General features: G+C 64.3%; 92 protein-coding genes, 1 pseudogene and 1 riboswitch. Of the genes and pseudogenes, 55 read left to right on the forward strand and 38 right to left on the reverse strand.

Features of this window, described 5'->3' with window-relative positions; translation table 11 throughout:
• Together NE591_RS09185 and NE591_RS09190 are read left to right on the forward strand one after the other, a co-directional pair.
• Positions 1-353 (forward strand): annotated as a pseudogene (locus NE591_RS09185) (serine/threonine protein kinase); the annotation flags it as partial.
• A 282-nt stretch (positions 354-635) separates the two neighbouring features.
• Positions 636-1,994, forward strand: a complete 1,359-nt coding sequence (locus NE591_RS09190; protein ID WP_041714334.1) for an MFS transporter — start codon at positions 636-638, stop codon at positions 1,992-1,994.
• A 91-nt stretch (positions 1,995-2,085) separates the two neighbouring features.
• On the opposite strand, the gene NE591_RS09195 is transcribed toward NE591_RS09190, so the two are convergent.
• A complete protein-coding gene (locus NE591_RS09195; RefSeq protein ID WP_256156608.1) occupies positions 2,086-2,817 on the reverse strand; it encodes a cytochrome c3 family protein in 732 nt (243 codons plus the stop codon).
• A 33-nt stretch (positions 2,818-2,850) separates the two neighbouring features.
• Complete coding sequence (locus NE591_RS09200; protein ID WP_256156609.1) at positions 2,851-4,557, reverse strand: FAD-binding protein; 1,707 nt, start codon at positions 4,555-4,557, stop codon at positions 2,851-2,853.
• Between the two features lie 242 nt (positions 4,558-4,799).
• Here NE591_RS09200 and NE591_RS09205 point away from each other — a divergent pair, with 242 nt between their 5' ends.
• The 3 genes from NE591_RS09205 (at position 4,800) to NE591_RS09215 (ending at position 9,385) form a co-directional block, all read left to right on the forward strand.
• A complete protein-coding gene (locus tag NE591_RS09205) occupies positions 4,800-6,362 on the forward strand; it encodes a helix-turn-helix transcriptional regulator (RefSeq protein WP_256156610.1) in 1,563 nt (520 codons plus the stop codon).
• Between the two features lie 432 nt (positions 6,363-6,794).
• On the forward strand, positions 6,795-8,108 hold the full coding sequence (locus NE591_RS09210; protein ID WP_256156611.1) for a hypothetical protein: 1,314 nt from the start codon (positions 6,795-6,797) through the stop codon (positions 8,106-8,108).
• Positions 8,109-8,191: 83 nt separating this feature from the next.
• Positions 8,192-9,385, forward strand: coding sequence for a pyridoxal phosphate-dependent aminotransferase (locus NE591_RS09215; protein WP_256156612.1), 1,194 nt, complete (start codon positions 8,192-8,194; stop codon positions 9,383-9,385).
• A 94-nt stretch (positions 9,386-9,479) separates the two neighbouring features.
• Here NE591_RS09215 and NE591_RS09220 read toward each other — a convergent pair whose 3' ends face one another.
• Together NE591_RS09220 and NE591_RS09225 are read right to left on the reverse strand one after the other, a co-directional pair.
• Positions 9,480-9,662, reverse strand: coding sequence for a hypothetical protein (locus NE591_RS09220; protein WP_223900529.1), 183 nt, complete (start codon positions 9,660-9,662; stop codon positions 9,480-9,482).
• A 9-nt stretch (positions 9,663-9,671) separates the two neighbouring features.
• On the reverse strand, positions 9,672-11,468 hold the full coding sequence (locus tag NE591_RS09225) for a LuxR C-terminal-related transcriptional regulator (protein WP_256156613.1): 1,797 nt from the start codon (positions 11,466-11,468) through the stop codon (positions 9,672-9,674).
• 217 nt (positions 11,469-11,685) lie between these two features.
• Between NE591_RS09225 and NE591_RS09230 the strand changes: the two genes are divergently transcribed.
• Entirely contained in the window at positions 11,686-12,285 is a 600-nt protein-coding gene (locus tag NE591_RS09230; RefSeq protein ID WP_114548661.1) for an iron-sulfur cluster assembly scaffold protein, read from the forward strand.
• A gap of 2 nt (positions 12,286-12,287) precedes the next feature.
• A complete protein-coding gene (locus NE591_RS09235) occupies positions 12,288-13,415 on the forward strand; it encodes a hypothetical protein (RefSeq protein ID WP_256156614.1) in 1,128 nt (375 codons plus the stop codon).
• A gap of 456 nt (positions 13,416-13,871) precedes the next feature.
• Here NE591_RS09235 and NE591_RS09240 read toward each other — a convergent pair whose 3' ends face one another.
• A complete protein-coding gene (locus NE591_RS09240; RefSeq protein WP_022739251.1) occupies positions 13,872-16,031 on the reverse strand; it encodes an aldehyde ferredoxin oxidoreductase in 2,160 nt (719 codons plus the stop codon).
• 303 nt (positions 16,032-16,334) lie between these two features.
• On the opposite strand from NE591_RS09240, the gene NE591_RS09245 reads away from it, so the two are divergent.
• The 4 genes from NE591_RS09245 to nrfD (NE591_RS09260) are packed head-to-tail and all read left to right on the forward strand — an operon-like array spanning position 16,335 to position 20,751.
• Positions 16,335-17,078, forward strand: a complete 744-nt coding sequence (locus tag NE591_RS09245) for a 4Fe-4S binding protein (RefSeq protein ID WP_227070511.1) — start codon at positions 16,335-16,337, stop codon at positions 17,076-17,078.
• Between the two features lie 21 nt (positions 17,079-17,099).
• Positions 17,100-19,304 carry a molybdopterin-dependent oxidoreductase gene (locus NE591_RS09250; RefSeq protein WP_227070512.1) on the forward strand — a complete coding sequence of 735 codons (2,205 nt, stop codon included), beginning with the start codon at positions 17,100-17,102 and terminating at the stop codon, positions 19,302-19,304.
• Entirely contained in the window at positions 19,304-19,846 is a 543-nt protein-coding gene (locus NE591_RS09255; RefSeq protein ID WP_227070560.1) for a 4Fe-4S dicluster domain-containing protein, read from the forward strand. The genes NE591_RS09250 and NE591_RS09255 overlap by 1 nt, the downstream gene beginning before the upstream one ends.
• Positions 19,847-19,851: 5 nt before the next feature.
• Positions 19,852-20,751 carry an NrfD/PsrC family molybdoenzyme membrane anchor subunit gene (nrfD, locus tag NE591_RS09260; RefSeq protein WP_114539321.1) on the forward strand — a complete coding sequence of 300 codons (900 nt, stop codon included), beginning with the start codon at positions 19,852-19,854 and terminating at the stop codon, positions 20,749-20,751.
• Between the two features lie 169 nt (positions 20,752-20,920).
• Here the strand turns inward: nrfD (NE591_RS09260) and NE591_RS09265 are convergent, their stop codons facing one another.
• A complete protein-coding gene (locus tag NE591_RS09265) occupies positions 20,921-21,814 on the reverse strand; it encodes a D-alanyl-D-alanine carboxypeptidase family protein (protein ID WP_256156615.1) in 894 nt (297 codons plus the stop codon).
• 282 nt (positions 21,815-22,096) lie between these two features.
• Between NE591_RS09265 and NE591_RS09270 the strand changes: the two genes are divergently transcribed.
• Together NE591_RS09270 and NE591_RS09275 are read left to right on the forward strand one after the other, a co-directional pair.
• A complete protein-coding gene (locus NE591_RS09270; protein ID WP_227070514.1) occupies positions 22,097-22,747 on the forward strand; it encodes a very short patch repair endonuclease in 651 nt (216 codons plus the stop codon).
• A 167-nt stretch (positions 22,748-22,914) separates the two neighbouring features.
• Positions 22,915-24,552: an ATP-binding protein gene (locus tag NE591_RS09275; protein WP_227070515.1), complete on the forward strand. Its 1,638-nt coding sequence runs from the start codon at positions 22,915-22,917 to the stop codon at positions 24,550-24,552.
• On the opposite strand, the gene pdxT is transcribed toward NE591_RS09275, so the two are convergent.
• Both pdxT and pdxS read right to left on the reverse strand, forming a co-directional pair.
• Positions 24,546-25,184 carry a pyridoxal 5'-phosphate synthase glutaminase subunit PdxT gene (pdxT, locus tag NE591_RS09280; protein ID WP_114548671.1) on the reverse strand — a complete coding sequence of 213 codons (639 nt, stop codon included), beginning with the start codon at positions 25,182-25,184 and terminating at the stop codon, positions 24,546-24,548. The two genes, NE591_RS09275 and pdxT, sit on opposite strands and share 7 nt — an antisense overlap.
• 5 nt (positions 25,185-25,189) lie before the next feature.
• Entirely contained in the window at positions 25,190-26,119 is a 930-nt protein-coding gene (gene pdxS, locus NE591_RS09285; RefSeq protein ID WP_114548672.1) for a pyridoxal 5'-phosphate synthase lyase subunit PdxS, read from the reverse strand.
• A gap of 210 nt (positions 26,120-26,329) precedes the next feature.
• Between pdxS and NE591_RS09290 the strand changes: the two genes are divergently transcribed.
• Positions 26,330-28,264, forward strand: coding sequence for a PLP-dependent aminotransferase family protein (locus tag NE591_RS09290; RefSeq protein WP_227081075.1), 1,935 nt, complete (start codon positions 26,330-26,332; stop codon positions 28,262-28,264).
• On the opposite strand, the gene NE591_RS09295 is transcribed toward NE591_RS09290, so the two are convergent.
• The 3 genes from NE591_RS09295 to thiM form a co-directional block, all read right to left on the reverse strand.
• Positions 28,261-29,112 (reverse strand): ATP-binding protein, encoded by an 852-nt coding sequence (locus NE591_RS09295; protein WP_227070517.1) that lies wholly within the window; start codon positions 29,110-29,112, stop codon positions 28,261-28,263. The genes NE591_RS09290 and NE591_RS09295 overlap by 4 nt on opposite strands.
• Before the next feature lie 103 nt (positions 29,113-29,215).
• Positions 29,216-29,515: an MTH1187 family thiamine-binding protein gene (locus tag NE591_RS09300; protein ID WP_256156616.1), complete on the reverse strand. Its 300-nt coding sequence runs from the start codon at positions 29,513-29,515 to the stop codon at positions 29,216-29,218.
• A 62-nt stretch (positions 29,516-29,577) separates the two neighbouring features.
• Positions 29,578-30,468, reverse strand: a complete 891-nt coding sequence (gene thiM / locus NE591_RS09305; RefSeq protein WP_114539309.1) for a hydroxyethylthiazole kinase — start codon at positions 30,466-30,468, stop codon at positions 29,578-29,580.
• Between the two features lie 79 nt (positions 30,469-30,547).
• Positions 30,548-30,669: riboswitch (TPP riboswitch) on the reverse strand.
• 212 nt (positions 30,670-30,881) lie between these two features.
• Here thiM and mnmA point away from each other — a divergent pair.
• A complete protein-coding gene (mnmA, locus tag NE591_RS09310; protein WP_256156617.1) occupies positions 30,882-31,961 on the forward strand; it encodes a tRNA 2-thiouridine(34) synthase MnmA in 1,080 nt (359 codons plus the stop codon).
• A 580-nt stretch (positions 31,962-32,541) separates the two neighbouring features.
• Here mnmA and NE591_RS09315 read toward each other — a convergent pair.
• Positions 32,542-34,155 carry an FAD-binding protein gene (locus NE591_RS09315; RefSeq protein ID WP_256156618.1) on the reverse strand — a complete coding sequence of 538 codons (1,614 nt, stop codon included), beginning with the start codon at positions 34,153-34,155 and terminating at the stop codon, positions 32,542-32,544.
• 349 nt (positions 34,156-34,504) lie between these two features.
• Between NE591_RS09315 and NE591_RS09320 the strand changes: the two genes are divergently transcribed.
• Positions 34,505-35,989, forward strand: coding sequence for a LuxR C-terminal-related transcriptional regulator (locus NE591_RS09320; protein WP_256156619.1), 1,485 nt, complete (start codon positions 34,505-34,507; stop codon positions 35,987-35,989).
• A gap of 37 nt (positions 35,990-36,026) precedes the next feature.
• On the opposite strand, the gene NE591_RS09325 is transcribed toward NE591_RS09320, so the two are convergent.
• Positions 36,027-36,953 carry a LysR family transcriptional regulator gene (locus NE591_RS09325; protein ID WP_114539306.1) on the reverse strand — a complete coding sequence of 309 codons (927 nt, stop codon included), beginning with the start codon at positions 36,951-36,953 and terminating at the stop codon, positions 36,027-36,029.
• A gap of 397 nt (positions 36,954-37,350) precedes the next feature.
• Here NE591_RS09325 and cysK point away from each other — a divergent pair, with 397 nt between their 5' ends.
• Positions 37,351-38,283: a cysteine synthase A gene (gene cysK, locus NE591_RS09330; RefSeq protein WP_114539305.1), complete on the forward strand. Its 933-nt coding sequence runs from the start codon at positions 37,351-37,353 to the stop codon at positions 38,281-38,283.
• Between the two features lie 120 nt (positions 38,284-38,403).
• Positions 38,404-40,059, forward strand: a complete 1,656-nt coding sequence (locus NE591_RS09335) for a PAS domain-containing hybrid sensor histidine kinase/response regulator (RefSeq protein WP_256156620.1) — start codon at positions 38,404-38,406, stop codon at positions 40,057-40,059.
• Positions 40,060-40,065: 6 nt separating this feature from the next.
• Here NE591_RS09335 and NE591_RS09340 read toward each other — a convergent pair whose 3' ends face one another.
• A complete protein-coding gene (locus NE591_RS09340; protein WP_256156621.1) occupies positions 40,066-41,046 on the reverse strand; it encodes a YafY family protein in 981 nt (326 codons plus the stop codon).
• Between the two features lie 25 nt (positions 41,047-41,071).
• Complete coding sequence (locus tag NE591_RS09345) at positions 41,072-42,181, reverse strand: cation diffusion facilitator family transporter (RefSeq protein WP_117284657.1); 1,110 nt, start codon at positions 42,179-42,181, stop codon at positions 41,072-41,074.
• A 595-nt stretch (positions 42,182-42,776) separates the two neighbouring features.
• On the opposite strand from NE591_RS09345, the gene NE591_RS09350 reads away from it, so the two are divergent.
• Positions 42,777-42,974: a hypothetical protein gene (locus NE591_RS09350; protein ID WP_256156622.1), complete on the forward strand. Its 198-nt coding sequence runs from the start codon at positions 42,777-42,779 to the stop codon at positions 42,972-42,974.
• A 35-nt stretch (positions 42,975-43,009) separates the two neighbouring features.
• Here the strand turns inward: NE591_RS09350 and NE591_RS09355 are convergent, their stop codons facing one another.
• Together NE591_RS09355 and NE591_RS09360 are read right to left on the reverse strand one after the other, a co-directional pair.
• Positions 43,010-43,960, reverse strand: coding sequence for a hypothetical protein (locus tag NE591_RS09355; protein ID WP_114548680.1), 951 nt, complete (start codon positions 43,958-43,960; stop codon positions 43,010-43,012).
• A 160-nt stretch (positions 43,961-44,120) separates the two neighbouring features.
• Positions 44,121-45,356: an LL-diaminopimelate aminotransferase gene (locus NE591_RS09360; protein ID WP_256156623.1), complete on the reverse strand. Its 1,236-nt coding sequence runs from the start codon at positions 45,354-45,356 to the stop codon at positions 44,121-44,123.
• Positions 45,357-45,623: 267 nt separating this feature from the next.
• Here NE591_RS09360 and NE591_RS09365 point away from each other — a divergent pair, with 267 nt between their 5' ends.
• A complete protein-coding gene (locus NE591_RS09365) occupies positions 45,624-49,013 on the forward strand; it encodes a molybdopterin-dependent oxidoreductase (protein ID WP_227070529.1) in 3,390 nt (1,129 codons plus the stop codon).
• 10 nt (positions 49,014-49,023) lie between these two features.
• Positions 49,024-50,409 (forward strand): 4Fe-4S dicluster domain-containing protein, encoded by a 1,386-nt coding sequence (locus NE591_RS09370; protein ID WP_173114120.1) that lies wholly within the window; start codon positions 49,024-49,026, stop codon positions 50,407-50,409.
• Positions 50,410-50,736: 327 nt separating this feature from the next.
• Here the strand turns inward: NE591_RS09370 and NE591_RS09375 are convergent, their stop codons facing one another.
• From NE591_RS09375 to ettA, 3 genes are all read right to left on the reverse strand, one after another.
• Positions 50,737-51,504, reverse strand: a complete 768-nt coding sequence (locus tag NE591_RS09375) for a zeta toxin family protein (protein ID WP_114548685.1) — start codon at positions 51,502-51,504, stop codon at positions 50,737-50,739.
• A 2-nt stretch (positions 51,505-51,506) separates the two neighbouring features.
• Positions 51,507-52,076: a helix-turn-helix domain-containing protein gene (locus tag NE591_RS09380; RefSeq protein WP_114548686.1), complete on the reverse strand. Its 570-nt coding sequence runs from the start codon at positions 52,074-52,076 to the stop codon at positions 51,507-51,509.
• Positions 52,077-52,282: 206 nt separating this feature from the next.
• The gene (gene ettA, locus NE591_RS09385) at positions 52,283-53,962 is read right to left on the reverse strand and encodes an energy-dependent translational throttle protein EttA (protein WP_227070531.1); all 1,680 of its coding nucleotides are present in this window, start codon (positions 53,960-53,962) and stop codon (positions 52,283-52,285) included.
• Between the two features lie 245 nt (positions 53,963-54,207).
• Between ettA and NE591_RS09390 the strand changes: the two genes are divergently transcribed.
• Positions 54,208-54,675 (forward strand): low molecular weight protein-tyrosine-phosphatase, encoded by a 468-nt coding sequence (locus NE591_RS09390; RefSeq protein ID WP_227070532.1) that lies wholly within the window; start codon positions 54,208-54,210, stop codon positions 54,673-54,675.
• Positions 54,676-54,704: 29 nt separating this feature from the next.
• On the opposite strand, the gene NE591_RS09395 is transcribed toward NE591_RS09390, so the two are convergent.
• From NE591_RS09395 to thrH, 4 genes are all read right to left on the reverse strand, one after another.
• On the reverse strand, positions 54,705-55,058 hold the full coding sequence (locus tag NE591_RS09395) for a nitrous oxide-stimulated promoter family protein (RefSeq protein WP_114548690.1): 354 nt from the start codon (positions 55,056-55,058) through the stop codon (positions 54,705-54,707).
• Positions 55,059-55,294: 236 nt separating this feature from the next.
• Positions 55,295-56,329, reverse strand: a complete 1,035-nt coding sequence (locus NE591_RS09400; RefSeq protein WP_114548691.1) for a trans-aconitate 2-methyltransferase — start codon at positions 56,327-56,329, stop codon at positions 55,295-55,297.
• Complete coding sequence (locus NE591_RS09405; RefSeq protein ID WP_256156624.1) at positions 56,326-58,176, reverse strand: elongator complex protein 3; 1,851 nt, start codon at positions 58,174-58,176, stop codon at positions 56,326-56,328. The genes NE591_RS09400 and NE591_RS09405 overlap by 4 nt, the downstream gene beginning before the upstream one ends.
• Positions 58,177-58,360: 184 nt before the next feature.
• Positions 58,361-58,960: a bifunctional phosphoserine phosphatase/homoserine phosphotransferase ThrH gene (thrH, locus tag NE591_RS09410; RefSeq protein ID WP_114548692.1), complete on the reverse strand. Its 600-nt coding sequence runs from the start codon at positions 58,958-58,960 to the stop codon at positions 58,361-58,363.
• A gap of 224 nt (positions 58,961-59,184) precedes the next feature.
• Between thrH and NE591_RS09415 the strand changes: the two genes are divergently transcribed.
• The gene (locus tag NE591_RS09415; protein WP_231699511.1) at positions 59,185-59,871 is read left to right on the forward strand and encodes a dioxygenase; all 687 of its coding nucleotides are present in this window, start codon (positions 59,185-59,187) and stop codon (positions 59,869-59,871) included.
• A 121-nt stretch (positions 59,872-59,992) separates the two neighbouring features.
• Here the strand turns inward: NE591_RS09415 and NE591_RS09420 are convergent, their stop codons facing one another.
• Complete coding sequence (locus NE591_RS09420; protein WP_181815527.1) at positions 59,993-60,901, reverse strand: exopolyphosphatase; 909 nt, start codon at positions 60,899-60,901, stop codon at positions 59,993-59,995.
• Positions 60,902-61,026: 125 nt separating this feature from the next.
• Positions 61,027-61,815 carry a sortase domain-bontaining protein gene (locus NE591_RS09425; protein WP_256156625.1) on the reverse strand — a complete coding sequence of 263 codons (789 nt, stop codon included), beginning with the start codon at positions 61,813-61,815 and terminating at the stop codon, positions 61,027-61,029.
• Positions 61,816-62,360: 545 nt separating this feature from the next.
• Here NE591_RS09425 and NE591_RS09430 point away from each other — a divergent pair.
• On the forward strand, positions 62,361-63,215 hold the full coding sequence (locus NE591_RS09430; RefSeq protein ID WP_256156626.1) for a hypothetical protein: 855 nt from the start codon (positions 62,361-62,363) through the stop codon (positions 63,213-63,215).
• A 21-nt stretch (positions 63,216-63,236) separates the two neighbouring features.
• Positions 63,237-64,394: a CapA family protein gene (locus tag NE591_RS09435; protein ID WP_256156627.1), complete on the forward strand. Its 1,158-nt coding sequence runs from the start codon at positions 63,237-63,239 to the stop codon at positions 64,392-64,394.
• Positions 64,395-64,569: 175 nt separating this feature from the next.
• Here the strand turns inward: NE591_RS09435 and NE591_RS09440 are convergent, their stop codons facing one another.
• Positions 64,570-65,724: a beta-ketoacyl-ACP synthase 3 gene (locus NE591_RS09440; RefSeq protein WP_173114102.1), complete on the reverse strand. Its 1,155-nt coding sequence runs from the start codon at positions 65,722-65,724 to the stop codon at positions 64,570-64,572.
• Positions 65,725-65,920: 196 nt separating this feature from the next.
• Between NE591_RS09440 and NE591_RS09445 the strand changes: the two genes are divergently transcribed.
• The 6 genes from NE591_RS09445 (at position 65,921) to NE591_RS09470 (ending at position 73,166) form a co-directional block, all read left to right on the forward strand.
• Positions 65,921-66,886: a nitronate monooxygenase gene (locus tag NE591_RS09445; protein WP_256156628.1), complete on the forward strand. Its 966-nt coding sequence runs from the start codon at positions 65,921-65,923 to the stop codon at positions 66,884-66,886.
• Between the two features lie 10 nt (positions 66,887-66,896).
• Complete coding sequence (locus NE591_RS09450) at positions 66,897-67,859, forward strand: ACP S-malonyltransferase (RefSeq protein WP_223900570.1); 963 nt, start codon at positions 66,897-66,899, stop codon at positions 67,857-67,859.
• 2 nt (positions 67,860-67,861) lie between these two features.
• Entirely contained in the window at positions 67,862-68,620 is a 759-nt protein-coding gene (fabG, locus tag NE591_RS09455; protein ID WP_223900571.1) for a 3-oxoacyl-[acyl-carrier-protein] reductase, read from the forward strand.
• Positions 68,617-69,906: a beta-ketoacyl-ACP synthase II gene (fabF, locus tag NE591_RS09460; protein ID WP_256156629.1), complete on the forward strand. Its 1,290-nt coding sequence runs from the start codon at positions 68,617-68,619 to the stop codon at positions 69,904-69,906. Before fabG ends, fabF begins: the two co-directional genes overlap by 4 nt.
• A 183-nt stretch (positions 69,907-70,089) precedes the next feature.
• A complete protein-coding gene (gene fabZ / locus NE591_RS09465) occupies positions 70,090-70,551 on the forward strand; it encodes a 3-hydroxyacyl-ACP dehydratase FabZ (protein ID WP_231699510.1) in 462 nt (153 codons plus the stop codon).
• A gap of 2 nt (positions 70,552-70,553) precedes the next feature.
• Positions 70,554-73,166 (forward strand): acetyl-CoA carboxylase carboxyltransferase subunit alpha, encoded by a 2,613-nt coding sequence (locus NE591_RS09470; RefSeq protein WP_256156630.1) that lies wholly within the window; start codon positions 70,554-70,556, stop codon positions 73,164-73,166.
• 247 nt (positions 73,167-73,413) lie between these two features.
• On the opposite strand, the gene NE591_RS09475 is transcribed toward NE591_RS09470, so the two are convergent.
• The 3 genes from NE591_RS09475 to NE591_RS09485 form a co-directional block, all read right to left on the reverse strand.
• Positions 73,414-74,403: a diaminopimelate dehydrogenase gene (locus NE591_RS09475; RefSeq protein WP_223900575.1), complete on the reverse strand. Its 990-nt coding sequence runs from the start codon at positions 74,401-74,403 to the stop codon at positions 73,414-73,416.
• 70 nt (positions 74,404-74,473) lie between these two features.
• Entirely contained in the window at positions 74,474-76,690 is a 2,217-nt protein-coding gene (locus NE591_RS16285) for a HAMP domain-containing sensor histidine kinase (protein WP_256156631.1), read from the reverse strand.
• Complete coding sequence (locus NE591_RS09485) at positions 76,659-77,378, reverse strand: response regulator transcription factor (protein ID WP_041714355.1); 720 nt, start codon at positions 77,376-77,378, stop codon at positions 76,659-76,661. The genes NE591_RS16285 and NE591_RS09485 overlap by 32 nt, the downstream gene beginning before the upstream one ends.
• Positions 77,379-77,854: 476 nt before the next feature.
• Between NE591_RS09485 and NE591_RS09490 the strand changes: the two genes are divergently transcribed.
• From NE591_RS09490 to NE591_RS09515, 6 genes are all read left to right on the forward strand, one after another.
• Positions 77,855-78,610 carry a C39 family peptidase gene (locus tag NE591_RS09490; RefSeq protein WP_256156643.1) on the forward strand — a complete coding sequence of 252 codons (756 nt, stop codon included), beginning with the start codon at positions 77,855-77,857 and terminating at the stop codon, positions 78,608-78,610.
• Positions 78,611-78,705: 95 nt separating this feature from the next.
• The gene (locus tag NE591_RS09495; protein WP_227070548.1) at positions 78,706-79,431 is read left to right on the forward strand and encodes an ABC transporter ATP-binding protein; all 726 of its coding nucleotides are present in this window, start codon (positions 78,706-78,708) and stop codon (positions 79,429-79,431) included.
• Entirely contained in the window at positions 79,425-80,258 is an 834-nt protein-coding gene (locus NE591_RS09500; RefSeq protein ID WP_157012598.1) for a hypothetical protein, read from the forward strand. The genes NE591_RS09495 and NE591_RS09500 overlap by 7 nt, the downstream gene beginning before the upstream one ends.
• Positions 80,259-80,367: 109 nt before the next feature.
• Complete coding sequence (locus NE591_RS09505; protein WP_227070549.1) at positions 80,368-81,084, forward strand: DUF5067 domain-containing protein; 717 nt, start codon at positions 80,368-80,370, stop codon at positions 81,082-81,084.
• A 101-nt stretch (positions 81,085-81,185) separates the two neighbouring features.
• Entirely contained in the window at positions 81,186-81,605 is a 420-nt protein-coding gene (locus NE591_RS09510; RefSeq protein WP_022739312.1) for a helix-turn-helix transcriptional regulator, read from the forward strand.
• A 10-nt stretch (positions 81,606-81,615) separates the two neighbouring features.
• The gene (locus NE591_RS09515) at positions 81,616-82,944 is read left to right on the forward strand and encodes a protein kinase (RefSeq protein ID WP_227070550.1); all 1,329 of its coding nucleotides are present in this window, start codon (positions 81,616-81,618) and stop codon (positions 82,942-82,944) included.
• Between the two features lie 154 nt (positions 82,945-83,098).
• On the opposite strand, the gene NE591_RS09520 is transcribed toward NE591_RS09515, so the two are convergent.
• The 3 genes from NE591_RS09520 to NE591_RS09530 all read right to left on the reverse strand — a co-directional run bounded on the left by NE591_RS09520 (position 83,099) and on the right by NE591_RS09530 (position 86,189).
• The gene (locus NE591_RS09520; RefSeq protein WP_227070551.1) at positions 83,099-83,986 is read right to left on the reverse strand and encodes an RNA methyltransferase; all 888 of its coding nucleotides are present in this window, start codon (positions 83,984-83,986) and stop codon (positions 83,099-83,101) included.
• A 15-nt stretch (positions 83,987-84,001) separates the two neighbouring features.
• Positions 84,002-85,084: an acyltransferase family protein gene (locus NE591_RS09525; protein WP_256156632.1), complete on the reverse strand. Its 1,083-nt coding sequence runs from the start codon at positions 85,082-85,084 to the stop codon at positions 84,002-84,004.
• A 283-nt stretch (positions 85,085-85,367) separates the two neighbouring features.
• Positions 85,368-86,189: a helix-turn-helix transcriptional regulator gene (locus tag NE591_RS09530; protein WP_022739316.1), complete on the reverse strand. Its 822-nt coding sequence runs from the start codon at positions 86,187-86,189 to the stop codon at positions 85,368-85,370.
• A 643-nt stretch (positions 86,190-86,832) separates the two neighbouring features.
• Here NE591_RS09530 and NE591_RS09535 point away from each other — a divergent pair.
• The 12 genes from NE591_RS09535 to aroF all read left to right on the forward strand — a co-directional run bounded on the left by NE591_RS09535 (position 86,833) and on the right by aroF (position 98,431).
• On the forward strand, positions 86,833-87,780 hold the full coding sequence (locus NE591_RS09535; protein WP_223900586.1) for an undecaprenyl-diphosphate phosphatase: 948 nt from the start codon (positions 86,833-86,835) through the stop codon (positions 87,778-87,780).
• A 382-nt stretch (positions 87,781-88,162) separates the two neighbouring features.
• Complete coding sequence (nrfD, locus tag NE591_RS09540; protein WP_256156633.1) at positions 88,163-89,143, forward strand: NrfD/PsrC family molybdoenzyme membrane anchor subunit; 981 nt, start codon at positions 88,163-88,165, stop codon at positions 89,141-89,143.
• 21 nt (positions 89,144-89,164) lie between these two features.
• The gene (locus NE591_RS09545; RefSeq protein WP_256156634.1) at positions 89,165-89,626 is read left to right on the forward strand and encodes a GntR family transcriptional regulator; all 462 of its coding nucleotides are present in this window, start codon (positions 89,165-89,167) and stop codon (positions 89,624-89,626) included.
• Between the two features lie 83 nt (positions 89,627-89,709).
• The gene (locus NE591_RS09550; RefSeq protein WP_256156635.1) at positions 89,710-90,642 is read left to right on the forward strand and encodes a slipin family protein; all 933 of its coding nucleotides are present in this window, start codon (positions 89,710-89,712) and stop codon (positions 90,640-90,642) included.
• 282 nt (positions 90,643-90,924) lie between these two features.
• Complete coding sequence (locus tag NE591_RS09555; RefSeq protein WP_256156636.1) at positions 90,925-92,082, forward strand: ATP-binding protein; 1,158 nt, start codon at positions 90,925-90,927, stop codon at positions 92,080-92,082.
• 263 nt (positions 92,083-92,345) lie between these two features.
• Entirely contained in the window at positions 92,346-94,802 is a 2,457-nt protein-coding gene (locus tag NE591_RS09560; RefSeq protein WP_173114069.1) for a molybdopterin-dependent oxidoreductase, read from the forward strand.
• Positions 94,803-94,865: 63 nt separating this feature from the next.
• Entirely contained in the window at positions 94,866-95,429 is a 564-nt protein-coding gene (locus tag NE591_RS09565) for a 4Fe-4S dicluster domain-containing protein (RefSeq protein WP_368076289.1), read from the forward strand.
• Between the two features lie 335 nt (positions 95,430-95,764).
• Entirely contained in the window at positions 95,765-95,983 is a 219-nt protein-coding gene (locus NE591_RS09570) for a hypothetical protein (RefSeq protein ID WP_114539264.1), read from the forward strand.
• Entirely contained in the window at positions 95,973-96,284 is a 312-nt protein-coding gene (locus tag NE591_RS09575; protein WP_256156637.1) for a hypothetical protein, read from the forward strand. The genes NE591_RS09570 and NE591_RS09575 overlap by 11 nt, the downstream gene beginning before the upstream one ends.
• A gap of 257 nt (positions 96,285-96,541) precedes the next feature.
• The gene (locus NE591_RS09580) at positions 96,542-97,105 is read left to right on the forward strand and encodes an HdeD family acid-resistance protein (protein WP_114539262.1); all 564 of its coding nucleotides are present in this window, start codon (positions 96,542-96,544) and stop codon (positions 97,103-97,105) included.
• Between the two features lie 247 nt (positions 97,106-97,352).
• On the forward strand, positions 97,353-97,634 hold the full coding sequence (locus NE591_RS09585) for a chorismate mutase (RefSeq protein WP_022739332.1): 282 nt from the start codon (positions 97,353-97,355) through the stop codon (positions 97,632-97,634).
• Positions 97,631-98,431, forward strand: a complete 801-nt coding sequence (gene aroF / locus NE591_RS09590; RefSeq protein ID WP_256156638.1) for a 3-deoxy-7-phosphoheptulonate synthase — start codon at positions 97,631-97,633, stop codon at positions 98,429-98,431. Before NE591_RS09585 ends, aroF begins: the two co-directional genes overlap by 4 nt.
• A 348-nt stretch (positions 98,432-98,779) precedes the next feature.
• Here the strand turns inward: aroF and aguA are convergent, their stop codons facing one another.
• The 3 genes from aguA to ptcA all read right to left on the reverse strand — a co-directional run bounded on the left by aguA (position 98,780) and on the right by ptcA (position 102,577).
• On the reverse strand, positions 98,780-99,904 hold the full coding sequence (gene aguA / locus NE591_RS09595; protein WP_114549152.1) for an agmatine deiminase: 1,125 nt from the start codon (positions 99,902-99,904) through the stop codon (positions 98,780-98,782).
• 63 nt (positions 99,905-99,967) lie between these two features.
• A complete protein-coding gene (locus NE591_RS09600; RefSeq protein WP_256156639.1) occupies positions 99,968-101,443 on the reverse strand; it encodes an APC family permease in 1,476 nt (491 codons plus the stop codon).
• A gap of 63 nt (positions 101,444-101,506) precedes the next feature.
• Positions 101,507-102,577, reverse strand: coding sequence for a putrescine carbamoyltransferase (gene ptcA, locus NE591_RS09605; RefSeq protein WP_114549150.1), 1,071 nt, complete (start codon positions 102,575-102,577; stop codon positions 101,507-101,509).
• 316 nt (positions 102,578-102,893) lie between these two features.
• Here ptcA and NE591_RS09610 point away from each other — a divergent pair, with 316 nt between their 5' ends.
• From NE591_RS09610 to NE591_RS09630, 5 genes are all read left to right on the forward strand, one after another.
• Entirely contained in the window at positions 102,894-103,550 is a 657-nt protein-coding gene (locus NE591_RS09610; RefSeq protein WP_198161033.1) for a helix-turn-helix transcriptional regulator, read from the forward strand.
• Between the two features lie 575 nt (positions 103,551-104,125).
• Positions 104,126-104,734 carry a hypothetical protein gene (locus NE591_RS09615; protein ID WP_114539259.1) on the forward strand — a complete coding sequence of 203 codons (609 nt, stop codon included), beginning with the start codon at positions 104,126-104,128 and terminating at the stop codon, positions 104,732-104,734.
• A 33-nt stretch (positions 104,735-104,767) separates the two neighbouring features.
• The gene (locus NE591_RS09620) at positions 104,768-105,607 is read left to right on the forward strand and encodes an energy-coupling factor ABC transporter ATP-binding protein (RefSeq protein WP_256156640.1); all 840 of its coding nucleotides are present in this window, start codon (positions 104,768-104,770) and stop codon (positions 105,605-105,607) included.
• Complete coding sequence (locus NE591_RS09625) at positions 105,604-106,458, forward strand: energy-coupling factor ABC transporter ATP-binding protein (protein WP_256156641.1); 855 nt, start codon at positions 105,604-105,606, stop codon at positions 106,456-106,458. The genes NE591_RS09620 and NE591_RS09625 overlap by 4 nt, the downstream gene beginning before the upstream one ends.
• The gene (locus NE591_RS09630) at positions 106,458-107,225 is read left to right on the forward strand and encodes an energy-coupling factor transporter transmembrane protein EcfT (RefSeq protein WP_114549146.1); all 768 of its coding nucleotides are present in this window, start codon (positions 106,458-106,460) and stop codon (positions 107,223-107,225) included. Before NE591_RS09625 ends, NE591_RS09630 begins: the two co-directional genes overlap by 1 nt.
• 18 nt (positions 107,226-107,243) lie before the next feature.
• Here NE591_RS09630 and NE591_RS09635 read toward each other — a convergent pair whose 3' ends face one another.
• Together NE591_RS09635 and NE591_RS09640 are read right to left on the reverse strand one after the other, a co-directional pair.
• Positions 107,244-109,103, reverse strand: a complete 1,860-nt coding sequence (locus tag NE591_RS09635) for a DUF6320 domain-containing protein (RefSeq protein WP_157012591.1) — start codon at positions 109,101-109,103, stop codon at positions 107,244-107,246.
• Positions 109,076-110,092: an alpha/beta hydrolase gene (locus tag NE591_RS09640; RefSeq protein ID WP_114549144.1), complete on the reverse strand. Its 1,017-nt coding sequence runs from the start codon at positions 110,090-110,092 to the stop codon at positions 109,076-109,078. The genes NE591_RS09635 and NE591_RS09640 overlap by 28 nt, the downstream gene beginning before the upstream one ends.
• Positions 110,093-110,483: 391 nt before the next feature.
• On the opposite strand from NE591_RS09640, the gene NE591_RS09645 reads away from it, so the two are divergent.
• The gene (locus NE591_RS09645; protein WP_256156642.1) at positions 110,484-112,694 is read left to right on the forward strand and encodes an ATP-binding domain-containing protein; all 2,211 of its coding nucleotides are present in this window, start codon (positions 110,484-110,486) and stop codon (positions 112,692-112,694) included.
• Positions 112,695-113,237: the final 543 nt, after the last annotated feature.

The raw sequence follows: 113,237 nt of genomic DNA on the forward strand, positions 1-113,237 counted from the left end.
TGCCCGAGCCGCAGCGCGCCATCTTCGAGGCCAACGACTGGCAGATCGTCGAGGCCGCCCAGCCCGCGCACACCGAGCCGCCGGCGCTGTGCTACTCCTCCGTGTGGCTGTCCATGAACTGCCTGGTTCTCGACCCGAAGACCGTCATCGTGGAGGCCTCCGAGGTGCATCAGCAGGAGCAGATGGACAAGCTGGGCATGAACGTCATCCCCTGCGACCTGCGCGACGCCTACCCGTTCGGCGGCGGCCTGCACTGCTCCACCGCCGACGTCTACCGCGAGGGCGAGTGCCTCGACTACTTCCCGAACCGCGTCGAGGATCCCACCCTCGTGCGCCCCGAGATGTGGAAGTAAATCCCACTCGCAGCTCACGCGATGCGTTTGCGAAAGGAGTCCGCTTCGGCGGGCTCCTTTTTTGCGCGCTTGTCGCTGGAAGTTGAATCAAGCTCCCTGCTCTATTGGCCATGATTCCAGGTCACGACTGAAAAAGAGGATTTGTGCGACTAACTATTTCGCCATTCCCGTCTGCATAAAATGATTCCTATGGTAAGGTAAACACTTAAGTCAGGGCCTTATTGAAAGGAGAAGCCATGACCGGAACTTTCACAACAGAGGGCTTGGGGTTGGGTGATTACTATGGCATCTAGCACCAACGAAGCGGTACAGCCGGCAACGACGTACGCTGAAGCGACCGAAGCAGAGAAGCACGCCGTTCTGCGCAAGGTGACGGGGTCTTCCTTCCTCGGTAACTTCATCGAATGGTTCGACTACGCGAGCTACTCCTATTTGGCGACCGTTATCGCCATGGTGTTCTTCCCGGCGGAAGATCGTGCCGTGGCCGTGATGAGCACCTTCGGCGTGTTCGCGCTCTCGTTCCTCGTGCGTCCCATCGGCGCGATTTTCTGGGGCAACATGGGCGACAAGAAGGGTCGCAAATGGGCGCTTTCGGTGTCCATCTTGCTGATGAGCGGCGCGACCTTCCTGATCGGCTGCTTGCCCGGCTATGCTGTCATCGGCGTGGGAGCCCCGCTTCTGCTTCTGCTGCTGCGCATGGTGCAGTCGTTCTCGGCGGCGGGCGAATATGCTGGCGCTGCCACCTTTATCGCGGAGTACGCGCCGCATAACCATCGCGGGTTCTACTGCTCGATGGTGCCGGCCTCCACGGCAACAGGCCTGCTCGTGGGCTCGCTTCTGGCCACGTTCATGTTTACGGTTTGGGGCGCCGATTCGTCCTTCGTCGTCGACTGGGGCTGGCGCATCCCGTTCTGGCTGGCGCTTCCCTTGGGCTACATCACCCACTACATCCGTACCCATCTGGAGGATTCCCCGGTGTACGCCCAGATGCAGGAGCGCATGAAGGAAATGGGCGAGAAGGTGGAGCATCCCATTCGCACGCTGTTCACCAAGCATCTCAGGGTGCTGCTCATCTCGTTCGGCGCCTGCGTGCTGAACGCCGTGGGCTTCTACGCGGTGCTCACGTATCTTCCGAACTACTTGGAGACGACGTTGAACTACCCGCCGAGCGACGCGTCGACGATCACCACCATCGTGCTCGTCGTCTACATCGCCTTCATCTTCCTGTCTGGCCGCATCTCCGACAAGGTGGGCCGCAAGAAGATGCTCATCGGAGCCTGTGTGGGCTTCATCTTGTTCACGGTGCCGGCATTCATGCTGCTCGGCACGATGAACTTCTGGGTCATTCTGATCGTCGAGCTGTTCATGTGCCTGTTGCTCACCATCAACGATGGCACCCTGGCCAGCTACCTCACCGAGACGTTCCCGACCGACGTGCGCTACTCCGGCTTCGCCCTTTCGTTTAACCTGGCGAACGCCATCTTCGGCGGCTCGGCCTCGTTCATCTCGTTCTGGTTGATCGACCTTACGGGCAACGCCATTGCGCCGGCCTGGTACATGGTGGCCATCGCGGTCGTCGCGTTCATCGCCATGTGCATGACCCACGATCATTCCGGCAAGAAGCTGGACGACGTGAAGTAAGCTTGTGCTGCCTTGCAGCGACAAACGAAGGGCCTCCCGCGGGAGGCCCTTTTTGCGCTATCGGTTCTGGAAGTTGGCCAACGTGTGGCGGTTAGCTTTCGGCAGACGCTTTCACGCCGTTAAGCTCATTGGACTCTCTCATGGAGAGCCACCCTTCAGGCACCTCGGCCTGGGCGTGGCACTGAGTGCAGTACATGACCGAAGCGCGATGGGCCTTGTGACAGGTGGTGCATTCCAGCTCTTCGTGATGGGCCCAATGGGGGTTATAGGTGCCCATGTCAGCGGTCTTCTCATACAGATCGTCGCGGGTGAGGTTGTGGCAGGCCTCGTTCAGGCACAGCTCGTCGGCGTCGCGGCCCGATGCCTTCGTCAGCTCGCTGGCGGTACGCTCGACGAGCGGGAAGTTGTAGTTGCCGGCGACCCAGGCTGCGCCCTCGCCGATCTGCTCGCTGAGCGTGGGCACGTGGCAGTCCATGCAGTCGTTGCCGAGCTTGCCGTGATAGGCGGCGAGCATGGTGTGCGGATCGGCCACCTCGTTGCCCCACTTGTCGGTGGCGGGGCTGTTTAGGTCGGATTCGTAGGTGGCCAAGTAGTTGTCCATGGGGGTGTGGCAGATGGCGCCGCAGAAGCTGGGCTGCTCGTGCCAGACCCACATGCCGACCCCAGCCACCACGAGGATGGCCGCCACCACGGCCACCACCACGGCGGTGCGCCGTCCATGGCGCTGGGGGGCAGGGGAGGCGCCGGCGGCCTCGGGTGTGCCGGCGATAACGGGGTCGTGCTCGGTGGCCGAGGCCGTCGTGGGGTTCTTCTCTTCGCTCATGGTAATCGCTCCTTTCAGCAGGTGGGCTAGGGGCTAGGCGAGGTCGCCGGCCAGCAGACGGGCCACATGACGGCCCTCGGTGCAGGTGCGGCCGCAAGCGCAGGCCACGATGTACTCGGAGTAGTTGTCGGAGTAGAAGCAGCCAGACACGTCGCCGGCGGCATAGAGTCCCTCGATCACCGAGCCGTCAGCGGTGAGCACCTGCATGTCCTCGTTGATGCGCAGGCCGTCCAAGGTAGTAAGCAACGCACCCCCGAACCAGCAGCCGTAGAAGGGCGGCTCGATAATCTTCGAGAGGCGGTGGGGCTCCTTGCCGTAGTCGGTATCGACGCCCGACTCCACGATGTCGTTGTAGTGAGCGATGGTGTCCATGAGGCGCTGTTTCGCTTCGCCTTCAAAGCCGAGCAGCACGGCCAGCTCGTCCAGGCTGTCGGCCTTCTGCATGAGACCTGTGCCGCCATCCATGGCGATGAAGTCGTCGAGCGGCATGCCCATCTGCATGAAGGCGGTGGTGTAGGCGGCGCAGCCCGTGGTGCCGAAGCGCAGGATGTCGTCTACGGCGTTGCCGTCGAAGATCTGGCACCATACGCCGCCGGGCTGGTAGCTGGCCGCATTGCACAGGGTGTCATAGGGCAGGCTTTCGTTCACGAAGCGCTCGCCCTTGCGGTTCACCTTCAGGAAGGGCTGGCTGCCGATGTTGAGCTGGTAGTGGGTGGCGGGGAAGTGCTCGCGCCCATCGGCGTCGGTCACATAGCCGCAGTCCACGCCGGCGGGCACGGCGCCGCGATCGAAGATGACTGGCGCGCCGTTCACGTCCTTTATGCCACCGGCCCAAAGCCCTGCCCGCAGGCCGTAACCGTCGCAGCGCGGCGAGTAGCTAGCGGCGGTACAGCAGGCAGGGACGAGCGGCAAGTTCGCGCGGATCATCTCGGGGTTGGCTGCGTAGCCGCCGGTGGCCAGCAGCGTGCCCTTGGCGGCGTTTACGCGCACGAGGCCCTCGGGCGTGGCGAACACGGCGCCGGTGACGCGGTTGCCGTCGTGGTCGAGCTTCACGAGATCGTAGTTGTAGCTGATCTCATGCCCGGCCTCCTGGATGTGCCACTCCAGGATGTCGTTGCGCATGGGGTATTCGTAAGTGGGGTTGAAGAAGTGCTCGATGGTGGGGGCGAAGTAGTAGGTGCCGCCAGCGGGATGATCGGCCTCCATGGGGGTGACGCCGAGGGTCTTTCCGTTGGCCTCCATGATGGGGGTGATCCACTCGATCATCTCCTTGCCCTCGCGAAGCCAGGTCTTGATGACGCGCTGGTCCACGCGGCCCGAAGCATAGCGCGTCAGCTCGTTGAGCACCTTCATCTCATCGACTGAATCGGCCACTTCCAGGGCGTACTTGGAGTTGATGGCGCCCACGTACTCGCGGGTGTCGCCCACGCTCGTGCCCTTCTCAGCTACGATGAAGTCGAGGCCGAGGTCGCTCGCGGTGCCGGCGGCCATCATACCGGCGTTGCCGGCGCCGATGACGAGGAAGTCGGTGTCGCGGGTGGCCACAATGTCGGCATCGGCCACAGCGGGCTCTTCGCCGAGCCAGTAGGTGTGGGCCTCTTGCGAGGCGGTTTCGGGATGCGGGGTTTCCTGGGGGCGCGGCGCGCAGCCGGCAAGCGCCCCGGCGGCAAGCGCCCCGGCCCCGGCCAGCATGCCGGCCTGCAGAAAGCCGCGGCGGGAAAGTCCGGATGAATCGGTCATGGTGAACCCTCCTTCGTTCGGGGCCGGTCCCGCGACGGGCGCCGACCGCATGGTGGATGTCTCTCCGGCTACTACCTTAGAGCTCAAGCATCGATGGCGCCCCACATCGTCGGGGCGGTTTTTCGCAATTCGTCGGAAAAGCTGCAGGGTGGGACATCCCACATTCAGAATGTGGGGCGCAGATGGGGCTTCCGTGGTAGGATGGGCCGGCCAGATTAGCGCGCGCGACAAAGAGGGGTGCTATGGTAGACGAGGTGCGGCCGGCAGGCGAGGCGGGGGTTTCCTCTGCAAGATCGGGCGAGAACGCCCGAATGGCGGCTTCAGTGCGGGTGGCCGCGGCCATCGCCTGTGCCCTGTTCAGCTTCCTGGCTACCAATGGCAGCATTTACCCGGGCTTGGTGTCCATTGATCCGTGGGTGCGCGAATGGGCGACCCTGTTCGGGGTCGTGGTGCTCGCGGCCCTCGTGGTCGTGGCGCGCCATCGCCCCGGATGTCTGCATCCGCGCTTGTTCAACGGCATCGCCCTGGTGTCGGTGACGGGCTATCTTGTGCTGGACAGCTGCGGCTTCGCCTGGGCGAGCCCCGGTCTACTGCTGGCCGGCTCGTTGCTGGATTCCCTTGCCGAGGCGTGGCTGTTCGTGCTGGCCTATGTGGCCTTCGCGCAGTTGGAGGCGGCGCGGCGGCCCGTGGTGGCCATGACGGCGTGCCTGTGCGCCTACCTGCTGCAGCCCTGGGCGAGCGCGCTTGGGCCGACGGCCGCCGTGGCGGCCAACGCCGGCTGCTTCGCGGTGCTCTTCCTCTGCGTGCGGCCGCTTGTCGCCCGTCCGCTGCAGGAGGCCGCGCGTTCTGAGCCGCAGGCCGAGATGGCCGTGGCGAATCCCCAGTCGTTTCTGCCGACGGGCCATTTGCTGTTCGTGACCATCTTCGTGTTCAGCATCGCCCAAGGTCTCGTGATAGCGCTGCCCGGCCCCTTCAACGACGCGCCGGCCCTGCCGGTGGCCTTCATACCGCTCGCGGTGATTCTCGTGATGTACCTGGCGCGGGGGCGCATGCCCAACGCCGACGGCCTGTTTGCCCTGTGCGCTTTGCTCATCATCGCCGGCATGTTTCTGCAGCCGAGCGATCGGGTGGTGTCGGGGGGTGTTGCCTCGGCTTCGAACACGCTCATTGACGCCGGGGCCTCCTGTTTCAACCTGCTGCTTGTCCTGCTCGTGGGAAGCATCGCCGGGCGCAACCGTGTGACGGCGCTGCCCACGGCGGCGCTCATGCTGGCGTTGTACTGGTCGGGGGTGGGCGTCGGTGCTGTGCTTGGCAACAGCGCCATGACGCTGCTCGGCTGGACCGAGGAGGCGCTCGTGTGGACGAGCTTCGCGAGCGCCATGGTGTTCGTGGCGTTCTGCTTCGTCGTTTTGAAGAATGTGAGCTTCGTCGAGGCTATCGGGGCCATCCGGTCGCCGGAGCCTCTGCGACCTCCGGTCGTGATGGAGGTGCGTGGGCGCCGCGATGGAGCTTGCGGCGAAGGTGCGGAAGCGACACGACCTGGTAGGGAGATGCCGTCCGGGATGTTTGCTGGGGTGGCCTCGACCGAGGAGAAGTGCGCAGCGGTGGGCGCCGAGTATGGACTCACGCCGAGGGAGGGAGAGGTGTTTGCGCTTTTGGCCCAGGGACGCACGGTGGGTGTCATTCGTGAGAAGCTCGTCATATCGCTGAACACGACTCGCTTTCACACCAAGAATATCTACGTGAAGTTGGGGGTTCATTCTCAACAGGAGCTTATAGACGTTGTCGAGGGCTTTAAGCTCTGACAAGTGTCAAGACGCAAGAAACCCCGCTGCGTTTCAAGGGCTTTCGCAGCGGGGTTCTCACCTCAGAGAGTTCTGCGGAGGGCAGCCGCAGGGGATTTGGGCGGTTAGCGCCCTGGAATTAGCGGATGATGACGGGCCAGTCTCCCATAATGGGCCTCCTCTGGTCGTTTGCGTATTCGCTGATTTCACTATAAAGTCCCGTTCTTCAATTATCAATATCTAAATTTCTGATAATAACTTTGGTATAAAATAATAATAACATTCTCAGTTATAACTATCTTTAAGATCAACTTTTGATAATAGGAGACTCCGAAGCTGATAGAATGAAAGAGGGAGAACTCAAGGAAAGGCGGCGCGATGGCGGGGAAGTCTGCGATGCGGGGAAAGACGGAGGCGGTGCCTCGGTCGACGAAGGCGACAAAGCGGCTCTCTGTGGACGAACTGGTGGCCTTTATGAGCCTGCCCATATTCTACGAGCTGCGCACGGCGGTGGACGTGGGCATCCTGCTCTTTGACGACTTGGACGAATACGATCTTCCCGAGGGCTACTCGAAGGAGGATATCTGGCGCATCCTGCTCGCTGTGCGCAAGCAGGCCGCCGTGTTCGTCCCCGAGGATCCGGAGCGCACGGCCGACATGTGGATGGTGACCACGAGCTCGCTGTCCTTCAACACCGAGATGCTGGAGGTGCGCTCGAAGGAGGACTCCTCGCTGGCGCGATCGCTTAGGGATATGCAAGGCTCTCCTTTCGTGACGCGCTTTATCGAGTGCACGCTGATGCGCGGCCTGGCGGACGAGGGCATCGCGATGGACGAGGAGCGGGTGCACGAGCTGTTCGCGGGCGCGCCGCCACTGACGTCCCTCGATCAGCTGGTGGCCAACTACTTCCGCCTGTCGAGCGATTGCGACAGCTTGGCGCGGCGCGCGGTGACCCACGGGCTCATCGAGACGCTGTACTACGAGCTTTCCGAAGGGGTCGATTTGTCCGAGCTGCCCGAGCGGGTGCTCGCGCCGTTGGATCCGCGCTTGGCGCCTCCGGAATCCCAGGTGCTGATGGATCTGGTGTGCCAGCGAGCTTGTGCCGCAGGGGACGACATGCGCTTTGGCCCTGTGCTGCGGCTGCTCAACATCAGCTGGTTCTTCCGCTACTTCAACGTGCTGCCGCGCCTGAACGTGCTCGTGGGACTGCTTTTGCGGAATATTCTGGCGTTGAAGTGGGGTTTTCCCGTTCTCAGCTGGATACCGGAGGGTTTCGATCCGACCTTGGCGGAGGCGCCGGTGGATGCGGCCCGCTACGAGGCGGTGTTCGAGTCGTGGTCGACCGACTACGGTTTCGGCTTCGACTTCACGCCCTATTTTGAGCTGAACGTGCGCCTGTACCTGCGCGAGCTGGAGGGGCTGGCGGCTTCCATCACTTATCTCGAGCAGCTCAACGAGCAGATCGAGCGTATTCTCGAGTCCCACATCAACGCGCGGCAGAAATCCATTCTCGCGGCGTTGTGCCGCGAGCCGGGCGCTCTTCTGCGCATCGCGCCGCATCAGCGCAGCTTCCGCATCGCCTATGGCACTGCCCGGGCCGATTTTCTGGGGCTTGAGCGCGAGGGGTATTTGGTGCGGGAGCAGGAGGGGCGCGCCTTCGCCTTCCGAGCCCATCCCGATTTGCAGGAGAAGATCGTCCAGCTGGGGGTCGCTGTGGTCGGCTCGGCGGAGGCGAGCTCGGGAGAGGGCTCCGTTGTAGTATCCTGAGGGGGAACGAAAGAGCCGACGGAATTTAGGGCCGATGGGGCCAGTCCGCGCGGCGGCTGGCGAGGGCGTGCGAAAGGACTGCCATGATCAACGAGAAGATGTACGGGCTGGGCGACGAGCCGAGCGCTATTCGCGAGCTGTTCGCCTACGGGATGGCCCGCAAGGCCGAGATCGGTGCCGAGAACGTGTTCGACTTCTCGATCGGCAACCCCTCGGTGCCGGCACCCGGCTTGGTGCGTGAAACCATGTTGAAGCTTCTGGATATGGATCCGGTGACCCTTCATGCCTATTCGCCAGCGGCGGGCCTGCCCGAGGTGAAGGGGGCCATTGCGGCGTATCTGTCCGAGCGCTACGGCACGACGGCCACGCCGGGTCACTTGTACCTGACGGCCGGCGCCGCGGCGGCTTTGGCTTCATCCATTGCCGCTGTGACCCATCCGGGTGATGAGGTGGTCGTGGTGTCGCCGTACTTCCCCGAATACCGCACGTGGATCGAGGCGGCCGGCTGCACCATCGTGGAGGTGCCGGCGGCGGTTCCGAGCTTCCAGCCCGACATCGAGGCGCTGCGCGCGGCCATCGGCCCGAAGACGAGCGCCGTGATCATCAACACGCCGAACAACCCGGTGGGCGCCGTGTACACCCGCGAGAGCCTTGAGGCCCTGGGGGCCATGCTGCGCGAGCGCGAGGAAGCGCTGGGACGTCCGCTGTACCTCATCAGCGACGAGCCCTATCGCGAGATCACCTACGGCATCGAGGTGCCCTGGGTGCCGTCGATCTACGCGCGGACCATTGTGTGCTACTCCTATTCCAAGGCGCTCTCGCTTCCCGGCGAGCGCATCGGGTGGGTGTACGTGTCCGATGCCGCTGACGACGGCGATGCGGTGGCGGTGGCCGTGGCGGGCGCGGGACGGGCGCTCGGCTACGTGTGCGCGCCGGTGCTGCTGCAGCGCGTGGCGGCTCGCTGCGTGGGGGAGCCGTCGGACGTGGCCGCCTACGCGGAGAACCGCCGTCTGCTGACTGAGGGGCTTTCCGCGCTGGGCTACGAGTACGTGGAGCCGGACGGCGCCTTCTACCTGTGGGTGCGCGCCCTGGAAGAGGACGCCCAGGCGTTTTCCGATCGTGCCAAGGAATACGAGCTGCTCATCGTTCCCTCGGACAGCTTCGGCGTCGGCGGCTGGGTGCGCCTGTCCTACTGCATCGCCCGCGACACCATCGAACGCTCGATGCCCGCATTCAAAGCCCTGAAGGAGAGCTACGAAGCCAAATTGAGTTCGTAGCCATAGCGCGCCCTCGTTTTCTCAGATTTATCCAAGCCGACCGCTTTAGGAATTTGGTTGGTGCGCTTCTCGTCATTTTCCAAAGAAAGTGGCTCTACTTACGCTTGCGGTGAGCGAGCCAGAAGAAGCCGGCGCTGGCGACGATGAGACCGGCGAGGGTCGCCACGCGGCCTACGCTGGGGTCTTTGTAGCCGATGGCGAAGACACCGAGGCAGAAGGCGGCCATGATGGCGCAGAGAATGCCGAGCCAGCGCAGGTAACGTTGCTTCTCTTCCATGAGGGCGTCCTAGCTTCCGTAAGAATTGAGGTACTCGAGGATTTCCTGGCGCGAGTGCATGCCGCACTTGCTGTAGATGCGCTTGATGTGGCTGTGCGCGGTGGCGGGGGTGATGAACAGCTCTTCGGCCACTTTCTTCTGTGTGTGACCCAGCGCGTAAAGGGTGAGCACGTCCATCTCGCGGCTGGTGAGCAGGAAGTGCTCGCCCATGCGCTCAACGTTGCGGCGCATGGAATCGGACAGCTCGCCCATGGTGGACGGGGAAGGGGCAAGGGAAGACTCCAGGGCAGAGGAGGGCGAAGAGCCGAGAGGCGACGGCATTGTCGCCGAGGGGGAAGGCGAGGGCGTGGAACCGGGGGAGGCTGAGGCGGGGTCGATCTGGAAAAGCTGCTCCCGGATAGCGGCGCACTCCTCGTTGCAGCGGATGCACTGGCGCGCCTCGGCGGCCTTCAAAGCCTCGGAGGCTGTTTGCTGGGCGGTGGCCTCGCGTCTCGCGGCGTTGAATACGACGCTCTGTAGCGTTTGCTCAGCTTCCGCCAGCGCCGCCGCCGACTCGGCCGCATCGGCTTCGGCCTGGCGCATGACTCGCTCGTTCTCGGCCTCCAGGCGATCGGCTTCCGCAGACGATTCTCCGCGCTCGGCGTGCATGAACTGCACGAGAACCACTTGGGTGGAAATGAGGACAAGAGCCCCGAGAAGCGAGTTGATGAGCAGATCGTTGCCGGCCAACGGGTAGGTGAAGTACAGCAGCATGCGGGCGAGGGAGCGTGAGCCGAAGCAGATTACCCAGCCGCCCATGGCGTAAACATAGGGGTCGCGGGTTCCGAAGCTGGTGAAGGCGATGATGACGTACCAGCAGTAGGCGCAGATGACGATGTTCAGCGTGTTGACGGCCACGGCCCTGATCTCCCAGTGGTAGGGGAAGGCGCCGAACAGGACGAGGCTGAGGGAGGCCAAAAGCGCCATGGTGATAAACGCGTCCACGGTCATGACGCGTTCGCGGCGGCGCACGACGAGAAGCATGAGCAGGGCGCATATCAGCATGGCGCACAAGGCGTAGGCCAGCCGCGAGCTCCAGGTGAAGGGGATGGGCAAGCCGTCGGGATAGCCGCGGAGAAAGCCGTCGACGAATCCCAGAAGCGCCATACCGACCGCGCAGGCGGCGAGGAATCGGGAGTCCTGGATGTTGCTGCGGGCGAACGTGAAGAAGGTGCGGGCCCGACGGTGCGGCCGCTCCGTGGGATGCTCGGCGCGCAGGCCGGCCGGGCCGAGGAAGGCGAACTGGGCCACGATGAGCGCCATGCCGATGATGTTCTGCGCTCGGGTGGGCAGAAACGAAAGTAGGTAAACGATGCCGACGCTGATGAAGAAAGCCGAGAACACGAACAGGGCGGCCGTCACTTCGTCGGTGCCGCGCAGGCAGCGCAGCCAGTAGAACATGCACAGCGACAGGGCCAGGGTGCTTGCAATGCTGAGGGCAAAAGCCGTGGCCACAAGGGCTTGATCGGCGCTGTCGAGCAGGGAGAGGGCCATGGAGGCTCCAGCAGCGACGATGATGCTCCCTACCATGATCCATTGCACGGCGGTAGCGCCGAGCTCGCGGCGAGATCGCGAGAAGATGAGCAGCGCCACGATGAAGAGCGCGCAGGTGACAAACATGGAGCCGTCGGTGAAGATGCCGTCGTCAGTGGAGGCGTAGCTGCCGTAGCACGCCACGATGAGAGCCGTGCGTGCGCAGATGATGCCTGCGAGCATGGGCCAAAAGGCCTTCGCGCGGCTTAGAAGTCCGCTCACGACAACGCTCATGAATCCCCCTTTCGCCCGATGCATGTTCCATCATGGCTTTCCCGCGATTCCCCATCATAGCTCTTTTTCCGACTTGTGCGCGGGGAATCTTGGCTGCGGCGAATCTGCCGAGGGAGCCGTTACGTTTCCGCAATCTGACATCGCCTGAAAAAGGGGAGGGGCGCAGCGGAGGTTCTGGTAATCTTGCAGGTGGACAATCGAAGAAGAGGAGGAGCCCATGAGCGAGGGTCGCGACATATACCACGAGCCGAAGCAGAAAGTGCTGCTGCGCACGGCCGATGTGTACCAAACCGAAGTGGACGACGAAGTGGCCGGATACTCGGACAAGCTTCTGGCCATTGTGGCCGACTACCACAACGGCGGTCGCCCCGAGGGGATGAACGCCCAGGCGATGGTCGGTAAGTCGAAGCGCGGCGAGGTGGCGTTCCGCTTGTTCGGACGCATCAATCCCGAGACGCGCGTCATCGAGGCCGCCGGCTTCAAGACGCGCGGATGCCTGGCGATGACGGGGTGTGCGAGCGCCACCTGCTCGATGATCGAGGGGCGCACCTTCGACGAGGCGCTGGCTCTCACGATCGAGGATGTGCGGGAGGCCGTGGGCGGCGTTCCCGCTGGAAAGGCGAACACACTGACGTTCTCCGTGGAGGCGGTGCGAGCGCTCATCGGCGACTTCCTCGCACGGGAGGGGGCCGGTCTGGCCGAGCTTGATGCGGTGGTGCCCTGCGACTCCTACAGTGTCGCCTGCCTGATGTGCGAGCACTGCTCGCTGCGCGATACGCGCACCGACCTGTTTGTGGCGGCCATGGACGGTGAGTAGCCGTGCGCGAGGAAGACGAGATCCGCGCTGCGGTGATTGAGTTGGCCCGCGCCCAGGCGGCCGGCGAGGACATCGCCGACGCGCTGCCCCATGGCGAGGCTCTGGCCACTGCGGGTGCAGCGGCCGATGGTGAGGTCGCAGATGACGCCCTCGACCCCGAGCAGGCGCGTCGGGAGGCCATTCTGGCAGTGCTTGACGTGGTGCGCGCGGCCTCGCGGGAAAGCCTCCTATCGTGTCCCTGCGAATGGGAGGCTGCCGGTCTGGTGCCCCCGTCGATGATGCCCGAAGACTTGGAAATGGCCGTCTACGATGCGCTTATGGAATTCGGCGATCCCAACGGCTCGCGCGATGCGGGCGACGTGGAGGGCCCCGATGCCGGAGGCGCACCTCGCCGCGCCGCCAACAAGCACGTGAAGTCCGCCTTCTCCTCCTCCAACGGCCGCCCCGTGGGCGCATCCCCCTTCAAACGCAAAGCCGTCTCAGCGGATGCGGCAGAGGTTGGGACGGAGCGATCGGCGAAGGCGAAGCCGAGCGGAGAGGCTGAGTGCGTCGATCGGGCGAGCTCCGCGACAGAAGAAGACGTCCGAGGGGCTGGCGGGTGCCCTGACCGAGCGAGTTCCGCAGCGAACGAAACAGCCCAGTGGGCTGTTTCGCAGAGCGAGGACTGTTTGAGCGAATCAGGGTACCCGCCAGCCCCGCCCCAGGAGACTTCCAACCAGATTCCCGAGGAAGACCCGCATCCCGAGTTCGCGCACATCCGCCTGCTCATGGGTGCCGAGAGCTACTACCTCTACGACGATTCGGCCATGACCGACGCCTACGCCCGCTGGGCGTTCCTCGCCGCTGAGGACGACCCCGTGGCCACCTTCATCGAATGCGTGCGCGAGGAGTCGTCGGTCTACCCCCGCCCCATGGCGCGGGAGAGCTTGGCCAACGACCCGTTTCGCATGAAGGCCGAAGCGGTGGAGGCGGCCTTCGCTGAGGCCCGCGCGCAGGGTCGCGCCGACGACATCGAGCGCGTGGAGGCTTCCAACGGCGACGTCTACTTCTATTCCACGACGTATTTGACTCCTCGCCGCGCCCAGGCCCTCGCCGAGTGGGACGCCGTCGAGCGCATTCGCAACGTGTAAGACTTGCCTGCCCAAGCCTCGGCGGTTCAGTCTGTGAGCTGCGCTGTCGAAACCGTAGCTCGACCCGTATTTTTGTCGCGCTTTTCAGATGAGTTGGACATTTTTGTGGGTCGGGCTGCGGTGTTTTAGGCGACTAACTTTCCAAAAGAACAAGAAATACCTGTTCAGGGCATCGGGCTTGTTGTTCGGGCGAAGACGACCCGCAGCCCGAGAGGCAAAAATGTCGTAGGCGCTCTTCTCTGATGGCAAAAACACGCCTCGTGCTACGGGTGCGTGCAAAAAAGGAGCCCCCGCAACCGGTTTGCGGGGGCTCCTTTCACGAAGGGGGAGCTCCTTCGGAGCTCGCGTTAGAAGGGGTCGGCTATCAGGTGAGGTGATGCCGCTTGGGAGGGGCGACCGAGGTCGCCCCCTACGGATCAGCCTTCAGCGCAGATTGGTTTCGCTCTGCGCATCTCCCTAGGCGTCGGGAAGCAGGCCGAGGGCGGCGAGGTCTTCCTTCACGTCGGGCATGTCGTAGTAGTCCAGGCACTCGGCCGTCGGGCAGCCCAGCTCGGGATCCCAGCCAAAGCATTCGTACATCATGGTGAGGGCCGTTTGGAAATCCTCTTTGTCCATCTTGTTGGTGCCCTCGGTGAACACCTCGATGTCCGGATCCATGGTGAAGGGCCACTCGGTAACGACGTCGTGCACGTTGCGGAAGTCATTGGTACCCATTTGCCCGTTGGCACCCACCATGCCGCGCGCGGTGTTGGCTCTCTGCAGCGTGGTGATTTTCGCACCCATCTTGTACAGGTCTTCCGTCGTCACGTCTTCGCCGGTGACGGCCTTCATGAATTTGGCCTCCAGATCCAGGTCGCCGCGATAGTCGCGAGCCTTCGTGGGGCTCATCGTCATGGGCCATACCCAGTTGCACAGCGTGAGCGAGTCGTGCAGCACGTCGGTGACGATGGACCACCAGGCGAAGTTCGCTTTATACTCATTCATGGGGGTGTAGTTCTTGTCCGGATCGATGGCGCTCGCGTCGCCCCACACTTCGGCCGCGATCTGCTGCTTAAGCTCGAAGGGCAAGCCGCAGCCCTGGAAGTTCACGGCAGAGTGGATCATGTCGTCGCGGTTGAAGACCATGTTATAGAGCAGGCCCACCTGTCCGAAGCACTCATGGGCATGGTGCACCGGCCAGCCGCGCACGTTGATGAGCGTGGAAGCGGGGGTGTTCCACCAGTCTGGATCGTTCCAACGCTCGGTCCAGACGATGGGGCCGTGGCCGATGTAGGCGATCTCCGAGTCGTTGGCGGCGATCTTCGCCAGAAGGGGCGGCACCATGGAGGGGTCGTTATTCTTGAAGCCCTCCCAATTGATTTCCGCGTACTCCTCGGGGGGCAGCACCTTCTGGAGCAGGCCCGTAGCATAGCAGTGGGCGATGTCGCGGTAGATCTGCCCGTAGTTGCACCACAGGCCCAAATCGTCCATGGTGGAGCCGAATACCTGATCCCAGATGAGGGCGTCTTCACTGCCGGCTTCAACGGAAGTGTTGTCGCCTAAAATCTTGATCATGTAGTTGGTGAACGGGAAGTTCGGCACGCAGGTGTTGCCCGTGATCTCGTAGCCGCCGTTGGCCGCCGAGGCCGGCACGCGCAAGTCGGAGTAGCAATGGATGGGGCAACTGTGGCAGCCGTCCATCTTGATGGTGTACTTCTCGGCCTCTGGGCCTTCGTCTTTGAAGGCCTTCATGCAGCGGTAGCCCACGGTGTTGATCTCGCCGGGCTTCGGCTCGCCGGTGTCGATGGGGCCGCCTTCGGCCAGCGCCCAGGTCAGTCCCTTCTGGGCCGTCCAGCGGCTGCCCTTGTCGAAGTACTCGGCCCACTCCTGCTGGGTGGAAGGTACGACGTGGTTGTTGTTGGAGCCGACGATCTCGCGCAGCATGTAGTCGGACAGGTCGGCCACCTCTTGCGGGTCGGCCACGTAGATGGGCTGGCTACCGCGCACGACGAGCGCCTTCAATTTCTTCGAGCCCATGACGGCGGCGGCTCCAGCGCCGGCGGAATGGTTGCGGGAATTGATGATGCAGGCGTAAGGCAGCAGGTTCTCGCCGGCAGGGCCGATGGTGGCCACGCAGAAGTCGGTGCCCTCCTTGCGCGAGAGCGCCTCGGTGGTGGCGCGGGTGCCCTGGCCCCACACCTGATCGGCGGGCTTGATCTCAATGTCGTCATCGTCGATCTTCAGGTAAACCGGTTCGTCGGAAGCGCCCTCGATGACGATGGCATCCCAGCCGGCCTTCTTGATGGCCGCACCGATCATGCCGCCGGTGTGGGCGTCAACAACTTGATGATCGGTGGTATAGGTGGAAAGGGAGGCGATGGTGGTGCGGCCCGCCAGGGGAACACCGGTGGCGGTCAGAGGGCCGACGGCGAACACGATCTTGTTCTCCGGGGAGAGCGGATCGGTGCCGGCGGGCACTTCGTCGTACATGATCTTGTTGGCTATTCCCATACCGCCCAAATACTCTTTATAAGGGTCGGTGGGCGAGACGGAAACGGTTTTGTCGGTCAGGTTGACGCGGAGGATCTTGCCGGTCCAGCCATAGGACTTGTTGGGATCCAATTTTGAATCAGCCATGATGAAGCTCCAAATCTCTTCGTGTACTCATGTTGCGTGGTACTAGGTCGTCGATCTGGAGTAATCGTCGCGTACGAGTATAAGGGAGGGCAATTTTACCCCTCTCCCCTCAATGAGGGGATCTTTTTCAACGGAAACATGACGGCCCCTCTACGGCCGGGTGAGGAGAAATCAAACGTTCGGTAATCCCCCTCAAAGAGGGTACACAGCTTCTTCATTCATGACTATGATGCCCTCTGTTGCGTGGCGTCGCGATCTTGAGTTCTCTCTGAGACAAGCATGAAGTTACAAGGGGGAGTTCAAATGTCTGACACCCAGAAAAATGAAACCGTGGCCACCGAGCAGCCGCCCGCGGCTCCGGTGTCCGCTACCGAGCCCGGCTCTGCGCCGGCCTCCGAGAAGAAGCAGCCCTTCTTTACCCGTCGCACCGTGCTCGCCATGACTGGTTGCGGCGTTGCCGGCCTGGTGGTCGGCGGCGTGCTCGCCTCCTGGGGCGTGACCACCGCCTCCATTGCCTCGGGCCGCATCGAGCTGCGCACCACTCCTACGAAAATGATCGTCACCGACCGCGCTCGCTGCTCCGGCTGCCAGCGCTGCGAGATGATGTGCACCCTGAAGAACGACGGCGCGACCCAGCAGTCCATCGCCCGCGTGCGCGTGTGGGACAACTACAATTTCGGCTCCGGCGTCGATACCAACGACGGCATCTTCGGCAACTGCCAGTTCACGGTCGCCTCCTGCAAGCAGTGCGTCGATCCGCAGTGCGCCAAGTACTGCCCCGTCCATGCCATCCACTCCGATGAGGAGACCGGCGCTCGCGTTGTCGACGAGGACGTGTGCATCGGCTGTGGCATGTGCTCTGCCGCCTGCCCTTGGAACATGCCCCACATCAACGCCCAGACCGGCACGTCGACCAAGTGCATCTCCTGCGGTCGCTGTGCCGAGCAGTGCCCCAACGGCGCCATCAAGTTCATCGATTGGGAGGATATTGCCCAGAAGGCCATCGACGAGGGCGTGGTTTCCACGGCCACCATCGTCGAGGCTTAAACGATAGAGAGAAGGACCATTATGTCAGGACACGCTTTAACACGGCGCAGCTTTTTAGTTGGAAGCGCCGGGGTGGCTGCCGTGGCCGCCGGCGCGGGCCTTGTGAGCTTGTCGGTTCGCGGCGAAGCCGATGCTGATGCCGAGACGGATAAGCGAACCGAAGTGGTGCACTCGCTGTGCAATTCCTGCTCGAGCAAGTGCGGTTATTACGCCTACGTCGTAGACGGCGAGCTCACGAAGCTCATTGGGGATGAGGCCCATCCGAACGCGCAGGGCAAGTTGTGCGCGCGCGGGTACGGCTATTCCCAGATCGCCTATTCGCCCGATCGACTCACCGACCCGATGAAGAAGAACGAAAACGGCGAATTCGAAGTAATAGGATGGGATCAGGCGCTCAGCGAGATCGGCCAGAAGGTGAACGATATCATCGCGCAGTACGGCCCCGAGGCGCTTGCCATGGTGCAGGATCCGCGCCCGTCGGGCAAGTACTACACGAAGCGCTTCATGAACGCGCTCGGCAGCCCCAACGTGTACACGCACGGCGCCGCCTGCAACCTCTCCAAGGAGTCCGGGTTCACGCAGGCCATCGGGGCGGCCAACTTCGAATCGGATGTGGCCAACTCGAAGATGACGATGTTCATCGGCCGCAGCTATGCCGACGCCATCCGGCCCAGCTCGGTGGCCGCGCTGCAGCAGGCGCACGAGAACGGCGCGCACATCGTGCTGGTGGATCCGCGCCTGAACAACAGCATCGCCTTCGCTGACGAGTGGGTGCCCATCAACCCCGGCACCGACCTGGCGCTCATCTTGGCCATGTCCAACGTGCTTATTAATCGCGATCTCTACGATGCCGAGTACGTGGCGGCCAACAGCGTCGGATTCGACGAGTGGGCGAGCGCCATCGCGGGCTACACGCCGGAATGGGCCGAGGGCATCACGGGCATTCCCGCTGCCGATATCGAACGGCTGGCGCTCGAGTTCGCCGAGGCGGCCCCCGCGGCCTCCATCGAGCCGAGCTGGCGCGGTGCCTTCGGGTGCTCGTACGCGAACTCGGGCGAGACGGCGCGCGCGCTCTGCCTGTTCAACACGCTTCTGGGCTGCTGGAACCAGCCCGGCGGGGCGCTGTTCCTCCCCAGCGTGAAGGCGGGCGATCTCGATCCGGCGAAGTTCCCCGAGGTGCCGAAGGTCGAGGCGAAGATGTGGGGCGCCGAGGAGTACCCGCTGGCGCTCTCTTCCATGGGCACCAACCTCTACGTCGCCGAGATGGCGAAGGAGGGCAAGGTCAAGGGCCTGTTCTTCTACAACTCGAACATGGCGGCCGGCTATTCCAACCCCGCCCAGCTGGCAGAGGACTTCGCGAACCTCGATCTGATGGTCGTCGTCGACGTGCAGATGTCAGAAACCGCGATGCTGGCCGACTACGTGCTGCCCGAGTGCAGCTACCTGGAGCGTCGCGAGCTGCCCGAGTTCGTGGGCGGACGCGTGCCGGTTGTTTCCCTGCGCGATCAGGTGCTCGAGGTGATTCACCCCAACACGCGTCCGGTGGACGTGATTTTCACGCAGCTGGCCGAGGCGTGCGGCGTGGGGCAGTACTTCCCGTTCACCGTTGACGAGCTGGCCGACGCGCAGCTGCGCAGCGTGGGCACGAGCCTCGATGAGCTGCGCCAGGTCGGCACGATCTCGTTCCCCGAGAAGGCCTATGCCTACGGCAAGGTTCCCGAGTGGAAGACCCCGACGGGCAAGATCCAGTTTACGAGCGAGGCGTGCGAGGCGGCTGGATTGTCCGCGTGCCCGGTGTGGGTCGAGCCCCAGGTGATGCCGAACGAGACCGTCGGCGAGTTCCGCCTCATCGGCGGCAAGCAGGCCATCCACACGCATACGCAGACCGCCAACTGTGAGCCTTTGATGGACATCACGAAGTCCTACGGTCTTGACCGCATCTGGATCAACGCCGAGGTGGCCGAGCGTCTGGGCATCGCGGACGGCGACGAGGTCATTCTGTCGAACACGATGGCCGAGGGCCCCATCAAGGTGAAGGTGACCGAGCGCATCAACCCGACGGCCATCTACATGCCCTCCCACTATGGTTGCAAGTCTCCCGATCAGCACACGGCTTACGGCGTGGGCTTGAACTTCATGGACTTCGTTCCCTTCCACATGGAACCGGCCTATGGCTCGGCCATGACCCAGGAAACGTTGGTTTCCGTGCAGAAAGTAGGTGAATGATGGCACGCTACGGAATGCTCATCAATACCAAGAAGTGCATTGGCTGCTATGCCTGCCGCACGGCCTGCCAGCGCCAGAACGACCTGCTTCCCGATGAGTCGTTCATCCGCTTTGAAGAGCGCGAAGTGGGCAAGTACCCCAACGTGACCGTGGAGCACATCCCGCTGCAGTGCATGCACTGCGAGGACGCGCCGTGCGCGAGCGTGTGCCCCACCGGAGCCGCGCACATGGGCTCCGACGGCATCGTCGAAGTGGATCACGGCCGGTGCATCGGTTGTCTGTACTGCATGGCCGCTTGTCCCTACCAGGTGCGTACGCGCAATTCGAAGACGGGCGAGGTGGACAAGTGCCGCTTCTGCACGCTTTCTTCCTATGAGAACGGCACGAAGATGTGCTCGTGCGTCGATGCCTGCCTGACGGGCGCCCGCATCTTCGGCGATCTGGACGATTCCGACAGCGAGGTTTCCAAGGAGATCGCGCGTACGGGTGCGGCCCCCATCGCCGGCGATCTGACCCGCGCCAAGATCTATTACGTGAGGTGATTGACATGATCTACGAACCCATTTGGGGCGCCATCATTGCGTGGTACCTCTTCCTGGCCGGCTTGGGCGGCGGCGCGTTCGCAACGGCGGTGTTCGTCCGCTACCGCCATCCGGATTGCAAGCGCCTCATGCGCGTCGGACGCCTTATCGCGCCGATCGTGGTTATCATCGGTCTGTGCTTGTTGATGTTCGACGCTGCCGCGGGCTTTGCTCATCCGCTGCGCTTCGCGCTTCTGCTTACGAACTTCGGATCGGTAATGACCTGGGGCGTGGTGTTTCTGGCGGTGTTCGTGGTCGTCGCGCTCATCGTGCTCGTGCTTGATTTGATGAAGCGCGAGGTGCCGATGTGGCTCGATTGCGTGGGGCTCGTCATGGGCCTGTGCGTCGCCATTTACACCGGCTGCCTGCTCGGCGTGTGCCAGGGATTCCCCCTGTGGAACAGCGCGCTTCTGCCGATTCTGTTCCTCGTGTCCGCCGTGTCCACCGGCATGGCCGCGGTGCTGCTCGTCGGCGTGTTCTACGCGCCTGACGAGTTCAACGAGGTCGTCGTCATGAAGAAGTTCCACTTCTGGCTGCCCGTCATCGAGTTCGTGCTGGTTGCCGCGCTGCTGTTCATCACGGCGTTCAACCCCAGCCCCGCCGGCTGGGAGAGCGTGATGTCGCTGGTGGCGGGCAATTGGGCCGTCGCGTTCTGGTTGCTGTTCGTCATCGTGGGCCTGGTGCTCCCGACGATTTTGGAGTGCTGGATGCTGTGGCTGGCCAAGCACGAGTTCGAGACCTCGCGCACGGGCCAGATGATCAGCGCCCTTTCGGATGCGGGCGTGCTCGTCGGCGGCTTCATGCTGCGTCTGCTCATCGTGAGCGCGGCGGTGCCGATCACGATCATTCAGCCTTGGATGCTGTAAGTTCTTGCGATACCCACTCCTTGCAAAAGGCGGCCTTAGGGCCGCCTTTCTTGTGGGACGGCTCGGAATTTTTGTTTCGCGGCCTTGAAGGGAGCAGGTTTCGGAGAGGGCGGCTGCGGAAGGGTGCAGCTGCGGGAGGGTGCAGCTGCGGAGAGGGGGAGGGGTGGTTTTAGGCCTGGATGTGGTACGTTTCGACGAGCCATTCTTCGAGGCAGAGGCCGCTTTGCGTTATGGCGGAGGCGGCCTCCTTGCCGACGTAGCGGTAGTGCCAGGGCTCGTAGCCGATGCCGGTTGTGGCGCTTTTGTCCGTGGGGTAGCGCAGGATGAAGCCGTATTCGGCGCAATGGATCATGAGCCATTGCTGGGTGGCCGTCTCTTCCTGGCCTTCGTCCAGTTCCAGATAGTTAGCGTCCACGATGTCGACGGCGAGACCGGTCTGGTGCTCGCTGGCGCCCGGCGGGGCAACCCAGAACGTGGCAGCCTCTTCGGCATCGGTGCCTTCCAGATGCTCTTCGCGCTCGGCTCGCTCGATGCGGTTTTCGAAGAGATTCTCCTGGTAGTCGTAGGTGCGGAAAGAGGAGCAGATGATGGGATGTGTGCCGGCGGCCTCGGCAGCCGTGAGCATGGCCGCGAGGTCTTCGACGATGCGGGCGTCCACCCGGTGGTTGACGTGGGGCTCCACCCAGCTCGCGCCGGGAAGCTCGGCCAGATTGTTGGGCTCGAAGTCGGCGTCGAGGGGGTGCTCTCGGTTCACGAGGCGCAGGTTCCAGGGGAGATCTTCGAGCGTCGTCGAAGGCGTTTCGCTATTGGTTGCGGCCGCTGACTCGGTTTCGGGAGAGGCCGCGGCAGCTGAGGTCGCCTCTGCGTTGGATGAGGCGATTGCGCCGTTAAGCGGCGTCGCGGGCTGGGTGAGGGTGCTGGATTCGGAAGGTACGGGCTGGGCGTGGGCGGCCGACCTGCGGGAGGCGAAATAGGCGCCGTCGCCGATGACGAGCACGGCGGCCAGTCCGCCGGCGAGCGCGATGAACTCTCGACGGTCGAGCGCGAATGGCGCATTCGACATGGAGCCTCCTCCTTCCTGGGTCTGGTGCTTCGTTTGGCTTGCCTTCGGCTGATGCGTTGTCGCTTGGGGCTCGGCTCGCTTTTGGGGCGGCCGGCTCCGGCGACGTGCGATCGTCGCTGGAATGCGCCAGTTGCGACTGGCGGGACGATGGGGGCTCCCATGGTAGCGCTTGAGTTGCACGACGCGTGACAGCATCGGGAAAAAGACGCACACCTTACGCTTTCTCAATCGGGGCGTTCAGGGTTCCGCAAGCGGGAAGGCGCAGGCGCTATAATAGCGGCCATGAAAAAGGCGACAGAGAAAACGAAAGAGGCGATTGCGCAGAGCGATGCGGGCGATGCTCCCGACGGTGCGACTGATCGCGCAATCGAGGCGGGGGAGGAAGTCTCAACGGAGGCTGCCGACGAAGGCTCTGCGGAAGGCGAGGAGGACGCCGAATCTCGCGTGCGCTTATCGAAGGCGAACCGCTACGATTTCGGGGTTGTGTCGGCAGCCACGCACAAATCGATGCAGGGCAACAAGCGGCGCGATACGAAGCCGGAGGTGCTCGTGCGTCGCATGCTGCGCGAGATGGGCTTTCCCGGCTATCGCTGTGACTGGGGAAAGGCCCCGGGGCGGCCCGATGTGGCGTTCGTGGGGCGCAAGCTGGCCATCGAGATTCGCGGGTGCTTCTGGCATCGTTGCCCTACCTGCAGCCTGTCGGTGCCCAAGAAGAATCTCGATTACTGGGAGGCCAAGTTCGCCCGCAACGTCGAGCGCGATGAGCAAAACCTGGCGGCGCTAGAGGAGGCCGGCTGGAAGGTGCTCGTGCTGTGGGAGCACCAGCTGAAGAAGAAAGAGCTGCCCGCCACGCGCCGCCTTCTATACGAATTCGTGCGCCGCGAGGACGACCCCGACTACGACGAGGCGTTTCCTGCAGAAGAGATGGTCTGAGTATGCTATTCAAATCCAGATTTATCAAATCGTGATTTGAATTCTCTGAACTGGGGTCTTGCACAATGTTGGGTTTGCGCGCACCAACAAATACAAGCGTTGTTGCAAATAGTTTCAAGTTGTTGCATACTAATGAGACTTCTTGAAACTACTTGCGGGGGTGGGCTATGGGTGTGTACGACTTCAATCTGGAGGACTATATCAGTCTCGCTCGGCGCCTTGGCACCGACACGGAGCGGGTAGAGGTGAAAGCGGCCGCTCAGGGGCTTCCGAAAAGTATGGCGGAGACGCTGAGCGCGTTTTCGAACACATCGGGTGGCGTGGTGATTCTGGGGCTCGCGGAGCGAGCGGGGTTCCAAGGTGTTCCGGGCTTCAAGGCGCGTGCTGTGGCCGACGCGCTTGCCCAGATGTGCGGCGAGAAGATGGAGCCGCCCGTGCGGGCGTCAGTCGAGATTGTCGAGTTCGAAGGATCGCCTGTGGTGGTGGCCACGGTGCCCGAACTGCCGCCCGAGCTTAAGCCCTGCTTCGTCAAGTCGCGCGCAATGCATGACGGCTCCTATGTGCGTGTGGGGGATGGTGATCGGAGGCTGAGCCCCTACGAGGTGGACCGCCTGCTGGAGGGGCGTCGGCCGCCGCGATACGATCGCGAAGTGGTCGAAGGGGCTGCGATGGGCGACTTTGACGAAGAGCTTCTGGAGGGCTTCATGCGCCGACAGCGTGCCGATTCGCCGCGAGCGTTCAAGGGCATGAGCGACGAGGAGCTGCTTGAGGCGCTCTGCGTGACGGCTCGTGACGGGGAGGGGATTGTGCGACCCACATTGGCGGGACTTATGGCGCTCGGGCGCTTTCCGCAGCGTTATTTCCCGCGGGCCTGCCTTTCGTTTACGGTGATCCCGGGGACGTCGAAGGCCGATGTGAGCGCCGAGGGGCTGCGTTTTCTCGATTCTCGCGAGATCGTCGGGCCCATCCCCGTGATGATATCGGAGCTGATGGTGGCGCTGCGACGCAACGTGCGCGTCTCGTCGAAGGTGGAGGGGGCGTTTCGCATCGATAGACTCGAGTATCCCGAGACGGCCGTGCGCGAGGCGGTGGCCAACGCGCTCATGCACCGCGATTACCCGCCGGACGGGTGCGCCTCCCAGGTTCAGGTGACTATGTACGGCGACCGCATTGAGATATTGAGTCCAGGCGGTTTGTGCCGGGCTATGACGGTCGACCGTTTGGGCGAGCTTGGCGTTTCCTTCCCGCGCAACCAGGCACTGGCCAACATCCTGCGCGCCACCCCCTATGCCGAGGGGTTTGCCGAGGTGGGCAGCGTGGTGGAGAACAAGGGCACGGGTTACTTCCAGATTCGGGCCAGCTTGCGCGAGGCGAATATGCCGGAACCGGTAGCCATTGACCACATCACCGCTTTCGAGGTGGCGCTATACAAGGCCGGCGCTGGCGCGGAGGCAGGGCGGTTCGGGTTCGGGTTCGGCGGCCGCGCGGGGGGTGGCGGGCGCGGTGGCGTTCGGCTGCCTGAGGGCGCTGCGGGCGGGAAGATCGTGCGATCCGTCACGGAGTGGTCAGACGAAACAGGTCGCTTCCATACCATTCATGTGCTGGCGCCGGGTACGGTGGAGTGCGACATCGTCGACTTCTTGGAAGAGGCGCCCGCACCGGTGAGCTCGCGGATTCTTATGGACGCATTGGGTAAGTCGAAGGCAACGATCAGCCGCGCGCTCAATCGGCTGATGGACAAGTCTCTTGTGGAACGGCTGGGGCCGTCGCGCGGCCCGGGCGCCGTCTATCGGTTGGTTCAGTAGGCGCGCTTCAAAGGCGCGAGGAGCGCTTCGTAGAGGCGGTTGTCGTCGTCGAGTTCGGGGTGGAAGGCGGCGGCGATCTGGTTGCGGTGGCGCACGGCTACCGGTGCGTCGTTCAGGGTGACGAGGGGCTCGACGCCGGGGCCGGTAGCTTCGATGCGCGGGGCGCGAATGAAGGTGAGGGGAACCGGCTCGGAAGCGAGTGTGGCGCTGTTGCTCGAGTAGTCCTTCGCGTCTGCGACGCAGGTTGCTCCCGCGGCTTCTTCTGTCCCCTTCGCCCCTTCTTCCCAGCGACCCTCGGCGTGGAAGCTGCCGAGTTGGCGGCCGTAGGCGTTGCGGCGCACGGTGACGGGCAGGGTGCGGAAATGGTCGGCGAGCAGGATGAGGCCGGCGCAGGTGCCGAGGGCGGGGAGGCCCTCGGCGATGCGTTGGCGCAGCGGTTCGAACATTCCCAGGTCATGCAGCAGCTTCGCCTGTACGGTGGACTCGCCGCCGGGGAGCACCAGGCCGTCGAAGGGACGGGCGAGGTCGGCGGCCTGGCGCAGCTCGATGGTGGTGCAGCCGAGGGATTGCAGGCGCTGCTCGTGCTCGATGAAAGCGCCTTGCAGGGCGAGAACGGCGATGGTTGGGGACATGGGTTCTACTGCCCCCGCTCTTCCATGATGATCTGGATCTCCTGCTCGTTGATGCCCACCATGGCTTCGCCGAGGTCTTCGGACAAGGCGGCGAGCATCTCAGGATCGTTGAAGTTCGTGGTGGCCTTTACGATGGCCTCGGCGCGTCGGGCCGGGTCGCCCGACTTGAAGATACCGCTGCCCACGAAGACGCCCTCGGCGCCCAGCTGCATCATAAGGGCCGCGTCGGCCGGGGTGGCGATGCCGCCGGCGGCGAAGTTCACGACGGGCAGCTTGCCGGCCTCGTGCACCTCGCGCAGCAGCTCCACCGGCACTTGCAGCTCCTTCGCCGCTTCGAACAGCTCATCGTCGCGCAGGTTCTGGATGCGGCGGATTTCAGCGTTCATCCGGCGCATGTGGCGCACGGCCTGCACGACGTCGCCGGTGCCCGGCTCGCCTTTGGTGCGGATCATCGTGGCGCCCTCGGCAATGCGGCGCAGGGCCTCGCCGAGGTCGCGGGCGCCGCAGACGAAGGGGACGGCGAAGACGGTCTTGTCGATGTGGTAGGTGTCGTCAGCCGGCGAGAGCACTTCGGATTCGTCGATGTAGTCGATGTCGATGGCCTGGAGGATCTGTGCCTCGGCGAAGTGCCCGATGCGGCATTTCGCCATGATGGGGATGGAAACGGCCGCCTGGATGCCCTTGATCATGGCCGGGTCGCTCATGCGGGAAACGCCGCCGGCCGCGCGGATGTCGGCGGGGATGCGCTCGAGCGCCATAACGGCCGCGGCTCCGGCGGCCTCGGCGATGCGGGCCTGCTCGGGGGTGGTGACGTCCATGATGACGCCGCCTTTCAGCATTTGGGCGAGCTGGCGGTTGAGGGCTACGCGCTCAGCAGAGGTGATGGGAGTAGCGGGGTTGCCGGCCTGGTTAGCGGCGGGGGCGGTTTCGGTCATGAGGATCCTTCCTTTCGCAAAAGATATGAGCGGAAGGGTAAGGGATAACTGAGCTTAGTGTTATATTCAATTTGGGAAGTTTTAATAAGGTCAGTTGGAAGTGGCCTCGGTTTCGCAAAGAGCCGACGAGCTGGCGATCTGGCAGAAGACCAGGTGGTCGTAAAGGAGCAGCTCGTTCAAAGCGTGCTGCAGGAGGAGGAAGGGAAAGCGATGCTCACGTATGTGCTAAATCGCGGAGGGGAGACGAGCCTGTACGAGCAGCTTTACCGGGCGCTTCGAGCCGACATCGAGTCGGGTGCTCTTGCGGCCGGCGCGCGTCTCCCTTCCAAGCGGGCGTTCGCGAAGCATTTGGGAGTGAGCGTCGTCACCGTAGAGGGGGCCTTAGACCAGCTGGTGGCCGAGGGCTATGTGCGCGCCGTGCCCCGCAGCGGCTTCTATGTGCAGGAAATCGGCCCGAATTTGGCAAGTTTTTCGAGGGTTTCGACGCGTGAAACCGTGAAATCGCCTTCCAAAGCCGGTTTCGAGGGCAAAAGCGCGCTCGGCGTAGCCAAAATGGGGGTTTCGGAAGGTGGCGACGTCGAAACCCTCGAAAAACTTGCCACAAAAGACGAGTCCTTTTGCATAGCTTGTGGCAAAGGGGATGTTTCGGGGGCGTGTGGGGGGTTCCAGGGCGAAGCGAGCCTCTGCGGGAATGCGACGAAAATCCGGAGCAACGCGTGCATCGGGGATGACAGGGCCGAATGCGGGGCATCTTGGAACGGCCAGAACGATGCCGGATGTGGGGCATCTTGGTGCGGCCAGAATGGCGCCGGACGCAAATGGCTCGCCGATTTCACGGGGGCGACGGCGCCGGAAGGGGTGTTTCCCTACGCGGCGTGGGCACGGACGCTGCGGCGCGTGTTGGCCGACGAGAGCGAGCGCACGGTGCTGGAGGCGTCGGGGCCTCAGGGATCGTCTCGGTTGCGGGCGGCCATCGCGGCGCATCTGCGGGGCTTTCGCGGCATGGAGGTGCATCCCGACCAGATCGTGATCGGTTCCGGTGCCCAGTCGCTTTATGGCTTGCTCGTGCAGCTGCTCGGTCGTAATCTGGCGTACGGCGTGGAAGACCCCGGCTATCCGCGGCTTACGCGCATCTACGAGTCGAACGACGTGGCGGTGCGGCCGATCGCTCTCGATGGGGAAGGGCCGGTCTTGGAGGCGCTCGAGCGTGCCCGCATCGACGTGCTGCACTGCACGCCGTCGCACCAGTTTCCCACCGGTATCACGGTGCCGGTGTCGCGCCGGCGCTCGTTGTTGGAATGGGCCCAGAGTGGGGTTGCCGCGCCCGAGGACGGTGCAGCGGCTAGGGAGATTCGCGGTCGGAGCGTGAAAGCTTCCAGTGCCCGGTCGCGCTACCTCATCGAAGATGACTTCGACTGCGAGTTCCGCATGGCGGGGCGTCCCGTACCTCCACTCGCGGCCCTCGATGGGGCTGGGCGGGTCATTTACGCGAACACGTTCTCGAAGACGCTCGGGGGTGCTTTCCGCATTGGCTACATGGTGCTGCCCGAGGCGCTGGCCGAACGGTTCCGCGACCGACTTGGCTTTTACGCCTGCACGGTGGGTGCATTGGAGCAGCTGACGTTGGCGCGGTTCATGGAGTCGGGGGACTACGAGCGCCATGTCAATCGCCAGCGGACGCGTTACCGGCGGCGGCTGAGCGCGCTGATTGACGCACTGGCGGCGTCTTCGGCCGGCGATCATTTGCACTTTGCCAATGCGGGTGCCGGGCTGCACTTTCTCATGGAGGTTAGGGGTGTCGAAGGAGACGAGAGAGATAGTGCGACTTTCGAGGAGCGCGTGGCCCGGCGCGCTGCGATTCGAGGCGTGCGCCTGGCGCCTTTGGGCCGTTATCGGTTCACGGGTTGCGAGGCGGGAGCTCCTGGGCGCAGCTCGAACGAAACGGTAGGCTGCCGGTGCGAGGCTCGCGAAGTCGAGGGTGCCCGAAGGGTATGCGACGAGGTGCGGTCTGGGTGCAGCGAGGGGAGGGGTCGGCGCCATCCCGCCTTCGTGATGAGCTTCTCTTCCTTGGAAGAAGAGACGATCCCGGAGGTAGCCGGGATCGTCTCGGAGGCGGTTATGGTCGAGCTGGGCGCCCGTGCCTAGCCGATGACGTCGCCGTTGACGGCGAAGGTGACCACTTCGAAGGGGATGTCCTTGCCCGACTGGGCGCAGGCCTCGGCGGCGGCGCGCTCGAGGCCGCCGCAGCAGGGCACCTCCATGCGGGCGACGGTGACCGAGGTGATGTCGTTGGCGGCGATGATGGCGGCGAGCTTGTCGGTGTAGGAGCCCTCGTCCAGCTTGGGGCAGCCGATGATGGTGACGTTGCCGCTCATGAAGCGCTCGTGGAAGCTGGCGCAGGCAAACGCGGTGCAGTCGGCGGCGATAAGCAGCCCGCGGCCCTGGTAGTAGGGGGCCTGCACCGGTACGAGCTTGATCTGGCACGGCCACTGAGCCAAGCGGTTCGGCAGAGCGGCGGCCACGGCGGAAAGCGCGCCGGCAGCGGCCGGAGCAGCGGCGCGGCCGGCCGGCGTGGGGGCCGGTGCCGAGGCGCCGTTCAGGGAGCGGCTGCGGGAACCGGGGCATCCGCCCTGGTGCGCAGGCGACGGCGCCGGCTTCGGAGCGTCGTCGATGAGGGTGCGAGCGGCCGAGCCGGGACAGCCGCTGCGGTGCTCGGCCGCGGCCGGAACGCTGCCAGCCGTCGCGCCGCCGTTGCGGGCGGCCAGGTGTGCCGCCACGGCAGCCTCGTCGTAGGGAGCGGCTTCCCGCTCGACGAAGGAGATGGCGTCGGTGGGGCAGGCCGGCAGGCAGTCGCCCAGCCCGTCGCAATAGTCGTCGCGTACCAGGCGCGCCTTGCCGTCGACCATGGCGATGGCGCCCTCGTGGCACGCGTCGACGCACAGGCCGCAGCCGGTGCACTTGTCCTCGTCGATGTGAATAATCTTGCGGAGCATGGAACCTCTTTCGCTTCGTGTCGTATTTCGGGCAGCATCATAGCGGGCCAACGCGAAAGCGCAAGGGCCTCCATGCAGATGATGGAAAGTTGTGGACGAACCCCTACTCGGCCAGCAGTGCCTCCACCTTCTCGACCTTGGTGTGCAGGGTGTCGGTGTGCCCCGGCCGGATGTCGGCCTTCAGGATGACCTCGGTGCGAACGCCCTGGTCGGCGAGGGCCATGGTCGCGTCGCGTACGACGGCCATGACCTCGTCCCAGTCGCCCTCGATCTCGGTGAACATGGAGGTGGTGCGGTGGGACAGGCCGGAGTCGCGGATGACGCGGATGGCCTCGGCCACATAGGGCGCGAGCTCGTCTCCCACGCCGAAGGGCGCGATGGCAACGGCAGCAAGGGTGTTCATAGGGCGGCCTTTCTCTTTGGTTGCAAATGCGGCTTCGAGGTTTGCGGGCTATCGCTATGGGATTACACGGCTGATGTGCTGGTGAGTGCCAGAGGCGCCTCAGTCACTTCTTCGGTGGTGAGGTTGTAGAGGGCATTGAGGAAGGCGACTTGGAAGCTGCCCGGACCGTCGCAGGTTTCGGCCGCGCGCAGGCCGGCCAGGTTGTAGGCGGCCGTTGCGGTGAGCGCTGCCACGAAGGGATCGGCCACGCAGGCGTAAACGGCGCATACGCCGCCCAGCGAGCAGCCAGAGCCGGTGATGCAGGTCATGAGGGGCGAGCCGCCGGAGAGCCGCGCCACCTGCACGCCGTCAGTGACAAGGTCGGTAGCGCCGGAAACGGCTACCGCGCCTCCCGTGAAGCGGGCGCACGCCACGGCGGCGCGCTCGGCGGCATCCACGGAATCAGTGCTATCGACGCCGCGGGGGCCGTCGCCGGAAGCGCCATCGGCCGAGTTGCCGCCAAGCCCCCACAGGTCGGCCACGGCGATGATCTCCGAGGCGTTGCCGCGCAAAATGGTCGGCGGATTCTCGCGCACGGCCTCGATGAGCCGAGTGCGCAGGCTGCCGATGCCCACGCCCACCGGGTCGAGCACCCAGGGCGTGGCCGCGGCCGCGCAGGCGCGCGCCGTGGCGGGAACCGTCTGCTCGTAGACGGGCATGAGCGTGCCCAGGTTGATGTAGACGGCCCCTCCCAGGGCGGCGACGCACTCGCCCTCGTCGGGCAAATACACCATGGCCGCCGAGCCGCCGACGGCCAACTGGGCGTTGGCGACGAAGCTCTGGGTCACGGTGTTGGTGATAGAAGGCGCGAGCGGGTTCGTCTCGCGCACCTCGCGCACGGCGCGGGCCATGAGCGTCCGCAGTTCCGCTTCAGTGCGGGTGGGGGAGGCGGTGGTAGTGGAATGTTCGGACATGGCGGTTCCTTTCCGGAAGCCGGAGCGTTGTCCTGCGGGCCGCGCCAAAAAAGGCGCTCCCCGCAGGACAACGCCCCTTGTGCTTGGCGAGCATGCTCCCTACGACAGTGTTAGCTGACAGGTTCGAAGGGTTGGGCGCCTGCGCCCTCTCAACCACGGGACGGCTTCGCGTGCCGCCGAGCGGTACCCCCGCATGCTTTCAGCTTAGCACGATGGCTTCGACGTGCGTGCGAGGAATTCGCTCGTGCCTTTCAAGAGGCGAAGAAACAGGGAAAAACGGGGAGAGGGAGCCAAGAGAGCTGCTGTGGGCCATCGTCGGGATAAGAGGTTGCCCATAGCGAAGGATGATTGGCGTTTCGGCGTGCTGTGTTATGATGCGCCCCATGACTTTCGAAGATGACAGGGAGACGGCTATGGCGCCCGGGACGTCCGGCGTAATGGCGGCGATGTCGGGGGGCGTCGATAGCTCCGTGTGCGCGCTGCTGTTGCAGGAAGCGGGCTGTGCCGTGCGCGGCGCGACGATGGTGCTGCGGGACGACCAGAAATCGACCTGCGGGTCGTCGCGCGATGTGGAAGACGCGCGGGAGGTATGCCGCCGCCTCGGCATCCCCCACGACGCCTTCGACCTGCGCGATCGCTTCGATGCGGCGGTGGTACGCCTCTTCTGCGACGCCTATCTCGAGGGCCGCACGCCCAACCCTTGCATCGCCTGCAATCGGTTCTTGAAGTTCGAGTCTCTCCAGCAGCGCCGCCGCGAGCTGGGGCTCGACTACGTGGCCACGGGGCACTACGCCCGGCGCCGGTGGGATGCGGCCACGGGACGCTGGCAGCTTCTGCGGGCATGCGACCCCGCCAAGGACCAAAGCTACGTGCTGTACCACCTTACCCAGGACACGCTGGCCCATATGCTGTTTCCCCTGGGCGAGCTGACCAAAGGCGAGGTGCGCGAGCTGGCCCGCGCCCGCGGCTTCGTCACGGCGGCGAAGCCCGAGAGCCAGGACATCTGCTTCGTGCCCGACGGCGACTATGCGGGGTTCATCGAGGGCCGCTGTGGCGCGGACACTGCTTTCAACCCGGGGGAGATCGTGGATCGGGAAGGGCGCGTGCTCGGGGAGCACGCGGGGCTCATCCGCTACACCATCGGGCAGCGCAAAGGCCTTGGCATAGCGGCGCGCGAGCCTTTGTATGTGCTGGCGAAAGACACGGCCGCCAACCGGCTCATTGTTGGCTTTAAGGACGAGCTGCTCAGCGTGGGGGTAGTGGCTAGCGATATGAACTTCATCAGCGGCGACGTTTGGCAAGGTCCGCGCGAGGTGCTGGTGAAGACTCACTACCGCCAGCACCCGGTGCCGGCGGTGGCCGAGCAGACTGGTGTTGACGAGCTGACCGTCGCCTTCGACGAGCCCCAGCGCGCCGCTGCCCCAGGACAGGCCGCCGTCCTCTACGAAGGCGACATCGTCCTCGGCGGCGGCACCATCGCACGGGCTCTGTAGCGTTTTGCGGAAGGATGCTTGCGGAAGCGTCTTTCCATAAAGAAAATAGGCGTTGCCAAAGAGCGTAATGCCAAAAACGGCACTTTGGTACCCGGCAAGGATTTTCGCGCCTGTCTTTGGCAAGATGAGGGGGTTTGGTACCCCGAATTCGGCCAACTCTCGCAGTTTGGTACCCAGATCCTAAAGAAACCCCAGGTCAGAAAACTCCGCGTTAGAACTTTCGGGTACCAAACCCCTGGTTTTTGGAAAAGGACGGGTACCAAACCGCCAAACTTGGCGTCGAAAGATACCAAACCCAGAAATTTTGCCTAGATTTTCATGCAAAAAGATACCAAATCTCGGTCTTTGGCTCTGGCGGTTATGGTCGGATACCAAACTTCTATTTTTGGCTTCGGCTGGCCGTGTTTGGATGGTTCATGGCGGCCCCCCCTTTTTTTTCGGAGCTGGCTGAATCTTTCAGGTCAAAGAGTGGCCGAGAAAAGCGACGGGGCGCTCGATGGCGCCCCGTGCACTTGGGAGGGTGATGCTGGGAGGGTGCGGAAAGTCGGGAGGGGCCCGCACCGTTGCTGCGAGAGGCGGCCTACTTGCTGGCCACGGCGCGGCCGACGACGTAGCCCTGGGTGTGGCAGCGGCCGAGGGAGAGGCCGGGCACGGTCATGGGGTAGTCGGGGCTGCCGAAGAAGTTGCCGGCGCAGTTGCCGATGGCGTACAGGCCCTCGATGGGCTCGCCGTCGGCGTTCAGCGCCTGCATGTCCTTGTTCACGTTCACGCCGTGAATGATGGTGGACAGGCCGATGTGGCGATGGATGCCGTAGAAGGGGGGCTGCTTGATGGCCTTCAGGAACTGGGCCGGCTTGCCCATGTCCTCATCGATGCCCTTCTCGGCCAGCTCGTTGTAGCGCTCGACAGTCTTCACGAAGGCGTCGACGTCGGTCAGGCCGAGCTTCTGGCCGAGCTCTTCCAGGGTATCGGCAGAGAAGGTGTTGATGAGGCTCTCGTAGACGCCGGTCTTCTCGCCCTCGACCTCGGGCATGTAGCTCGCCATGGCCTCGGGCGGCAGGGCCACTCCCGGCCAGCCCTCGGTGTCGGCCATGTAGTTGCTGTCGAAGATCTGGCTGTACCAACCCTGGTCGGCCTCGCTGCGCAGGAAGTTGCCCATGACGGCCATCTCGCAGGTGGCCTCGTTGCAGAAGCGCGAGCCGTCGTTCTTCACGGCCAAAAACGGCATGTCGGCCATGGAGCCCGGGCCGGCGTCGAAGTCGTGCTGCACCTTGGAGCCGCAGGCGTCCTCCATGCAGGCGCCCGCCCACACCATCATCTTCTGGCCGTCGCCGGTCTTGTTCTGCTCCTTGCGGTAGATGTTGGCCATGGCCGGCTCGTAGTAGGCCATCATTTCGTCGTCGTTCTCGTAGTCGCCCGTGGCCACGATGACGCCTTTGGCGGCATTGAACTGGATGTAGCCGTCGGCGCCCTCGGCGATGACGGCGGTCACGGCGCCGGACTCGTCCTGCACGAGTTGGGCGGCCGGGGTGGAGTAGAAGATCTCGACGCCCTGCTGCTCGGCCCAATCGGCGATGTCGCGCATGCCGTTGCCGGTGTTGTAGGGCTTCGGACCGAAGTCGAAGGCGAAGTAGGTGACGTCGTAGCCGTCGATGTTGCTGATGTTGCTCGTCCACTTTGCCGTGGAATCAACCATCTGCGCGCCGGCCTGCTCGCCGATGTTCCACAGCCACTTCAAAGCCTCGCCGGAGTTGTAGGCCCACAGGCGCACCTGCTCGCGATCGGAGAGGTGGCAGCAGTCGGCATTGATGAGAGATACGACGGCCTCCACGCCGCCGGGAGCCGTCTGGTCGACGATGATGGAGTCGCAGGTGTTGCCCTGGGACACTGCCGTGGCCTCCTTCTGAAGCAGCGCCACCTTCGCGCCGGCCTCGTGGGCCGAGATGGCGGCGGGCACGCCCGCGGCGCCGGCGCCGATGACCACGACATCGTAATCGCGGGTGTCGGCGATGTCGGTGATGGGCTCGGGCTTCACGAAGAATGCCGGGGTTCCGTCCCCGGCTGCTGCGGCGGCCTCCCCGGTGGTGGCTACCGGCTGCTGGGGTGCGCAGCCCCCGAGCATGGACATGCCCATGGCGCCCGCGGCGGCCACGCCGCCGAACTTGAACAGGTCTCTGCGAGAAATAGTGCTCATAATTCCCTCCTCGGTGTATCGAAGGGGGCACCGCGCTTCGGTGCTCCCGTGTCGGCCTTGAGCATTCCTGCCGACAGCTCCACCATAGGGGTGCGAATGTTTGCGCGCATCGACCGTTGCGGGAATTAGGGGGCCTAATTGTGTAACCTGTCTCCCCAAACCCTTTTATAACCCCCTCATATAACCCTCTATTTCGGGCGGAGTGGGCATTTGGGGTTCGTCGGGGAAGGGCGGACGGCTGGTCTTGTTCTATAATCGAATCTATCATCTATCGCTTTCCCCCCTTCAACTTTTTCGGAGTGCTGGAAAAAATTCATCGGTAAAACTGCGCCTATAAGGAGGTTGCGACATGGCGTCCGATTGCGTTTCCCCGGCCGAGAGTGCCCGGCCCGATGCCGCAGCAGAACGGGCTCCGCTTTTTCGGAGGCCCCGGTCGGTGGCTGCCGTACCCATGGTGTTCCTCGGTCTCGGGCTGTACCGTGCCTGGATCGAGATCGTGTTCGTGGGGACATTCGTGGCGTTTCCTGCCGCTACCGTGTCGGCGCGCGACTTGTTCGACTGGACGATGGTGGCCACCGCCCTCGGCTGCACCCTCCTTGCCCGCCGCATCGGCCCCTTCTTCGACAAGCGGTGGCCTTTCGTGCTGGGCTCCGCGATGCTCGTGGCGTCAACGACGCTGATGTTCGCCAGCTGCTGGGTGGCGTCGTTGGCGGCGTGGGCCGGTTATGCCGCCGCGGTGGCGGGCGGTTTCGGCATCGCCCTCGTGATCCTGACATGGAGCGAGCTGTATGGTTGTTTGAACCCTTTGCGAGTCGCTCTTTACTATTCGGCCTCCATCGTCGCGGGTGCAGTGGTGCTGTACGCCTACCGCGGTTTCATGCTGCCGTGGTTGTTTGTCATGACGGCGCTTTTGCCTCCGCTCTCGTTCTGGGCGGCTTCGCGTGGGTTCGCCCATCTTCCTCCCCAAGAGCGTCCGGCTACGGCGTGGACGCGCTTCTCGGTGCCGTGGAAGGCGGTGCTGTTCATGGCGGCCTACGCCTTTGGTTACGGCCTCATGGAAAACGGCATGTACGGGGGCGTCTTCGGCCCTCATTCGGCGCCCGGGGCCGTGCTCGTGGCGGTGCTCGTGTTCGTCGGCATCTCTTTCCAAGGCGGCCGCTTCGACTTCTCGCTTATCTACCGGTTCGCGCTGCCCCTCATCGTGGCCGCGCTGTTCCTGGTGCCGGTGTTCGGCGGTACGCAGAATTACGCGGCCGGTTTCTGTATGGCCGCCGCCTATACGGCCCAGTCTATCCTCATCATGCTGATCTGCGCCAATATCTGTTATCGCTATGGGGTCTCCGCTATCTGGCTGTTCGGCATCGAACGGGGCGTGCGCCAAATTTTCATGTGGCTCGGCCGCGTGACCGCGGCGGGGGTCGGGGCACTCGAGTCGTTCGGAATCGGCGGCGAGGTGGCGGTTTCTGCGCTGGCGGTAGTGGCCGTGGCCTTGGCCACGGCGGTGCTGCTCTCCGAGCGTGACTTGTCGAGCCGTTGGGGTGCCAACTTTCTGTCCGGCGGCACCGACTCGGCGGCGATGATTCGCAAGCAGGAGCTGGTGGATCGTTGCGACGAGATCGCGCGAACTTACAAGCTATCGGCGCGTGAGGAGGAAGTGCTGCTGCTTTTGGCCCAGCGCAAGACGGTGGGCATCATTGAGAGGGAGCTGCTTATCGCCAACGGCACCGCGAAGGCCCACGTGCGCCATATTTACCAGAAGCTCGACATCCACACGCGTCAGGAGCTCTTCGATCTGCTCGGCCTCGATGGCCGCGAGACGGGGCCCCAGGATTAGGTCGGCATACGCGGGGACGACGGACGGGATGCGTGCTCTACAGTCCCGCGAGGCCTATCTGGTAGCCTTCCACGAATAGGCTCAGCTTCTCGATGTAGCTTTGGGCCAGAGGCGACAGCTGCCGCTCGTTATGAACGATGTAGCCCACGCGCATGAGCTCCTTGGTCTGCAGGGGCACGCTGGCGATGCCGGTGTACATCTCGCTGGAGAGCACGCCGGTGGAGATGGTGTAGCCGTCATGATGGGCGAGCAAGTTCGACAAGGTGCCGCGGTCGCTCACGGAGATGCGCTTCTTGTGAGGCAGCTCGGCCAAGGGTTCCTCGGAATAGAAGAACGAGTTGTTCGCGCCCTGTTCGAAGGCGTAGCGGGGGTAGTCCTCCAAATCCTCTACGGTCACCTCGGTGCGCGAGGCTAGGGGGTGCTTGTCGCTCACGAACACGTGGGGCTGGGCGGTGAACAGCAGGTTGAAGGAGAGGTTCGCGTCGGAAAGGGCGTGCCCGATGACGCTCTCGTTGAACGTGGAGAGGTACAGCACGCCCAGATCGCTGCGGAAGTCGCGCACGTCCTCGATGACCTCGGAGGTGCGGGTCTCGCGCAGGCTGAAGTTGTAACTGGTGCCCTCGTATTCCTCGGCCAGTTCCAGGAACGCCTCCACGACGAACGCGTAGTGCTGGGAGGTGATGGAGAGCTTTTGCGCCGCCTCGCCGCCGCGGCCGGAGTAGCGCTGCTCCATGAGATCAGCCTGCTCCACCACTTGGCGCGCGTAACCCAATAGCTCGATGCCGTCGCTCGTGAGTGTGATGCCGCGGTTGGAACGCTCGAAGATGGTGACGCCGGTTTCGCGTTCGATGTCGCGCACGGCCACCGACAGGCTCGACTGGGACACGTACAGCGTGTGCGCCGCCGCCGAGATGGAGCCGTGGTTCGCGATGGCGATGAGGTAGCGAAGTTGCTGCAGGGTCATGGGAAGCTCCTATGGCGGGTTGGAATTCAAGTCTAGGGAACTGCTAGGTATTATACGGCCGCCGAGCGGCGATGGAAGGGGGAACTTGGCGGTTCGTGACGGTTTTCTCGGCCGCGTCGCCATCGGAAACCGCTATGGCGCGGGGCGTTGACGAAGCGGGGGCATTCAGTAGGATGGGGGCACTACCAGTTACGAGCGCACCGACTCAACCAGGGAAGAGTGCCGAGGGAGCGCGGGGTGTTCTGACCGAGCGAGTTCCGCAGATGGTATTGAAGGCGCGGTGATGCGGGGAGGCGTAATGCCCGCTGCGCCTTCGATACCAGCGAGGACTGTCTGAGCGAATCAGAATTCCCCGCGCTCCCGCCCCGCGGTGCGTTTCAACCAGAAAGGACCTGCCATGACCATCCACAAGAACGTCACCGAGCTGATCGGGCATACGCCGTTGGTGGAGCTGACCAACTACGAGCGCGCCCACGAGCTGCCCGCCACGCTCATCGGGAAGGTGGAGTCGTTCAACCCCACCGGCTCGGTGAAGGACCGCGCCGCCCAATCGATGATCGACGCCGCCGTGGAGGCCGGGGTCCTCGACGACGAGACGGTCATCATCGAGCCCACCTCCGGCAACACCGGCATCGGCCTTTCGGCCATCGCCGCCGTGCGGGGCAACCGCATCATCATCGTCATGCCCGAGACCATGTCCGTGGAGCGGCGCAACCTCATGCGCGCCTTTGGGGCGGAACTGGTGCTCACCGAAGGCGCCAAGGGCATGAAGGGCGCCATCGAGGAGGCCGAGCGGCTGGCGGCGGAGATTCCGAGCTCGTTCATTCCCTCGCAGTTCTCCAACCCGGCGAATCCGGCCGTGCACGAGCGCACCACCGGCCCGGAGATCTGGGAGGACACCGATGGCGCGGTGGACATCCTCGTGGCCGGCGTGGGCACCGGCGGCACGCTTTCGGGCACCGGGGCCTATCTGAAGGCGCAGAACCCGGCCATCCAGGTGGTGGCCGTGGAACCGGCCGGATCCCCCGTGCTCTCCGAGGGCCGCGCCGGCGCCCACAAGATTCAGGGCATCGGCGCCGGGTTCGTGCCCGAGACGCTGGACACCGCTATCTACGACGAGGTCATCGCCATCGAAGACGAGGAGGCCTTCGAGGCCGGGCGCGAGCTGGCTGCCCATGACGGACTGCTCGTGGGCATCTCCTCGGGCGCGGCCGTGGCGGCGGCGGCGAAGTTGGCGCGCCGACCCGAAAACGTGGGCAAGAACATCGTCGTCATCCTGCCCGACACGGGCGAGCGCTACCTTTCCACCGCCATGTTCGATTTCTCGTAAGCCTTCCACGTTTCTCTTTCGTTACAAATTCGTGGGCTCATCGACAGCTTCGGGGGCGCTGGGCAACGGCCGTGGTAGCATACGGAAAGCACCTTTTCGGCCGACAGAAGAAAGCAGCACATGGCAACCTCGGCGCCCTCCATATTTCCCGCTTTAGCCCAGCTCGACATCGGCGACGTTCTCGCTCATATGCCAGGCGGCTTTTTCGTCTACCATGCCGATGGCGACGAGGCGGTGGTCTACGTCAACGAGGCCTGCCTGCGCATCTTCGGCTGCGCTGACGAGGAGCAGTTCGTCGCGCTGACGGGCGGCGCCTTCCCCGGCATGGTGCACCCCGAGGACATCGAGGCCGTGGAGCACTCCATCAGCCGTCAGATTCAGGCCGACCGGTACTCCATGGACTACGTGGAGTACCGCATCATCCGCCGCGACGGCTCGGTGCGTTGGATAGAGGACTACGGCCACCACGTCACGTTGGACGCGGGCGAGTTCTTCTACGTGTTCATCAACGACGCCACGGACAAGCTGCGCGAGCGGGCCGACGAGCTGGAGGCGGTGAACGCCCAGCTGCGCGAGGCCTATGCCCGCGAACTCGAGCACCGTACCATGCTGCGCAACGCCCTTTCCGAGGCCGAGGCCGCCAACGTGGCGAAAAACACGTTCCTCTCGAACATGTCCCACGACATCCGCACGCCGCTGAACGCCGTGGTGGGCTACGCGTCGCTCATCTCGGCCCATGGCGGCGAGGCCGAGCGGGTGCGCGCCTACAGCGACAAAGTTCTGGCCGCTTCCGAGCAGCTGCTCGACGTGGTGAACGAGACGCTGGAGATCAGCCGCATGGAGGCGGGCCATGTGCAGCTGGCCGAGGCGGAATGCTCGCTTTCCGAGCTGGTTCTGCAGGCGCGCATGGACATGGTGGATCTGGCGGACCGCGCCGACGTCACCCTGGCCTGCGACATTGAGCCTCTGGCCCACGATCGCGTGCTCGTGGATGCCGTGCGCCTGTCCCACGTGCTCACCCAGCTGGTGGACAACGCCATCAAGTACTCGCCGGCTGGCAGCACCGTGCGCATCAGCGTGGCCGAGAACGCCGGCGCGCCCCAGGGCTTCGCCAGCTTCCGCTTCGTCGTGGCCGATAAGGGCGTAGGGATGGAGCCCGCGTTCATGGAGCGCATGTTCATGCCCTTCGAACGGGAGAGCAACACCACGGCTTCGGGCGTTCAGGGCACGGGACTCGGGCTCACCATCGTGCGCAACGTGCTCGATCTTATGGAAGGCGAGCTTGCTGTGGAAAGCGCGCCGGGGGAGGGCTCCACTTTCACGGTGGACATCACCTTCCGCCAGGCTCCGGCCGACGTGGCCGCCGAAGCGCCGCGTCCGAGCCGCGGGCGGGGCCCGGTGCACCGCATTCTGCTCGTGGAGGACAACGAGCTCAACCGCGAGATCGCCTGCTGTCTTCTGGACGACGCGGGCTATGCGGTGGACACGGCGGAAAACGGCGAGGTGGCCGTGGGGATGATCGAGGAGGCCGATGCGTGCGCCTACGACTTGGTGCTCATGGACATTCAGATGCCGGTCATGGACGGCTATGCCGCCACCCGCGCCATTCGCGCGCTGCCCGACCCGCTGCGCGCATCGCTGCCCATCATCGCCGTGAGCGCCAACGCGTTTTCCGAGGATCGCAAGCGCTCCCTGGAAAGCGGCATGGACGCGCACCTTCCCAAGCCGCTTGACGTTCACCGCCTTCAGTCCCTCATCGAGAAGGTCGTGCATTAGACGATTCTAGTAGCTGTCGGCGATGCCTCTTAGGTAGTCGGCGTACTGGCGGCTCAGGGCACTGGGGGCCTCTAGGCGCACGGCGGTGCCGAACTGGGCGAGCCAGCCGAAGAACACGGGGCTGGCGGCCACGGTGACGTGCACGCGGGCATGGGTCGCATCCACCGGCGCGCTTTCCACGTCCTTGCCGAAGCGGTCGATAATGGCGCTCATGACCGATTCCTCCACCAGCAGCGTCGCCGGCGTCGTCTCGCCGCCGAACATGGAGAACGTGCGAGAAGTGTAGGCCGCCGCATCGAAGGTGGCGATGCGCTCGTTGCGCACGGCCGCCTCGTCGGTGATGCGCAGCCCCTGCATGCGATCGACGCGGTAACTGGGGAAGGAGTCGTGCTTCTCGTTGTAGGCGATGAGGTAGTAGCAGCCCTCGGAGTAAATGAGGCACACCGGCGTCTCGCAGTAGATGCGGCCGCCCCCTTGGGGCTGTGGGCGCTTGTTCACGTCGTGCTTCACGTAGCGGAAGGCCACCTGCCGGTGGCGGCGGATGGCCTCGTGCAGCGTGTCCACGTGGTGGAACACCGATTCGTTCTGCATCTTGATGCGGCCTTCCACGTGCACGTTCTTGGAAAGCGCGGCGGCCTGGTGGCAGGAGCCCAGAGACGCCAGGCCTTCGGTGAGGCGATGGGCCATGCGAACCGTGAGAAAGCGCGAGGACTGCACGGCGTCGGTGAGCAGCATGAGCTCGGCGGCGGTGAAGGTGCGCGAGACGAGGGCGTAGCTGACCGGGTACGTGGGAAGCTTCGCGATGTCGAGGCCGAAGTCGCGAAGGGCGTCCAAGTCGCGGTACACCGATTTGCGCTCGGCCTCGATGCCCGCCTCGGCCAAACCCGCGATGATTTCGGGGCAGGTGAGGCCGTGGTTCTCGTCGGTGCGCTCGTAGAGCATCTTGGCGAGGTTGAGCAGCTTCAGTTTCTGGCTCTCGCCCGCCATCGTGCGCCCCTTTCCCCATGATCGCCTACGTTGGCTGATCGTCTTCGTAATCGTGGTCGATGACGACATTGTAGGTGTAATCGGGATATTTTTCCTTCAGATGGGCGATTATTTTGTCGCGGATGGCGTCGTCGTCGGCCTTAAAGCCTATGACCAAATCGAAGTAGATGGTCGAGGTTTTCTCGTCCACGTAGAAGCCGTGCATCTGCAGGATCGCCGGGTCGCTTTTCGCGAGGGCATCGAGGTCGGCATGCAGAGGGGCGAACGCACCGGTCGTGTTGGCGGCGTAGATGCCCACGGTGGCGAGGATGCCGAACTTCTCGGCGAGCCCTTCGCTGATCTGGCGGGTGAGGGCGTGGATGTCGCGGGCGCACATATCGTCGGGCACTTCGATGTGCACCGAGCCCAAAATCTCGTTGGGGCCGAAGTTGTCCAGCACCACGTCGTAGGTGCCGCGCACGTCGGGGAAACTGTTGGCGTAGGCAGTGATGTCGTCGACGAGCTTTTTGTCCTCGGGGCCGCCGATGAGCGGGGAGAGCGCGTCGCCGAGCACCTCGAAGCCGGCTTTCAGCACCACGAGCGAGATGATGAGGCCCACGGCGCCGTCGATGTTCAGGTTCCAGAAGTTCTGGGCCGCCGCTACCACCAGCGTGCCGGCCGACAGCACTGCGTCATAGTTGGAATCGATGCCCGAGGCGATGAGGGCCTCGGAGTTCGTTTTGTCGCCGAAGCGCTTGAACATGATGCCGATGGCGATCTTCGCGAGGATGGCCACCACGATGACGGTGATGGTGATGGCCGAGTAGCTGGGGGTGCCGGGGTGGATGATCTTGTCGATGGACTCGCGCAGGGAGATGAAGCCGGCCACCAGGATAATGATGGCGATGACGACACTGGTGAGGTATTCCACGCGACCGTAGCCGAAGGGGTGGTGGCGGTCGGGCCGGCGCCCGGCGAGCTTGGTGCCCACGATGGTGACGATGGAGGACAAGGCGTCGGTGGCGTTGTTGACGCCGTCCAAGATGATGGCGATGGAATGGGACATGAACCCGACGGCCATCTTGAAGGCGACGAGCAGCGCATTGCCGATAATGCCGTAGATGCTCGCCTTGACGATTTCCCTCTCGCGGTTCATGACTCTCACCCCTGATGGTTTGCGCTTGTGCCTCTTGGGTCGGCGCGCCTCGCTGTATTATGGGCGCCGTTGCTACTGGTGCGGCCGTTGTTGTGGCTGCTGCGCTGGCGCCGATGCCGCCGCTGGTGCCGCCACCGGCGCGGCTGTTGACGCCGCCACTGGTGCCGTTGGCGCGGGCGCGCGTTGTCTCATGGGTCGATTATAGGTCTCTCTCCAGGTGGGCAAGTCCCCGCCCCGTAGCCTTTCCGAAGCAGTTCGGTAACTATCCTGCTCGCCGCCGCCGATTGCGGGCGCTTTGGCAGAGAAGATGGGAAGGCAAGCAGACGGCGTTGACCGCCTGCGGTTGCGCACCCATCCGTAGCCTGAGACGGTTTTCTGCCATCGCCGTTTCCCGTTTGCGACATTTTGGGCCCTCGGGCTATGCTGCTTTGGCAAAAACCCACGTCTGGCTACGGGTTTTTGCCCCTTTTTGAGTTTCGACCCGCAGCCAGAGGGGGCTTTTTGTCGGGAAGGCTGCGGTGGCCTGGCAAAAACCCCTCTCGTGCTACGGGTTAGCGAACGGTGCTCTGCGGGTGGATGGGGTATATGCGCCGATTTGGGGCAAGAGGAGATCGGTTCGAGAAAGAAAGGGAAAGAGAAAGGGAAAGAGAAAGGGAAAGAGAAAGGGAAAGAGAAAGGGAAAGAGAAAGGGAAAGAGAAAGAGAAAGAAAGAGAGAGAAAAAAAGAGAGAAGATCGTTCCAAGAAAGAGAAGGCCCTCCGGCTATAGAGTGGGAGGGCCTTCGTGGCGGGTGATGGCGGCAGCGATGTGGCTTGCCCGCGAGTCGAAGTTAGGCGGTGGGCTTGTCGTTGTCGGCGTCGTCGGTCGCAGTGTCGGCGGCTGCGGTGTCGGCGTCGGAGGAGATCTCCTCGACGACGGCTACGCCGGCCTGGGCGTCTTCGATGTAGTTGTCAGGCAGGACGATGGCCGGCTCGGCTGCGGCCTCGGCGGCTTCCTCGGGAGTCTCGGCCGGGGCGAAGGTGTCCTCCTCGACCGTTTCCACCACGGCGGCGGGGACGGGCTCGGCGACCGTCTCCTCCGCGACGGCAGCTACGGGTTCGTCTGCTGCGGGCTCGGCCGCGACGACCTGTTCGGTGGCGACGACTTCTGCCGCAGGGGCCGTAGCGGCCGTGGCGGGCATCACTGCGCCGGCAACGGCCTCGGCGGCCACGGCAGCGGCCACGGGAACAGCGGCGGCCGGAGCGGCAGGCTGCTGGGGCGCAGCGGCTGCGGGCTGCACGGGCTGCTGCGGGGCTACCGGTGCGACAGGCGCAGCGGCCGGCGCGTAGCCGTAGGGAGCCGCGGGCGCCGGCGCGGCGGCGTACAGGGCGCGATCCTTGTTGGCGAACACGGCCACGATGATGCAGAGCACGAGCGACACCCAGCAGCAGGAGAGAAGGCTCACCACGGCGGCGACGATGTTCCAGATCATGATGCCGCGCAGTTTGTCGGGCTTGGCCGCGCCGCGCACGCCGAGGATGCCGGCGATGAGAATGAGCACGGCGCAGACGATCACGAGGAAGACGAGGAAGCCCAGCATGCCGAGCAGCACTGACACGTCATCGGTGGTGAAATAGAGGCCGTCGTCGGTGTAGAAGTAGTCGTAGCCGGAGCCGGAAATGGCGGCGCCGCCGACGCCGAGGCCTGCCCAAGCGATGAGCATGCCGAAAATGCCGAGGGCTGCGAGCACGATATTGGCAATGCTCATGCCCTTGATGGCCTTCGCATGGTTGGTGTTCATGGTGTCTCTCCTTGAATCGATGCGGTCAATGCGATGGTGACCAGTATAGCGGCGAATTGTTGAGTCGCGTCATCGGCGATCAATTGTGGAGCGTTTGTTGACAAGCGTCAGCAAACGGCGCGCGGGCTCGACTGAGCGCCGGTTCCGTGGTGCGCTTCGGCTAGTCGCGACTCTCGGCATCGAGCATCCGCTTGATGCGCTCGACGGCCTCGCGCGTGTCGTCCGCGTCGCCGAAGGCGGTCAGGCGGATGTAGCCCTCGCCGGCCGGCCCGAACCCGGCGCCGGGGGTGGTGATGACGTTGGCCTCTTCCAGAAGGCGGTTGAAAAAGTCCCAGGAGCCGGTGCCGTTAGGGGTGCGGCACCACACGTACGGGCTGCTGTCGGCGCCGTACACCTCAAGGCCGGCCGCCGCCAGGCCCTCCTTTATCGTGCGGGCGTTGGCGCGGTAGAAGTCGATCGTCTCGTCCACCTGGGCCGCCCCCTCCGGAGTGTAGATGGCCGCCGCGCCCCGCTGGATGACGTAGGAGGCGCCGTTGAACTTGGTGGTCTGGCGGCGGTTCCACATGGCGTTTAAGCTCTGCCCCTCGCGTACCAGGTCACGCGGCACCACGGTGTAGCCGCAGCGGGCCCCGGTGAAGCCGGCGGTCTTCGAGAAGCTGCGGAACTCGATGGCGCACGTCTTCGCGCCGGGAATTTCGTAGATGGAGTGGGGGATGGCGGGGTCGGCGATGAAGCGCTCGTAGGCGGCGTCGAAGAGGATGACGGCATCCGTGGCGTTGGCGTAATCGACCCATCTTTGCAGGGCCTCGCGGGAAAGCACCGTGCCCGTGGGGTTGTTCGGCGAGCAGAGGTAGATGAGGTCGACGGGCGCGTCGGGCAGGGCTGGCGTGAAGTCGTTCTCGGCGGTAGTGGGCATGTAGACGATGTTCGTCCAGCGCTCGGTGTCCGTGTCGTAGTCGCCGGCGCGGCCGGCCATGGCGTTGGTGTCCACGTAAACGGGGTAGACCGGGTCGCACACGGCCACGACGTTGTCCTCGGCGAAGATGTCGCCGATGTTGCCGCAGTCGCTTTTGGCGCCGTCCGAGATGAAGATCTCGTCGGGGTCGATGGCGATGTTGCGGGCGGCGAAGTCGTGCTCGGCGATGGCGTCGCGCAAAAAGGCGTAGCCCTGCTCGGGGCCGTAGCCGTGGAAGGTCTCGGCGGCGGCGAGGTCGTCTACGGCGGCGTGCATGGCGGCGACGACGGCCGGGGCGAGCGGGCGGGTGACGTCGCCGATGCCCATCTTGATGAGGCGCGCGTCGGGGTTCGCTTCCTGGTAGGCGGCGGTGCGCCGGGCGATTTCCGAGAACAGGTAGCTGCCGGGCAGCTTCTCGTAGTTGCGATTGATGCGGGCCATGGGGCCTCCTTCATGGTGCGGTTCTCTGATGCGCTTAGGTTAGGGGGCGAATGTTTCCAATGGGAAAAGACGAGGATAAACCTCATCAATGGGCAGATCAGCGCCGCAATCGTGGACAATTTGTGGGCATCTCGCCTACGGCGCGCGCTCGGGGTTTTTGAGCGTCCGCACGACGGTCTCTTGTGTGAAAATGAAGGTTCTAAGAGACAGGGTGTGAATAGGCTTGCGCTAGCAGGACGCGGGCCTGTGCGAAGGAGACGTTCGTCCATGAAATTGACGCGGAGAGGCTTTCTGGCCGGCGCCGGAGCCGTGGCGGCGGGAAGCGCGGCATGGGGTTTGGATCCGAATCGAGCCTGGGCCGACGAAGAGGTCGCCGAAGAGCCCGCCGGCACCGACGAGGCGCCGGCCGAAGAGCCTGCGGCCCCTGCGGGGCCGGTCGTCGTCTGCGAGGAGTGTCCGGGCGCCTGCACACTGGTGCTCGAGGTGGAGGACGGGCGGGTGGCGGCGGTGCGCGGCGACGGCGCGAATCCGTTCTCTGAAGGGCGGCTCTGCCTGCGCGCTCAGGCGCTGACCGACTTGTGGAAGGCGCCCGAAGGGGCGACCGAGGACGGCGCCGGTGGCGATGGTGGCAATGGCGCGGGCGGCAACGACGCCGCGAGCGAAGGCGCGACGACGGCCAGTCCGGGGCGCTTGACCTCGCCGCGGGTGCGTCGCGCCGGGTCGGATGCATGGGAGGACATCTCCTGGGATCGCGCACTGGATGAGATCGCCAACTTGGTGAAGGACACGCGGGACGCCACCTTCGAAGAGAGCATCGAGGGCGTGGAGGCCGACGATGAGGCGCAGGGCGAGACGGACTTCGACGAATGGGACTGGAGCGACCGCGGCGGCTACGGCGACGATGGCTACGGCGACAACGACTACGGCGCCCGGAAGCGTCCCCGCGGCGTGCCGGTCATGTGCACTCGGGCCATCGGCAGCTTCGGCGGCGCGCGCCTTGTGGCTGAGGAGCAGTTCCTGCTCGCCAAGGCGCTGCGATCCTGGGGCGTGGTGAACATCGACTCCGAAGCGGCTTTCGGTCGGCGTGCCTTCGCAGCCGGTGTCGCCGCGACCCTCGGCATCGCCGAGCCCGACGGGCTCTGGAGCGATATCGCGAACACGGGCTGCCTGCTCACTCTGGGTGCCGATGTTGCCACAAGCCAGCCGCTCTCCCTTCGCTGGATCGAGCGTGCCCGGGATGCGGGCGCGCTTTGGATCGCCGTGGATCCGCTGCGCTCGGCCTCGGCCGAGATGGCCGACATCCACGTGCCCATCCGCCCCGGCACCGACATCGCGTTTCTCGGGGGGCTGGCCAAATACGCCATGGACAATTCCCTCTGGCAGCCCGAGTACGTGCTGAATTTCACCAACGCCTCCTACCTCATGGACCCCGCCTTCTCCTTCGACGCGTCAAGCGGCGCCTTCTTCGGCTGGGATCCCATGACCGGCACCTACGACAAGACCAGTTGGGGCTATCAGACCGACGGCTTCGACACGTGGAACATGCGCTTCGACGGCGAGTTCTCCTGGGTGCGCGGTGAGGGCGTCCCTGCCTGGGCCGTGCCGTCCCAGCCGCGCTGCGAGCGCAATATCACGCTGCAGGACCCGGCTTGCGCCTGGGTGCGCCTGCAGGAGTTTCTCGCCCGCTACGACTTGGACACGGTGGCCACCGTCTGCGGCGTGGAGCGGTCGCTGCTCGAGCGCGCCTACGGGGCCTTCGCGGCCACGGGCGCGGTGGAGGGGGCGGGCAAGGTGCTGGCCGGGCCCGGTCTCGTGCAGCACGGCACGGGGGCCCAGGCGGCGCGCGCGGCCGCTGTGGTGCAGCTGCTGCTCGGCAACATCGGCGTGCCCGGGGGCGGCATCTCCTACCTGGGGGGCGCTGCGAATGAGGGGCTGGCCGATGCCATGGGGCTTTCGCCGGACATGTTCTGCGGCGATCTTCCCTGGCCCACCGAGGGCGAGACGACGCTCCAGGCGTGGCTCGAGGCCCACACCGAGCCGGCCGGCGCGGGTTCACTGCGGCCCCGTGCCCTGGTGTCGGCCCTGCGTGAGTGGTGGGGCGAGGAGGCGGCCTTCGACAACGACTACGGCTACGATTGGCTGCCCAAGGCACCGGCTGGCGGTGCGTCGTTCAGCGAGGCGCTGTGCACAGGCTTGCTGCAGGGGTGTTTCCTGTGGGGCGCCGATCTGGTGGGGAGCGCGTCTTCGGGCGTTACGGCCGACGACGTGGGGCGCCTAGCGTGGCTCGTCGTGACCGACGGCTCGCCGAACCTCACGGCTACGTTTTGGGAACGGGTGGAGGATCCTTCCCAGCAGCAGACGACGGTGTTCCAGCTGCCAAGCGTCCTCGGCTTCGAGAAGGCCGGCATCCGGGCGAGCGGCGGCCGCCTTCTGCAGCATGCTGAGGCGGCGGTTGAGCCGGCGGCCGAGAGCCGCACGGACGCTGCCATCATCGGCGATATGTGGGAGCGCGTGTTCAACCTGTACGACACCAAGGGCGGTGCGGCGACGGATCCGATCCTTAAGGCCCGGTGGGACTACGTGACATCCGACAGCATCGATCTGGTGAAGGTGGCCTGGGCGATGAACGGCTATGTCGTCGAGGACAGCGACTGGGACGGCGGCGAGCTGGTGCTTTTGGAAGGTGCCGACGGGCTGCGCGCCGACGGCTCGACGGCCTGCGGCGCGGCTTTCCTGGCGGGGCTGTGGTCGAACGGCGCCAGTGCGGCTGATGCGGCCGAGCAACCCGTGGGACGTCGCGACGGTGCCGACGAGAGCGGTCTGGGGCTTTTCCCCGGCTGGGGCTTCACGTGGCCCGGCAACGTGCGGGTGCGCGGCAACCGGGCGAGCGCGAACTTGGCGGGCCAGCCCTGGGTGCGCGAGCGCAATCTCCTTACTTGGGAGGGGGAGAGCTGGGCCTGCATCGATGCGCCCGACTTCCCGATTCTGCGCGACGGACGATGGCTCGAGCCGGACAACCAGGCCTTCCCCGGTACCTGGGAACAGGTGGGGCTTTTGGTGTCCGACCGGTTGGGCGACGGGCCTGTGCCCGAGCACTACGAACCGTTGGAGTCCCCGTTGAACAATCGCCTGAACGGGGCTTACGCCTCTCCGGTGCTGCTGGCGGCCGCCGCGAAGGCACCCGGTGCCGCAGGCGACGACGGGGCGGTGGATGCCGCCGTGGCCGATGCGCTGGCGCCGGACTACTCCTCTATGCAGGCGGATCGCGCGGCCTATCCCATTGCGGCGGTCATCAACGGCTCGGACGGCCGCGACGGCGCTCGGCGCGCCCTGAGCGAGACGCTGGCTGCCGCGGAGCCCGGCTGCTTCGTGGAAATGTCGGCGAGTTTGGCTCGCATTCGCGGCCTGGCCACGGGGAAGTGGGCCCGCGTGTTCAACGAGCGCGGATCCGCGGAGGCGCCGGTGCTCGTCACCGACCGTATCCGTCCCTTCCAATGCGAAGGCAACGAGGGCCACTATGTGTGCTTGAACGGCATGGCCCTCGGCAGCGAGGACGCCGCGGCGGCCATGTGGGGCGTTTTGGCCCCTGCGGCGGAAAGCCCCGTGGGGGCGGCCCGCGATGTCAAGGGTTTCCTGGTCGATATCGAGAAGGCTTAGGGGGAGCATCATGGCTGTCAAGGCAATTCTTTTCGACAGCAGTCGGTGCTCTGCCTGCCAGGCGTGCGTCGCTGCCTGCAAGGGCCGCTTCGGCCTCGGGCCTGCGTCGTCGTCGGAGGATATGGCGGCGCGCGCGTTCGGGCGGGCGGCCGTGCTGGACGAGGAGGCGCCGCTTGCCGTGGCGCGCTTCGAGCGCACGCTGGCCGACGGCGGCACCGTGTGGGAGGCGGCCCGCGCCGGCTGCGTGCACTGCGCCGAGGCGCCTTGCGCGGAAGTGTGCCCCACCGGGGCGCTGGCGGTGAGCGGCGAGACGGGTTTCGTGTCTCTGGACGCGGCCCGCTGCGTGGGCTGCCACTTGTGCGCTATGGTGTGTCCCGCCGACGCTCCCCGCCATCGGGGAGAGCGCGGCGAACTCTGCCTGTGCGACGGGTGCGGGGCCGAGGTGGCCGAAGGTTCCGTGCCGGCCTGCGTCGCCGCCTGCCCGCTGGACGCTCTGGCCTTCGACGACCGCGATGCCGTGGTGTCCCGGGCCAACGAGCGGGCGGCGGTGCTGCGCGAGCGCGGCTGGGCCAACGCTTCAGTGCTCGGTGTGAGCGAGCAGGGTGGTCACCATGTAGTGCAGGTGATGAAGTACGGTGTGGGTGGTTCCATGCACGAGGCGCTGGCGTCTACCGGCGAGGTGGAATGGCTCGATGCCGTAAAGGCGGCCGGTCCTGCGTCCGTGGGCGTCCTCGGCCTTGCCGCTGCGGGCGCCGTAGCGGGCTTGGTTTCTGAGTCCCGCAAGCAGCGCACTGCCGAGGCGGAGGCGGCTGCTGCCTCGATGGCCACGTTCAACCCCCTGCTTGACAACGAGAGTGTCGAAGGCGGGGAGGGTGCCGATGGCGATGCGCGTGAGGTCGTGGAAGAGAGCGCTCTTCAGGCCGCTCTGCGCCGTCGCAATGCCCTGCGCACCAAAAAGGGCGCCACGCCTGGTGCTGCCGCTGCGGCCGCGTTGGCCGCGGTGCCCGTGGAGGAGTACCACTGGTACAACGCCGAGACGACGGATGACGACGAGGCGGAGGATGTCGAGCCGCGCCTCGTGAGTTGCGGTCGTGCGCGCTTCGGCATGAAGGACTACGGCGTTGCGGACGGCTGGGGCGAGGACTTTGCCGGCGATGCGGACGACGCTGACGAGATTCTCGTGGTGGACGAGCTGAGCGACACCGGCGAGCTGTACGACGTGGAGGAGTTCAACCGCCTTCTGGCCGAAGACGCCGCCCTTGCCGCGGAGGGCGGGGAGGCCGACGACGCCGAAGAGCCCGGCGATCCCGAGCCGGCCGATGAGCTCGAGGCGATAGACGATTCCGAGCCAGTTGACGACACTGGGGAAGAAGAGTCGGCTACAGAGCGTTCATGACGAATCGTGCATCTTTAGACTGAAAAGATATACGCTCTATGCTACAATGCGAAACTACGAGGGACGGAACCGAACCGTCCCCCGCAGGGTGTCAAGCCCGCTTGGCCTGGTCAGGATCGGCGGGCTTTTTTTGCGCCCTTATGGACGCGAAAACCCACCTGATCGTTTCCCAGACGACTGCGGACGCGACGCCCGCAAGCACTGAGGTGAAAAACTCCCTCATCGGTTTCACCTCCTTCCCATGGCTCGGAGGTGTGTGCTTGTACGGGATTGACCCGCGCCCTGGCTCTCGCATCGAGGGACAGGGCGCGACTATCCCGTGGTATCCTACTTCCTGCGCAGCTGTTCTAGCTTGGCCTTGAGTTCGTTGTAGTGGCGCCGCTCCTCAGAGGTCCAGGGGCCGAAGAGGATGGTGCGCAAAGCTTCCTCGGCGCTATCGCCGGCCCCTTCGCGAGGGAACAAGCACGTTTGACTTCGGTCGTAGAGGGCGATCTCGTCGAACATTCCGCTTGCTTCCAGGACGCCGAGGTTGGAGACGATCTGGTCGATGATCTTGTTGTGGTGCGCCGGATCGGTGGCTCGGGGCGTGGTGCCGGCCACGCGCATCTCCTCGTAGCGTATCTGGCAGCTGACGAGCGATATCTTCGGCTTTACGGCCATGAGCGCGAGGGACACCCCGTAACCGCGCTGGCGCAGCAGCTCCGCCGTTTTCAGGGGCACCTCTGCCGTGCGCAACGTGCTCTCGATGACGAGGTTGTACCCGATGCGCGAAAGCGAGTCGATAAGCGCCTCGGTCATGCGTCCTGCCCATGGCGCAGTATAGTTAACGGCCTCGTCTCCGTAGATGCGCTGAAGCTCCAAGAAACGGGGGTGGAACTTTCGATAGTCGTCCCCGTTGATGCTGATGCCATTGCCGTCCAGTCGGCGATGGATGATCTTGTGGAGCGTGGTTTTCCCTGCCCCGCTCTGGCCCCCGAGCAAAAAAGCCTGAGGTGGCGATTCAAGGGTAGGGCGATAGGCGCTCAGGAGATTCCAGCGCAGCTCTTCGAACTTTTCGCTGAACTCTCTTTCGGTGTATTTGTCTTCATCGCCCATGATTAGGCCGCCTTTGCGAGCTGGGTCGAAAGAAATTGCTGAAAGCCTTTCAGTTGCCCTCGTATCTCATCGATAGCATGTTGGTTGGCCGCTGAGTCCGAGAGAATTTCGGGCACAAGGCGAGCGATCTGTTGCTCGATGTCGTCGTAGATTATCGTTAGCTCGTCATTTCCCTTGAGCTTTGCCTCGGCGCGTGCTCTGGAGATCTGCGCCATGATGTCCCAGGCGGATTCGTTCAACACCTCCTGCTGCAACGTTATCTCGTAGATTTCCGTCGTGTCCATGACGTCTCCTCCCTCGTCAAAGGTCACTTCCGCGTAGACGATCTTCTCGACCGATGCGCGCTGCTTGGGGGTAAGCGCGTCGCCGTCGCGCTCGAGGCAGCCGGCCATGAACGCGGGAATCATGGTGGCGCGAATGAGGTTGGCGTTGGCCTTGGTGGGGGCGATACCCTTCTCGTAGCGAGTGATGCTGGCCTCGCCGATGCCGAGTAGCCGCGCAAAGGCCTGTTGGGAGAGCCCGTAGTGCTTCCGGATCTCCTTAATTTGCTGGGACATGTCGTGTTCTCTCATGATTATCCAATCTATAGATTGCCTAATAGGGGTATTATATCAGTTAGATTAGGACATATTCGACATGAATTCGAGAAAATGATAGAGAAAAACTCAGCAACATATCAATCAAAAGATAGAAAGAGGGCGATCCCTGTGAGACCGCCCTCTTCGATGGGGGAATATGATAAGTGCGCCCTCGTCGGCCCCAGGGCCACTGTCGGCGCCTAGTCGCGGGTTAGTTTGCGGTGGAGGCGGTGGGGCTTGGCGGCTTCCTTGCCGAGGCGTGCCTCGCGGTCGGCCTGGTAGGCCTCGAAGTTGCCCTCGAAGAAGTGCCAGCGGCCCGGATTCTCGTCGTCGCCTTCCCAAGCCAGAATATGGGTGGCGATGCGGTCGAGGAACATGCGGTCGTGGCTGACCACGACCGAGCAGCCGGGGAAGTCGAGCAGCGCCGCCTCCAAGCTGGAGAGGGTCTCCACGTCCAGGTCGTTGGTGGGCTCGTCCAGAAGGAGCAGGTTGCCGCCCTCCTTCAGGGTGAGCGCCAGGTTCAGCCGGTTGCGCTCGCCGCCGGAGAGCACGCCTGCGGGCTTCTGCTGGTCGGCTCCCTTGAAACCGAAGGCGGCCACGTAGGCGCGGGAGGGCACTTCCGTTTCGCCGACCATCATGTAGTCGGTGCCACCGGACACCACTTCCCACAGCTTCTTGTCCGGATCGATCCCGGCGCGGTTCTGGTCGACGTAGGCGATCTTCACCGTCTCGCCGATTTCCAGCTCGCCGCCGTCGAGCGGCTCTAGGCCCACGATGGTCTTGAAGAGGGTGGTCTTGCCGACGCCGTTGGGGCCGATCACGCCCACGATGCCATTGCGGGGCAGCTCGAAGGACAAGTCGTCGATGAGCACGCGGCCGTCGAACTCCTTGTGCAGGTTCTTCGCAACGAGCACCTTCGAGCCCAAACGAGGGCCGGCGGGAATCTGGATCTCCGCGAAGTCGAGCTTCTTCGCCTTGCCGGCCTCGGCCACCATGGCGTCGTAGTTGGCCAGACGCGCCTTCGACTTCGCCTGACGGGCCTTCGGCGAGCTGCGCACCCATTCAAGCTCGCGCTCCATGCGCTTGGCGAGCTTGGCCTGGGCCTGTCCCTGGGCGGCCATGCGGGCGGCCTTGGTCTCCAAGTAGGTGGAGTAGTTGCCCTTGTAGGGGAAGAGCTGCCCGCGGTCCACCTCGCAGATCCACTCGGCGGCGTGGTCGAGGAAGTAGCGGTCGTGGGTGACGGCGAGCACGGCGCCGGGGTAGGTCTTCAGGTGCTGCTCGAGCCAGAGCACCGATTCGGCATCCAGGTGGTTGGTGGGCTCGTCGAGGAGCAGCAGGTCGGGCTGCTCCAGAAGCAGGCGGCACAGGGCCACGCGACGACGCTCGCCGCCGGAAAGGATGCTCACGGGCGCGTCCGGGTCGGGGCACTGCAGCGCGTCCATGGCCTGGGAGAGCTGGGAGTCGAGGTCCCACCCGTTGGCGGCGTCGATCTCGTCCTGCAGTTTGCCCATCTCGTCCATGAGCGCGTCGAAGTCGGCATCGGGAGCGGCCATCTCCTCGCCGATCTGGTTGAAGCGCTCCACCTTGGCCAGCACATCGGCGAAGGCCATCTGAATGTTCTCGAGGACGGTCTTGTCCTCCTCGAGCGGCGGCTCCTGCAGAAGGATGCCCACGGTGTAGCCGGGCGTCAGGCGCGCCTCGCCGTTGGAAACCTCCTCGAGGCCGGCCATGACCTTCAACAGGGTGGACTTGCCCATGCCGTTGGGCCCCACGACGCCGATCTTCGCGCCGGGGTAGAACGACAGCGTAACGTCGTCCAGAATAACCTTGTCGCCCACCGCCTTGCGGGCCTTGTACATTTGGTAGATGAACTCTGCCATGATGCTCCTGTTCCCTCTGCTCGGTCCCTCGGCCCGCAGCGCGAGGCGCATGCGAGAAGGCCGTCTCGCCGAGCGAGCCGTCCAATGCTTGGGCGGTATTTTCCCAGAAGTAACCGACGGGTGCTATGGCGCCTTCGCGATACTGGAAGAAAACCGCGACTTGTGGCTTAGGGCGATGGGGGTTGCTGTGAGATAATATGCGCCGTATCTTTTAAACAATCGGTCTCCTTGCAAAGGATTTCCCCATGCCCCAGTCTCCCATTCGCGTCCTTTTCGTCTGCCACGGCAACATCTGCCGATCGACTATGGCCGAGTTCGTGCTGAAGGACATGGTGGCGCGGCGGGGGCTTGCCGAGCAGTTCCGCATTGAGTCGGCGGCGACGAGCACCGAGGAGATTGGCAACCCGGTGCATCCGGGCACGGCGGCGGTGCTGCGCGAGCATGGTATCGGCGGCTTCGAAGGCAAGCGCGCCCGCCAGCTGCGCCGCGCCGATTACGACGCCTTCGACTTCATCATTGGCATGGACACGGCCAATATTCGCAACATGAACTGGATCCTCGGCGGCGACCCGGACGGCAAGGTGCTCAAACTCTTGGAATTCGCCGGCACCAACCGCAGCGTCGACGACCCCTGGTACACGGGTGATTTCGAAACCACCTATGCCGACGTGTGCGATGGCTGCGAGGGGCTGCTGGCGTATTTGGGGATGTAGTCTCGCCGAGGGACGAGAGGGCGTCGGCCTTATTTCTTTAGCAGATGCCGGATGGCAGCGATTGGGTGGCGCGTGATCATGCGCGGACCGGCGTAACGCATGATGGCGCGGATCTGCTCGCGCTGGGCGGGGGCGTAGCAGTGGTTGCCGCATTCCTCGCAGCTTGTTTTGTGGGCCATGGACCGACAGCGCTCGGTGCGCAGGACGCAGTAGTCGTCGATGGCCTTGCACGCGGGGCAGAGCGCCTCGCCGGCATGGCTGGTCTCGGTGCGTGCGGTCGCCTCGTGGTTGCCGGCGCAATAAATCGCCACCATGTTCGAGATGGTGCGCTTCTCGCGCTCGCGGCGGCGAGCGACTTTGGGGGTGTCAGGTATTCTTGCCATGGTGCGCACTTTAGCAGATTTCCCGCTGATGTGCCGTTCTTGTTAGCTCCTTCAAACTTTCGCCAAAAGAGCGAGCAGCCGCAAAATGACGATGTTGACGTCACAAGCGTCATTTTGCGGCTGCATTTCTCTCAAACGGGGCTGTTTTGGTCTCCGGTCAGTCACGAATTGACGCTTGTTACGGGAAGACCGTGAATTCGCGGCTGGAAAACGGTGGGGACGAGGGTGCGTCTGGGCTAGAGGCGCTGCAAAATGAGGTAGCGGTTGAGGTTGCCCTGCTTGCCGTCGGCGGAGAAGCGGGCGACCTCACGCAAGGGGAGGGAGGCGGTGGACGCGCAGCTGCTGGCAGAAGGTGCGCTGGGGTTGCGGATGGGGGCGAGGAGGGCATCGATTTCCTTCTCGGGCGTATGGTGGCAGAAGCGGTAGACGCCCTCTGCGTGCTGCCAACCGAGGAGAAAGTCGTTTTCTTGGAAGGTGGGCAAGCCGTGGGCGACGCGGCCCTCGGCAGTGGCCGCGGCGGCCTTGGCGGCCAAGCGCGCATCGTTCAGGAACTGCCAGAACGACACGATGGCGAAGCCGCCGGGCCTCAGGGAACTAAGGAGCCCTTCGAGAACCCGGGCCCGCAGGGCGCCTGTCGGCAGGTGGTGCATGAGTCCGAAGGCGACAGCGAGGTCGCAGGAGTTGCGCGGGAGACGATCGGCGAAGGTGCCGTCGAGGAGGGATTCCACGATGTCGAGGGCGCGGAGATCTACGGTGGTCTTTTCGGGGAGGTTCGTGCCCTGTCCTGAAGCATCCCCTCCTTTCGTTTTGGAAGCAGCAGAGGAGCTGCTAGGGCTGTGCGGAAAGGCGGCAGATAGGGCGCCGATTGCGGGAGATGCCAGATCGGGGCAGTTGTCGAGGGCGGTGATGCGCAGGGGGGCGTTCGTGTGTTCGGCGAGGAAGCGCTCGAAGCGGAGGTTGCCGCAGCCAAGGTCGAGGATGGTGAGGGGCGCCCCGGAATCGCCGGCACTGTCATCGGGGACGCGGGCGGCGTGGCTGGGGAAGGGGCCTTGCACGGCATCGTGGGCCGTGATGAGCTCCCAAGCCTTCTCCCAGCCATGCCAAGGGGCTTGTCTCGTGGCCGAGAACGAGGCGGCCTCGCGGGCGTAGAAGTCGCTCGTGAGGGCGTTCAGCTTGCGGATGACCTGGGGGGAGTAGGCGCCGGGTTGCGAGGCGCTCTGCGTGGTCGTTGCTCCAGATGCGGAAACGCGTTGCTCGTCGGCGATGCTCATGGCAGCGGCCGCTTCTGATAGAGCCCGGCGTCCTTAAAGCCGAGGTTGCGGTAGTAGACGCGGGTGCCCACGGCGCTGATGACGTTAATCGCGGTGTACCCGGCCGCCGCTGCTTGGGCGCAGGCCTCTTCCACGAGCGCCCGCCCGAGGCCCAGATGCTGGGTGCCCTCGCCGGTGCGGTGCAGGGCGGCCACCTTCCCGTACACATGCACTTCGCGGATCATGGCCTCCTGCGGTGCGGAGGGGGAAGCAGGCGAGGAACCCCTCGCCTCGCTTTGCTCGCTCTTGATGGGAGGGGTAGCAGGCTCGTTGGCGGTGTCGCGGGGAAGTGGCGTCGGCAGCGACAGGCGGCAGAAGCCGGCGATCTTGTTCTCGGGGGTGATCCACTCAAGGAAGTGTTCTTCGGTGGCGGCGGTCTGGTAGGCGATGGTCTGAAGGGAAAGGTCGCCCACGGTGGCGCCTTCCACGGAGATTTCGCGGGAGCGAATCTCGGCAACCTCCTCGTCTGTGGCATCAACGGCGGCTTCTACCACTTGGCGCAGGTTGGTCTTCTTGTTGCCGGCGAGGATGTCGGTGGCGGAGATGTCGCGGATCATGCGGGAGATGCGTGTCCAGGGCGGGGTGGCCAGCACGTCCTGGACGAGGACTTCCACGAGCTCTTCCTCGGTGTAGGGGCGCCAGCAGCCGTCTTCGAAATAGTCGGTGAGCCGGGCGCTTTCCACAAGGCAGCAGGGGTACAGCTTCACCTCGTCGGGCAGAAACGCCGGGTCGGTGACGAGGCGGCGATAGTCGGCGGCATCGGCAGCGGGGTCGGCGCCGAGCAGGTTCACCATGAAGTGCACGTGGCTTTTGAAGCCGAACTGCCGCAGCAGGGCCATGGCGTCGGCGATACGCGCGGACGTGATGGCGCGGCCGTTGGCGGCGAGCGTCTCGTCGTTCAGGCTTTGGATGCCGATCTGCACCTTGGTGCAGCCCAGCGCGCGCAGAGTGCGGCAGGCCTCGGCGGTGACGAGGTCGGGGCGCGTTTCCACCACCAGCCCGACGACGCGCTTCGGTGCCGTTTCGTTGGCGCGATGCAGGGCGAAAAGATCGTCCCAGGAACAGCTTTGCGGCACCTCTTCCTCGCTGTAGGCCTCCCGCCACGCCTCGTTGTAGGTGAGCTCTCCGGCGTCGATGCGCTGTTGAAGCGGGGCTGCCGCGGCGGCCAGGGCATCGCGGTCGCGGGGGAGGCCGCGTCTCTCGTACCATGTCCGGCGCTCAGTCGCCTCGCGGACGCGCTCCTCGTCGGAAAGGTTCAAGGCGCGGAAAAGCTCGCCTGTGAACCAGCGCTGGTAGCTTTCGGGGTAGTCGCTCCAGGTGCCGCCCAGCACGATAAGCTCCACTTTGTCGGTGACGTGCCCCATGGCGGTCAGCGTCCGCAGGCGCGCGGCCACTTGGAGGAAGGGGTCGAACCAGCATCGTTCGGCCCGCTGGCAGGCCGGCTCGTCGGAAAGATAGCTCTTCGGCATGCGGATATCGTTCGGGCAGAACACGCAGGCGCCCGAGCACGGCCAGGGCTTCGTGAGCACGGTGATGGTGGCCACGCCTGAGGCGGTGCGCCGGGGCTTGGCCTGCAGAAGGCGCACGAGGGCCGCGTCGGTCGCCTCGCTTATGTTCCATGCCGCCCACCGCTCGGGCTCCTCGGCCTTCACGCGCAGGTAGAAGGGGAGGAGCCGCCGCTTGGCTACCTGGCGCGTGCCGTCGTGAGCGGCGCGGTTGTACCGTCGCACGAGCTTGTCGAGCCACGCGGCGTCAACATCCTCGCCTGCTTCCAGAGCAGCGATTATTTCTAAGAGTGCTTCTTCCATAAGAATGCAAAAGATACCAGGTTCGCCCAAGGAAGCCAGCGAGGTTCCGACAGGTGCCTGCAATTCGCTTGAAGCGCGGCCGGGCGGCCTTTGGGCCGTGAGGGAAAGCGCTGAACGCAAAGGGCAGGCGCTTGTCGGAACCGCAGCGTCGACGGATCCGTTCGTCTCGTTAGGGCGAACGGAACTATAGGGCGGCCTTGATGGCGGCCAGCAGCTCGTCGTAGGTTTCCAGGGCCGGCAGCTCCGGGTACTCGGCCTTGATGGCATCGGTGGTGCGGAACAGAAAGCCGGCCTTCGAATCCAGGATCATGCCCAGGTCGTTATGGGAGTCGCCGGCGGCGATGGTTTCGATGCCGCAGGAGTGCAGCGCGCGCACCGTGGTGAGCTTACTTTCGGGGCAGCGCATCGTGAAGTCGGTGATGGCGCCATCTGCGGCTACCACCAGCTCGTTGCAGAACAGCGTCGGCCAGCCGAGCTTCTCCATGAGGGGCTTGGCGAACTGTTCGAAAGTGTCGGAGATGATGATGACCTGGGTGAGGCTGCGCAGCTCGTCCAAAAACGCGCGGGCGCCGGGCATGGGGTCGATCTTGGCGATGACCGCCTGCACGTCGGGCAGGCCCAGCCCATGCTCGGCCAGAATGTCGAGGCGCCACTTCATGAGTTTGTCGTAGTCGGGCTCGTCGCGGGTGGTGCGCTTAAGCTCGGGGATGCCGGCTTCCTCGGCGAAGGCGATCCAGATTTCGGGAACCAGCACGCCTTCCAAATCGAGGCATACGACGTTCATAGGGCACTCCTTCCGTGGGCGGCGCCGGGGCTTAAGGCCTGCGCGCCGCAGGGTTTCGTCGGCAGAAGCGTACCCCACTGAAGGCGCCTTGCCGCCTCGGAAGCGGAAAGATGGCGCAGGGGGCGACTTCAGCGGTAGCGCGGGCGCCCCTCTTGCTATACTGGGCGTTCCAAAAAGAAGGCGTCGGTGCGGCGCCGAAGGCGGCAAGGGCGAGGAGTACGGCTGTGACCAAGGTCATCAAGAGAGAACATGCGGAGCGGGCGCGGGCCCACGAGAGCGTGCTTTCCGTGCCCGAGGTCATGCGTACGGCCCCCGGCATCGCCATTCAGGGACGCAAGATCCGCTCGCTCGTGTTCTCGACGGATCTGGCCGTCATCTGCCACTGTGACGCCGATGCGGTGCTCGCGGTGTACCCCTTCACCTGCCAGCCGGCCATCACCCAGGCGCTCGTGGCCGCGTCCCAGCGCCCGGTGTTCAACGGGGTCGGCGGCTCCATCACCCAGGGCGAGCGCTGCGTGGAGGCGGCCCTGCACTCCGAGATGTCCGGCGTGGCCGCCGTCGTGGTGAACACGTCCATTCCCGTGGAGTCCATCTCGGCGCTCGTGGAGAAGGTGGCCGTGCCCGTGTGCGTGACGGCCTGCGCCGCCGATGACGTGGTGCGCCGCCAGATTGCGGCTGGCGCCTCCATCGTGAACGTGGCCGCCGGCTCGCGCACGCCCCAGGTGGTGGAGGCTTTGCGCCGGGAATATCCCGACCTGCCGATCATCGCCACGGGCGGCCCGACCGACGACGCCATCCGCGCCACCATTGCGGCCGGGGCCGACGCCGTCAGCTGGACGCCGCCGGCCATTGCCGATCTGGAGCGCGAAGTGATGGAGAAGGCCCGGCGCTTGGCCGCCGAGCTGTTGTAGAGCCCTGCAAGTGCGATCCGTAGGGGGCATCATTCCGGTTGGGAGGGCTGACCAAGGTCAGCCCCTACGGGATGTGAGGCAAGCGAGGTTGACCGGCTCCACAGGGTAAACCGGCGGGGCCCTAAAGCATGTGGGTGACGAGGTAGCCCTCGCGGATGCCGTATTTGCAGGGGATAACTTCGGCGGCGCCCAGCTCCTCTGCGAGCGTGCGCACGATGATCATGCCGGGAACGAGGCTGTGAACGCGGTCGGGGGCGGCTTTCACAGCGCGATGGGCGAAAACGGAGACGTCGCCCTGAAGGAGATCGGCGAGCCCTTCCATGTCCTTGCGGCTGATGCTCTTGGGCCGAGTGTCGTCGCCCCACACGGCGGCGACCATCTTCGCGAGGGCGCGCACCGATCCGCCGATGCCGTAGAGCCGCTCGCTTCGGTACCCCTCCAAATTCGGTAGCGCCTGGAGTTCTTTGCGGAACGCGTCGGCGATGGTGCGGCATTCGGCCGGGGTGGGAATGACGCAGCGCACGTAGTTCGCGTAGGCGAGCACGCAGCCGAAAGGTATCGAGATCCCCGCATGGTCGCCATCGGCCGCAAGGGCCGTCAGCTCCGTCGAGCCGCCGCCGACATCGATGAGCGTGCCTGCTGCAAGGGGTGTGCCGATGGAGGCGCCGACGAACCCGAGGTGGGCCTCCTCGCGGGCGGAGAGCACGCGCACCCTATGGTTGATGGCTGTCTCGATGGCCGCAGTCGCCGCTTCGGAATTCGCGCAGTTGCGCAGCACGGCGGTGGCGAAGATATCGACGCGCGCGCAGTTGAGGTTGTCGGCCAGCTTCAGCAGGTCGCCCAGCACGGTTACGGCTCGTGCGATGCCCGCGCTGGAGAGGGCCCCGTCGGTCACGTAGGCGGCAAGGCCGGCCATCTTCTTCTCGTCGACCAACGTGCGGAAGGGCTTGGCGGCATCTTCCCGCTTGGTCTCGTAAACGACCAGGCGAACCGAATTGGAGCCGAGGTCGATAACGCCGAGGCGTGCCATGAGGGTCCTTTCTCGAGGGTGCATTCCGCAGTGATTCCCTAGGGTAGCGCAACCTGCCGGCAAAGAGCCGCCCGATCGGTATGACCGGGCGGCTCGAAAGAGGGGGGCGGGTCGCGCGCTCGTCGCTAGGCGGCGATGACCACACGGTAATGGGCGTTGTCCCCGCAGCATGTCTGCAGAATGATCGACTCGCCGTAGTCGGTCACGCGGGACTGGATGTCCTCCCAGTAGGTGTCGTCGGGCACGATGAGCTCGTCGACGACGGAGTAGGTGCGCGTGTTCCTATCGGAGTCGCACACGGTGACGGGATCCCCGTTCTTCAGGGTCATGACGCAGGTGAAGTCGCCGGGGTTGTGACCGATGAAGTAGCCCCAGCTGCCATCGGTGGTGCTATCGGAGCCCATCCACAGTCCCGCACCGGAGGCGGGAGCCGAGGCGCTTTCGTAGGAGGGGACGTAGGTGACGATGTCCCCGTTCACGTCGATGGAGTCCGCTACCATTTCATCGCCTTCGGGGGAGATGGTCTCGAGGGGCTCGGTCACGTCGACGGCCTCCACGTCGATGGAATCGTCGGAGCCTTCGGGTGTCTCGCCGGCAGCGCTCGCGGCGGTCTTGGCTGTGGCATCGTGGCTCGCGCTGTGCTTGGCGGACAGGGAGGCGCGGCTGGAAACCGCGTCCATGGCCAGCTCGTCGTGGATGTCGTCGAACTCGGAGGCCATGGCCACCGCCTCTTCCTGATCCTCGTAGACGATGATGGAGGCCACCTGCTTGACGATGGACGTGTCCTGGGCCGCCTCGGGCATGGGCAGGGTCGCCGGATCATGATCGGGCTCCATGGCGTAGGCGATGCCGCCGACCAGGGCGAGCGCGGCGGCGCCGGAAACAACGGCGGCTATGAGTTTCGATGCCTTCATGACGCTTCTTCCTTTCACGAGGCCTATCGACGGAGTCGCGGACGGGCTTCTTCTTTGCGAGGCGAACCCTCTCGTGCGGTAAGGGCCAAGAATGGAACTTGACAGTGCCTATCTTAGGGTGTCCAGGTCACAAATAGGCTCTGAACTGGGCATTGTTGGAATCGCGTATGCGTAAGAGAACTTGTTCGGAAGAAAGAAGCCGCCTTGAAATACGCCCGTTTCCATCCCGTCGCCATTGTTGACGGCATGCAAGCGGAAACGGCGCGGGTTGCGCAGAAGTTGTGGGGGCCGCTGCCGTTTGGCTCCCGTAGGGGGCGATGTTGGTCGCCCCTTGCTGCACGTGTTGAGGTTTTCGCCGCTGCCGATTGTTGAGGTCTGAGGGCTTTTCGCGAAGAGGGGAGGTCGCAAGGCGATATTTTGCCTATAATGAGCCCACCTGTATTTCGATGGACACAACCGCACGCAAGCTGCTTTGGCGGCCGGCGTGCTGCCACCAAACGAACACGCGAAACGCACGACGGAAACGAACACGAGGTTGATCATCCATGGGAATGAACCAAGACCCCCGAGGGGATGCCTACGGCCGCAGCCCCGAGCGACCCGATGCGCCGGCTCCGGCCGGCCGGGCTCCCCAGGGCTCGCGGGGCAAGATCACCACGCGCCCCTCGCGAGAGAGCATTTTGCAGTCCTACGCGACCCAAGACGAGATGCGCGCCCGTGACGCGCGCCTGCGCTCCCAGCAGGCGTCCCGCGCCTATACGGCCAGCGCCGCCCAGCGCGATGCCGATCGCGCGGCCCGGCGCGAGGCCCTTGCGGCCCAGCAGCGCGAGCAGGAGGCTCGTCGCGCCGCCCAGCAGCGTCCCGCACCCGCAACCCCGGCCCAGCGCGCCGGCCAGCGCCGAACGCGCGTGGTGCCGCCTTTGTCCTCCCAGGAAAGCTACGACCTCACCCGCTCCTCCATGGAAAGCTACGAGCGCGCCCGCGCCTCTCGCGATGCCCTGTCGGAAGCTCGGCGGGGCCGCGCGCTCAACCGCGAGGTCATCGACGGCCGGGGCAGTATCGACTCGCGCACCTTCAACGAGAGCCACCAGGTTTCCGCCTACTCCCGCGACGACCGCGACCGCCACGACCCGATGATCGATGTCATGGACAACCGCACCTGGCATTCCCGGGCTGGGCAGGGCTTCGTCGCGCCCGCCGAGGGGGCTCCCGGCGCTCCGGCGCCCGCGCGTCGTCCGCGCGGCTCGAGCGCCTCCGACGTCGGATTCGCCGGCGTCATGAGCGGCCGGGCCAACTACGGCGGCACCCAGGGCGGCTCCGGGGTGCCGATGTTCGTCAAGATCGCCGTTCCCCTGATCGTCGTTCTTCTTGTTGTGATCGTTTGCCTCTTAGTGTTCTAAGGGTTCTAGAAAAGGCGTTACATGTACGCGAAACCGACCTGTCCGACTCCGCTGAAGATCCTTCTCGTTGTTGTTATTGTTGTCGAACTTGCGGTTATTGGGCTCTTGCTCGCTGGCCGTGCCGGTGCCTCCGAGGGTCGGGACTCGGCCGTCGAAGCTTCGGCGTCGACGACTCCGGCGCCAACTGACACGCCGGCAGCTCCGGCTGCCTCTGACGGCGGAGAGACGGCCGGCGGGGACAAGGCGTCTTCCGAGCCCGTGACGCTGACCGTCACCTTCGCCGGCGACTGCACGCTCGGCACCGACATCAACTACGAGAACGAGCGGTCCTTCAACAGCCGCTGGCAGGCCGAGGAGGGCGACGCCACCTACTTCTTGCGCAACGTCGCCGACTTGTTCGGCTCCGACGATCTTACCGTGGTGAACATGGAGGGCGCGCTGACCGAGGGCGGCGAGCGGGCCGACAAGAAGTTCGCCTTCCGCGGCAAGCCGGAGTACGCCAAGATCCTCTCCAGCGCCTCGGTGGAGGCGGCGACGCTCGCGAACAACCACTCTCAGGATTACGGCCAGACGGGCTACGACGACACCATTGCCGCGCTGGATGCCGAGGGGGTGCAAAGCTTCGGCTACGACCGCATTGCGTATCTGGATGTGAAGGGCGTGAAGGTGGCGCTCATCGGGTCGTACTTCCCCGAGGACAGCGCCGAGAACACCAAGGAGATGACCGACAACATCGCCGCGGCCCGCGCCGAGGGCGCCCAGCTCGTGATCGTGTACGTGCACTGGGGCCAGGAGCACGAGTACGACATCACCGAGGGGCAGCAGACCGCCGGGCGCGCCGCTATTGATGCGGGGGCCGATTTGGTGGTGGGATCCCATCCCCATGTGGTGCAGGGCTGGGAGGTGTATCAGGGCCGCTACATCGTCTACAGCCTTGGCAACTTCTGCTTCGGCGGCAACACCAACCCCGACGACAAAGATTGCCTCATCTTCCAGCAAACGTTCACGGTGACCGGTGACGAGGTGGCCAAGAACGACGACGTGGATTTCATCGCCGCCTCGGTTTCCACGGAGACCGACCGCAACACCTACCAGCCGGTACTGGCCGAAGGGGATGAGAAGGCCCGCATCGACGCGAAGGTGCAAGAAGCCGCCGACCGCATTGCGGCTGCCTCCTAAAGCATCGATTAACCTGTCCGGCCGCGAGAAGGCGGAGGGGCGCCGTGCTCAAACAGCTTTCTATGGCAGGGTTCGTCGGGAGCTGCCGACATTTCGTTATGCCATAGAAAGAACTGCGCGCGGCACCCCTCCGCCTTCTCGCGGCCTACTGAGCCTTAGTTGCTGGGGTTGCGGGCTAAATGCGGATGACGCAGGAGCCGGCGGTGAGGCCGCCGCCGAAGGCGGTCATGCAGGCGATGTCTCCCGGCTGCAGCTTGCCCTCGCAAAGCGCCTCGTTCAGGGCGATGAGGGCGCTCGCGCCGCTGACGTTGCCGACGTGGTCGATGATCACCTGGAAGCGCTCCATGGGCAGATCCATTTTCTTGGCGGCGTAGCGGATGATGCGCTCGTTGGCCTGGTGCGGCGTGAACAGGGTGACATCGTCGGTGGTCAGCCCGGCGCGGGTAAGCGCCTCCTCGGTGCAGCGCATCATGGCGGAGGTGGCGAACTTGAACACCGCCTGGCCGGCCATGCGCATATAGGGGTCGCTTTCCGCATCGGAGGCGGCAAGACGCGGGGTGGCGGTGGCAGAAGCACCGGCGGCGGTCGTGCCGTTGGCGGCGAAGGGCACCTCGCGGGAGGCGAAGGCGCTGTCGCACCAGAGGGTGCGGTCGACGTCGTCGGTGTTTTCCATGTACGAGGAGAGGATGCCGGGCGCATCGGCTCCGGCGGCTCCGGCAGCTCCGGCAGCACCGGTCTCCGCCTCGTCGCGCCATTCCAGCACCACGGCCCCGGCGCCGTCGCCGAACAGGATGCACGTGGCGCGCTCTTCCCAGTCGACGAGCTTGCTCAGGCGCTCGGCGGCCACCACGAGTACGCGGCGCACGTCGTTGCAGCGCAGAGGCGTCCCGGTGCGGGCGGCTTCCTGGCGTGCGAAGGCGGCGCCGGCCATGATGAGGTCAGCGGTGGAAAGCCCGTAGACGCAGCCGGAGCAGGCGCAGGACATGTCGTAGCACACGGCGTTTGTGGCACCGACGTGCTCGCGGATGCGGGCGGCCTCGGAGGGGAAGTGGGTGTCGGCGGTGAGCGTCGGGCAGATGATCATGTCCAGGCTGGCAGCTTCGATCGCTCCCGCCTCGCGCTGCCAACCGCCTTCCTCAAGCCCCAGCGCTCGCAGCGCGGCTTGGGCGCCCAGATCGGTGCAGGTCTCCTCGATGGCGACATGGCGGGTGTGAATGCCCGTGCGCGGGACGATCCACTCGTCGGTGGTGTCTACGATTTCCGAGAGCTCGTCGTTGGTGACGATGCGCGCGGGCAGCGCTCTGCCCGATCCGATGATGACGCTGCCCAAAGCCGTTCCTTTCCGTAAATGATGCCTCAACCTGCTCTATGATGCCCCATATCGCCAAGTTTTCTGCTCAACGATGAGATGTTTGGTGAAGATTTTAAACGCGCGGTCAGTTTTTGGGACGAATTCCTTAAGATTTCTCAGATAGTTTATCTCAAGGCGCGTGTTGCCGCAGCGAAAGAGAGGACGAGCTGCTTTCATGAAGACCCGTATCACAGAGCTTTTGGGCATTGAATATCCCGTCGTGCAAGGGGCCATGGCCCGCATCGCCGACGGAGGGCTGGCCGGCGCCGTAAGCGAAGCCGGCGGCTTGGGCATCATCGCCTGCGGGGGCGCCCGGCCCGAATGGATTCGCGAGCAGGTGGCCCGCGCCCGCGCCCTTACGAGCAAGCCTATCGGCATCAATGTCATGCTCATGGATCCGCGCGCGAGCGAGGTGGCCGAGCTCGTGTGCGAGCTGGGCGTGGAAGTGGTGACCACCGGCGCCGGCAGTCCCGCCAACTATATGAAGATGTGGAAGGACGCGGGCGTGAAGGTAGTGCCCGTGGTGGCCTCCTCGGCCCTGGCCGCCCGCATGGAGCGCCTCGGCGCCGACGCCGTGGTGGCCGAGGGCACGGAAGCTGGCGGACATATCGGCGAGCTGACCACTATGGCGCTCGTGCCGTCGGTTGCCGCGGCGGTTTCGATCCCCGTCATCGCCGCCGGCGGCATCGTGGATGGCCGGGGGATGCTCGCCGCCTTCGCGCTGGGCGCCGAGGGCGTGCAGTGCGGCACGCGCTTCCTCACCGTGGAGGAATGCGGCGTGCACGAGGCGTGGAAGGAGAAGGTGCTGAAGGCGAAGGACTCCGACACCATCGTCACCGGGCGCGGCACGGGGCATCCCGTGCGCGGCCTGAAGAACAAGTTCGCCCGCGAATGCCGCAAGATTGAGATGGCCGCCACCTCCGGGGAAGAGCTGGAGGGTATGTACGCCGGCTCGCTCGCCCGCGCCGTGGCGGGAGACGTGGAAAACGGCTCGGTCATGGCGGGCCAGGTGGCCGCGCTGGTGACCGAGCGCGGCACGGCGGCCGGCGTCATTGCCGATATGGTGCGCGAGGCCGAGGCCCTGGCCGGCCGCTCCTTGGATGAGTTGGCCGAGCTGAACAGCCGCCGGGCGCGCGTGTAGGGAGGCCGCCATGCTTGATGAGACCCCCTTGGCGCCCTTGGGCCCGGCTGGCCTGGTGTTCATGGCCTCGGGCCAGGGCTCGCAGAAGCCTGGCATGGGCGCCGATATGCTGGATATTCCCGAGGTGGCGTCCGTGTTCGCCTGCGCCTCGGACGTGCTCGGCCGCGACGTGGCGGCGCTTGTGCGCGACGCGTCGCCCGAAGAGCTGAACGACACGCGCAACGCCCAGATCGCCATCGCGGCGCTGTCGGTCGGCATGGGGCGGGCGCTTGAGGCGCGCGGCATCGTGCCGGACGCGCTGCTCGGGTTCTCCCTCGGGCAGGTTTCCGCCATGGTGCTCGGCGGCATGCTCGCCGAGGAGGACGCCTTCGCGCTCATCGCCGAGCGGTCGCGCCTCATGGGAGAGACGGCCGACGCGAACCCCGGCGTTATGAGCGCGCTTCTGAAGATCACGCTGCCCGAGGCCGAGGCGCTGTGCGCCCAGTGCGCCGAGGGCGAGGTGCTCGTGCCCGCGAACTTGAACGGCGGCGGCCAGATCGTCATCGCCGGCACGCCGGCGGCGGTGGCGCGCGCCGAGGAGGCGTGGGCCGCGAGCAAGGGCCGCTTCTCGCGCCTGGCCACCTCCGGCGCCTTCCACAGCCCGCTCATGGCGTTGGCGCAGGAGCCCTTCGCCGACTACCTGGCGCGGGTGGACTTCCGCGAGGCGGTGGTGCCGGTCATCGGCAACGTGCACGCCGTGCCGCTTGACGCCGCCGGCGCTCGCGACGAGCTGGTGGCGCACTTGGTGTCGCCCGTGCAGTTCGAGGCCAGCGTGGCAAAGCTTCAGGAGGCCGGCGCGAAGATGTTCGCGGAAGTGGGCTTCGGCGGCGTGCTCGCCAATCTCGTGAAGCGCATCGACCGTAGCGCGCCCCGAGCCGCCATTCAGGATCGTCCCTCCTTCGACGCTTTCGTCGAGGAATTCGGAAAGGAATAGACGTGACCGAATCAGAAAACCGCCGCTGCGCCGTTGTGACCGGCTCCACTCGCGGCATCGGACGCGCCGTGGCCCGCGAGCTGGCGGCCGCTGGCATGAACGTGGTGGTGAACAGCTCTTCTGAGCGCAGCCTGCCCGCCGCCGAGGCGGTAGCCGTCGAGATCGCCGAAGAGTTCGGCGTGGAAACCCTGGCCGTGGCCGCCAACGTGGCCATAGAAGAGGAGGCCAACGCGCTCATCGCCGCCGCGGCCGAGGCCAACGGGCGGGTGGACGTGCTCGTGAACAACGCCGGCATCACCCGCGACGGCCTGGCCGCCCGCATGTCCGACGACGACTTCGACGCCGTCATCGACATCAACCTGAAGGGCACCTTCCATTGCTGCCGCGCCGCCGCGAAGCTGATGATGAAGCAGCGCTGGGGCCGCATCGTGAACATGTCCAGCGTGGTGGGCGTGTACGGCAACGCGGGCCAGGTGAACTACGCCGCCTCCAAGGCCGGCGTCATCGGGCTCACGAAGTCGCTCGCCCGCGAGCTTGCGCGCCGCAACATCACGGCCAACGCTGTGGCGCCCGGCTTCATTGCCACCGACATGACCGACGCGCTTTCCGATGCCCAGCGCGAGGCCATCGTGAGCCGCATCGGCAGCGGGCGCTTGGGCGAGCCGGACGACATCGCCCATTTGGTGCGCTTCCTCGCCTCGGACGAGGCGTCTTACATCACCGGTCAGGTCATTTGCGTGGACGGAGGTATGTCCCTATGAGTGAGAACGCAAGCGAGAGCATTCAGACCCGGCGGCCCGACGGCACCCATCGCGTCGTCATCACCGGTGTGGGCGCGGTGACGCCGGCCGGCGTGGGCGTCGAGGCGTTGTGGGAGGCGCTCATGGAGCGCGGCTGCTGCATCGCGCCCATCGAGCGCTTCGACACGAGCGAGTACGAGGTGCACATTGCCGGCGAGGTGCGCGACTTCGACGGCGTCGAGCACGGCCTGACCAAGAAGGAGGCCCGTCGCTTCGAGCGCTTCGTGCAGTACGCCATCGTGGCGGCCGACGAGGCGCTGGCCCAGTCCGGCTTGGAAGTCACCGACGAGAACCGCGACCGCATCGCGGTGGTGTTCGGTACCGGCATCGGCGGCATCGACGAGCTGCAGAAGAGCTTCGCCACCTTGGAGGAGAAGGGCCCCAAGCGCGTGAACCCCCTGTTCATCCCCACGATGATCGGGAACATCGCGGCGGGCAACCTGGCCATTCGCTACGGCATGCGCGGCGAGTGCCTGAACGTGGTGACCGCCTGCGCCACCGGTGCCCACTGCATCGGCACGGCGCTGCGCGACATTCGCCACGGCTACATCGACGCGGCGCTCGTGGGCGGCACGGAGGAGTCCGTGAGCCCCATCTGCATCGCCGGCTTCACCAATTTGTCGGCCCTTACCCGCGCCGAGGATCCCAAGGAGGCCTCGCTGCCCTTCGACGCCCGCCGCGGCGGGTTCGTGGCCGGCGAGGGGGCGGGGGCCCTGGTCATCGAGTCGTTGGAAAGCGCGCTCGCCCGCGGGGCTGAGCCCATCGCCGAGATCACCGGCTTCGGCAGCACGGGCGACGCCTACCACATGACCGCGCCCGACCCGGAGGCCACCGCCATCACCGCCGCCATGGCCGCCGCTCTGGCCGAGGGCGGCTTCACCCCGGCCGATCTGGGGCACCTGAACGCCCACGGCACGGGCACGCCGGCCAACGACGCCACGGAGTCGAAGGCGCTCGCGAATCTCATGGGCGCCGATGCGGCGGCCGAGCTGCCCGTCACGTCCATCAAGGGCACCACGGGCCACATGCTCGGCGCCGCCGGTGCCGTGGAGGCCATCGTGTGCGCCCTGTCCGTGGCCCGCGATGCGGTGCCCCCCACGGCCGGCTTCGCCGAGGCCGCCGAGGACTGCCCGGTGGCGGTGGTCACCGAGGCGGTCACCGACTATCCGCAGAAGGTGGCCCTGTCGACCTCGCTGGGCTTCGGCGGCCACAACGCCGCTCTGGCCTTCTCGCCGTATCGCGGCTAGGTCGCTCCGCGAGGGGCCTTCTCGGTGGGTTGATCCCCGTAGGGGCCGACCTTGGTCGGCCCTGGGATCGGAGCCCGATGGGGCTGACGTGAAGCGCCGACGTCCTCGCGAGCGAGGGCCGACCAAGGTCGGCCCCTACGGAAGGCGAGATGAGGATCGAAAGATTGTTGCAAGGAGAAACGTATGACTGAGGAGAACGCGATGGCGCCGCTGCCCTGGGGGCGTGAGGTCATCGAGGGGATTCTGCCCCATCGCGATCCGTTCGTGTGGGTGAGCCGCATTATGGCCATCGAGCCCGGCGCTTCCATCGAAGGCGAGCTGGACGTACCGGCTGATCTGGATATCTTCCGCGGGCACTTCCCCGACCATCCGGTGCTGCCCGGCGTCATCATCATGGAGGCGCTCGCTCAGTGCGCCTCCATCGCCGTGCTTCAGGCGCCCGAGCTGCGCGGGAACATCGGCTTTCTCACCGGCATAGACGCGGCGAAGTTCCGCCGCCAGGTGGCCCCGGGCGACACCGTGACGCTGCGCGCGACCATCGTGAAGTCGTCGCGACGCCTCGTGGTGGCCGAGGTGGAGGCCTCCGTGGACGGCGAGATCTGCGCCACGGCCACCCAGAAGTACGTGCTCGCACCCAAGGAGTAGCTATGGCCAAAGCGGCTTCCAAGTACATCAGCTTCGACACGGCGGGGAACTTCGTCTCCGAGCTTGAGGACGGCTCTGCGGCCCCCGAGGCGCCCGAGGACGGCTCGCTGAAGTCGGCGGTCTCCTACGCTCTGGACGCCATCGTGGAGGCGGCCGGCACCTTGCCGGATACGGCGGCGGCCCTGGTGGGGGCCCGCCCCGGCGCGGCCCATCGCGACCCGGAGGAGAAGGTGGCCGACGTCTCCGAGCACGTTCGGTCCACCATCGGCGACGACTTCGCCGTCGATGCGGCGCGAACCGCCGAGAAGCCCCGGGCCCTCGTCATCGCCTCGGCCAAGAACGCCCGGGCCTTCGTGGTGCCCATGGAGCAGGCGGGCCTCGATGTGGTCTTCGCCACGGTGGACAACCGCTCGCTGGACGGCTTCGCCCGGCGCATGCTGCCCACCTACAACCTGGGCAGCACCACGGCCGACGTGGACGCCGACACGCTTTCCGCCAACATCTACACAGTGCTCTCGGCGGCCAAGGCCTGCGGTGCGACGCTTATCTTCCTCGACAGCGCCAAGGCGTCGCTCGCGGAGGACGCCTATTTCCTGCGTCACGCCGCCAAGCGCGGCCTGCGCGTGTTCGCCCCGGCCACCGAGGGCACTCTGCGCACCGGTTGGGTGGAGCTTCTGCCCGCCGGCGTCGCGCCCGCGCTCGGTACGGCGTCGCCCTCCGAGGCGCCCTGGGAAAACGAGCCGGCTCGGGTGGCGGACGACGACGAGGGCCCCACCCATTGGCGCCGCTGCCACAAGTGCAAGCTCTTCTTCGACAAGGAGGAGATCATCGAGCTCGGCGGCTATTGCCCGGCTTGCGGCACCTTGCAGCGCCTGCGCTCCGACGAGCGCCTGGCCGCCACGGTGGACGCCGGCTCGTTCGAGGAGTGGAACGCGGTCATGCCCGACTCCAACCCGCTGGACTTCCCGGGCTACCCGGAGAAGATCGCCGATCAGCGCGAGAAGAGTGGCCTTGAGGAAGCGGTGCGCACGGGACGCGCGACCATCGCGGGGCTGCCTTTGGCCGTAGGGGTCATGGAGTCCGGCTTCTTCATGGGCTCCATGGGACACGTGGTGGGCGAGAAGGTGGCCGCGATGATCGATCGCGCCATCGCCGAGCGACTGCCCGTCGTCGTGTTCTGCGCCTCCGGCGGCGCCCGCATGCAGGAGGGCCTCATCTCGCTCATGCAGATGGCGAAAGTGTCCTGCGCCGTGGAGCGTTTGGGGGCGGCCCGTCTGCCCTTCATCACCGTGCTCACCGACCCCACGACCGGCGGCGTGACGGCGTCGTTCGCCATGCAGGGCGATATCGTCTTGGCCGAGCCCGGCGCGCTCATCGGGTTCGCCGGCCAGCGGGTCATCCGCGACACCATCAAGCAGGAGCTGCCCGAGGGCTTCCAGACGGCGGAGTTCGCGCTCGAGCACGGGCTTGTCGACGCCATCGTGGAGCGCTCCCAGATGCGCAGCGTGCTGGCCCAGCTTCTGGCCCTGCACGCCCCGCCCGACGACCCGGGGCGCATCGTCACCTACCACAGCGTCATGGACGCGCTGTCGGTGGGCGCGGACGCCTACGGCTCGGTGGACGTGGCGCCCGAGGCCCGAGCCGTTGGCGAGCGCATCCGCGACGAGGAGGCCGCGGGGCTGTGGCGCAGCCTGGCCGAGTCGGTGCCGGTGGTGGGCGAGCTCATCGGGCGCCCGGAAACCCCCGAGGAAGCCGAGGAGGCGTCCCGCCGCGAGCTGGAGCGCCATGCCCGGCGCGAGGCCCGCAAGTCCGGGGTGAGCTGCGAGGCCGCTTCGGGCAGCGCCTGGGAGTCCGTGCAGATCGCCCGCAACGTGCGCCGTCCCACGGCCCGACGCTACCTCGACGGCATCGTGGAGGGCTTCATCGAGCTGCACGGCGACCGCGCCTTCGCCGACGACGGGGCCATCCTCGCCGGCATCGGGTGGATCTCGGGGCATCCCGTGACGGTCATTGCCCAGGAGAAGGGCGTGAACTTGGCCGACCGCGTGGCCCGCAACTTCGGATGCCCCCAGCCCGAGGGCTACCGCAAGTCGCTGCGCCTCATGCGCGAGGCGGAGAAGTTCGGCCGGCCGATTCTCTGTTTGGTGGACACCCAGGGCGCCTTCTGCGGCACCGAGGCCGAGGAGCGCGGCCAGGGCAACGCCATCGCCGACAATCTGGTGGCCATGGCGGGCCTTACCGTTCCGGTGGTGAGCGTGCTTCTGGGCGAGGGCGGAAGCGGGGGCGCCTTGGCGCTGGCCGTGGGCAACCGCGTGGCCATGCAGGAGCATGCGGTGTACTCGGTGCTCTCGCCGGAGGGCTTCGCCTCCATCCTGTGGAAGGATCGCACCCGCGCGCCCGAGGCCGCCGAGGCCATGCGGATGGACGCCGCCTCGGTGCTGGAATGCGGCATCATCGATGCGGTCATTTCGGAAGGGGAGGGCCCGGCCCACGAGAATCCGGAAGAGGCCGTCGCCGCCGTGCGCGATTACGTCCGTGCCGCCTACAAGGAGCTGGCCGACCTTGCTCCCGACGAGCTGGTCCGCCAACGCCAGGAGCGCTTCGCGAAGTTCTAGGAGTGGTTTCTGCCGCTCCTTTTTTGCCCGGAGCAATCTCGTTGCCGTTCTGGTCGCAGAATTTCGATTTGTTAGACATGGCTGGGAGCGGCTTGGTGAGCTGGGGTTGAAAAACAGGCTGAAAAGAGGCCGAAAAGCAAGAAAAGGACTCGTGTCGAGCCCTTTTCTTTTGCTTTGCAGGATGTGGAAGTCTAACAACTCGAAAATATGTCCCCAAATTGAGAGGAAGATTTGCTGGAAGGACCTCTTACAGCATCTTCGCGCGGAGCTCTTCGGGGGTCATGGGCGAGAGCAGCGCCGGGGCGATGTCGAAGATGGTGCAGCAGCCCGTCTCGCCCGCGCAGGCCATGCGCCAGCAGGCGCGGGCGCATGCGACCAGCACGCTGCCGGTGAACTCCGGGTTGGAATCGAGCTTCAACGAGTACTCGATCACATGGGTGTTCTCGCCGGCGGCACCCGTGGTGCCGGTGCGGATGACCGAGCCGCCGTGGGGAATGCCGGCGTGATCGCGGTCGAGCTCTTCCTGAGAAATGAAGGTGACCGTGGTGTCGTAGTCGGCGAAGTAGTTCGGCATGGTGACGATGGCCTTTTCGATGGCGGCCGTATCGGCGCCCTCCTCGGCCACGACGAAGCACTCGCGGGTGTGCTTCTGGCGCGTGGTCAGCTCCGGGTTGGCGCCGGAGCGCACGGCCTCAAGCGCCTCGGGCACGGGCACCGTGTACTGGCGGGCGTCGGCCACGCCGGGAATGCGGCGGATGGCATCGGAGTGCCCCTGGGAGACGCCGCGGCCCCAGAAGGTGTAGTCGGCGCCGTTGGGCATGATGGCGTTGGCGTAAACGCGCGAGACCGAGAACATGCCCGGATCCCAGCCCACCGAGATGACGGCCACATGCCCCGTCTCGCGGGCCACCGCGTCGACGGCGGCGAAGTGCGCCGGGATGTTGGCGTGGGTGTCGAAGGAGTCGACCACGTTGTAGAGCGCAGCGGCTGCCGGGGTCTGCTCGGGCAGGTCGGTGGCCGAGCCGCCGGCGAGCATGAGCACGTCGATGTCGTCGGTGTGGGCGGCCAGCTCCGTGGCGGGCCAGACGGCGACGTTCTCGCCGAGCGGGTGCACGCTGGCTGGGTCGCGGCGAGTGAACACGCCCACCAATTCCATGTCGTCGTTGGCGGCGACGGCCAGTTCAATGCCGCGGCCGAGGTTGCCATAGCCGAGAATGCCGATGCGGATGGGGTTCAATGGTGCCTCCTTGGGTGTTCGCTGAGTAGGAAAACGGCGCTTCGGGCTGACGCTCGCTTTGGTTTTGAAGCTAGCGGGACAGGCCGCGCCGCCGGGGTGTCGCATCATTATCGCGTACCGTCTTACGCGCGGGAACCTGTCCATGGCGAGCGTTACGAGGATTTAACGGAGAGGTACCTTGGCGCGGCGCGTGCGTCCGTTCGCCGACGGGGTGCTGCGGATTCGGACGGGCGGAGGCCCCGCGGCGCGTCGTCGCGGAAGGCGGCGTGGAAATTGCCCGCACGCCCGCCGGCCGCGCGGTGCGGGGCGGCACGGGCGCAACCGGCCGCTGGAGGCCCTCGGGCGCGCCCGGGATGCGCGGCGCGGCGGCTGCTCCTTCAATCTCCTCCCCCTGGGTGGGAATGCGCAGGGTGAACACGGTGACGCCGCGCTCGCTTGCCGCCTCGATGTCGCCGTGGTGCGCCACGACGATTTCCCTGGCAATGGCGAGCCCCAGCCCCGCACCGCCCTTCTTCGACGAGCGCGCCCCGTCTTCGCGGTAGAACTTCTCGAAGATGGTCTCCAGATGGGCGTCGGATATCTCGCGTCCGCGGTTGGCCACGGTGATGGTGGTCGTGCGGGCGTCCTGGCGCGCGGCGATGGCGATGACGGAGTTCGCGTCGGCGTAGGCCACGGCGTTGCGCAGCACGTTGCCCAGCGCCCGGGCGAGCTTGTCCGGGTCGATGAAGAACTGGCCGGCGCCGGCGGCGTCCACGGTGATGCGGATGTTGCGGGCGGCGGCCTCGGGGAAGAACGCCTCGGCCACCTGCTGGCAGAACAGGCGCACTCCCACAGTCTCCCGCTCGATGGGAATGGCCGACAGGTTGTAGCGGGTGATCTCGAAGAACTCGTTGATGAGGCTTTCGAGGCGCTCGGCCTTCGAATAGGCGATGTCGGCGTACTTGCGCAGGGTTTCACGGGGCAGATCGGTTGTCTCGTGCAGCAGGTCTAGGTAACCGAGCACCGAGGTGAGCGGCGTGCGGATGTCGTGGGCCAAGTAAGCCACCAGCTCGTTCTTGCGCTGCTCGGCGGCGTGGGCGGCGCGCTCGTCGGCCAGCGACTGCGAGCGGATAACCGCCAGCTCGTTGCGGGCGATGGACAGATCGGCCGGCAGCTCGATGGGGGCGTCCTTGTCGGCGAGCAAGCGGCCCACGGCCCCGGACAGCTCGTCGAAGTAGCGCAGCGACCGGTTCAGGGCCCGCAGGATGATGACGAGCCAGCCGGCCACGAAGACGAGCAGGGCCAGCGGGAGCTTGAACGACTTGACGAACGTGTAGGTGGCGACGTCGCGCATGCGGTAGACGCCGTCCTCGCCGTACTGGACTTGCCAGACGGGGTGGTCGTCGGAGACGCCCAGCGCCCGCGCCTCTTCGGCGGAGGTCAGGTCAAGCCAGGCGCTGTAGGCCTGCTCCTGGGATTGGCGAAAGGCGCTTTGCAGAAGGTCGTTCAGCGTTGGCTGATCGTAGCCCAGGACGGCGGCGCTGACGAGAATCCGCGTGGCCACGTCCACCGTGGTCTCCGGCGGCATGAACGTTTGGGCCTCGGGCAGGGAAAGCCCCAGCTCCTGCAGGGATGCTGATACGCGCAGCGCCGCCATGGCATGGGCGGCGCTCGCCTCGTCGGTGAAAATGCCCTCGGCCGTCAGAATGGTCTGATAGGGAAGGAGGGGAACGGCCCAGAGGGTCTTGTTGTCCGGGGCGCCGTCGGTCTCGGCATCGAGGGGCGCCACGTCATCGATGAAGGCGCTCGTGTCGCCGATGGCCGCGGCGTTGGTGCCCGAGGCGACGGCCACATCCGCCCCGAGCTTCTCAGCCCGTTCCTTGGCGTAGGCCGCGGCCGCCTCGGCGTTCTCGGGCGAGTCGGCCATCATGCTTGCATACTCCGCCAGGGCGTCTTCCATCTCGTTCACTTCGCCTTGAACCTCGGCGATAGTGCCCGCATCGTTGGAGTAGCCGCTCTCGACGGCCTCGTTGACCCAGAGGTCGAAGAGGTTGGCATCGTCGAGCAGTCCCTGGTCGGTGAGGATCTGCTGGAACTGCTCGGAGGAATTCAGGGTGCGCCAGGACGAGGTTGAGTCGGCTACCCAGTTCGCGATCGAAGGCACCATGAAGGTCTCGATGGCCAGGCAGGCCAGGGCGAAGGCCCCGCTGAACAGCAGCAGGTTGCGAATGAGGCCGCCGAGCACGCGCCGGCGCAGGACGCGGGCCTGCTCGCTTTTAAGCGCCATGGCCGGTGTCGCCGGGCGCACCGCGCAGCTTGTAGCCGACGCCCCAGGCGGTTTCGATGAACGTCGTGGAAGCGTCGATATCGGCGAGCTTCTTGCGCAGGCGGCGGATGTGCACCATGACCGTGTTGGCCGCCGCGTCGTCGAAGCGCTCGTGCCAGGCCCCTTCGAACAGATCGGCCGCCGAGACCGGTGAGCCGACCGACTGGGCCAGAATCGCCAGAATGGCGAACTCCTTGGGGGTGAGGTGCAAAGGCTCGCCGTGGAGCGTGGCTAGATGTGTGCGCAAGTCCACCTCGATGGCGCCGGCGGAAAGCAGGGTCGAGGAAGCCTGGGGCGCTGCTTGGCGTCGGCGTAGGCGCGCTTTCACGCGGGCCACCAATTCGCGGGGCCGGAAGGGCTTGGTGACGTAGTCCTCGGCGCCCAGGGTGAAGCCGACGACTTGGTCGGCCTCCTCGTCTTTCGCCGAGAGGAAGATGACGGGAATGTCCCGCATCTGGCGCATGCGAACGCAGAGTTCGAAGCCGTCGATGCCCGGCATCATGATATCCACGATGGCCAGGTCGAACGGCGTGCGGGCGAGCATGTCCAAGGCCGCCTGTCCGCTGTAGCAGGCCAGCGCGTCCATGCCCTCGGCCACGAGCAGGTTGACAACCAGATCGGCGATGGCCTGCTCGTCGTCCACCACCAGTATGTGCGCGCGTTTTTCCATAAGGGCTATTGTACGCGATTCGCCCCGGGTTTTGCCAACAGGCGTGCCATCCCGTGACAGCTTCAGGAAAAGTTAAGGTGCCCTGCCGGAAATGTCAGATTTCGCTATGGGACGCGTAAGCCGGCTCGTCGGTAAGGTGGAGGTGCAACGTAAGGAGGAAACCCATGGACACTGCTGCCTACCGTTTTGACGAGGGGAACTTTTACGGAGGAGATGCGCCCCTAAGCCGCACTGGGAGAGTGGACGCTTTGGATGTTTCAGATGTTTCGGATGCTCGGGGTGCTTCGGGTGTTCGGAATGTTTCGGGGGTCGCCCCCAACCCTTTCGGGCGTGATGCCTGGGTGCGGCCGCAGGGCGCGGGGGGCCGGCCGGGCAATGGTGCGGGATCAACGACCGCCCGGAGCTCCTCGCCGCAGCGGAGGCAGACTCGCGGGTCGGCCGTAGCCCCGACTGCTACGCCGGGCGTGGTGGCGGCCATGCTGGGCGGTCTGGTTCGCACGAGCCGCGCCGCGCGGGGCCGCCGCATCGGGCGGCGACGCTGGCATCTGTGGTCGGTGCTGGGCGTGGCGGCGCTTTCCGTCTTCGTCGTAGTCGCGCTGTTCCAGATGGCGAACCTGTACGCCGAAGGGCTGGGGCTCGCGGGGCCGGGCATCGCCTCGCCCACGGCCGACGCCTCTGTGGCCGCTGCGGACGCGGGTGGCGGAGCCGAGGCCGCTAGCACCCCGCGCGACGAGTGGCGCGGCGGCGAGCTGCCCTTTCTCTACCAGACCGACCCCCAGTACCGCGACGCGCCCTATGCCGGCGCCACGGTGGGAGAGGCCGGATGCGGGCCGACGAGCCTGGCCATGGTCTACATCGCGCTGACGGGGAAGACCGACAAGGATCCCGCCGCCATGGCCGCCTTCAGCGAGGCCGAAGGCTACGTGGAAGAGGGTCTCACCGCCTGGCGATTCATGACCGACGGCGCGGCCGATCTGGGGCTTTCCTCCCACGAGGTGCCGGCAGACGCAGGGCGGCTTAAGGAGGAGCTCGCCCAGGGGCATCCGGTCATCTGCAGCATGCGCCCCGGCGATTTCACGAGCACAGGGCACTTTCTCGTGGTGGCTGGTGTGGCCGACAACGGCGAGCTGGTCATTCACGACCCCAACAGCCCCGCCAACAGCGCTCGCACGTGGGATGCCGAGCGTGTGCTCGCCCAGTGCGCCAACCTCTGGGCCTTCGAGCGAGGCTAGCGGGAGCGATTCGCTCATTCGGTGGGGTTCCTGCTTGGAGATCGGCGTCCGTGCTAGGATGGGGCCAGTGATTCCGAACGATGAGGAGGCTTCCCGTGGATGCCTTTGTCCCCGAAGTCGCGCCGCCGCCCTTGCTCGAGTGCCGCGACCTCACTAAGCGCTATGGCGCCACGGTGGCGCTCGACCGCTTTACTGTCAGCTTGGCCGCCGGCCGCATCGTAGGGCTGCTCGGCCCGAACGGCTCGGGCAAGACCACGCTGCTGAAGATGATCGCCGGCGTGGCCCATCCGACGGCGGGCGACATTCGCGTGGCGGGCTATGAGGTAGGCCCGGAATCGAAGGCGCTCGTCTCCTACCTGCCCGAGCGGCCCTACTTCTCCCGTTCCATGCGCGTGCGCGAGATGATCGCCTTCTTCGCCGACTTCTACGAGGACTTCGACGCCGCCTTGGCCCGGGACATGCTTGCTCGGCTCGGCGTTTCCGAGGGCGCCCCGTGCGCGGCGCTTTCCAAGGGCACCGTTGAGAAGGTGCAGCTCACGCTCGTCATGGCCCGTCACGCGGCGCTGTATCTTTTGGACGAGCCCATCGGCGGCGTGGATCCGGCGGCCCGCGATTACATCCTGCAAACGGTTATTCGCGCCTATCGGCCGCAGTCGTCCATCATCCTTTCCACCCACCTCGTGCGCGACGTGGAGGCGTTTCTGGACGACTTCATCCTGCTGCGCTATGGCCAGATGCTTCTGCACGCGCCCGTGGCCTATGTGACCCAGGGGAAGGGCACGACGCTGGACGCGTTCTTCCGAGAGGAGTTCCGATGCTAGGAAAGCTCTTCGCCCAGGAAATGCGGGCGCTTGTGAAGCCTGCGGCCATCATGCTGGCCATTATGGTCGTCGCTGGCGTGGTGGGCATCGGCTGCATCGAGGCCACCGACGCCGTGAGCCGCGCGGCGGGATTCGCCTCCCGTTATGTCAACGAGGCGTCGGCCGCTTCCAACCTGACCGTGGTGCTCGTGATGGCGGCGCTGTTCTGCGCCTTTCTCGTGTGGGCCAGCCTCGTGGCGGTCTACGTGTTCATCGCCATGCGCTTCTATCGCACGATGTTCACCGACGAGGGCTATCTCACGCTCACGCTGCCGGTGCGCACGGGCGCGCTGGTGACGGCGAAATTCTGCGCCGCCTTCCTGCTGGCGGCGGTGTTTACGCTTGCGGCCTGCGCGCTCGCCTCATTGGCCGTGCTCGCGATCTCCGACGGCGATGGGGACATGGTGTCGGTGGTGCTGTCGCTTTTGGGCGGTTGGTCGGCGCTGACGGGCAGCGGTGGTGTGGCCTCGTCGGTCATAGGCGTGGCGAACGCGCTCGTGTCCGCCGCCTACACCGTGGGGCTGGCGTTCCTCTCGCTGACGCTGGGCGCATGGTGGGCGCGGCGGCATAAGGTGGCCGCGGCCGTGGCGCTGTATGTGGGAATTGGCTGGGTGATCTCTCTTCTGTTCTCTATCGTTGGCGTGCTGGCCATGATGGGCGACACGGGCACGGCATCGTTCATGCTCGGCACGGTGTCCGTCATGCAGACGGTGGTGAACCTTGCCGTGGCCGCGGGCGGCGTCGCCTTGTCCGCCTACCTCGTGCGCGCCAAGGTCGATCTGAGCTAGGGAAAAATTGCCGTCGCCTTAGCTGGCAGCTAATGAAACGGTTAACGAGAACGGATACCCTTCTTCCTTGTCCGTTAGGAATAGCGCGTTTAGAAGAAGGGAATCATCTATGGAAACGCAACCTCGCTCGGCCATGGCCGTGGCTTCTCTCGTATTGGGAATCGTGGCACTGGTCACTTCGATTCTGCCGATCATCAACAACCTCTCCTTCCTTTTGGCCATCCTCGGCATCGTCTTCGCCATCGTCGGGTTGGTGGGCATTTCGAAAGGGAAAAAGAGCGGTAAGGGCTTAGGCGTCGCCGGCCTCGTACTGTCTGTGATCGCCTTCATCCTTGTGCTCGTGATGCAGAGCGCCTTCAGCGCCGCCCTCGACCAGGCCATGGAGGAGAGCGGGCTTGACACGGCGACGGCGCAAGGCGTAGCGGCCGGAGATTCCGGATCTGCGGCCGAGCCCCAGGCGGCCGAGCAGAGCGAGGCGACGCAGGCCGCTTACGGCGTCACCATCGACGGCTGCCGCGTGACCGAGGACTATCAGGGAAATCCGGCTGTCGTGGTGACCTACACCTTCACGAACAATTCCGACGAGGCGACCAGCTTCATGGTGGCGCTTTATCCCAAAGTGTTCCAAAACGGCGTTGAGCTGGGCACAGCCATCGGCAGCGATTGGGATTCCGAGAAGTACTCGAGCGATGTGAAGCCTGGTTCCTCTACGACGGTGGAGATGGGCTACGCCCTGGAGGACATGAGCGACATCACGGTTGAGGTCGAGGAGCTTTTGAGCTTCAGCGACGCCGTCTTGGCCGAGCAGACGTTCTCGCTGAGCTAGCGTGCCCGATGGCGCACGTCTCGGGCGCCCGTCTCCGAAGGCGGGCGCTCGAGGCGCTACAATAGGGGCTTCGTGATATGGGTCGAAGGAGAAAGAAGCGCGTGGAGGAACCGCTGACAGAGGATATGCTGGCCGAGCTCTTGGACGCGCCGGATCCGCGGGCGTTCATCAAACGGCGCGAGGTGGGCGAGCGCAGCTTGGCGGAGTACCTGGACGCCCTTCTGCTAGAGAAGGGGCTGAAGCGCTCAGTGGTGGTGAGAGAGGCCGGTATCAACGAGACCTTCGGCTACCAGATTTTCACCGGCGCTCGGCGCGCCTCGCGGGATAACTTGCTGAAACTTGCCTTCGCTATGGGATGCTCGTTGCGCGAGACGAACCGTCTTTTGCAGGCGGGAGGCGCCAACGAGCTGTATTGCAAGAATCGGCGAGATGCCATTGTCATCTTCGCCATCAGCCATGGCTATACGCTGCAGAAGACTGAGGAGGAGCTTTACCGGTTCGGCGAGGCGACCATTAGCTAACTTTGGTACCATGGCATTTATGGAAAACGACCCTCTTGCCGCATACCTTGACGCCCTTGCCCGCGACGTGTGCTATCGCGTCGATGAGGTATTGAAGACGGCGCCCCACGAGACGACCGAGGTGGTGTACTTTGTGGGGGCCAACGCGGCGGAGCTCGGACCGTTCGTTCGCAAGCGCATCGCGGTTGATGCGGCCATGGGGGATGCCTACGGCCACTTGTTCCAAGCGCAGCGCGCCGGGCGTCGCTTCCGACATTTGCCGCGCATCTACGATGTTCATACCACTGGCAACGAGCTGGTGGTGGTCATGGAATACATCCAGGGACGCGCGCTGCGGGACGAGGTGTACGAACGCGACGGATCGGTCGCCCTGGCGGCGCAGTGGTTTCCACTCCTTTGCGACGGGGTGATGGAATTGCACGAGCAGTTCTCGCCGCCTTTGATCCATCGCGATTTGAAGCCATCGAACATCGTGGTGAGCGATGCGGGTCTCACGATCATCGACTTCGGCATTGCCAGGGCTTTTCGCGAGGGGGCTGCGGGGGACACGGCTCATTTCGGCACGCGCTGCTACGCGCCGCCCGAGCAGTTCGGCTACGGGCAGACCGACGAGCGCAGCGACGTGTACGCGCTGGGAATGCTGCTCTACTACCTGCTGGCCGAGCGCGATCCGTCGCCGTCGGTGGCTGCGGCGGGATTCGCGGGGCCGGAAGTGCCTTTCGCGCTGCGCCCCGTGCTCCAGCGCGCCTGCGCCTTTGATCCGGCGGCCCGCTTCCAGACGGTGCGCGACCTGAAGGCGGCGTTCCTCGCGGCGCTCGCCCCAGCCGGGGCTTCTCCTGCAGACCGGGGTGTCGTTGTGACCCAGGTCGCCGGCGCGGGTCGGGTTTCCCCTGCGGATTGGGCCGCGACGGCGGTGAGTGCCGCAGCTCCGATCGATGACAGACCGCATGGCGTAGTCGTTTCTCGGGTAAGGCGTGCTTTCTCGACGCTCTCCTCCGGTGAGACGGCAGGGCTCGTGGTCGATGTCGCCCTCTTGGTGGTGTGGCTGCTGTTCATGGCAGTTCTCATCGCAATGCCGTTCACGCCCGACGAACGTTACGCCACCTGGCCGTTCTGGCTGCTCGCCTTTCAGTATTGGACGTTCGGTATTCCGTTCTTCACGGGCTTTCTTTTCATTTTGACCGACGTCCGCGTTTTACGTCGGGCGGCTCCGAGGCTTCGCCTTCTGCAGGGAGCTCGTTTGCGAATCTTGGGCATCGCGCTGGTTGTCGTGGGCGTGATAGCCGTGGGCGTGACGATGGCGATCGCGAACGCCATGGGACTTCCGACCGGCTCGTAGGGGGCCGAGCTTCCGCTCCATCCGTAGGGGGCTACCTCAGTCGCCCCTCACAAGAGGGATAACCTTGCCTGATGAGGGCTGACCAAGGTCAGCCCCTACGGGATGAGGCTGCGCGACGCTAGTCTTCCCAGCTACGGGATGTGGCTGCGCGACGCTAGCCTTCCCGGCGGGTTTCCCAGAAGGCGACGGCGCTGGCGGCGGCGACGTTCAGGGAATCGACCCCGTGGTGCATGGGGATGCGCACGGTCCAGTCGCAGGCGGCGATGGTGGAGGCGGCCAGGCCGTCGCCTTCCGTGCCCAGTACGAGGGCCAGCTTGTCGGTCGCCTTCAGGCGCGTATCGGCGATGGAAAGCGCGTCGTCGGCCAGGGCCAGGGCGGCTGTGACAAAGCCGGCGTCGCGCAGGCGCGCCACGCCCTCGCACGCCCAATCGCGCGCGCTGCCGATGCGGGCCCAGGGCACTTGGAACACCGTACCCATGGAAACGCGCGACGCGCGGCGAAACAGCGGGTCATGGCAGGCCGGCGTGAGCAGCACCGCATCGATGCCGAGGGCGGCGGCGCTGCGGAAGATGGCCCCGATGTTGGTGTAGTTCGTGACGTCCTCCAGCACGGCGACGCGGTGGGCGCCAGTAAGCAGGGCGGCCAGGTCGGGCTCGGGCGGCCGGTGAAAGGCGGCCAAGGGCCCGCGGGTCACCTCGTAGCCGGTGATGGAGCGCATCTCCTCCGAGGAGACCACGGCCACGGGGGCGGCCGGATTGGCCGTGTGCACCTTTTCCAAGAGCACTTCGGAGGCGGCGAGCCAGCGCGCATCGGTGAGCACGGCGAAGGGGACGCACCCGGCGTTAAGGGCGCGGTCGATGACGTTCACGGACTCAGCGACGAACAGGCCCGACGCCAAGCGCTCCGGCGCGCCCTCCGGGTCGATGGCGCGGGCCAGGCCCACGAGCTGCTTGGGGTCGCGCAGCTGCCCGTCGGTCATAGACGAGAACGGCGCCAGATACGGGTCGCCCCCCGCCAGGAAAGATGTTTGCGACTTGTTCATGGGCCCTAGTATACGTTAGTGCGGCGTCTTCCGGAGCATGGTGGCCGGCGCGGGCGGCAGATAGCGGGCCGGATACACGATGATGCCGGCCTTCCCAAGGCGCGAAAGGACGGCCATGATCAGCACCGGCATGCCGTAGCAGACGAGCGCCGCCCCCACGGCCGCCATCCACGGTGCTGCTGTGACGGAGATGCCGGCCGCCTTCCAAAGATGGAAGTACAGGGCGAGGCAGATGCCGTGGAAGAGCCAGATGGCCATGGTGTAGCGGGTCACGAAGTCGTAGAAGCGGTTCTGCCGCCCGCTGCGGAACACGGTGGAGAACAGGGAGGTCGCCCACAGCACGCCGAGCGCGTCCAGAACGGCGTGGGACGTCTCGCCGGTCCAGCCGGCGTAGAAGGCGATCACGCTGGTGGCCACCCACAGGGCGCCGAGGGCCCAGGCCTTCTCGGATCCGCGCACGAGGGGCAGGCCCCGGTAGAGCGCCATGGCCATGCCGCCGGCGACCCAGATCCAGTTCTCGGCCACGGAGGTGACGGCGTAGGGGAGGCGCGTGGCCATCTCGGCGGTGGCGGGCAGCGAAGCGAGCGCCACGATGGCCGCTTTCGCTGCGACGGCGGCGAACAGGAGGCCGCTGGCGTTGCGGCGGCTCTTCACGGTGGGGGTGATGGCGTAAATGATGAGGCAGGTATAGAAGTAGCCGACGGGAATGACGGGCTCGATGAAGAGCGCGCGGAGGAGATCGGCGACCGACAGAGGCGGCTTCGCGCCGACGATCGAGTTTGTGAGCAGTACGAGTACGGTGAACGCCACGAAGGGGATGCCCATGAGCGCCAGCTCGCGGCGGAGGTTCTGGCCCCAGGCGCGAGGGGTGCGCGTCGTACGGTATCGCTGGTAGAGAAAGCCCAGGCAGAAGTAGAAAATCGGCAGCTGGAAGGGAACGAGGTACTCGAGAATCCACCGACTGGCGGTCGAGGGGGTGAAAAGGCCCTGGGCGCTGCAGGTGGTGATGAGGGCGCCGAAGGCGATGAGGAGGGACGCGGTGGCTTCCACGTTGTGCGTCCAGACGTCCTTGGGGCCGCCGGAGCCGTGGCCGTGCATCTCGCCTTCGGGGACGTCGGGCGTCTTTCGAGAGCGGCTTCCCGCAAATGTTGCCGAGTCTTTCGGGCGGCCGTCAGGGGAGGCGGTCGTTGCGCTTTCGAGTTGCGGCGATGCAGGGCACGCTATGTCGGCGAAGTTGCTCATGGGTTCACGGTAGCACGCGGGCACCACGACGAAGGCGGCGCGCGGGCGTCTGTTTCCCCAATGATGACCTCTCGCGGACGCGCCTGCGAGTGCCGGCGCCGCCTAGCAGATGGGCGGGCGCGCTAGCGAACGGCGCTGGCTATGGCCGTCCTCCCTCCTGCCTGCCGTGGCGCAGGGCCGCCCTGCTGCGGAGGGTCGTGGGGCTGCCAGCGGGACGGTCGGGATCTCCGCGCTCTTGCTCGCTGCCAGGGTTTTGCGCGGGGAGGCCCGTCGCCGGGTTGTCGGAGCCGCCCCCGGGCAAGCAGGTATTTTGGCCGCGGAGGGCGCATCCGGGGCGCGCGGCGCCTCGGCCGTCGGGCGGTGTCGTTTGGTTGCTGCGGCAGCAGGGAGTGTCGCGACGGCCGCCGTCGCTCCGGTCGTCGTTGCGCTCGTCGGCCAGGATGACACGCTCGAAATCGCGCCGATTGCTGACATAGGCCTTCCGGAAGATATTCGTGGCATGGAATTGCACCGTGCGCACGGCCAGGTGCCGCTCGGCGGCGATGGTCGCATAGCTTTGATGCTGCAGGATGAGCTTGGCAATGGGCATCTCCTTGGGCGTGAGGCCCAGACTGTCCAGCTCTCCCTGGATCTGCTCGGCACGGGTGACGCGGCGCATTTGCTGCGTGCGCAGGCTTCTCTCCCGCAAGGCCAGCATCATGCCGAGTGCCGCCAGGGCGCAGGCCGCTGCCAAGGATCCGAACACGAGGGTCGACTGGTCGAGGTTCGCCGGCGCTGGCGCTCCGGCGGCGAACGAAACGGCAGCGCCGATGAGCACGAGAGCTAGCCCGAAGGAAGCCACGGCGCCTGCGAACAGGAGCGCGCCCGTCCGGTCGGTGCGCTCGCCGGTGTTTTCGCGGTTGAGCGGGGAGGGATGGAGGATGGGCGGGATCAGACCGCCGGGGTGGGCAGCTTTCAGCATGATAGTATCCTTTTGTCGGAAGGGGGAGACCCTTCGGTTGGTGGGCGCATCCGTGATGAGGCAAGGACGTCCGTGCGCCGCGGGTTGTGCCGCAGTGCGCCTGAGCGCCAGGAAGAGGGCGAGGCCTGTTGAGTTGAAAGCTGCGTTTGCCGGGCCGGAAAAACATTTCGCTTCCGGTCTCTCGCGGGTGTCCCATGATACCCCAATGGAACTGACATCGTTGGTAAAAGTGCGATCTTCGATAGTTTTATTACCACGATGCTTGGTGTTCGTTGGCGCATCGTTGCTTTCGAAAAGAGGATTTGAGTAGGGAAAACGAACCTGCTTTCTATGTTGTATCTGACATGAAATCGGCTACGTGCACAAGCCGTGGTGGAATGGGCGGCACGCGCGACACGACGGGTTGTGTCGCGCGCTGCGAGCGCTGGGCTGGCCGGCGCCTCGGTAGACCAAAGTGACAAACGTGGACTTTCTCCGTAGGAATCCTGACGATTCGCAGTGCCGTGATAGCATTTCCGAGGCTCGAAAGAGGGAGTGCCCCTTGTGCGCTTTTCCTCGTGTTGGCGGCGTGCTCTGGCCTGGGTTGCCGCTCGCCGCTTGGGCCGACAGGCAAGCAAATCGTACGGAGGCAGTTTCTGTGGACATGTTCATCGAAGTTCTGAAGGCGTTCTTCATCGGCGTCGTGGAGGGCATCACCGAATGGCTGCCCATCTCTTCCACGGGCCACATGATTCTCGTGGACGAGTTCGTGAAGCTGAACGTGTCGGCGGAGTTCCTGGAGCTGTTCTTGGTGGTCATCCAACTGGGTGCCATCATGGCTGTGCTCATCCTGTACTTCCATAAGCTGAATCCGTTCTCGCCGAAGAAGACGTCGGCCGAGAAGCGCGGCACGTGGCGGCTGTGGGGCATGGTGGCCATCGGCTGCATCCCGGCGGCGGCCATCGGACTTACGCTGGACGACTTCTTCAACGAGTACTTCTACAACGCGTGGACGGCGGCCATCGCCCTTATCGTCTACGGCGTCGTGTTCATCCTGCTGGAGCGGCGCAACCGTCGGCGCGAGGCAGCCTACCTGGCCAGTCGCGCCCCTCGGCGTCCCCGCGGCGCCCATGCGCGTCCCGTGCCCGAGGTGGATCCGGGCGACGATGGCGACGACGCCGAGATGGCCCTGTTCCGCGTGCGCACCGTGGACGAGATCGACTGGAAGACGTCGCTGAAGATCGGCTGCTTCCAAATGCTCGCCATCATCCCCGGCACGTCGCGCTCGGGCTCCACCATCATCGGCGGCATGCTGTGCGGCTGCTCGCGCACGGCGGCGGCGGAGTTCACGTTCTTTCTCGCGATTCCCGTCATGTTCGGCTGGGGCGTGCTGAAGCTCATCAAGTATCTGATGGCCGTGGGTCTGGCCATGACGGCCACCGAGATCGCCGTGCTCGTGGTGGGCATCGTGACGGCATTCGTGGTGTCGGTGATCTCCATCAAGTTCCTCACGGGCTACATCAAGAAGAACGACTTCACGGCGTTCGGCGTCTACCGCATCATCGTAGGTTTGGTGGTGCTCGCCTACTTCGGCGTGAAGGTGCTGCTGTAGCCGACGCAAAAGCGGCGCGATTTCAACGTGAATTAACCGTGCGAATCGGGAACGAAGGCCTTCTCGGAAAAGCTTGCCGTCGGATTCGGGCTGTTTTTTCGAGTTGTTAGACTTTAGGTACGCGCGATGGTTCGCTCAAAAACTGTGGCAGAACAAAATGTGTAAGAAAAGTAATAAAATACGATATATGAGAAGACAAGATGGAAGCAGGCAATCACCTGCGAGCGCGTTGGATGTCTAACAACTCGAAATTCTTGGTGCTGCTCTCCCTGAATCTTTCCTGACGGACGCATCGCTTCTTCGATTGTCTTATGATAATCTTAACGCCGGAATGCGGGGTCGGTGGGTTCCGTAGGCATTGTCTAGGGCAAGAGGAGGAGTCGTGTTCAGCGAACTGGTGGTTGCTTACCTCTTTCTGGGAGGGACAGGGGCGGGCGCGCTCTTGATTGCCGCAGTGCTGATGCTCCTCGCTGACGAGAGAGCCGTGAGCCGCGGAGTGGTTGTGCGCTTCAGAGACAACGGAAGCGCTGCCTATCGCCGACTGTTCGTGCCGATACTCGTGGCCTCGCTGGTAGTCTTAGTGCTGGGGGCCCTGTGCCTTGCGGCTGATGTGGGGCGCCTCGATCGCATCCTTTTGCTGGCGGTTTCATCCCCTTCGAATTATCTGGTCGTAGGATTCTGGGCACTTTTGCTTTGTGGCACGCTGGCGGCAGCCATGCTTCTTGTGTGGCTCGGAGTGCCGTCGGTGCCTCTGCCTCTGTTCAGAGCGCTCGCTGTCTTGCTTGCGGCGGTGTCTTTCGTCGCGGTGATCTATACGGGACTGTTGCTGTCGGGTATGCCGTCGGTGCCGTTGTGGTTCGGCCCGTGGTTGCCGGGGCTGTTCGCGATCTCGGCTCTCTCGTGCGGAGTGGCGCTTGTGGGCATGGTGGCAGCATTTTCGGGAATGGCGACGGTTTTCGGCCGAACGATGCGGCAAGTCGTTCGCGCCGATATGATTCTCCTTGCCCTGGAGGCGGTCGTCGTGACGCTGTGGCTCGGCGCAGCGTGGTTGGAGCACGGCGGCTCGACTTCCTCGGGGGCAACGCCTACCGATGCGGCCGCATTGGCGTCGGTGGCCTCTTTGCTGAACGGTGCGTGCTCTCTGCCGTTCTGGGGCGGCCTTGTGCTCGTTGGCCTTGCTGCTCCTTTTGCGATAGAGGCTGTCCTCGCGCGTTGCAATGCGAGAAAGGACGTCGCCGAGGCGTCCCTCGCCTCGCGCGCGGGGCTCCTTGCCAGCGCCGGGTGCGTTCTTGTCGGCGGCGCGTGCCTGCGCGCCGTCGTGGTGGCGGCCGGGATGCTGCCCGTTGTTTCCATCCCCTTCTAGTCCTTGAGAGAAAGGTCGTCCATGTTCCCCTTCGAAGTTGATCCGGCGAGCGACTTGCCCCTGTGGGTGCAGTTGCGCAACCGCATCGCCTACCTCATCAACGATGGCACTCTGGCGCCGGGCGACAAGCTGCCCACGGTGCGTGGGCTGGCCTCGGGGATCTCCATCAACTACAACACGGTGAACAAGGCTTACCTGAGTCTGGTGTCCGACGGGTATTTGGAATCGACGCGTGGCCGTGGCGTGTTCGTGACCGATTTGGGTGCGAAGATGGGTGCGGAAGGGGAGGGCGAGGCCGATGCGGTGCTGGACGAGTGCATCGTGAGCTGCCGCGAGCTGGGCATGGGTCTGGACGATATCGAGCGCGCCATGAGCCGCAAGATCAAGCGCCTGAAGTACGACGAGGCCCGCGAGCGCGGCGAGGTGTCCGCTCGCATCATCGATTTCGAGAAGCCCGACGCCCGAGCCGAGAAAGGGGCGTGACAGCTCGCGCCTCCCGTCCCTGTTTGCGTCTCTGACCGCGCCGAATGACGCCGTCCCGCAAGTTCCGACCTGAAGGAGTTCCCATGTTCGGCAAAGAGAAGTCTTCCGACGAGCGCCGCTTCCGCGTGGCGCCGGATGTGTCTACGGAAATGGTGGGGGAGCGCGCGTCCGCGGCGGGCGTGCTGCTGTTCTCCGCCGTGCTGTTCGTCGTGGTGCTGGCCTGCGTGCTGGGCGTTGGCGCGCTTGCGACCGGCCGCGTGACGCTAGGGCTTGTCGTCGTGGCCGCGCTGGCGGCGCTGCTCGCCATCGGCTGCTGCCATGTCGCCCAGCAGTGGGAGCGCGTGGTGGTGCTGCGCCTCGGGCGCTTCAACCGCGTGTCGGGGCCGGGGCTGTTCTGGACCATCCCCGTCATCGAGTCGAACACCATGCGGGTGGACACGCGCACGCGGGTGACGACCTTTTACGCCGAGGAGACGCTGACAGCCGACCTGGTTCCCATGAACGTGGACGCCGTGCTGTTCTGGCACGTGTGGGACGCCGCCGCGGCCTGCACCGAGGTGGGCGACTTCACCCGTGCTGTGGAGATGGCCGCCCAGACGGCCCTGCGCGACGCCATCGGGCGGGCGAGCGCCGCCGAGGTGGCCATCCGTCGCGAGCAGCTGGATCGGGAGCTCAAACGGGTGCTGGAGGAGAAGGTGGCGCCCTGGGGTGTGACCATCCTTTCGGTGGAGGTGCGCGACATCCTTTTGCCCAAGGAGCTGCAAGAGGCCATGAGCCTGGAGGCCCAGGCCGAGCAGCGCAAGAAGGCCCGCATCATCCTCATGGAGGCCGAGCACGACATCTACGAGATCTTGGACGAGATGGAAGAGCTCATCGGCGACCATGAGGCCGTGGCGCGCCTGCGCACCATGCACCTGCTGAACGAGTCGCTGCGCGAGGGCAAGGGCACGGTGGTCATCCCCAGCGCCTTCGCCGAGGGCTTCAACGAAGGCGTAGGCGACCTGTTCAAGGGGTAGGCGTCAAAAATATTTGACATTCGTCCCATTTCTCATTCATCAAGAGTATTTGACATTTTATGCGACGGCGCTCCGAAATGCCGTTGCGATTACGGGAGCAGCGAAATCTAATGAGTGCCCTTAGACTCTAGTTCGAAAATAGATTTACTAGACTTCGTAGTTAAAACTAGACTTACTAGATAATTAGATTTATAGATTTGCTCTGTTGGAATAGATTTCTTAGAATCTCTTGAAGGTAGCTGTATCTGGGAAGCAACGCATCGCCTCATCTGGAGGTGTCCTATGTTCGACAACCCGTTCACCCCTCTCTTTGGGGGAAGGCCTGGGTTCTTTTTTGGGCGCGAAGGTATTTTGCGGCGTTTCGATAGGGCTATGAGTGATTACGGAAGCGACGACCGTGCTCTTTTCATAACGGGTAGCCGCGGCTATGGGAAGACGGCCCTGCTTGAGCAGTTGTCTACGCGCGCGAGAGCGCAGGGACGCAAAGTTATCGATGTGGGGTCCGACAATCCCATAGGCGGTATCATGCGTCACCTCGTTCCCTTCGACGAGGCCACTAAAACGATTGATCCCGAGGTGGAGATTAGCGTGATGGGCACGGGCGGGAGCCTCCGCGCGGGCTCCAGCTCGAAGACGGTGCGCTACGAGCGTGACGATTTCGAATACGTGTTCCTGAATGCCTGTCTGGAGGACGGATTCAAGCTTCTTGTCACCATTGACGAGATTCAGAAGGTCTCCCTTGATGGCGTGTCGCTGATCTCCGAAGCTTTCCAGATGGCGTCGCGCAAGGGCTGCGATGCAATGATTGCCATCGCTGGGTTGCCCTATGCCTACGAACCGATTATCCAAAAGAACGGCTGCGCGTTTCTGCGCCGCGCCTCTTACGAGCAGCTGGGGCCGCTCAGCGCCGATGAGGTGCGCGAGGCGCTCGAGGAGTCCTTTGGGAGCATTAAGGGTATCTCGCTCGAAAAGGATGCCCTTGAACTGCTGCTTCGGGAATCGAAAGGACATCCCTATATCATGCAGCTGCAGGGTTATTACTTGATTGACGACATAAACGAAAAGGTGCAGAAGCGCTCCTATCGTATTGAGGTGAAGGATGTCGAGTGCGCAATGCCGGCGGTGCGGAAAGCCTATGACAGTCGGGCCCTTGAGCCATTAGTCGCCGCCATGAGCCGCAGTGAGGTGGAGTATTTGCATGCCATGGCTGGGCTCCTTGGAGAGGAGCGAACGGCTGAGACGGGGGCGATTGCCCAGAAGATGGGGAAGTCCCAAAAGCAACTGAGTACCGTACGGGCGAATCTTGTTGACAACGGCATTGTCGGAGCGCCTGGACGAGGGAAGCTGGCGTTCATCATTCCTTACTTAGCCGATTATATACTGAGGACGGAGGGTGACGCCAATTCTGTTGTCGCATCAGCTCTCGAGTGGGGGATGTAAGCTAACTATCCTCAAAATAGATAACCTGTGCTGAAAAATTGTCCTATGATAATCCTTGCATTGTCATAGGACAATTTGCTATAGTGCCGTCAGAGGAATTTGGCCAATTCTCGGGAATACCAGTTTGAGGGGGCTGACGGCAACGAACATCGACAGGTGTGGTTGCGATGAAAAGTTCCCCGATGGTTTATTTGAAATACTTGGAACAAATCTGGTTAAACAACATCTCGCTTTTTGGACCCAAAAGAGTGGAGGAGAAGATAATGAGGAAAACGAAACGAGTTTCCCCTGAACTCACTCGGCGCAGCTTTCTCGCTGCAACGGCGGGGGCGGTTGCAGCTGGATCGCTTGCTGGATGCGCTTCGGGCAACACTGTAGGCGAGGAGGGTGAAAGTGTTTCGCTCGCCGGCACGGCGCCCCAAGTCGCTGAAGAAGTATACTTCAGCAGTTGTATGGGTAACTGTTCGGGCTGGGGATGCCCCATCAACGTTACCGTCCGCGAAGGGAAAGCGGCCAATCTGACTCGTCCCGATATGAAACTACCCGACGGATCTCCGAGTCCTTATCAACGTATCTGTTTGAAGGGCTATACCAACATCGAGCGCATGTATGCTGATACGCGCCTTCAGTATCCTTTGAAGCGCAAAGGCGAGCGAGGTGCTGGGGAGTGGGAGCGTATTTCCTGGGATGAGGCCATTGCGGAAATCACGGATACGTGGAAGAATCTGCAAGGAGATTTTGGGCCGGGCGCTGTAGGATTCTTGGCCGGATCGGGCAACGTGGACTCAACGGTTAAAACGTACGCTGATCGCCTGATTGCTTGCATGGGTGCTACGGTACTTCATAATTGTTACGACAATACAGGTGTCTATTGCCAGTACAACCATGGCGCTCTCGGTGCGACCACTACAGGAGGCCATAACGAGTATCGCGACATCGTCAATGCGGAAAATATCTTTGTATGGGGCTCCAATCCGTCTGAGTCATTCATTGTTGACTATCATTTCATCTCCGAAGCCTGCGAAGCGGGAGCCAAACTTGTTGTCATCGATCCCATTTTTACCACTACGGCAGCTAAGGCGGACCTCTACGTTTCCATCCGTCCCGGAACTGATGGTCTTCTAGCGGCAGGTATTGCCCAGATTGCCATTCGCGATGGCAAAATCGATGTCGAACACATGCGCACTAAGACGGTAGCTCCGTTTTTGGTCAAAGAGGATGGCTTCTACCTTCGCTTGAGCGATTTAGGTCGGGCAGAGGCGGGAAGCGACCAAGATAGGATTATGGTTTATGATGGCGTCCAACTCGCGCCCTTCGACGAGGTAGAGGAGCCTGTGCTCGAGGGCTCGTTCGAACTCGAGGGGTTTAAAGTCAGGCCAGCGTACCAGATTCTCGTCGATAGGTTCTCGGCGTGGACTTTGGACCAGATTTCCCAATACACTGACATTCCGCTCGACGTTATCGAGGAGGTTGCGAGTATCTATCTCTCGGGCCGATCGATGGTACTGCTTGGCTTTGGGCAAGATCATTACGCAAACGGTCAGACGTTCTACGACGGTGTGTTTGCGCTTGCGGATATCACCGGGCAAGAGTGCAAACACGGAGCCGGAAGCACCTGCGTCGATTTGACTGGAGCTGTGGCGCAGGGCGTTCAGAGTACTGCCGGTATGAACCTGGATGGTGCTGTGGCTGGGCCTACAGTGTATGTGAACCATCTTCCTCAGTTAGTGGAGGAAGGATCGATTGGGGAATTCGACACGGCGCCGCGATCGATGTACATCTACTATTGCAACCCGCTGGCTAACATGCCCGATCGCCAAAGATGGCTTTCGATGCTCGACAAGATGGATCTTGTCGTGGTTTCGGACATGGTCATGTCCGAAACGGCGGAATACGCCGATATTGTTTTGCCTGTAGCCTTCCCCTTCGAGAAGAGCGATCTTACTTTTCGTCAGACTGGCTTCGTTAAGCTCATAGATCAGGCAGTGGAGACTCCCTTTGAGGTGAAGAGCGACTTTGACGTGATTACTCTGCTAGGCCGCGCAATGGGTTTCGAGCAGTACTTCACCCAGACTCTTGAGGATTTCCTTTCCTCATGTGTAGATAATGAAGTGGCTCAAGAAGCCGGTGTTACGTGGGATAAGCTGCAATCGGAGCATGCGGTATGGTCTCATCCCGAGGAGCCCAGCGTCATTGGATTGAACGCTCCCATCCTTACAGCGACAGGGCGTCTGGAGTTCTACCATGAGGGCATTAAACCCATGATGGATGTTGGCCAGGAGTGGGATATGCTCAAAGAGTCCTGCTGGTTCTGGGAACCTCCGTTAGAGGCCTGGCACGAAAATCCGCTTTTCGAGCGGTATCCGCTTACTTTCATAAGCGAACGATGCAAGTATAAAACTCACACCATCTTCAACAACGTTCCTGCCTTGCTCGAGATCGACCCAGAGCCGTTCGTAAAGATGAGTCCCTCCGATGCGGCGTCGCGTGACATCAACACTGGCGATATAGTGCGTCTCTATAACGATCGCGGGCATGTGGTCCTTAAAGCGGTTGTCAGCAACGGATGCCGCAAAGGCGTGTTGGTGATCGATCACGGTTGGGAAGAGCGGAATTTCATCGAGGGGCATTACGGCGATCTCTCCAGCATCGCTTCGTGGCCACGCTTTGAGCAGGACAATTGGTTCGATTGTCTGTGCGAAATGGAAAAAGTTCAATAGGAGGACGTCATGCGATACGGAATGGCTATTGATTTGAAGAGATGCATGGGGTGCCAGACGTGTATGACATCCTGTCGGACGGCGAATAATCTTCCGACTGGTAATTGGTGGAATCGGGTCATCACTGACGGTGGAGAGAGTCTCGATTCGCCGGACGGTGAGTATCCGAATTGTACGCTCCAGCACTATCCGGTGACCTGCCAGCATTGCGAGAATGCCCCTTGCGTGGAGGTGTGTCCCACGGGTGCTACCATGAAGGATGAAGAAACAGGCATTGTGACCGTGGACGCGGAAACTTGCATTGGGTGCAAAACGTGCATGCAGGCTTGTCCTTATGAGGTGCGTGTGTACAACGATGGCGAGCCGAAGTACGCCATGGAGTTCGCCGTGGGTTTCGCGGACGCGCCGCAGCATGTGTCGAACACGGTGGAGAAGTGCACCATGTGCTCGAACTTGATTGCGCGCGGCGAAAAGCCCATGTGCGTGCAGGCGTGCGTGGGCTACGCCCGCTTCTTCGGTGATCTGGATGATCCGAACTCCGAGGTGTCCAAGCTCATTGCCGAGCGCGAGTGGGAGCAGCTGCTTCCCGAGCAGGGAACTAATCCGTCGGTGTACTACCTCAAGTAGCTTCTCGGCTTGTCCGACTAGGCTTATGGACCCTTCGCCCCCTCCCTCTGCGAAGGGTCCATTTCGTGGATGGCGTCTGGCCGTTGCTCCGAATGCGATTAAGGCGACTTCTGCTCCGGGCTCTGCACGTTTCAGATGGAGGGCGTGAGCTACGTGTTGCCTGGCATTCGGTTTCCTTGCAGATGAATTCATCTTTGACGAGGAATGGCGTTGGCGTCATTGCGCCCACCCTCCCCGTCAGGCTCCCTGTCCTTTTTGTGCGCGTCTCATGCCATACTCGCTTTGTAACTTGGAACCAAGCGCTTGGTGGGGGAGCTATGGGGGAGACGGCTCGTATGGCGCCACAGCGGGTCAAGGTGTCCAGCAGGCGGCAGATCGCTATTTCCGCGAAGGCCTACAAAGATATGGGGTTCACCGAGTATGCCCTCATTGAGCAGACCGACGAAGGGCTTCTCATCAAGCCGCTGAAGGTGGAGGACGAGAGGATCTCCCTCGATGTGTTGCGCCGGCTTATCGTCGAAGGCTGCGAGGGCGAGGCGCTGGTTGGATGCTAAGGCTACCGATCTCGCTCGTATTCAGGAGACGTTCGATCTCGTCACGGAGACCCAGGGGCAAATCAGTTGCCTTGGCATTACCGAGGTGCGTTTCAAAGATCCGGCGATGGATGTGGACCGCCTTTTCTTGGAGGCCATCATGAATCGTGTGCTTCGCATTACCGAGGGGTCGGCTCGCTCAGCGACGAAGCTCTTGCGCACTACGACTTCGAGCGTAGAGCCGTCAGGGGCGTTCGTAATCGGTTCGCCCACGACTACGGCGATGAAGTTGGGTCTGGAGCTGGAAGCGACGCGATTCTAGGGCGTTGCCGTTGTTGACGGAATGGTAACGCTATCTTTTCGCAATGGTGGTCTTATTAACGGGTTGGTGACGGCGGGCGGCCTTCTTCAACTGATTGTTTTCAACGCTGATCTCAAGGCCCACCGTTTTGTGCGAGCGCTTTAGCATGTCGCCAGTAAGAGAGATCCGAAGGGCGCGGTCGCAGGGGAGGGTGGCGCGTGACCGGGGGTGTCGGATCCGAAGCAGGGGCGCTTAGGCGCCGAGCGAGAGGAGCAGCTGTGGAGAAGTTTCTGAACGTTGTGCGATCGAACAACATGGTGCAAGCGGTGCTTTGCATCGCGTTCGGGCTTTTCCTGATGATCTACCCGTCCATTACCGTGCAGGGCATCATTATGCTTTTCGGCGTGGCCCTGGCTTTGATGGGCGCGGCGGGGCTGCTGTCGTACTTCCGTCAGCGCAGCGTGCGCTACCGCGACTCGGGCACGCTCATGGCGGCGGTGTTCTACGTTATCATCGCAATCATCGCCTTCGTCTTTCCCAAGGTGATCGCCGGGTTCTTCTCGGTGGTCCTCGGCGTGGTGCTCATTTTGCTGGCCATCGTGAACGTGGTTCGCGCGTTCGGCCTGCGTGCGTTCGGCAGCAGCATTTGGATCGCTGTGCTTGCGGCGGCTGTGGCCGTGGGTATCGGTGGTGTGCTTATCGTGGTGAACCCATGGGGTGCGTCCATGACTTTCGTGCTCGTGCTCGGTGCGACATTCGTGGCCAACGGCGCGGTCGACCTGTTCATCGAGTGGTATACCCGCGATTCCGAGAAAAAAGTCGGCACTTTCATGCGTCGCTAGCGGTTTTTGCTGCGTAGTCTTCTCCGGGCTTTCCGTCTGCGCGAAGGGCGTGCGAAGGGCGTATTTGAATAGGCGTGCCCTTCGCTTTTGTCGATGGCGGGCGGTCGGGGGCTTCTATATCCGTTTCCCTTTGCGACCTCGGCGCGGACCGGGGTCTTTGCTATCATGAACGCCACGCGAGGGCGGCGGCGCTTTTAGGCGGTGCGGCCATGCTCGTTCAAGTTTTTGGTACATGAAAGGAAAAGCGATGTCTGAAGAGAACAGCAATCTTGCCGAGATTCAGAAGCATCGTGAGCAGATCGACGAGATCGACCGCGAGATCGTCGCGCTTCTGAACAAGCGCGCCGGTCATTCGCTGGTCATTCGCGGTTTGAAACCCGGTGCGCATCTGGGTCTGTACGACGCGCGCCGCGAGGAGGAGATCTTCGCGCGGGTGGATAGCTACAACGAAGGACCGCTCTACAACGAGAACCTCCGGGAGATTTACGCTACCATCTTGAAGATCATGAAGGAGACGCCGTCCGTATGAGCGAAGTGAAGATTGCCCCCATCCCCGATCTCGGCCAGCGCACGGACGAGATCACCATTTACGCCGGGCCCTGCTCGGTGGAGTCCGCTGAGCAGTTCGACGAGGTGGCCGAGTGCATCGCCGATCTGGGCCTCACCTGGATCCGCGGCGGCGCCTTCAAGCCGCGCACCAACCCGCACTCGTTCCAAGGCCTCGGCGAGGAAGCGCTCAAGATCATGAAGAGCGCCGGCGACAAGTACGGCCTGAAGACGCTGACCGAGGTGATGGATTCGGCCCACTGCCAGCTGGTGGCCGACTACGTGGACGGCCTGCAGGTGGGCGCCCGCAACTTCCAGAACTTCAGCCTGCTGAAGAAGATCGGCGAGGTGACGGCCGACACCCACCAGATGGTGCTGTACAAGCGCGGTTTCGCCGGCACCATCGCCGAGTGGCTCGCCGCCACCGACTACATCACTGATCACGGCAACACCAACGTGGTGCTCTGCGAGCGCGGCATCCGCACCTTCGAGACGGCCACGCGCTTCACGCTGGACATCGCGGCGGTGCCGGTCATCCACAAGCAGTCGCTGTACCCGGTGTGCATCGACGTGTCGCATCCGGCCGGACAGCGCGACCTGGTGCCGTCGCTGGCAAAGGCCGCCGTGGCCGCCGGGGCCGACTCGCTCATGATCGAGGTGCACCCCAACCCGCCCGTGGCGCTTTCCGACGGCCCCCAGCAGCTGACCCCGGCCCAGTTCCGCGAGCTCGTGGCCGAGCTGCGCGAGTTGGCCGCCGTCCTGGGAAAGAAGATCGTGTAGCGCGCTTTTCCGCTTGCAGGTTCATTATGCGACTGCGAAAAAGTGACCGTCCCCTTCTCGGGTTCGGCCACTTTGCTGTATAGGCCCCGAGATTGTTGCAAATCCTTTGTTTCTGTCTATTGAGCAAGAAAAACACGGCAATAATCGGGGGTTTGCGGCTCTGTTTTGGCAGATAAAGGTGCTTTGCAACAGGAATTCAGCCCCCATAGGGCGATTTAGCTGTTGCAAAGCGCTTGTTTTTGTCCAAATTATGCTGCGTGTTTGGCGAATATTGCCGATTTGCAACAGAGCGGGGTGCAGTTTGTCTGGCGTGATGCGCTATTCTTCCTTTCAGCCGCGCCGATTCTGCTATTTCCTCTGTGGTTTCGGTTGCTGTTGGGTGATGCAGTGGATGTTGCCGCCGCCGTAGAGAATCTGCGTGGTGTTCACGCCGACGATTTCGCGGTCGGGGAACATGCCCTGGATCTGCTCGATGGCGAGCTCGTCGTTGGGGTCGTCGTATTGGGGGACGATGACGCCGCCGTTGACAATGAGGAAATTGAGGTAGGATCCCATGACTTCGTAGTCGCTTGTGCGCTCTTTGGCCGTGTCCACCGTATCGATGGTGGCCGCTGCAGCCGGGTCGAGCGCTATGGGATTGGCTCCCATGCAGAGCTTGTGGACCTTCAGCTTGCGGCCTTTGGCGTCGGTGGCGGTCGAAAGGGTTGTGAAGGCGTCTTGGGCCACTTGGTAGTAGGGATGCTCTGTGTCATCGGTCCAGATACAAGCAACTTCGCCCGGGGCAACATAGGTCGCAACACCGTCGATGTGCCCGTTGGTCTCATCGGGATCAATGCCGTCCTTTACCCAAATGACCTTCTCGCAGCCAAGATAATCGCACAGGTGCTGTTCGATCTCGCCCTTGGTATAGTGCGGGTTACGACCGGGCGAGAGCAGGCACATCTCGGTAGTGATGACCGTTCCTTCCCCGTCAACGGTGAACGAGCCTCCCTCGAGGATGAAGTTGTCGGGCTTGTAGCGGTCGACGTGAGCCAGGTCGCACACCTTCATTCCGACGAGTTCGTCTTGGTTCCAGGGGAAGTAGAGGCCGTCGTGCAGGCCGCCCCAGGCATTGAATCCGAAATGAACCGCGCGCAGGTCTCCGGAGTCGTTGACAACGAAGGCGGGCCCGCAGTCGCGGATCCACGCATCGTCGGATTCCATCTCCACGATATCGATAAGCTGGTCGTTCTTAAAAAGGCAATGGGCAGCTGCGTAGTCGACGGGCTTGACTCCGATTGTCACGGGTTCGAAGTGGGCAATGGCGCGCGCCACGTCGGCGAAAACTTGCTGTGCGGGTTTTGCCCCGTATTGCCAGTTGTCGGTTCGATGAGGCCAAAGCATCCAGATGCGCTCTTGGGGCTCGTGCTCGCCGGGCATATGGAACCCGTCTGCTTTGGGCGTTGACTCGTTCTCGTAAATTGTTTTCTCCATAATGCATCCTTTCGTTCTGGGACAGTATCGGGGCTATTCTTTTCGCAGGCAGTTCATTTTTCGCTAATTTCTCGCCAGGTGCTCCTCTCTCTGGGATCGCTCTTCCTCAACTTCGGCTCCAGGTAGGGAACGGGCCGGTGGTTCGCCGCTCTTGCCCATGCCAAGGTAGGCCTGGGGACGTTTTTTGCCCGCGACGATGCGAACGACCTCTCCCAGTATGATGAAGGCGATAACGGTGATGAGCATGGGCAGTTTCGCTAGCTCCGACTCCGAGCCGTCGAGGGGTACGATGGTGATGAAGGCAGCTAGCACGAGGATCACTACGGGTAGCCACGCCAAGACGCTGAGAACGGCGCGCGAGCCGGGCACGCGGAAGAGTCGGTTTCGATTAGGGTCGATGCGCCGCAGTTTCAGGAAGGCCGGGAACATAGGAATGTAGCTGAAGAGCAGGAATACGACTCCCACGGAGAACAGCACCCAGAAAAAGTCCCCGATACCGAACGCCTCGGCGACGGGCAGGAGAAGCACGACGATGGATGCGATGATGCCGTTTGCTATAGTGACTCCCTTCGGCATGTTGCTTTTGCGGGTTTCCGTGGAAAACGCGGTCGGCATGTTCCGGTCTTTAGCTGCGCACACAACAACGAAATTAACGCCGAACGACCAGCTCACCATATTGCCGAACAGTGTAAGGAGGAAGACGACGCCGACGATGATGAGCGGGAGCGACCCGTCGCCCGTCATGATGGCGACGGCGTCCATGATGCCGGAATCGAGGCTCAGTTCAGTCGCAGGAATGGCGGCGCCGATGCCGAACGAGCCAGCCATGTAAATGGCGGCGATGACGATGCCCCCGATGATAATGGCCTTGGGAATCTGCACGCGTGGGTTTTCCGTGTCGCTTGCGTAAGTGGCGACTACCTCGAATCCCAGGAAATTGAAGAGGATGATGGAGAGGTACGCAAGAGCGTTCATATCGAACGACGGCATGAACGTTGCCGGGGCCATATCGCTGGCGAATCCCGAAGTTGCCGCAAAGTAGATTCCGAGCCCTCCGAGGCACAGGGCTATAGCGACTTTGAGGACTGCGGCCACGTTCATGATCCAAATGGCGTCAGAGGCGCGGGAGAAGCTGATGAAGATGATGATCCAGATAAAAGCGAGCTCTATGGCCAAAGAGGGAACGAGACCCAGCTCTATACCTGCCATGGCTCCGAGGGTGCTGGGGAAGAGCACGGCCAAGCTGGCGATCCACAGGGGGAAGTTGATCCAGTAGTACCAGCTGACGCGGGCGCCCCACTTGTCGCCGAAGGCACGGCGCACCCAATCGTACAGGCCTCCCTCGTCGTCGGCATAGGCGGTTCCCAGCTCCGATACAATAAGGCCGTAGGGCAGAAGGAAGGTGATGATCAGGAATATCCACCAGAAGAACTGCTGGTTTCCGATGGCCGCGGCGGGAGCGATGGCTTCGGCAACGAACACCACGCAGATCACCGAGAGGATCACGTCTAAAAGCTTGAACTTCTTCTTACCACTCATAGTGTGGCTCCTTACTTGGAAGATGAAGGCGGGGGAGCCGCAACTCCCTCGACCCGGTACGTCTTACAGACCGTGCTTGCCCAGCTTTGCCATGCAGCTGTCGATGGTGGCGCGGTAGGCAGTCGCCTTCTCCTCGTCCGGCTCGCTCTGGGGGCACAGGGTGGCCAGGATGGCGCGGATGGAGTGCTTGCGGTTCTCAGCCTCGTCCCAGCACAGGCTGCGCGCGGGGTCATCCATCACCTCGTCCACCACTTCCTCGCCGCGGGTGGCGGGCAGGCAGTGCATGAACTTGGAGTCCGGGCCGGCCGCGTTCATCAGGTCCCAGGTCACCTGGTACTTCGGGTAGAACACGTCCATGTAGTTCTCGCCGGAGACCTCCTCGTCGTAGAGGCCGTACCACACGTCGGTGTAGACGAAGTCGGCGCCCTCGATGCAGGAGATGTCGTCGGAGACGGTGATGGTGCCGCCGGAGACCTTGCAGTTCTCCTCGCCGATGGCCATGAGCTGCTTGCCGAAGGCGGCGCGCTCCTCGTCGGTGCCCACGTGCAGGGCGCCGTCGGAGATCTGGTGGCCCTTCGGGCCGAACTGCACGAAGTCCATGCCCATCTTCGAGGCGATGAACATCAGCGACACGCACACCTGGGTGGCGTCGCCGATGAAGGCGAGCTTGCAGTCCTCGATCTTCTTGCCGGCGGGCAGGTTCTCGATCATGGTCATGAGGTCGCCGAGCTCCTGGGTGGGATGGTTGAACTCGCTCATGCCGTTGATGACCGGCGCGGCGGAGTACTTCGCCAGGTCCACCACGTCCTTGTGGCGGTCGACGCGGGCCATGAGGATGTCGACGAGGCTTCCCATGACGCGGCCGGAGTCCTCGATGGACTCATGGCCGCCCAGCTGGATGGAGCCGGGGCCGAAGAACTGCGCGTGGCCGCCGAGGTCGGTCATGGCCGTCTCGAAGGAGATGCGGGTGCGGGTGGACACCTGCTGGAAGATCATGCCGAGGGTCTTGTTCGCGAGCAGCAGCGGGTACTCGCCGCCCTCCTTGATGAGCCCCTTCATGGCGATGGCGAGGTCCACCATGCCGAGCAGTTCCTCCTTGGTGAAGTCGTTGGTGTCGATGTAATCCTTGACCATGGAAATCCTCCTATCTGGGGATATCGTCCGTAATATGGCAGAATCCCCCATTGGCTCGGCGGTTTGAGATACCGCTGCGCTTATGGTAAATTTGAGCGACGAACTATGAAATTCTTTGAGTTGTGCATCTTTTCATTCTGCATAAATATATGCAGCGCGGCGGCGAGTCCTAGAGTGCGGAGGCGTTATGATCTCGGAGTCGGAATGGCGGCAAATAGACGATGTAGTTTTTGACATATATCAGGCGGAGAACGTGAGGGACTTGCGACTCCGTTTCCTCGAGAGGATGAAACAGCTGGTTCCCCACGAGATTTCCGTGTTCGATCTCAAAGGCCGACGCCGAGGTCGAGATGTCTTCTTCGACCCGGTAACCACCACCATCGAGAAGAAGGCTCTTGATAGCTATTACGACGAATTCATCGAGAAGGACTACACATCGTGGGCGACGAGTCAGATGGGCGATATCGTTGCTTATCGAGATTCAGATTTCATTTCAGACGGAATGAGGCAGAAAAGCGAGTTTTACCAGAAATGGATGAGGCCCATGGGCGTCGTCTATGGCTGCGGTATCAACGTCTTCAGCCATGGCGTTGGCTTTGCGACGGTGACGTTTGCACGTGACGAAGGGGAGGGAGATTTCACCGATAAGGAGTTGGATATTCTATCGGTGACGGCTCGCCATCTCGGTGAAAAATTCCACCAACTGTATCCAGTGGGAGTTTCGTATCGCGGCCGAGGCGGGTCGCTCGAGAATTTTAACGAGTTGTATGGTCTTACGGCGAGAGAGGCGGAGATTTGCGAGATGGTATGCAGCGGCCTTCTTCCCGCAGAAATAGCCGCAAGCCTCACGATATCGACGAGTACGGTCAACCGACACTTAGCCAACATCTATCAGAAGACGGGAGCGGGGAATCGCTCAACGCTCCTGCGCAAAGCCCTGCGCTCTCTAGGGAAGGATGCCGTTTTCGACTGAATCGCGCAGTTGGGCTCTCGCAACGCACCCGTTTTCACCCCTCAACCCTTTCGCTCTCGCTTTTGCCCTCCAAGTCTTGCCCTTCAAGGGCCCGTTGGCGGGCGGTGGGGAAATTGGGGGTTGCGCGGTTGGTTTTCTGTGCTAAAGTACACGCAGCAATTGAATATACCTTAAACCGATGAGGCGAAAGTCAAGCCATCCGGGCACTCACAGAGAGCGGGCGCAGCTGAGATTCCCGCAGAACGCCAGAGGGTAAATGGATCGCCGAGGGAAAGGGGAAAGGCCCGACGTCGTTTGTTCCGACGAGGCCGAGTATCTGGACCGTGAGCCTGCGTTAAAGGCAGAACGGGTGATGGCCCGTTCATGAGAGGGTTCGCATCGCGCGAATCAATTAAAGGTGGCACCGCAGATCGAGGGATCTGTCCTTTAAGCGAAGGACAGATCCTTTTTTGTTGGGGTCGGCCGGGAACCTCTCGAAAGGCGTCGGCGAAGGAGCAATTGCTACGAATTGGAAGGCCCGTAAGAAGCGGGCACGAGGGGCGGTGGGGAAACCGCCCGAGAAAGGACTGATCGACATGGCAGAACTCCGTATGACCGCCGACGCTGAAACCGCAACCCCCGCCGCCGGCGCCAAGCGCACCGTGGCTGCGGCTGAGAAGAAGGGACTGGCCATCCAGGATCTCATCTTGGTGGCCGTGCTTCTGGCCGCCGGTGCCGTGCTGAAGCTCACGGTGGGCAGCCTGCTCGCCTCCTTCGGCATGAAGCCGAACTTCATTATCGCCGCCTACTGCCTGGCCATTATCATCATCCGACCGAACGTGGCCCAGTCGCTCGTCATCGGGCTCATCGCAGGCCTTGTGTGCCAGATTCCGATGCTGAACGCCACGCCGCTGCTCAACATTCCCTCGGAGCTTTTGGGTGCGCTCGCCTGCGGGCTGCTCATCCACGTGCCCATGAAGATCGGCAAGCTGGACGTGAACCCGCTCGTGAACACGTTCATCTCCACCTGCGTGTCCGGCTTCACCTTCGCGGCGCTGTCCGTCTACATCAACGTCGTGTCCGTGGGCGGCGACTTCGCCGTGGCCATGGCGGCCTACGTGGCCATCGTGCTGGGCACCGCCACCTTCAACTGCATCTTCGTCGAGGTGCTGGCGACGCCCCTGAAGAAGGTGCTGAAGCGTTAAACTGCTGGTCCGGCACGAGCAAGAAAGGTCATCATGATCGAGTTCAACGAGTTCAGTTTTCGGTACCGGGAAGGGACAGAGCCCGTGGTGCGCGATATCACGCTTTCCATTCCCGACGGCTGCTTCGTCGGCATCACCGGGGCGGCGGGCAGCGGGAAGTCCACCCTCACCTACGCCATCAACGGCATCATTCCGCATTGCTATCCGGGCGACTTCTACGGCTCGGTCACTGTGGAAGGGTGCGATACCGTGGACACCTCGCTGACCGACCTGTCGCGACTGGTGGGCAGCGTGTGCCAGGACATCGACTCCCAGATGGTGTCCACCGTGGTGGAAGACGAGATCCTCTACGGCCTGGAGAACTTCGCCGTGCCGCGCGAGGAGATTCCCGCGCGGGTGGACGAGGCGCTCGCCTCCATGGGCATCGCGGATCTGCGCGACCGCACCATCGACAGCCTCTCCGGCGGCCAGAAGCAGAAGGTGGCCGTGGCATCGGTCATCGCGCTGCATCCGAAGGTGCTCGTGCTGGACGAGCCGACGGCCGAGCTGGATCCGGCCTCGTCGGTGGCGGTGTTCGACCTGCTGGCCCGCTACGCCCGGGAGCACGGCACCACAGTCATCGTGGTGGAGCAGAAGATCGCGCTTCTGTCCGACTACGCTGACATGCTCGTCATCGTGGACGAGGGCCGCATCCGCTTCGCCGATACGCCGGACGCGGTGCTGGCCCATTCCGAGGAGCTGCTGGCGCTGGGCGTGAACGTGCCGCGGGCGACGACGCTCATGAACGCGCTTTCCGCCCAGGGCCTGTACGCCGGCCCCACGGTGCGCAACGTGGCCGGCGCCGCGGCGGCGCTGAAGGAGGTGCTCGCATGATCGAGTTCAAGAACGTATCGGCGTCCTACGACGGCGAGCTGGCCGTGCTGAACGACGTGAGCTTCACGGTGAACGACGGCGACTTCGTGGCCTTCGTCGGCACCAACGGAGCGGGGAAATCCACCACGATGCGACTTGCGAACGGGCTTTTGAAGCCCACCTCCGGCGAGGTGCTCATCGACGGCGTGCCCACGACCTCCCTGAAGACGAGCGAATTGGCCCGGCGCATCGGCTTTCTCTTCCAGAACCCCGATCGGCAAATTTGCTGCAACACCGTGCGCGAGGAGCTTATGCTCGGGTTCAAAGCGCTCGGCGAGGAGGGGTCGGAAGCGGAGGCGCGGGTGGACGCCATGATCGAGCGCTTCGGCTTCGACGCGGATGCCGAGCCCTACCTGCTGAACCGCGGCACGCGGCAGCTGCTCGCGCTGGCCTCCATCATCGTGCTGGCGCCGCCCACCATCATCCTGGACGAGCCGACCACCGGTCTCGACTTTCGCGAGTGCGTGAAGGTGATGGATGTGGTGCGCGAGCTGAACGAGAACGGCACCACGGTCATCATGGTCTGCCACGACATGGAAGTGGTGGGGGACTTCGCCCGCCGCGTCATCGCCATGACCGCTGGACGGGTGGTGGCCGACGGCCCCACCTTCGAGGTGCTGCGCGACGGGCGCGTGCTGAAGGAGGCGCACATCCTGCCGCCTCAGGTGACCGAGGTGTCGCTCATTCTCGGGCGCGAGGCGGCCTGTCCCGCGGCTGCGGCCGAGGCGAACACCGTGGCCCAAATGGTGACGGCGGTGGCCCAGGCATGCGATAGGGAGGTCGAAGACGTGGAAGTGGAGGCGATCGACTAATGGCCAAGTTTCTGGAATATGTGCCGGGGGAGAGCTTTCTGCACCGTATGAACCCCTGTGTGAAGCTCATCGGCGCGGTGCTCATCGCCATCGCCTGCTTCGTGACGAGCAATCTGGTGTTTCTGCTGATCCTTCTGGCTGCCGCGCTCGTCATGGCCGCTTCGTGCGGGCTGGGTCGCGAGACGGCCGGCCTCTGCAAGGCGGTGTTCGCGTTCTCGCTCATTCTGGCCGTGGTCATCCTGCTCACGACGCCCCACGGCATGCCGCTCGTGCCGCTGCCCTGGGGGTACATCGGCACCGGCAGCCTGCTGGCGGCGCTCACGGTCGTCGTGCGCCTCATGGCGGCGGCGATACCTTTGTTCCTCGTGTTCTACGTCACGAAGATGAACGACCTGACAAACGCGGCCGTCAAGCAGCTGCACGTGCCCTACAAGTACGCGTTCACCTTCACGAGCACGGTGCACTTCATTCCCGTGTTCATGAACGACATGGCCGGCATCATGGAGGCCCAGACAGCCCGCGGCGTGGAATTCGACGGCTCTTTTGCGAAGAAGGTGCGGCTCATGATTCCTCTGTGCGTGCCGCTTCTGGTGAGCTCGGTGCGCAAGACGAACTCCGCCGCCATCGCCGCCGAGGTGCGCGGCTTCAACCTGCGCACGCGCACGAGCGGCTACAAGGACTACCCGCTGCATGCCGAGGACTTCGTGGCCCTGGCCGTGTGCGTGGCGGTGCTGGCCGCCGCCATCGTGCTGGCAGTGGTGGGGTAGGGACTGGAGACAGGTGGCCTACCGCAGCGAGAACAGCTTGCGGGCTTCGGCGGCCAGTTGCTTGCGGCCGACCAGGAGCAGGATGGCCAGCAGGGCCGCGGCGGCTGCGCCGGCGGCTATGGCCAAGGGCGGCCAGGTGATGAGGCCGGCGGCCAGAAGCGCCAGGGGAACGAGCCCGAGCAGCACCTCGTAGATGAGGTACTTCGCGTATCCGGTGACAAACGGTCCGCGGAAGGCGATGAGGAGCACCGCGTTGAACGCGAGGGCCAGCATGCACAGGCCCGGCACCACGTAGGTGGTGACGATGAGGTTTCCCGTGGATGCGAACCACAGCCCCGCCACGGCCAAAAGCACGAGGAAGTAGCGCTCAACCACGCGGATGAAGTCGGGGGCGTGCACGATCATGTTCCGCACGAACAGCCAGTTCAGGGCCACGGCCGCACACGGCGCCCCCACGGCCAGCGCGCTGCCGCCCGCAGTGCCGCCCAAAAGCGCGATAAGTGCGATGCAGATAAGGGTGAGCACCGCCAGAACCGTGCGGACGCGGGTGCTCTTGCGCTCGAAGGAGTTCGGCGGGAACACCGATGGTACGGGAGCCGCCTTGCGGGCGGCCGCCAGCGGACCGGGGCGGTGGAACGCCGGCGCGTCGCGGTTTGCGTTCAGATATCCGCGCATCCCCTCGTCTTCCAAAACCTCTGCCAGGGCGCGGGTCACCTTCTGGCCGAGGAAGCGGCTGGAGATGCCGATGGATAGATCGTCGCCGTAGGTGCACACGATGAAGTTGAGGCCGGAGGTGGACGTGAGCGCGCTGATGCCTTCCACGTAGGGGGCCGTGCATTCGTCCAGCGCCACGCGGCCGAGGCTCGAGACGGTAGTGGTGACCTCGCGGGCGGCGCGCGCGTCGGCGACGGCCAGCGCCGCATCCTTCACGATGAGGGGCGCCGCGCGCAGAAGTGGGTTCTTCTCCAGCTTGATCATGGCCATCATACGGCGCTTCAGGGATGCGGGCTCGCATCCGGCGGTCAGCTGGCGCTGCACTTCGACGGCCACCTCGGCCACCGAGGCATTGGCGGCGCCGGGAGCGTAGGAGACGAAAGCGAGCCCGAAGAAGTTGCGCAGGGTGGCCGAGCCGAAGAGGCTGCGCAGGTCGACGGGGACGTCCAGGTGGATGGCCCGGCGCCGGTCGCGGGCGGTCATCGTGGCGCGCACGGCGCAGATGACCGCCGCGATGAGGTAGGAGGTGACGCTGACTCCGGCGTCTTTGGCGGCGGCATGCACGGCGCTGGCCGATAGGTGGTATTCCAGGTAAAGCGGGTCGGCGTCGGTCTTCAGGCCCGTCAGATGGAAGACGCGCGGCTTTTTCGCCTTTCCCGCCGCGGAGCGGTCGTAGTTGGTCGTGAAGCTGTCCTCGGTCTTCTGCGCCTCGGTGCCCGCATAAGCGCAGGCGGCGGCTTCGGGCAACCCGTAGCGCTCGGCCACGTAAGCGCCGAGCAGCGCTTTTAGGAACTCCAGGGCCCCGCGCCCGTCGGAGATCATGTGGGACACTTCGACGTTGATGCGCCGGCGATAGTAGCTCACGCGGAAGAGCACGCTTTGGGGCCCGGCATGCAGGCCGTAGCAGATGGGCAGGTTCTCGGGAGTCACGCGCGGCGCGGTGCCGGACGGTTCCAAGTAATGCCAGAACATGCCGGATCGCAGCGATACATTGAAGCCGGGGAACTGCGCCACGGTGGCGTCCAGCGCGCGCTGCAGCGCCTGCGCGTCCACCTCGTCGACCATGGTGGCCGCCAAGCGGAAGATGGTCTGGTTCGGGCTTCCCGCCTGGGCGGCGTAGAACTTGCCGACGTTGTCTAGTCGGTACCAAGAAGCGTCAGCCATGGCCGGTCACCGGGTTTCGGGAGCGGGTCGCCATCGAGGAAGTGCGCGATGAGGCGGTAGGTGTCGCGCACGAGCGAGAGCACGGAGGGGTACAAAAAGTAGCCGTGGACGCCGTCGTTCATGCGGAAGCAGGCCACTTCGTTGCCCTCCGCATCCAGGCGCGCAGCGAAAGCCTCGCCCTCGTCGCGCAAAGGGTCGTACTCGGCGGTGATGACGAGCGTGCGGGGCAGGTCGGCCAGCGACGTCGCGATGAGCGGTGCGAAGCGGGAGTCGTGGAAATCGGCGGGCGTGCGCAGGTACAGTTCGATGTAGTCGACGATGGCCTGGCGGGTGAGAATGTAGTCCTCGCCGTTGTCGCGCACGGAATCGAACAGCGTCGTTTCGGAGTGGTCGTTGTACACGAGCGGGTACAAGAGGATCTGGGTGCGCGGGCGGAAGTCGCCGCGCTCGCGGGCGAGAAGGCTCACGGCCGCCGTGAGGTTGCCGCCGGCCGAGTCGCCCATGAGCACGATGCGCCCGGGATCGGCGTCGCGGATAAGCGTGCCGGCGAACAGCTGCCGCGCCACGGCGTAGCAGTCCTCAAGCGCGGTGGGGAAGCGGTGCTCGGGGCTGCGCCGGTAGTCGACGGCGATGACGCGGCGCTCGAGCTTCAGCGCCGTGCGCATGCAGGCGTCGCTGTAGAATTCCACGTCGCCGTTGGCCCAGCCGCCGCCGTGCAAGTACAGGATGGTGCCGCGGTGATCCTCGTTCACGTGTAGGCCCCGCTTCAGGGAGAAGTCGATGTCGAGGGGCGTGAACACGCGCAAGGGAATCTCGTAGCCGTCGTCGGCTGTGGCGGTGATCTTGTCGATGCGGCAGCGCGGGTCGGCAATGGTGAGTTTGCCGGCGGCGTCCTCCACCTTGCGCTGGGAGTTCCAGGAATTGGCCACGTCGGGCTGCAGGCGCGTGATGGCCTTGATGACCGCTTGGACGGCGGGGTTCATGGGCATGAGCGCTCCTTGTCTCGGGGTCGGCGGCGTCGAGCGCCGCGGTCGACAGCGGCATCGGGCGCCGCAGTCGGCGACGCTTTTGACGCCACGTAAACGCTGAGTTCCATGCTAAGGGAAGTTGTCCCTGCTGACGTCTGGCTGCTGCCCCTTGGCATCAAACGGTAAACGACTCGCTACAGCCATACCGTCTTAGCATGGGAAGCGAAGTTGCGCGAATTTTGTGGAGGTCGGTGCGGTGGCGACTGGTGCTCAGGCGCGGGGCCGCTAGCATAGCGTTTCCCCTTGACGTCGGCGCATCTCACGGCTTCGACCTCTCAGGTTTCCCGGACGGGGCTCAGCGAGGGCCGAGCCGTCCGCGTTTCGCGAAATCTGGACGAGGAAGGAGAAGGCTGTGGATGCGGAACATGACGAAGCCCTGCTTCGGTCTGCAGACGCAGATGCCGATGCGGACACCGATGGAGGATCCCCTAGCATAGAAGCGGAAGAGCAAGCCCACCTTGACGAGGTGTTGGGTGCGGTGCGCGCGGCCGTCGATCGAGCGCGCGGGTTGGCCGAGCGTACGGAGGCGAGCCATCGCGAGGCGGGGGCGCAGCTGGCGGCCTCGCGTGGCGAATTGGCGCCGGAGGAGGCGCATCTTTCTGCCTATGAGCTGAACCGCATGGACGCCCAGGCCGCTTTGGCCCATCGCTCCCGAGGCCGGTTGGAGAAGCTGCTCGATTCGCCCTACTTCGCCCGGGTCGATTTCGTCGAAGGCGAGGAAGGGGCGTCCTCATCTGCCGGTTCGGCCGAAGGCGAGACGGCGGCCGCACGCCAGATCACCTACCTCGGGCGCTTCGCCCTCACCTGGGAGAACCAGGCGCTCATCTCCGATTGGCGAAGCCCGGTGGCCGCGCTGTTCTACGACTTCGAGCCGGGGCCGGCCGCCTTCGAGGCACCGGCCGGGCACCGGGAGGGAACGCTCGCGCTCAAGCGGCAGATCTCCATCGAGGAGGGGCAGCTGCGCTACGCGGTGGACTCCAGCTCCAGCGTGCGCGACGAGGTACTCGCGACGGTTCTCGGGCGCACGTCTGACGCGAAGATGCATGATATCGTCTCCTCCATCCAGCGCGAGCAGAACGCCGTCATTCGCGATGAGGCGCCCGGCACGCTTATCATTCAGGGCGTGGCCGGCTCGGGCAAGACTTCCATCGCGCTGCACCGGGTTGCCTACCTGTTGTATCGCCAGAAAGAGCGGCTGACCTCGCAGTCGGTGGCCATCCTCTCGCCGAGCCGGGTGTTCTCCGACTACATTTCCGGGGTGCTGCCGGAGCTGGGCGAGGAGCCAGTGCGGCAGTGGAGCCTGCACGACTTGGCGGCCCTCCTTTTGGAAGGGATCACGAAAGTGGCGCTCCCGGTGTCGGCTGCCGATGAGGCCGACCCGGTTCGGGCGGCCCGTGCTGCCGCCAAGGGCACCGAGGCGTTCGCTGCCTCGTTGACGGCGTGGCTCGGCGCTCAGCTGGGGGAGAAGGGCTCCGGCGATGGGAAGGTGGCGGCATCGGAGCTCTTCGAGCCGCGCGACTTGGCCGTCGGGGGCGACGTGGCCGAGGCGTCCTGGCTCGCCGAGCGCTTTGCGGCTTACGCGCCGGTGCCCTTCGATGAGCGCCTCGACCTTATCGCCGGCGACGCGTTGGAGTTGGCCCATGGCAAGACCTTCGGCCGCTATGTCCACACCATGCCGACGCGCCGCGAGCTGCGCGGGCGGCTCCTGCGCATGATGCGGGCCAAGAACCCGCTGGCGCTGTACAAGCGCTTTTTAGCCGACACGGGCCAGAGCGCCCTGTTTAAGGCGCCGGCCAAGGGCGTGGTGGAATGGGAGGACGCCTTCCCCGTCGTGCTGTGCGCCCTGGCCTTCGCGGGCCCCGACGGATTCGCCCCCACTTCTGCCGTGCGCCATCTGGTCATCGATGAGATGCAGGATCTGACGCCGGTGCAGCACGAGGCCATCTCCCGCCTGTTCCGCTGCGATCGCACTATCCTGGGGGATGTGAACCAGCTCGTGGACGGCCGTGCGGTGTCGGCGCCCGAGGCGGTGGCGGCCCATTATCCGGGCGCGCGGGTGGTGCGGCTCATGACGAGTTACCGTTCGACCAGCGAGATCACCGAGCTGGCCGCCCGGGTGATGCCCGTTGCGGGTCTCGTCGCCGTCCAGCGCCATGGGGAGGCGGTGCGCTTTGCGCGCTGCGGCGACACCGTGGGGGTGCTCGCGGCGGTGGACGAAGCCATCGAGCGGTGGCGTGCCTCGGGGCGGCGCACCTTGGGAGTCATCGCGAAATCGGACTTCCTCGCCGCCCGCTACGCTGAGCTCATTGCGCGCGATCACGACCTTACGCTGCTCACCGATGAAACGGACGCCTACCCGGGCGGTATCGTCGTCAGCTCGGTGCGCCTAGCCAAGGGCCTCGAGTTCGACGAGGCGGTGCTGCTGGACGCCGACGGCCGCCAGTACGCCACCGAGGCCGATCGCAACCTGCTCTACGTGGCCGTCACCCGCGCCATGCACGCCCTGACCGTCCTCTACCGCGACGAACCGAGCCCGTTTCTGGGGGAGAAGCGGCTGCGTTAGGCCAAGCGCGGGCGGCCAAGCGGATCGGTTCTATTGCCCCAGCCCCATATCTGCAAGCGCTACGAGGCGGCACCCGCAGGCGGCGGCTTCGGCTCGGCAGGCGTCGGTAAAGCCGCTTTTCGAGAAGAGGAACAGCCGCTGTTTGTCGGCGCTCCCGATAAGGGTTTTGTATAGTCACGATTATAATAAACGTAACTATACAAAACTAGTACCGCTTGTACAGGAGAATCGGCCTCAGCACTTGCCTGGAATGAGGCGATGCCGCAGCTCTTTCTAGGGAAGAGACGGACGCGTTGGCCAAGCTTGTTATATTGTGGCGGGTCGACGCGCTTGGATCCGCTAAGAGCCAGTATGCGAAATTGGTCGGACGCCGAGTTGTCAGAATTTGTATCAAAATCTGCACTTATCAGCGTCCTGGGGGTGCGGACAGTTACTTGGACAGCGGCCTACGCCGCCAGCCCCAACCGCCTCCTGCGGTTGTCTATCGTATCGTAGACGGTCCTGCCGCCCTCCCGGAAGGCCTTTAGACGGACGGTCGAGTAG

Origin of the sequence: Adlercreutzia sp. DFI.6.23, from assembly GCF_024462535.1 — a bacterium.
Taxonomy (GTDB): Bacteria; Actinomycetota; Coriobacteriia; order Coriobacteriales; family Eggerthellaceae; genus Adlercreutzia; species Adlercreutzia rubneri.

What these genes read in the sequence shown, in the direction of transcription:
- NE591_RS09445 (WP_256156628.1), top strand. Translation starts at nt 65,921, where the DNA reads ATGAAGACCCGTATCACAGAGCTTTTGGGCATTGAATATCCCGTCGTG.
- thiM (WP_114539309.1), bottom strand. Translation starts at nt 30,468, where the DNA reads ATGTCCGAACATTCCACTACCACCGCCTCCCCCACCCGCACTGAAGCG.
- NE591_RS09215 (WP_256156612.1), top strand. Translation starts at nt 8,192, where the DNA reads ATGATCAACGAGAAGATGTACGGGCTGGGCGACGAGCCGAGCGCTATT.
- NE591_RS09325 (WP_114539306.1), bottom strand. Translation starts at nt 36,953, where the DNA reads ATGACCCTGCAGCAACTTCGCTACCTCATCGCCATCGCGAACCACGGC.
- NE591_RS09205 (WP_256156610.1), top strand. Translation starts at nt 4,800, where the DNA reads ATGGTAGACGAGGTGCGGCCGGCAGGCGAGGCGGGGGTTTCCTCTGCA.
- fabZ (WP_231699510.1), top strand. Translation starts at nt 70,090, where the DNA reads ATGACTGAGGAGAACGCGATGGCGCCGCTGCCCTGGGGGCGTGAGGTC.
- NE591_RS09630 (WP_114549146.1), top strand. Translation starts at nt 106,458, where the DNA reads ATGGCCAAGTTTCTGGAATATGTGCCGGGGGAGAGCTTTCTGCACCGT.
- NE591_RS09485 (WP_041714355.1), bottom strand. Translation starts at nt 77,378, where the DNA reads ATGGAAAAACGCGCGCACATACTGGTGGTGGACGACGAGCAGGCCATC.
- NE591_RS09400 (WP_114548691.1), bottom strand. Translation starts at nt 56,329, where the DNA reads ATGAGCATCGCCGACGAGCAACGCGTTTCCGCATCTGGAGCAACGACC.
- NE591_RS09470 (WP_256156630.1), top strand. Translation starts at nt 70,554, where the DNA reads ATGGCCAAAGCGGCTTCCAAGTACATCAGCTTCGACACGGCGGGGAAC.
- thrH (WP_114548692.1), bottom strand. Translation starts at nt 58,960, where the DNA reads ATGAACGTCGTATGCCTCGATTTGGAAGGCGTGCTGGTTCCCGAAATC.
- NE591_RS09230 (WP_114548661.1), top strand. Translation starts at nt 11,686, where the DNA reads ATGAGCGAGGGTCGCGACATATACCACGAGCCGAAGCAGAAAGTGCTG.
- NE591_RS09615 (WP_114539259.1), top strand. Translation starts at nt 104,126, where the DNA reads ATGGCAGAACTCCGTATGACCGCCGACGCTGAAACCGCAACCCCCGCC.
- aguA (WP_114549152.1), bottom strand. Translation starts at nt 99,904, where the DNA reads ATGGAGAAAACAATTTACGAGAACGAGTCAACGCCCAAAGCAGACGGG.
- NE591_RS09375 (WP_114548685.1), bottom strand. Translation starts at nt 51,504, where the DNA reads ATGGGCGATGAAGACAAATACACCGAAAGAGAGTTCAGCGAAAAGTTC.
- NE591_RS09405 (WP_256156624.1), bottom strand. Translation starts at nt 58,176, where the DNA reads ATGGAAGAAGCACTCTTAGAAATAATCGCTGCTCTGGAAGCAGGCGAG.
- NE591_RS09240 (WP_022739251.1), bottom strand. Translation starts at nt 16,031, where the DNA reads ATGGCTGATTCAAAATTGGATCCCAACAAGTCCTATGGCTGGACCGGC.
- NE591_RS09200 (WP_256156609.1), bottom strand. Translation starts at nt 4,557, where the DNA reads ATGACCGATTCATCCGGACTTTCCCGCCGCGGCTTTCTGCAGGCCGGC.
- NE591_RS09500 (WP_157012598.1), top strand. Translation starts at nt 79,425, where the DNA reads ATGCTAGGAAAGCTCTTCGCCCAGGAAATGCGGGCGCTTGTGAAGCCT.
- NE591_RS09515 (WP_227070550.1), top strand. Translation starts at nt 81,616, where the DNA reads ATGGCATTTATGGAAAACGACCCTCTTGCCGCATACCTTGACGCCCTT.
- NE591_RS09450 (WP_223900570.1), top strand. Translation starts at nt 66,897, where the DNA reads ATGCTTGATGAGACCCCCTTGGCGCCCTTGGGCCCGGCTGGCCTGGTG.
- aroF (WP_256156638.1), top strand. Translation starts at nt 97,631, where the DNA reads ATGAGCGAAGTGAAGATTGCCCCCATCCCCGATCTCGGCCAGCGCACG.
- NE591_RS09430 (WP_256156626.1), top strand. Translation starts at nt 62,361, where the DNA reads ATGGGAATGAACCAAGACCCCCGAGGGGATGCCTACGGCCGCAGCCCC.
- NE591_RS09640 (WP_114549144.1), bottom strand. Translation starts at nt 110,092, where the DNA reads ATGCCCATGAACCCCGCCGTCCAAGCGGTCATCAAGGCCATCACGCGC.
- NE591_RS09295 (WP_227070517.1), bottom strand. Translation starts at nt 29,112, where the DNA reads ATGCTCCGCAAGATTATTCACATCGACGAGGACAAGTGCACCGGCTGC.
- NE591_RS09490 (WP_256156643.1), top strand. Translation starts at nt 77,855, where the DNA reads ATGCTGGGCGGTCTGGTTCGCACGAGCCGCGCCGCGCGGGGCCGCCGC.
- NE591_RS09565 (WP_368076289.1), top strand. Translation starts at nt 94,866, where the DNA reads ATGACATCCTGTCGGACGGCGAATAATCTTCCGACTGGTAATTGGTGG.
- NE591_RS09620 (WP_256156640.1), top strand. Translation starts at nt 104,768, where the DNA reads ATGATCGAGTTCAACGAGTTCAGTTTTCGGTACCGGGAAGGGACAGAG.
- NE591_RS09370 (WP_173114120.1), top strand. Translation starts at nt 49,024, where the DNA reads ATGGCTGTCAAGGCAATTCTTTTCGACAGCAGTCGGTGCTCTGCCTGC.
- NE591_RS09250 (WP_227070512.1), top strand. Translation starts at nt 17,100, where the DNA reads ATGTCAGGACACGCTTTAACACGGCGCAGCTTTTTAGTTGGAAGCGCC.
- mnmA (WP_256156617.1), top strand. Translation starts at nt 30,882, where the DNA reads ATGGCGCCCGGGACGTCCGGCGTAATGGCGGCGATGTCGGGGGGCGTC.
- NE591_RS09255 (WP_227070560.1), top strand. Translation starts at nt 19,304, where the DNA reads ATGGCACGCTACGGAATGCTCATCAATACCAAGAAGTGCATTGGCTGC.
- NE591_RS09525 (WP_256156632.1), bottom strand. Translation starts at nt 85,084, where the DNA reads ATGCACGGCCACGGCTCCGGCGGCCCCAAGGACGTCTGGACGCACAAC.
- NE591_RS09435 (WP_256156627.1), top strand. Translation starts at nt 63,237, where the DNA reads ATGTACGCGAAACCGACCTGTCCGACTCCGCTGAAGATCCTTCTCGTT.
- NE591_RS09535 (WP_223900586.1), top strand. Translation starts at nt 86,833, where the DNA reads ATGTTCATCGAAGTTCTGAAGGCGTTCTTCATCGGCGTCGTGGAGGGC.
- NE591_RS09320 (WP_256156619.1), top strand. Translation starts at nt 34,505, where the DNA reads ATGGCGTCCGATTGCGTTTCCCCGGCCGAGAGTGCCCGGCCCGATGCC.
- NE591_RS09245 (WP_227070511.1), top strand. Translation starts at nt 16,335, where the DNA reads ATGTCTGACACCCAGAAAAATGAAACCGTGGCCACCGAGCAGCCGCCC.
- ettA (WP_227070531.1), bottom strand. Translation starts at nt 53,962, where the DNA reads ATGGCAGAGTTCATCTACCAAATGTACAAGGCCCGCAAGGCGGTGGGC.
- NE591_RS09360 (WP_256156623.1), bottom strand. Translation starts at nt 45,356, where the DNA reads ATGGCCCGCATCAATCGCAACTACGAGAAGCTGCCCGGCAGCTACCTG.
- NE591_RS09570 (WP_114539264.1), top strand. Translation starts at nt 95,765, where the DNA reads ATGGCGCCACAGCGGGTCAAGGTGTCCAGCAGGCGGCAGATCGCTATT.
- NE591_RS09530 (WP_022739316.1), bottom strand. Translation starts at nt 86,189, where the DNA reads ATGCTGAAAGCTGCCCACCCCGGCGGTCTGATCCCGCCCATCCTCCAT.
- NE591_RS09355 (WP_114548680.1), bottom strand. Translation starts at nt 43,960, where the DNA reads ATGAACACCAACCATGCGAAGGCCATCAAGGGCATGAGCATTGCCAAT.
- NE591_RS09290 (WP_227081075.1), top strand. Translation starts at nt 26,330, where the DNA reads ATGCTCACGTATGTGCTAAATCGCGGAGGGGAGACGAGCCTGTACGAG.
- NE591_RS09380 (WP_114548686.1), bottom strand. Translation starts at nt 52,076, where the DNA reads ATGAGAGAACACGACATGTCCCAGCAAATTAAGGAGATCCGGAAGCAC.
- cysK (WP_114539305.1), top strand. Translation starts at nt 37,351, where the DNA reads ATGACCATCCACAAGAACGTCACCGAGCTGATCGGGCATACGCCGTTG.
- pdxS (WP_114548672.1), bottom strand. Translation starts at nt 26,119, where the DNA reads ATGACCGAAACCGCCCCCGCCGCTAACCAGGCCGGCAACCCCGCTACT.
- NE591_RS09270 (WP_227070514.1), top strand. Translation starts at nt 22,097, where the DNA reads ATGAAAAAGGCGACAGAGAAAACGAAAGAGGCGATTGCGCAGAGCGAT.
- pdxT (WP_114548671.1), bottom strand. Translation starts at nt 25,184, where the DNA reads ATGTCCCCAACCATCGCCGTTCTCGCCCTGCAAGGCGCTTTCATCGAG.
- NE591_RS09505 (WP_227070549.1), top strand. Translation starts at nt 80,368, where the DNA reads ATGGAAACGCAACCTCGCTCGGCCATGGCCGTGGCTTCTCTCGTATTG.
- nrfD (WP_114539321.1), top strand. Translation starts at nt 19,852, where the DNA reads ATGATCTACGAACCCATTTGGGGCGCCATCATTGCGTGGTACCTCTTC.
- NE591_RS09420 (WP_181815527.1), bottom strand. Translation starts at nt 60,901, where the DNA reads ATGGCACGCCTCGGCGTTATCGACCTCGGCTCCAATTCGGTTCGCCTG.
- NE591_RS09635 (WP_157012591.1), bottom strand. Translation starts at nt 109,103, where the DNA reads ATGGCTGACGCTTCTTGGTACCGACTAGACAACGTCGGCAAGTTCTAC.
- NE591_RS09390 (WP_227070532.1), top strand. Translation starts at nt 54,208, where the DNA reads ATGCCCCAGTCTCCCATTCGCGTCCTTTTCGTCTGCCACGGCAACATC.
- NE591_RS09315 (WP_256156618.1), bottom strand. Translation starts at nt 34,155, where the DNA reads ATGAGCACTATTTCTCGCAGAGACCTGTTCAAGTTCGGCGGCGTGGCC.
- NE591_RS09265 (WP_256156615.1), bottom strand. Translation starts at nt 21,814, where the DNA reads ATGTCGAATGCGCCATTCGCGCTCGACCGTCGAGAGTTCATCGCGCTC.
- NE591_RS09425 (WP_256156625.1), bottom strand. Translation starts at nt 61,815, where the DNA reads ATGAAGGCATCGAAACTCATAGCCGCCGTTGTTTCCGGCGCCGCCGCG.
- ptcA (WP_114549150.1), bottom strand. Translation starts at nt 102,577, where the DNA reads ATGGTCAAGGATTACATCGACACCAACGACTTCACCAAGGAGGAACTG.
- fabF (WP_256156629.1), top strand. Translation starts at nt 68,617, where the DNA reads ATGAGTGAGAACGCAAGCGAGAGCATTCAGACCCGGCGGCCCGACGGC.
- NE591_RS09190 (WP_041714334.1), top strand. Translation starts at nt 636, where the DNA reads ATGGCATCTAGCACCAACGAAGCGGTACAGCCGGCAACGACGTACGCT.
- NE591_RS09545 (WP_256156634.1), top strand. Translation starts at nt 89,165, where the DNA reads ATGTTCCCCTTCGAAGTTGATCCGGCGAGCGACTTGCCCCTGTGGGTG.
- NE591_RS09345 (WP_117284657.1), bottom strand. Translation starts at nt 42,181, where the DNA reads ATGAACCGCGAGAGGGAAATCGTCAAGGCGAGCATCTACGGCATTATC.
- NE591_RS09335 (WP_256156620.1), top strand. Translation starts at nt 38,404, where the DNA reads ATGGCAACCTCGGCGCCCTCCATATTTCCCGCTTTAGCCCAGCTCGAC.
- NE591_RS09520 (WP_227070551.1), bottom strand. Translation starts at nt 83,986, where the DNA reads ATGAACAAGTCGCAAACATCTTTCCTGGCGGGGGGCGACCCGTATCTG.
- NE591_RS09560 (WP_173114069.1), top strand. Translation starts at nt 92,346, where the DNA reads ATGAGGAAAACGAAACGAGTTTCCCCTGAACTCACTCGGCGCAGCTTT.
- NE591_RS09195 (WP_256156608.1), bottom strand. Translation starts at nt 2,817, where the DNA reads ATGAGCGAAGAGAAGAACCCCACGACGGCCTCGGCCACCGAGCACGAC.
- NE591_RS09600 (WP_256156639.1), bottom strand. Translation starts at nt 101,443, where the DNA reads ATGAGTGGTAAGAAGAAGTTCAAGCTTTTAGACGTGATCCTCTCGGTG.
- NE591_RS09340 (WP_256156621.1), bottom strand. Translation starts at nt 41,046, where the DNA reads ATGGCGGGCGAGAGCCAGAAACTGAAGCTGCTCAACCTCGCCAAGATG.
- NE591_RS09395 (WP_114548690.1), bottom strand. Translation starts at nt 55,058, where the DNA reads ATGGCAAGAATACCTGACACCCCCAAAGTCGCTCGCCGCCGCGAGCGC.
- NE591_RS09225 (WP_256156613.1), bottom strand. Translation starts at nt 11,468, where the DNA reads ATGAGCGTTGTCGTGAGCGGACTTCTAAGCCGCGCGAAGGCCTTTTGG.
- NE591_RS09555 (WP_256156636.1), top strand. Translation starts at nt 90,925, where the DNA reads ATGTTCGACAACCCGTTCACCCCTCTCTTTGGGGGAAGGCCTGGGTTC.
- NE591_RS09275 (WP_227070515.1), top strand. Translation starts at nt 22,915, where the DNA reads ATGGGTGTGTACGACTTCAATCTGGAGGACTATATCAGTCTCGCTCGG.
- NE591_RS09550 (WP_256156635.1), top strand. Translation starts at nt 89,710, where the DNA reads ATGTTCGGCAAAGAGAAGTCTTCCGACGAGCGCCGCTTCCGCGTGGCG.
- NE591_RS09300 (WP_256156616.1), bottom strand. Translation starts at nt 29,515, where the DNA reads ATGAACACCCTTGCTGCCGTTGCCATCGCGCCCTTCGGCGTGGGAGAC.
- NE591_RS09365 (WP_227070529.1), top strand. Translation starts at nt 45,624, where the DNA reads ATGAAATTGACGCGGAGAGGCTTTCTGGCCGGCGCCGGAGCCGTGGCG.
- NE591_RS09585 (WP_022739332.1), top strand. Translation starts at nt 97,353, where the DNA reads ATGTCTGAAGAGAACAGCAATCTTGCCGAGATTCAGAAGCATCGTGAG.
- NE591_RS09625 (WP_256156641.1), top strand. Translation starts at nt 105,604, where the DNA reads ATGATCGAGTTCAAGAACGTATCGGCGTCCTACGACGGCGAGCTGGCC.
- NE591_RS09220 (WP_223900529.1), bottom strand. Translation starts at nt 9,662, where the DNA reads ATGGAAGAGAAGCAACGTTACCTGCGCTGGCTCGGCATTCTCTGCGCC.